The 115,111-nt window shown below is 69.7% G+C and carries 100 protein-coding genes, 5 tRNA genes, 1 other RNA gene and 1 pseudogene (2 of these 107 running past the window's edge); 52 read left to right on the top strand and 55 right to left on the bottom strand.

The window, feature by feature from the left end:
- Window positions 1-600, top strand: the 3' portion of a protein-coding gene (locus tag AB0L91_RS12955; RefSeq protein WP_365009626.1) for a glycosyltransferase. 1,299 nt of this gene lie to the left of the window's left edge; the window shows 600 of its 1,899 coding nt (coding positions 1,300-1,899); the start codon falls outside the window, past its left edge; its stop codon occupies window positions 598-600.
- A 94-nt stretch (window positions 601-694) separates the two neighbouring features.
- On the opposite strand, the gene AB0L91_RS12960 is transcribed toward AB0L91_RS12955, so the two are convergent.
- The 6 genes from AB0L91_RS12960 to AB0L91_RS12985 all read right to left on the bottom strand — a co-directional run bounded on the left by AB0L91_RS12960 (window position 695) and on the right by AB0L91_RS12985 (window position 7,449).
- Window positions 695-1,057, bottom strand: coding sequence for a hypothetical protein (locus tag AB0L91_RS12960; RefSeq protein WP_365009628.1), 363 nt, complete (start codon window positions 1,055-1,057; stop codon window positions 695-697).
- Window positions 1,058-2,688: 1,631 nt separating this feature from the next.
- Window positions 2,689-3,720: a ribosome small subunit-dependent GTPase A gene (gene rsgA, locus AB0L91_RS12965; protein ID WP_365009631.1), complete on the bottom strand. Its 1,032-nt coding sequence runs from the start codon at window positions 3,718-3,720 to the stop codon at window positions 2,689-2,691.
- Between the two features lie 197 nt (window positions 3,721-3,917).
- Window positions 3,918-4,955 (bottom strand): glycosyltransferase family 2 protein, encoded by a 1,038-nt coding sequence (locus AB0L91_RS12970; RefSeq protein WP_355284070.1) that lies wholly within the window; start codon window positions 4,953-4,955, stop codon window positions 3,918-3,920.
- On the bottom strand, window positions 4,952-5,794 hold the full coding sequence (locus AB0L91_RS12975) for an ABC transporter ATP-binding protein (RefSeq protein ID WP_365009633.1): 843 nt from the start codon (window positions 5,792-5,794) through the stop codon (window positions 4,952-4,954). The genes AB0L91_RS12970 and AB0L91_RS12975 overlap by 4 nt, the downstream gene beginning before the upstream one ends.
- Window positions 5,795-5,806: 12 nt before the next feature.
- Complete coding sequence (locus AB0L91_RS12980; protein WP_357346597.1) at window positions 5,807-6,634, bottom strand: ABC transporter permease; 828 nt, start codon at window positions 6,632-6,634, stop codon at window positions 5,807-5,809.
- A gap of 227 nt (window positions 6,635-6,861) precedes the next feature.
- Window positions 6,862-7,449 carry a bacterial proteasome activator family protein gene (locus AB0L91_RS12985; protein WP_355284065.1) on the bottom strand — a complete coding sequence of 196 codons (588 nt, stop codon included), beginning with the start codon at window positions 7,447-7,449 and terminating at the stop codon, window positions 6,862-6,864.
- A gap of 86 nt (window positions 7,450-7,535) precedes the next feature.
- On the opposite strand from AB0L91_RS12985, the gene AB0L91_RS12990 reads away from it, so the two are divergent.
- Complete coding sequence (locus AB0L91_RS12990) at window positions 7,536-8,738, top strand: cysteine desulfurase-like protein (protein WP_365009636.1); 1,203 nt, start codon at window positions 7,536-7,538, stop codon at window positions 8,736-8,738.
- Here the strand turns inward: AB0L91_RS12990 and AB0L91_RS12995 are convergent, their stop codons facing one another.
- Window positions 8,739-9,737: an NAD(P)H-quinone oxidoreductase gene (locus AB0L91_RS12995; protein WP_365009639.1), complete on the bottom strand. Its 999-nt coding sequence runs from the start codon at window positions 9,735-9,737 to the stop codon at window positions 8,739-8,741.
- A 63-nt stretch (window positions 9,738-9,800) separates the two neighbouring features.
- Between AB0L91_RS12995 and AB0L91_RS13000 the strand changes: the two genes are divergently transcribed.
- Window positions 9,801-9,885 (top strand) — tRNA-Ser (locus AB0L91_RS13000).
- Between the two features lie 122 nt (window positions 9,886-10,007).
- Here AB0L91_RS13000 and AB0L91_RS13005 read toward each other — a convergent pair.
- Complete coding sequence (locus AB0L91_RS13005; RefSeq protein ID WP_355284057.1) at window positions 10,008-10,379, bottom strand: nuclear transport factor 2 family protein; 372 nt, start codon at window positions 10,377-10,379, stop codon at window positions 10,008-10,010.
- 100 nt (window positions 10,380-10,479) lie between these two features.
- Window positions 10,480-11,430, bottom strand: coding sequence for an AsnC family transcriptional regulator (locus AB0L91_RS13010; protein ID WP_365009640.1), 951 nt, complete (start codon window positions 11,428-11,430; stop codon window positions 10,480-10,482).
- Between the two features lie 83 nt (window positions 11,431-11,513).
- On the opposite strand from AB0L91_RS13010, the gene AB0L91_RS13015 reads away from it, so the two are divergent.
- Both AB0L91_RS13015 and AB0L91_RS13020 read left to right on the top strand, forming a co-directional pair.
- Window positions 11,514-12,386, top strand: a complete 873-nt coding sequence (locus AB0L91_RS13015) for a VOC family protein (protein WP_365009642.1) — start codon at window positions 11,514-11,516, stop codon at window positions 12,384-12,386.
- A gap of 9 nt (window positions 12,387-12,395) precedes the next feature.
- Entirely contained in the window at window positions 12,396-12,917 is a 522-nt protein-coding gene (locus AB0L91_RS13020; protein ID WP_365009644.1) for a hypothetical protein, read from the top strand.
- Here the strand turns inward: AB0L91_RS13020 and AB0L91_RS13025 are convergent.
- Both AB0L91_RS13025 and hisC read right to left on the bottom strand, forming a co-directional pair.
- Window positions 12,860-13,960 carry a nitric oxide synthase oxygenase gene (locus tag AB0L91_RS13025; RefSeq protein ID WP_365011286.1) on the bottom strand — a complete coding sequence of 367 codons (1,101 nt, stop codon included), beginning with the start codon at window positions 13,958-13,960 and terminating at the stop codon, window positions 12,860-12,862. The genes AB0L91_RS13020 and AB0L91_RS13025 overlap by 58 nt on opposite strands.
- A 329-nt stretch (window positions 13,961-14,289) precedes the next feature.
- Complete coding sequence (gene hisC / locus AB0L91_RS13030) at window positions 14,290-15,366, bottom strand: histidinol-phosphate transaminase (RefSeq protein WP_365009646.1); 1,077 nt, start codon at window positions 15,364-15,366, stop codon at window positions 14,290-14,292.
- An 89-nt stretch (window positions 15,367-15,455) separates the two neighbouring features.
- Between hisC and AB0L91_RS13035 the strand changes: the two genes are divergently transcribed.
- From AB0L91_RS13035 to AB0L91_RS13045, 3 genes are all read left to right on the top strand, one after another.
- The gene (locus AB0L91_RS13035; RefSeq protein ID WP_365009647.1) at window positions 15,456-16,193 is read left to right on the top strand and encodes a dienelactone hydrolase family protein; all 738 of its coding nucleotides are present in this window, start codon (window positions 15,456-15,458) and stop codon (window positions 16,191-16,193) included.
- A 93-nt stretch (window positions 16,194-16,286) separates the two neighbouring features.
- Window positions 16,287-16,376, top strand: a tRNA-Ser gene (locus AB0L91_RS13040).
- 32 nt (window positions 16,377-16,408) lie between these two features.
- A tRNA-Arg gene (locus AB0L91_RS13045) sits at window positions 16,409-16,481 on the top strand.
- A gap of 54 nt (window positions 16,482-16,535) precedes the next feature.
- Here AB0L91_RS13045 and AB0L91_RS13050 read toward each other — a convergent pair.
- Complete coding sequence (locus AB0L91_RS13050; protein ID WP_365009650.1) at window positions 16,536-17,261, bottom strand: maleylpyruvate isomerase family mycothiol-dependent enzyme; 726 nt, start codon at window positions 17,259-17,261, stop codon at window positions 16,536-16,538.
- Window positions 17,262-17,404: 143 nt separating this feature from the next.
- Window positions 17,405-17,800: a RidA family protein gene (locus AB0L91_RS13055; protein ID WP_357345864.1), complete on the bottom strand. Its 396-nt coding sequence runs from the start codon at window positions 17,798-17,800 to the stop codon at window positions 17,405-17,407.
- Window positions 17,801-17,885: 85 nt separating this feature from the next.
- On the opposite strand from AB0L91_RS13055, the gene AB0L91_RS13060 reads away from it, so the two are divergent.
- Window positions 17,886-19,466, top strand: a complete 1,581-nt coding sequence (locus AB0L91_RS13060) for an esterase-like activity of phytase family protein (RefSeq protein WP_365009653.1) — start codon at window positions 17,886-17,888, stop codon at window positions 19,464-19,466.
- On the opposite strand, the gene AB0L91_RS13065 is transcribed toward AB0L91_RS13060, so the two are convergent.
- Window positions 19,459-20,139 carry a DUF998 domain-containing protein gene (locus tag AB0L91_RS13065; RefSeq protein WP_365009655.1) on the bottom strand — a complete coding sequence of 227 codons (681 nt, stop codon included), beginning with the start codon at window positions 20,137-20,139 and terminating at the stop codon, window positions 19,459-19,461. The genes AB0L91_RS13060 and AB0L91_RS13065 overlap by 8 nt on opposite strands.
- A gap of 152 nt (window positions 20,140-20,291) precedes the next feature.
- On the opposite strand from AB0L91_RS13065, the gene AB0L91_RS13070 reads away from it, so the two are divergent.
- A complete protein-coding gene (locus tag AB0L91_RS13070; RefSeq protein ID WP_365009657.1) occupies window positions 20,292-20,420 on the top strand; it encodes a hypothetical protein in 129 nt (42 codons plus the stop codon).
- A 9-nt stretch (window positions 20,421-20,429) separates the two neighbouring features.
- Here AB0L91_RS13070 and AB0L91_RS13075 read toward each other — a convergent pair whose 3' ends face one another.
- Window positions 20,430-20,900 carry a very short patch repair endonuclease gene (locus AB0L91_RS13075; RefSeq protein ID WP_365009658.1) on the bottom strand — a complete coding sequence of 157 codons (471 nt, stop codon included), beginning with the start codon at window positions 20,898-20,900 and terminating at the stop codon, window positions 20,430-20,432.
- Complete coding sequence (dcm, locus tag AB0L91_RS13080) at window positions 20,897-22,030, bottom strand: DNA (cytosine-5-)-methyltransferase (RefSeq protein WP_355284096.1); 1,134 nt, start codon at window positions 22,028-22,030, stop codon at window positions 20,897-20,899. The genes AB0L91_RS13075 and dcm overlap by 4 nt, the downstream gene beginning before the upstream one ends.
- A gap of 235 nt (window positions 22,031-22,265) precedes the next feature.
- Here dcm and AB0L91_RS13085 point away from each other — a divergent pair, with 235 nt between their 5' ends.
- From AB0L91_RS13085 to AB0L91_RS13095, 3 genes are read left to right on the top strand one after another with little or no spacing between them, the layout of a single operon-like run.
- Window positions 22,266-24,098 (top strand): ABC transporter ATP-binding protein, encoded by a 1,833-nt coding sequence (locus AB0L91_RS13085; protein WP_365009660.1) that lies wholly within the window; start codon window positions 22,266-22,268, stop codon window positions 24,096-24,098.
- The gene (locus AB0L91_RS13090) at window positions 24,095-25,948 is read left to right on the top strand and encodes an ABC transporter ATP-binding protein (RefSeq protein WP_365009663.1); all 1,854 of its coding nucleotides are present in this window, start codon (window positions 24,095-24,097) and stop codon (window positions 25,946-25,948) included. The genes AB0L91_RS13085 and AB0L91_RS13090 overlap by 4 nt, the downstream gene beginning before the upstream one ends.
- 49 nt (window positions 25,949-25,997) lie before the next feature.
- The gene (locus tag AB0L91_RS13095) at window positions 25,998-26,615 is read left to right on the top strand and encodes a putative glycolipid-binding domain-containing protein (RefSeq protein WP_355284023.1); all 618 of its coding nucleotides are present in this window, start codon (window positions 25,998-26,000) and stop codon (window positions 26,613-26,615) included.
- Window positions 26,616-26,682: 67 nt separating this feature from the next.
- On the opposite strand, the gene AB0L91_RS13100 is transcribed toward AB0L91_RS13095, so the two are convergent.
- Window positions 26,683-27,630: a prephenate dehydrogenase gene (locus AB0L91_RS13100; protein ID WP_365009666.1), complete on the bottom strand. Its 948-nt coding sequence runs from the start codon at window positions 27,628-27,630 to the stop codon at window positions 26,683-26,685.
- A 58-nt stretch (window positions 27,631-27,688) separates the two neighbouring features.
- Here AB0L91_RS13100 and AB0L91_RS13105 point away from each other — a divergent pair, with 58 nt between their 5' ends.
- The 4 genes from AB0L91_RS13105 (at window position 27,689) to AB0L91_RS13120 (ending at window position 29,205) form a co-directional block, all read left to right on the top strand.
- Window positions 27,689-28,228, top strand: a complete 540-nt coding sequence (locus AB0L91_RS13105; RefSeq protein WP_218721287.1) for a tRNA adenosine deaminase-associated protein — start codon at window positions 27,689-27,691, stop codon at window positions 28,226-28,228.
- A 26-nt stretch (window positions 28,229-28,254) separates the two neighbouring features.
- On the top strand, window positions 28,255-28,689 hold the full coding sequence (locus AB0L91_RS13110; RefSeq protein WP_355284093.1) for a nucleoside deaminase: 435 nt from the start codon (window positions 28,255-28,257) through the stop codon (window positions 28,687-28,689).
- Between the two features lie 46 nt (window positions 28,690-28,735).
- Window positions 28,736-28,826, top strand: a tRNA-Ser gene (locus tag AB0L91_RS13115).
- A gap of 187 nt (window positions 28,827-29,013) precedes the next feature.
- Window positions 29,014-29,205: a hypothetical protein gene (locus AB0L91_RS13120; RefSeq protein WP_355284018.1), complete on the top strand. Its 192-nt coding sequence runs from the start codon at window positions 29,014-29,016 to the stop codon at window positions 29,203-29,205.
- 5 nt (window positions 29,206-29,210) lie between these two features.
- On the opposite strand, the gene AB0L91_RS13125 is transcribed toward AB0L91_RS13120, so the two are convergent.
- Both AB0L91_RS13125 and AB0L91_RS13130 read right to left on the bottom strand, forming a co-directional pair.
- Entirely contained in the window at window positions 29,211-31,499 is a 2,289-nt protein-coding gene (locus AB0L91_RS13125; RefSeq protein WP_365009670.1) for an MMPL family transporter, read from the bottom strand.
- A gap of 171 nt (window positions 31,500-31,670) precedes the next feature.
- The gene (locus tag AB0L91_RS13130; protein ID WP_365009673.1) at window positions 31,671-33,965 is read right to left on the bottom strand and encodes an MMPL family transporter; all 2,295 of its coding nucleotides are present in this window, start codon (window positions 33,963-33,965) and stop codon (window positions 31,671-31,673) included.
- A 200-nt stretch (window positions 33,966-34,165) separates the two neighbouring features.
- On the opposite strand from AB0L91_RS13130, the gene AB0L91_RS13135 reads away from it, so the two are divergent.
- The 5 genes from AB0L91_RS13135 (at window position 34,166) to tgt (ending at window position 40,318) form a co-directional block, all read left to right on the top strand.
- Window positions 34,166-34,762, top strand: coding sequence for a TetR/AcrR family transcriptional regulator (locus AB0L91_RS13135; RefSeq protein ID WP_355284011.1), 597 nt, complete (start codon window positions 34,166-34,168; stop codon window positions 34,760-34,762).
- Window positions 34,763-34,809: 47 nt separating this feature from the next.
- A complete protein-coding gene (locus AB0L91_RS13140; RefSeq protein WP_365009676.1) occupies window positions 34,810-35,286 on the top strand; it encodes an Rrf2 family transcriptional regulator in 477 nt (158 codons plus the stop codon).
- 82 nt (window positions 35,287-35,368) lie between these two features.
- Complete coding sequence (locus AB0L91_RS13145; protein ID WP_365009678.1) at window positions 35,369-37,102, top strand: ABC transporter ATP-binding protein; 1,734 nt, start codon at window positions 35,369-35,371, stop codon at window positions 37,100-37,102.
- The gene (locus AB0L91_RS13150; protein ID WP_365009680.1) at window positions 37,099-39,006 is read left to right on the top strand and encodes an ABC transporter ATP-binding protein; all 1,908 of its coding nucleotides are present in this window, start codon (window positions 37,099-37,101) and stop codon (window positions 39,004-39,006) included. Before AB0L91_RS13145 ends, AB0L91_RS13150 begins: the two co-directional genes overlap by 4 nt.
- 58 nt (window positions 39,007-39,064) lie before the next feature.
- Window positions 39,065-40,318 carry a tRNA guanosine(34) transglycosylase Tgt gene (gene tgt, locus AB0L91_RS13155; RefSeq protein ID WP_365009682.1) on the top strand — a complete coding sequence of 418 codons (1,254 nt, stop codon included), beginning with the start codon at window positions 39,065-39,067 and terminating at the stop codon, window positions 40,316-40,318.
- 33 nt (window positions 40,319-40,351) lie between these two features.
- Here the strand turns inward: tgt and AB0L91_RS13160 are convergent, their stop codons facing one another.
- Entirely contained in the window at window positions 40,352-41,134 is a 783-nt protein-coding gene (locus AB0L91_RS13160; RefSeq protein ID WP_355284091.1) for a queuosine precursor transporter, read from the bottom strand.
- 53 nt (window positions 41,135-41,187) lie between these two features.
- On the opposite strand from AB0L91_RS13160, the gene AB0L91_RS13165 reads away from it, so the two are divergent.
- Complete coding sequence (locus AB0L91_RS13165; RefSeq protein ID WP_355283997.1) at window positions 41,188-41,751, top strand: DUF4190 domain-containing protein; 564 nt, start codon at window positions 41,188-41,190, stop codon at window positions 41,749-41,751.
- 70 nt (window positions 41,752-41,821) lie between these two features.
- Here AB0L91_RS13165 and AB0L91_RS13170 read toward each other — a convergent pair whose 3' ends face one another.
- From AB0L91_RS13170 to AB0L91_RS13180, 3 genes are read right to left on the bottom strand one after another with little or no spacing between them, the layout of a single operon-like run.
- The gene (locus AB0L91_RS13170; protein ID WP_365009684.1) at window positions 41,822-42,508 is read right to left on the bottom strand and encodes an RDD family protein; all 687 of its coding nucleotides are present in this window, start codon (window positions 42,506-42,508) and stop codon (window positions 41,822-41,824) included.
- Between the two features lie 43 nt (window positions 42,509-42,551).
- The gene (gene gluQRS, locus AB0L91_RS13175; protein WP_365009686.1) at window positions 42,552-43,478 is read right to left on the bottom strand and encodes a tRNA glutamyl-Q(34) synthetase GluQRS; all 927 of its coding nucleotides are present in this window, start codon (window positions 43,476-43,478) and stop codon (window positions 42,552-42,554) included.
- 9 nt (window positions 43,479-43,487) lie between these two features.
- Window positions 43,488-43,976 carry a DUF309 domain-containing protein gene (locus tag AB0L91_RS13180; protein ID WP_365009689.1) on the bottom strand — a complete coding sequence of 163 codons (489 nt, stop codon included), beginning with the start codon at window positions 43,974-43,976 and terminating at the stop codon, window positions 43,488-43,490.
- Between the two features lie 419 nt (window positions 43,977-44,395).
- Between AB0L91_RS13180 and AB0L91_RS13185 the strand changes: the two genes are divergently transcribed.
- Window positions 44,396-44,605 carry a DUF397 domain-containing protein gene (locus tag AB0L91_RS13185; protein ID WP_189032254.1) on the top strand — a complete coding sequence of 70 codons (210 nt, stop codon included), beginning with the start codon at window positions 44,396-44,398 and terminating at the stop codon, window positions 44,603-44,605.
- An 87-nt stretch (window positions 44,606-44,692) separates the two neighbouring features.
- A complete protein-coding gene (locus AB0L91_RS13190) occupies window positions 44,693-46,144 on the top strand; it encodes a wax ester/triacylglycerol synthase domain-containing protein (RefSeq protein WP_365009691.1) in 1,452 nt (483 codons plus the stop codon).
- On the opposite strand, the gene AB0L91_RS13195 is transcribed toward AB0L91_RS13190, so the two are convergent.
- Both AB0L91_RS13195 and AB0L91_RS13200 read right to left on the bottom strand, forming a co-directional pair.
- Complete coding sequence (locus AB0L91_RS13195) at window positions 46,141-46,611, bottom strand: helix-turn-helix transcriptional regulator (protein ID WP_365009693.1); 471 nt, start codon at window positions 46,609-46,611, stop codon at window positions 46,141-46,143. The genes AB0L91_RS13190 and AB0L91_RS13195 overlap by 4 nt on opposite strands.
- 265 nt (window positions 46,612-46,876) lie before the next feature.
- On the bottom strand, window positions 46,877-47,521 hold the full coding sequence (locus tag AB0L91_RS13200) for a helix-turn-helix transcriptional regulator (RefSeq protein WP_355283981.1): 645 nt from the start codon (window positions 47,519-47,521) through the stop codon (window positions 46,877-46,879).
- Between the two features lie 345 nt (window positions 47,522-47,866).
- Here AB0L91_RS13200 and AB0L91_RS13205 point away from each other — a divergent pair, with 345 nt between their 5' ends.
- A complete protein-coding gene (locus AB0L91_RS13205) occupies window positions 47,867-49,318 on the top strand; it encodes a threonine/serine exporter family protein (RefSeq protein ID WP_355283979.1) in 1,452 nt (483 codons plus the stop codon).
- Here the strand turns inward: AB0L91_RS13205 and AB0L91_RS13210 are convergent, their stop codons facing one another.
- Both AB0L91_RS13210 and AB0L91_RS13215 read right to left on the bottom strand, forming a co-directional pair.
- Complete coding sequence (locus tag AB0L91_RS13210; RefSeq protein WP_355283976.1) at window positions 49,319-49,738, bottom strand: DUF5994 family protein; 420 nt, start codon at window positions 49,736-49,738, stop codon at window positions 49,319-49,321.
- A gap of 258 nt (window positions 49,739-49,996) precedes the next feature.
- A tRNA-Ser gene (locus AB0L91_RS13215) sits at window positions 49,997-50,084 on the bottom strand.
- Window positions 50,085-50,231: 147 nt separating this feature from the next.
- Here AB0L91_RS13215 and AB0L91_RS13220 point away from each other — a divergent pair.
- On the top strand, window positions 50,232-50,783 hold the full coding sequence (locus tag AB0L91_RS13220; protein WP_365009698.1) for a TetR/AcrR family transcriptional regulator: 552 nt from the start codon (window positions 50,232-50,234) through the stop codon (window positions 50,781-50,783).
- Window positions 50,784-50,785: 2 nt separating this feature from the next.
- On the opposite strand, the gene AB0L91_RS13225 is transcribed toward AB0L91_RS13220, so the two are convergent.
- Complete coding sequence (locus AB0L91_RS13225) at window positions 50,786-51,736, bottom strand: hypothetical protein (RefSeq protein WP_365009700.1); 951 nt, start codon at window positions 51,734-51,736, stop codon at window positions 50,786-50,788.
- A gap of 102 nt (window positions 51,737-51,838) precedes the next feature.
- Here AB0L91_RS13225 and ffs point away from each other — a divergent pair.
- An RNA gene (ffs, locus tag AB0L91_RS13230) (signal recognition particle sRNA small type) lies at window positions 51,839-51,933 on the top strand.
- 168 nt (window positions 51,934-52,101) lie between these two features.
- Complete coding sequence (locus AB0L91_RS13235) at window positions 52,102-53,394, top strand: aminotransferase class I/II-fold pyridoxal phosphate-dependent enzyme (RefSeq protein WP_365009702.1); 1,293 nt, start codon at window positions 52,102-52,104, stop codon at window positions 53,392-53,394.
- A gap of 41 nt (window positions 53,395-53,435) precedes the next feature.
- On the opposite strand, the gene AB0L91_RS13240 is transcribed toward AB0L91_RS13235, so the two are convergent.
- Window positions 53,436-54,242, bottom strand: a complete 807-nt coding sequence (locus AB0L91_RS13240) for a methyltransferase domain-containing protein (RefSeq protein WP_365009705.1) — start codon at window positions 54,240-54,242, stop codon at window positions 53,436-53,438.
- A 79-nt stretch (window positions 54,243-54,321) separates the two neighbouring features.
- Here AB0L91_RS13240 and AB0L91_RS13245 point away from each other — a divergent pair, with 79 nt between their 5' ends.
- From AB0L91_RS13245 to AB0L91_RS13255, 3 genes are all read left to right on the top strand, one after another.
- The gene (locus tag AB0L91_RS13245; RefSeq protein ID WP_357345917.1) at window positions 54,322-54,900 is read left to right on the top strand and encodes an HhH-GPD-type base excision DNA repair protein; all 579 of its coding nucleotides are present in this window, start codon (window positions 54,322-54,324) and stop codon (window positions 54,898-54,900) included.
- Window positions 54,901-55,005: 105 nt separating this feature from the next.
- Window positions 55,006-55,722, top strand: a complete 717-nt coding sequence (locus AB0L91_RS13250; RefSeq protein ID WP_365009708.1) for a hypothetical protein — start codon at window positions 55,006-55,008, stop codon at window positions 55,720-55,722.
- 372 nt (window positions 55,723-56,094) lie between these two features.
- The gene (locus AB0L91_RS13255; RefSeq protein ID WP_355281012.1) at window positions 56,095-57,375 is read left to right on the top strand and encodes an ROK family protein; all 1,281 of its coding nucleotides are present in this window, start codon (window positions 56,095-56,097) and stop codon (window positions 57,373-57,375) included.
- 61 nt (window positions 57,376-57,436) lie between these two features.
- Here AB0L91_RS13255 and AB0L91_RS13260 read toward each other — a convergent pair whose 3' ends face one another.
- Window positions 57,437-59,062 (bottom strand): DUF2207 domain-containing protein, encoded by a 1,626-nt coding sequence (locus AB0L91_RS13260; RefSeq protein ID WP_365009711.1) that lies wholly within the window; start codon window positions 59,060-59,062, stop codon window positions 57,437-57,439.
- A 277-nt stretch (window positions 59,063-59,339) separates the two neighbouring features.
- Here AB0L91_RS13260 and AB0L91_RS13265 point away from each other — a divergent pair, with 277 nt between their 5' ends.
- Both AB0L91_RS13265 and AB0L91_RS13270 read left to right on the top strand, forming a co-directional pair.
- Window positions 59,340-60,251 carry a neutral zinc metallopeptidase gene (locus AB0L91_RS13265; protein WP_365009713.1) on the top strand — a complete coding sequence of 304 codons (912 nt, stop codon included), beginning with the start codon at window positions 59,340-59,342 and terminating at the stop codon, window positions 60,249-60,251.
- A gap of 104 nt (window positions 60,252-60,355) precedes the next feature.
- A complete protein-coding gene (locus tag AB0L91_RS13270) occupies window positions 60,356-61,378 on the top strand; it encodes a neutral zinc metallopeptidase (RefSeq protein ID WP_355281007.1) in 1,023 nt (340 codons plus the stop codon).
- Window positions 61,379-61,381: 3 nt separating this feature from the next.
- On the opposite strand, the gene AB0L91_RS13275 is transcribed toward AB0L91_RS13270, so the two are convergent.
- Together AB0L91_RS13275 and AB0L91_RS13280 are read right to left on the bottom strand one after the other, a co-directional pair.
- Window positions 61,382-62,662, bottom strand: coding sequence for an ammonium transporter (locus AB0L91_RS13275; RefSeq protein ID WP_365009715.1), 1,281 nt, complete (start codon window positions 62,660-62,662; stop codon window positions 61,382-61,384).
- 77 nt (window positions 62,663-62,739) lie between these two features.
- Complete coding sequence (locus AB0L91_RS13280) at window positions 62,740-63,564, bottom strand: hypothetical protein (protein ID WP_355281003.1); 825 nt, start codon at window positions 63,562-63,564, stop codon at window positions 62,740-62,742.
- 440 nt (window positions 63,565-64,004) lie between these two features.
- Here AB0L91_RS13280 and AB0L91_RS13285 point away from each other — a divergent pair.
- From AB0L91_RS13285 to AB0L91_RS13295, 3 genes and pseudogenes are all read left to right on the top strand, one after another.
- A pseudogene (locus AB0L91_RS13285) lies at window positions 64,005-65,687 on the top strand (DNA polymerase III subunit gamma and tau); the annotation flags it as partial.
- Window positions 65,688-67,342: 1,655 nt separating this feature from the next.
- On the top strand, window positions 67,343-68,557 hold the full coding sequence (locus AB0L91_RS13290; protein ID WP_365009718.1) for an acetyl-CoA C-acetyltransferase: 1,215 nt from the start codon (window positions 67,343-67,345) through the stop codon (window positions 68,555-68,557).
- 39 nt (window positions 68,558-68,596) lie between these two features.
- A complete protein-coding gene (locus tag AB0L91_RS13295; protein WP_355281000.1) occupies window positions 68,597-70,747 on the top strand; it encodes a 3-hydroxyacyl-CoA dehydrogenase NAD-binding domain-containing protein in 2,151 nt (716 codons plus the stop codon).
- 74 nt (window positions 70,748-70,821) lie between these two features.
- Here the strand turns inward: AB0L91_RS13295 and AB0L91_RS13300 are convergent, their stop codons facing one another.
- On the bottom strand, window positions 70,822-71,697 hold the full coding sequence (locus AB0L91_RS13300; protein WP_365009721.1) for an exodeoxyribonuclease III: 876 nt from the start codon (window positions 71,695-71,697) through the stop codon (window positions 70,822-70,824).
- 253 nt (window positions 71,698-71,950) lie between these two features.
- Here AB0L91_RS13300 and AB0L91_RS13305 point away from each other — a divergent pair, with 253 nt between their 5' ends.
- A complete protein-coding gene (locus AB0L91_RS13305) occupies window positions 71,951-75,478 on the top strand; it encodes a protein kinase (RefSeq protein ID WP_365009723.1) in 3,528 nt (1,175 codons plus the stop codon).
- 45 nt (window positions 75,479-75,523) lie between these two features.
- On the opposite strand, the gene AB0L91_RS13310 is transcribed toward AB0L91_RS13305, so the two are convergent.
- On the bottom strand, window positions 75,524-76,840 hold the full coding sequence (locus AB0L91_RS13310; protein WP_365009725.1) for a class I SAM-dependent methyltransferase: 1,317 nt from the start codon (window positions 76,838-76,840) through the stop codon (window positions 75,524-75,526).
- On the bottom strand, window positions 76,837-78,273 hold the full coding sequence (locus tag AB0L91_RS13315) for an FAD-binding oxidoreductase (protein ID WP_365011288.1): 1,437 nt from the start codon (window positions 78,271-78,273) through the stop codon (window positions 76,837-76,839). Before AB0L91_RS13315 ends, AB0L91_RS13310 begins: the two co-directional genes overlap by 4 nt.
- A 175-nt stretch (window positions 78,274-78,448) precedes the next feature.
- Between AB0L91_RS13315 and AB0L91_RS13320 the strand changes: the two genes are divergently transcribed.
- The gene (locus tag AB0L91_RS13320; protein WP_355280994.1) at window positions 78,449-78,883 is read left to right on the top strand and encodes an SRPBCC family protein; all 435 of its coding nucleotides are present in this window, start codon (window positions 78,449-78,451) and stop codon (window positions 78,881-78,883) included.
- Between the two features lies 1 nt (window position 78,884).
- On the opposite strand, the gene AB0L91_RS13325 is transcribed toward AB0L91_RS13320, so the two are convergent.
- From AB0L91_RS13325 to AB0L91_RS13335, 3 genes are read right to left on the bottom strand one after another with little or no spacing between them, the layout of a single operon-like run.
- Window positions 78,885-79,235, bottom strand: coding sequence for a VOC family protein (locus tag AB0L91_RS13325; RefSeq protein WP_365009729.1), 351 nt, complete (start codon window positions 79,233-79,235; stop codon window positions 78,885-78,887).
- A complete protein-coding gene (locus AB0L91_RS13330; protein ID WP_365009731.1) occupies window positions 79,232-80,062 on the bottom strand; it encodes a MerR family transcriptional regulator in 831 nt (276 codons plus the stop codon). Before AB0L91_RS13330 ends, AB0L91_RS13325 begins: the two co-directional genes overlap by 4 nt.
- Window positions 80,063-80,106: 44 nt before the next feature.
- A complete protein-coding gene (locus tag AB0L91_RS13335) occupies window positions 80,107-80,673 on the bottom strand; it encodes a hypothetical protein (RefSeq protein WP_365009734.1) in 567 nt (188 codons plus the stop codon).
- A 224-nt stretch (window positions 80,674-80,897) separates the two neighbouring features.
- On the opposite strand from AB0L91_RS13335, the gene AB0L91_RS13340 reads away from it, so the two are divergent.
- The gene (locus AB0L91_RS13340) at window positions 80,898-81,242 is read left to right on the top strand and encodes a YbaB/EbfC family nucleoid-associated protein (protein ID WP_355280989.1); all 345 of its coding nucleotides are present in this window, start codon (window positions 80,898-80,900) and stop codon (window positions 81,240-81,242) included.
- The gene (recR, locus tag AB0L91_RS13345; RefSeq protein ID WP_019044526.1) at window positions 81,242-81,850 is read left to right on the top strand and encodes a recombination mediator RecR; all 609 of its coding nucleotides are present in this window, start codon (window positions 81,242-81,244) and stop codon (window positions 81,848-81,850) included. The genes AB0L91_RS13340 and recR overlap by 1 nt, the downstream gene beginning before the upstream one ends.
- Here the strand turns inward: recR and AB0L91_RS13350 are convergent.
- Window positions 81,847-82,488 carry a hypothetical protein gene (locus AB0L91_RS13350; RefSeq protein ID WP_357345942.1) on the bottom strand — a complete coding sequence of 214 codons (642 nt, stop codon included), beginning with the start codon at window positions 82,486-82,488 and terminating at the stop codon, window positions 81,847-81,849. The two genes, recR and AB0L91_RS13350, sit on opposite strands and share 4 nt — an antisense overlap.
- 147 nt (window positions 82,489-82,635) lie before the next feature.
- Between AB0L91_RS13350 and AB0L91_RS13355 the strand changes: the two genes are divergently transcribed.
- The 5 genes from AB0L91_RS13355 to AB0L91_RS13375 all read left to right on the top strand — a co-directional run bounded on the left by AB0L91_RS13355 (window position 82,636) and on the right by AB0L91_RS13375 (window position 92,956).
- Entirely contained in the window at window positions 82,636-86,817 is a 4,182-nt protein-coding gene (locus AB0L91_RS13355; RefSeq protein ID WP_365009738.1) for a transglutaminase family protein, read from the top strand.
- Window positions 86,818-86,844: 27 nt separating this feature from the next.
- Window positions 86,845-90,006, top strand: a complete 3,162-nt coding sequence (locus tag AB0L91_RS13360; protein ID WP_365009740.1) for a circularly permuted type 2 ATP-grasp protein — start codon at window positions 86,845-86,847, stop codon at window positions 90,004-90,006.
- Complete coding sequence (locus tag AB0L91_RS13365; RefSeq protein ID WP_365009742.1) at window positions 90,003-90,899, top strand: transglutaminase family protein; 897 nt, start codon at window positions 90,003-90,005, stop codon at window positions 90,897-90,899. Before AB0L91_RS13360 ends, AB0L91_RS13365 begins: the two co-directional genes overlap by 4 nt.
- Window positions 90,900-90,903: 4 nt before the next feature.
- Window positions 90,904-91,968, top strand: coding sequence for a putative zinc-binding metallopeptidase (locus AB0L91_RS13370; protein WP_365009745.1), 1,065 nt, complete (start codon window positions 90,904-90,906; stop codon window positions 91,966-91,968).
- Between the two features lie 103 nt (window positions 91,969-92,071).
- Complete coding sequence (locus tag AB0L91_RS13375; RefSeq protein ID WP_365009747.1) at window positions 92,072-92,956, top strand: bile acid:sodium symporter family protein; 885 nt, start codon at window positions 92,072-92,074, stop codon at window positions 92,954-92,956.
- Window positions 92,957-92,959: 3 nt separating this feature from the next.
- Here the strand turns inward: AB0L91_RS13375 and AB0L91_RS13380 are convergent, their stop codons facing one another.
- The 10 genes from AB0L91_RS13380 to AB0L91_RS13425 all read right to left on the bottom strand — a co-directional run bounded on the left by AB0L91_RS13380 (window position 92,960) and on the right by AB0L91_RS13425 (window position 102,273).
- Complete coding sequence (locus AB0L91_RS13380) at window positions 92,960-93,736, bottom strand: ABC transporter ATP-binding protein (protein ID WP_365009750.1); 777 nt, start codon at window positions 93,734-93,736, stop codon at window positions 92,960-92,962.
- Entirely contained in the window at window positions 93,733-94,794 is a 1,062-nt protein-coding gene (locus AB0L91_RS13385; protein ID WP_365009752.1) for an ABC transporter substrate-binding protein, read from the bottom strand. Before AB0L91_RS13385 ends, AB0L91_RS13380 begins: the two co-directional genes overlap by 4 nt.
- On the bottom strand, window positions 94,791-95,576 hold the full coding sequence (locus tag AB0L91_RS13390) for an ABC transporter permease subunit (protein ID WP_365011290.1): 786 nt from the start codon (window positions 95,574-95,576) through the stop codon (window positions 94,791-94,793). Before AB0L91_RS13390 ends, AB0L91_RS13385 begins: the two co-directional genes overlap by 4 nt.
- A 235-nt stretch (window positions 95,577-95,811) precedes the next feature.
- Entirely contained in the window at window positions 95,812-96,171 is a 360-nt protein-coding gene (locus AB0L91_RS13395) for a hypothetical protein (protein WP_365009754.1), read from the bottom strand.
- Complete coding sequence (locus AB0L91_RS13400) at window positions 96,168-96,635, bottom strand: hypothetical protein (RefSeq protein ID WP_365009756.1); 468 nt, start codon at window positions 96,633-96,635, stop codon at window positions 96,168-96,170. Before AB0L91_RS13400 ends, AB0L91_RS13395 begins: the two co-directional genes overlap by 4 nt.
- A gap of 39 nt (window positions 96,636-96,674) precedes the next feature.
- Window positions 96,675-97,391 (bottom strand): glutamine amidotransferase, encoded by a 717-nt coding sequence (locus AB0L91_RS13405; protein ID WP_357345955.1) that lies wholly within the window; start codon window positions 97,389-97,391, stop codon window positions 96,675-96,677.
- Complete coding sequence (locus AB0L91_RS13410) at window positions 97,388-98,623, bottom strand: MurT ligase domain-containing protein (protein ID WP_357345957.1); 1,236 nt, start codon at window positions 98,621-98,623, stop codon at window positions 97,388-97,390. Before AB0L91_RS13410 ends, AB0L91_RS13405 begins: the two co-directional genes overlap by 4 nt.
- Window positions 98,624-98,680: 57 nt before the next feature.
- Window positions 98,681-99,298 carry a hypothetical protein gene (locus AB0L91_RS13415; RefSeq protein ID WP_365009759.1) on the bottom strand — a complete coding sequence of 206 codons (618 nt, stop codon included), beginning with the start codon at window positions 99,296-99,298 and terminating at the stop codon, window positions 98,681-98,683.
- A 104-nt stretch (window positions 99,299-99,402) separates the two neighbouring features.
- Window positions 99,403-101,154 carry an FAD-dependent oxidoreductase gene (locus AB0L91_RS13420; protein WP_365009762.1) on the bottom strand — a complete coding sequence of 584 codons (1,752 nt, stop codon included), beginning with the start codon at window positions 101,152-101,154 and terminating at the stop codon, window positions 99,403-99,405.
- Between the two features lie 189 nt (window positions 101,155-101,343).
- Window positions 101,344-102,273, bottom strand: a complete 930-nt coding sequence (locus AB0L91_RS13425; RefSeq protein ID WP_365009764.1) for an EamA family transporter — start codon at window positions 102,271-102,273, stop codon at window positions 101,344-101,346.
- A 71-nt stretch (window positions 102,274-102,344) separates the two neighbouring features.
- Here AB0L91_RS13425 and AB0L91_RS13430 point away from each other — a divergent pair, with 71 nt between their 5' ends.
- Window positions 102,345-103,244 (top strand): LysR family transcriptional regulator, encoded by a 900-nt coding sequence (locus AB0L91_RS13430; RefSeq protein WP_357345964.1) that lies wholly within the window; start codon window positions 102,345-102,347, stop codon window positions 103,242-103,244.
- Here the strand turns inward: AB0L91_RS13430 and AB0L91_RS13435 are convergent.
- The 3 genes from AB0L91_RS13435 to leuA form a co-directional block, all read right to left on the bottom strand.
- Window positions 103,231-104,016, bottom strand: a complete 786-nt coding sequence (locus AB0L91_RS13435; protein ID WP_365009767.1) for a DUF6585 family protein — start codon at window positions 104,014-104,016, stop codon at window positions 103,231-103,233. The genes AB0L91_RS13430 and AB0L91_RS13435 overlap by 14 nt on opposite strands.
- 26 nt (window positions 104,017-104,042) lie before the next feature.
- Complete coding sequence (locus tag AB0L91_RS13440; protein WP_365009770.1) at window positions 104,043-105,668, bottom strand: MinD/ParA family protein; 1,626 nt, start codon at window positions 105,666-105,668, stop codon at window positions 104,043-104,045.
- 349 nt (window positions 105,669-106,017) lie between these two features.
- Window positions 106,018-107,817: a 2-isopropylmalate synthase gene (gene leuA / locus AB0L91_RS13445; protein ID WP_355280961.1), complete on the bottom strand. Its 1,800-nt coding sequence runs from the start codon at window positions 107,815-107,817 to the stop codon at window positions 106,018-106,020.
- Window positions 107,818-108,090: 273 nt separating this feature from the next.
- Between leuA and AB0L91_RS13450 the strand changes: the two genes are divergently transcribed.
- The 3 genes from AB0L91_RS13450 (at window position 108,091) to AB0L91_RS13460 (ending at window position 111,526) form a co-directional block, all read left to right on the top strand.
- A complete protein-coding gene (locus AB0L91_RS13450) occupies window positions 108,091-108,861 on the top strand; it encodes a sulfite exporter TauE/SafE family protein (protein WP_355280959.1) in 771 nt (256 codons plus the stop codon).
- Window positions 108,862-108,988: 127 nt separating this feature from the next.
- Complete coding sequence (locus AB0L91_RS13455; protein WP_365009774.1) at window positions 108,989-110,599, top strand: GMC oxidoreductase; 1,611 nt, start codon at window positions 108,989-108,991, stop codon at window positions 110,597-110,599.
- Window positions 110,600-110,668: 69 nt separating this feature from the next.
- Window positions 110,669-111,526: an ion transporter gene (locus AB0L91_RS13460; protein WP_365009777.1), complete on the top strand. Its 858-nt coding sequence runs from the start codon at window positions 110,669-110,671 to the stop codon at window positions 111,524-111,526.
- Here the strand turns inward: AB0L91_RS13460 and AB0L91_RS13465 are convergent.
- The 3 genes from AB0L91_RS13465 to AB0L91_RS13475 form a co-directional block, all read right to left on the bottom strand.
- On the bottom strand, window positions 111,513-112,715 hold the full coding sequence (locus AB0L91_RS13465) for a low temperature requirement protein A (RefSeq protein WP_365009780.1): 1,203 nt from the start codon (window positions 112,713-112,715) through the stop codon (window positions 111,513-111,515). The two genes, AB0L91_RS13460 and AB0L91_RS13465, sit on opposite strands and share 14 nt — an antisense overlap.
- A gap of 69 nt (window positions 112,716-112,784) precedes the next feature.
- The gene (locus tag AB0L91_RS13470; protein WP_355280952.1) at window positions 112,785-113,243 is read right to left on the bottom strand and encodes an SRPBCC family protein; all 459 of its coding nucleotides are present in this window, start codon (window positions 113,241-113,243) and stop codon (window positions 112,785-112,787) included.
- 98 nt (window positions 113,244-113,341) lie between these two features.
- Window positions 113,342-113,914 (bottom strand): TetR family transcriptional regulator, encoded by a 573-nt coding sequence (locus AB0L91_RS13475; RefSeq protein WP_365009784.1) that lies wholly within the window; start codon window positions 113,912-113,914, stop codon window positions 113,342-113,344.
- A gap of 71 nt (window positions 113,915-113,985) precedes the next feature.
- Here AB0L91_RS13475 and AB0L91_RS13480 point away from each other — a divergent pair, with 71 nt between their 5' ends.
- On the top strand, window positions 113,986-114,558 hold the full coding sequence (locus tag AB0L91_RS13480; protein ID WP_365009787.1) for a dihydrofolate reductase family protein: 573 nt from the start codon (window positions 113,986-113,988) through the stop codon (window positions 114,556-114,558).
- Between the two features lie 137 nt (window positions 114,559-114,695).
- On the top strand, window positions 114,696-115,111 hold the 5' end (the start) of the coding sequence (locus tag AB0L91_RS13485) for an aspartate kinase (RefSeq protein ID WP_218716967.1). Its footprint extends 850 nt past the window's final position; 416 of the gene's 1,266 nt are visible here — the first part of the coding sequence; it begins with the start codon at window positions 114,696-114,698; the stop codon falls past the right edge of the window.

Consider the following 115,111-nt stretch of genomic DNA (forward strand, 5'->3'; position numbering starts at 1 on the left):
ACCGATCTCGACGGCAAGGCGATCACCAAGGACTTCTTCCGCTACATCGCCGAGCACCTGGTCGGCATGCAGTACGGCCTGGTGCACACCACGCTGCAGGGCATCGAGGACTTCATGAAGGGTCCGCAGGTGCTGCGCGACGGCGGCATCGACGCCCTGGCGGCGGCCCGCGGCACCCGCGGCGACTACCCCGAGACCATCAAGCACCCCGCCGCGACCCCGCCGGTGAACTCCGCCGACATCCAGGTCCGCCGCGCCAGCGGTGAGCCGAGCCGGGTCACCCTGGTGCTGATCAAGCGCGCGATCACGCAGTGGACCGGGCGCACCCAGCCCGGCCTGATCGGCGTCACCCGCGAGGACGCGCACTGGTGGCACGTCGGCCTGTTCGACCACGTGGTCGTCACCGACGCCTCCCAGTCCGGCGTGCGCGTGCGCCGCCGCGACAAGGCCCGCGCCCGCGCCCTGCTCATCCGCACCTACCGCACCCTGCGCAAGCTCCGCAAGGAACTGCCCGCGCTGCAGGCCGCGTACCGGAACGCGGTGCCCGAGCTCACCAGCCGCGAGAACTGGGCCAGGCTCTACGGGATCGACCCAAGCTGAGATCGTCGACGCCGCGTCGGAATCCGTTCCGGCGCGGCGTTTCTTGTGAAGACGAACAGCCCCGGCGCGGAACCGGGGCTGTTCGCGTGGCTGGTCAGCCGAGCAGGATCAGCAACAACGTCAGCAGGAAGAACACCCCGAGCACCGCGAACGGCAGCCACAGGAAGATCACCCCCGGCGTCTTCTGCGGCTCCCACCCGATCGCGCCCTGGAAGAACACCGCCGCCGGCGACCGGTAATACACCTTGCTCCCCGGCCCCGGCCCGACCGGCACCTGGATCTCCGCGGGCCCCATATCGAACAGCCACGGCGTCACCACCCGCACGTGATACTGCCCCGGCCCCACCGGCACATGCGTCTGCCCCCACCGCGCATCCGGCACCGGCTGCCCATTGACGAAGATCTTCGGCTTCACCAGCGCGAGCATGAACGAGGCCCACACATACGACGAATCCACCGTCAACCCAGGCGGATTCGGCCCCTGCGCCACCCCGCCCTGCCCCGGCCCGCCCTGCGGCGGCTGCCCGAACCTGCCAGGTGCCCCGTCAGGCGAATACCCGTGCGGCGGTTGACCACCGGGACCGAAAGGGGCGGCACCGTGCGGTGGCGTCCCGCCGAATTGCCCCGGTGCTCCAGGGGCCTGGTGGTCGCCGGTGCCGAACGGGCCGGCCGTGTGCGGTGGCGGTCCGCCGAGTAGCCCAGGTGCCGCCGCGACCTGGTGATCGCCGGTCCCGAATCGGCCAGGCTCACCGGGTGGTTGTCCGCTGGCGGGGCCGAAGAAGCCGGGTTCGCCGCGCGGTGGTTGGCCGCCGGGGCCGGGTAGGCCCGGTTCGCCGTGTGGTTGGCCACCGGGGCCGGGTTGGCCGGGGCCGCCGTGTGGCGGTGGCTGGCTACCGGGACCGAACTGGCCCGGACCGCTGTGTGGGGGTGGACCGCCCGGAGCGAAGTGGCCGGGTGCGCCGTGGGGTGGCTGGGCACCCGGGACGAACCGGCCGGGTCCACCCTGGGGCGGCGGTCCGCCCAGCTGGCCGGGTGCGCCTGGCGGTGGGTTGCCGCCGGGGCCTAAGCGGCCCGGTGCGCCCAGCGGTCCGCCCGCTTCGCCGGCCGGTGCCTCGTCAGCGGGCGGGCTGGCGAAACCGTCGAACGAAACGGTGGCCGAAGGGCGGTGCGGCGGTGGGAATCCCGGCTGCCCGGCTCCACCGGGCGCTCGACTCGGCAGCGCGCCGAACCCGGGCGGCGTCTGCGGGTGCCCGACGCCCGCATCCTGTGGTCGCCCAGCACCGGCCGATTCGCCGAAGCTCGGCGGCGGTCCGCCGAACCCGGCCGGTGGGGGCACCAAGGGGTGTCCAGGTGTCGAACCGCTGGGACCGGGGGCCGACGACTGCCCGAATCCGGCGGGTGGATCGGCGGGAGATCGGTCGAAGCCGGGGGCGCCGGGACCGGTGGGTGCCGGGCCGAATCCGGGCACTCCGGGTCCCGACGGTGGTTGGCTCCCGGGGCCAGTGGGTGGTCGGCCGAATCCGGGGCCACCGGAAGGTTGGCCGGGGCCGGCGGGAGGCTGGCCGAAGTGGGGAGTGCCTGGGCCCGTGGAGGGTTGGCCGAAGTTCGGGCCATCCGGACCAGGCGGCTGGCCGAATCCGGGAGCGCCGGGCCCACCCGGCTGACCGAATCCTGGCGGCGGAGTCCCAGGACCACCGAATCCAGGTGGGGGAGTTGCCGGTCCACCGAATCCCGGTGGGGGAGGCCCGGGCCTGCCGTGGCCGGGCTGGGGGAACTCCGGCCCGCTCACCGACCACGGCTCGCCGGTCGGCGGGCGGCTCGGATCGGGCCGCGATGTGCCGCTGCCGGATTCGCTGGAATCCGTGGATCCCGGCTCGCCGGGGCGGTGTGATGGTGGTGGAAAGTCGCCGGGGCTATTCATTTATCCCTCCCGGATAGCGAACCGTGCGCCCGAACCCTACCCCGGCGTCGCGTCCCCGGCCGGGCGAGGACGGGCGGATGCGGGGCCCGGATCCGCCGACGCGGACACCGCGCTCCGGTGCAGGCAGAGACCCGCACCGGAGCGTAGTGATCGTTTGTCCAGGTAGCTCAGCGTCGCCCGCGTTCGCGATACTGGCGACGCTGCTCCTTGGCGATGGTACGCCAGACCTGGGCGCGTTCGGCGGCCAGGCGCTTGTCGGTGCGGGCCGCCATCCACTCGTTCTCCTTGGCGAGTTTGCGGTAGCTCGCCAGGCGGCGTTCGGGCAGCGAACCGTCGGCGAGCGCGGCCAGTACCGCGCACCCAGGTTCGGTCTCGTGCACGCAATCGGCGAAACGGCATTCGGCGGCGAGCGATTCGATATCGCTGAAGGTCTTGCCGATGCCCTCGGCCGCGTCGTACAGGCCGATGCCGCGCAGACCCGGAGTGTCGATGAGGGTGCCGCCGCCGGGCAGCGGCCGCAACTCCCGATGCACCGTGGTGTGGCGGCCCTTGCCGTCGACCGCGCGAACGGCGTTGGTGGCGAACACCTCCGCGCCGAGCAGCGCGTTGGCGAGGGTCGACTTGCCCGCGCCGGACGGCCCGATCAGCGCGACCGTGCCGGACAGCAGCGCGGTGAGCACATCGAGCCCCACCTCGGCGGTGGAGCTCACCGCGAGCACCGTCGCACCGGGTGCGACCGCGCGCACCTCGTCGAGCGGGATATCCACCGCCGCATCGGCTTTGGTGAGTACCACGATCGGCTGGGCATTGCTCTCCCAGGCCAGCGCGAGCATCCGCTCGATCCGGCCCAGGTCGACGTCACCGTCGGCGGCCGTGCAGATCAGCACGGTATCGACATTGGTCGCCAGCACCTGGGCGACCGAACGCCCCGACACCGAAGAGCGGGTGATCGCCGAACGCCGCGGCAACAGCCGCCGCACCGTGTTGTCGGCATCGAGGCCGACCCAGTCGCCGGTGCACAGCCCGGTCAGGTCGCGCGGGCAGGCGGCCCTGGCGGGCCCGAACGGGGTCACCACATCGCATTCGCTGCGGTCCATCCGGACGATGCGCGCGGGCACCAGGTCGCCGAGCAGGGGCAGGTATTCGGAAGCTACGGCTTCGGTCCAGCCGTAAGGGACGAGACGGTCGTGATCGACCATGAGGGAAGGTCCTTCGTCGGGGCCGAGCCCGACGGCGGGCTCAGCGAGAAGAGTTCGGGGTGGAGTCCACGTCGGCGGTGTGCGTACGCACAGCCCGCCGGGGCACGGCAATCCTCACGACCACGGACATCCACCTCCTCGTCTCTTCTCGCTGGTCCCCAGACCATGACACATCGCCGCCGACCGCGGCAACCGATTTATTTCGGCTCGGGCTTACCGAACTGCTCGTTGCGCCCGAGCGAGCGCAGCCGGAACCATTCGCGCAGGCCGGCCGGGTCGCGCCGGGTCACCAGGAAGAACCAGGAGAACCGGATCCACTCCTGTGGCAGCAGCTTGCGCATACCCGGCTGCGACATCAGATAGCCGCGGTTGCGGTAGGTGAAGTAGCGCTTGACCGGGTCGTCCGGGTACTGGGTGTGCATCCGGCCGCCGAGGATCGGCTTGAACTCCTCGGCGCCGTTGGGGTGCAGGTACGCCGTCTGCAGACAGGTGCCGAACGGCAGACCCGAGCGGACCAGGCGGCGATGCACCTCCACCTCATCGCCGCGCACGAACAGCCGCAGGTCGGGCACGCCGATCAGGTCGACGGCCTTGGCCGAGATCAGCGCGCCGTTGAACAGCGAGGCGATGCCGGGCAGGAAGTCCTCGTCACCGAGTTCCGAGCGCAGCCGCCGCCACACCACCCCGCGACGCAGCGGGAAGGCGAGCCGGTCGGGTTCGTCGATATCGCACACCACCGGCGACACCTCGACGAGGTTGTGCCTGCGCGCGCAATCGAGCAGCGTCGCCAGCACCTCGGGACCGTCCGGGCGGCCGTCGTCGTCGGCCAGCCACACCCAGTCCGCGCCCATGGTGAGCGCGTGCAGCATGCCGAGCGCGAAGCCGCCCGCGCCGCCGAGATTGTGCCGCGAGCCCAGGTAGGTGGCCTCGATGGGCTGCTGGGCGACCAGCTCGGCGACCTCGTCCTCGTTCGCGTTGTCGACGACGATCAGATGATCGATCGGCCGCGACTGCGAGGCCAGCACCTTCAGCGACTCGGCGAGCAGCTCGCGGCGCTTGTGCGTGACGACGACGCCGATGATCCGCGCCTGCGGCCCGGTCTCGGTGTGCAGGTCGGCCGGCTCGGCCCCCGGCGGCAGCTCGGCGTCGTCGGGCAGCACGGTGGTGTCGGCCTCCAGCCGATCGGTCATGCTGAACCCGCCGGGCACCGCCGGTTTACCGTCGTCCGCACTCATGCCTTGTTCTGCTCCAGTTCTCGTTCGCCGTCCGCGCGGTCCGCGCTCTCGGTCTCCAGCTCACGCAGCACCTGTGCCACGTGGTTACCCGCGTCGGGACCCTCGTACGCTCGCACGACTTCTTCGATGCCGCCCTGCAAGCGGATCTGACCGTGGTCGACCCACATCGCGGTGTCGCACAGCTGGGCGAGGAATTCGTTGGAGTGGCTGGCGAAGACGAGGATGCCCGAGCGCGCCACCAGCGACTGCAGCCGCGTGCGCGCCTTCTTCATGAACTCCGCGTCGACCGCGCCGATGCCCTCGTCCAGCAGCAGGATCTCGGGGTCGATGGAGGTGACCACGCCCATCGCCAGGCGGACCCGCATGCCGGTGGAGTAGGTGCGCAGCGGCATCGACAGGTACTCGCCGAGCTCGGTGAAGTCGGCGATCTCGTCGATCTTGGACATCATCTGCTTGCGGGTCTGGCCGAGGAACAGGCCGCGGATGATGATGTTCTCGTACCCGGAGATCTCCGGGTCCATGCCGACGCCGAGATCGAACACCGGCGCCACCCGGCCGCGGATGCGCGCGCTGCCGCGCGAGGGCTCGTAGATGCCCGACAGCAGCCGCAGCAGGGTCGACTTGCCCGCGCCGTTGTGGCCGACCAGGCCGACCCGGTCGCCTTCCTTGAGCGAGAGGTTGATGTCGCGCAGCGCCTCGACGACCACCACATCGGAGCTGTTGCGCCCGATCGCGCCGCCCGCCTTACCGAGGAACGCCTTCTTCAGCGACCGCGACTTGGCGTCGAAGATGGGGAACTCGACCCACGCCTGCTGGGTTTCGATACTCACACGGCTCATCGGGGACTGCTCCTAAACCCAGTACGGGACGCGGGCACGGTACTGCTTGAGCGCCAGGATCGCGACGATCCAGCCGACCACCGTGATGGCGCCGACGATCGCCCAGTGGTGCCATTCCGACGGCTCGCCGAGCAGTGGCGCGCGCACGATCTCCAGGTAGTGGAAGGTGGGCACGATCTCGATCAGCTTGGCCCGGTCGCTCATCCCGCCGACCGAGTTCTCCAGCGCCTTGGTCGACCACATGACCGGGGTCAGCACGAACAGCATGAGCGTCATCGAGCCGAGGATCGGGGCGATGTCGCGGTAGCGGGTGGAGAAGATGCCGAACACGATCGACACCCACATGGCGTTGAGGAACAGCAGCACGATCGCGGGCACGGCCAGCAGGACCGACCAGTTCAGGTCACGCCAGAGCGCGAACCCGACCAGCAGGACCGCGTAGATCGCGGCATTGTGGATGAAGAACAGGAACTGCCGCCAGACCAGGCGATACACGTGCACGCTCAACGCCGACGGCAGCTGTTTGATCAGGCCCTCGTTGGCGATGAAGACATCGGAGCCCTCGAGGATCGAGGCGCTGATGACGTTCCAGACGATCAGGCCGATCGTCACATACGGCAGGTACTCGCTGATCGGCTGATCGAGCAGGGTCGAATAGAGCAGACCCATCGCCAGCGCCTGCAGGCCGGTCGCGATGGTGATCCAGAACGGGCCGAGCACCGAGCGGCGGTAGCGCTGCTTGATGTCCTGCCAGCCCAGCGACAGCCATAGCTCGCGTTGTCCGAAGCCGTCCCGCATGTCCTTGAAGGCGCGCCGGAAGGTCTGCGAGTCCGACACCATCGGCTCCGCGACCAGCAGGGGCGAATCCGTGGTGTGCTCGGCGTCGGCGATCTCGGCGATCTCGGCCTCGGTCACCGGGGGATTGTCGTCGGAATGCACGGGGCTCTCTTCGGTACGCGCGTCACTCTGGTCGGAGACCGAATCGGGACGAGCGGCAGCTGCGGGCACGGTCCCCGACCTTACAGGGTGGATCGGTGGCCGGTACGGCGTGTTCGGCCGGTCCGGGGCTACAGGTACTGCCCGCCGCCCACGTGGCCACCGGCCTTCTGATCACCCGCGTGCATGCCCGGCGGCAAGGCGCCCTGACGCATCTGTTCCAGCTGGGCGCGGGCGGCCATCTGCTGGGCGAACAGCGCGGTCTGGATGCCGTGGAACAGGCCCTCGAGCCAGCCGACCAGCTGGGCCTGGGCGATCCGCAGCTCGGCGTCCGACGGCACCGACTCGTCGGTGAACGGGAGAGTCAGGCGCTCCAGCTCCTCGCGCAGCTCGGGCGCGAGGCCCTGCTCGAGCTCGCGCACCGAGGACTTGTGGATCTCCTTGAGCCGGGACCGGCTGGCGTCGTCGAGCGGAGCCGCCCGCACCTCCTCGAGCAGCTGTTTGATCATGGTGCCGATGCGCATCACCTTGGCGGGCTGCTCGACCATGTCGGCCAGCGACTCACCCGAATCGGCGTCGTCGGTGGCGCTGCGCTCGTTGTCGGGCACGACCTGCCCGGTGAACGTGGCGCCGCCGTTCTGATCGGCGGGCACGGTGAGCGGACGGCCGTCGGGACCGATCACGACGATGGATTCCGGTACATCCTCGGAGTGCGTCATATCCCCATCATTGCGTGTGTGGCAGGTTCGCGCTAAAACCCCGACGCGGTTACACCGGGACGCCCGCTGCCCTTAAAGTGGCGGGCATGACTTATGACGTCGCGAGGGTTCGGGGCCTGATACCGTCCCTGGGCGACGGCTGGATCCACCTGGACCCGCAGGCGGGGATGCTCGTTCCCGACTCGGTATCGCGTGCCGTCTCAACAGGTTTCCGCACCTCCTCGTTTTCCCATATCGGCCGCCACGGTGCGGCGACCCGCAGCGGTGCGATCCTCGACGCCGCGCGTGAGGCGGTCGCCGATCTGGTCGGGGGAGATCCGGCCGGCGTCGTGCTCGGACCCGATCGCGCGGTCCTGCTGGCCTGGCTGGCGGAATCGCTGAGTTCCCGGCTCGGTCTCGGTACCGGCATCGTGCTGTCCCGGCTGGACGACGAGGCCAATGTGGCCCCCTGGCTGCGCATCGCCAACCGCTACGGCGCGCACGTGCGCTGGGCCGAGGTCGAGATCGAGACCTGTGAGATGCCGTCCTGGCAGTTCGAGGAGCTGATCGGCCCGACCGCGCGCCTGGTCGCGCTCACCGCGGCGTCCCCGATCGTCGGCTCGGCGCCCGCGGTCCGGGTGGCCGCCGACCGGGTGCACGACGTGGGTGGCCTGCTGGTCGCCGACGCGTTCGGCGCGGCGCCCTACGCCCTGATCGACATCGACGAACTCAACGCCGACGTGGTCGCCCTGAGCGCGCCGTCGTGGGGCGGCCCGCAGGTGGGCGCGCTGGTGTTCCGCGATCCGGCCTTCCTCGACCGCATCCCGTCGATGTCGCTCAATCCCTATGCCAAGGGTGCTGAACGGCTCGAGGTCGGCGGCCATCAGTACGCGCTGCTGGCCGGGCTCACCGAGTCGATCGACTTCCTCGCCGGACTCGACGAGCGGGCGCGCGGTACCCGGCGCGAACGGCTCGAGATGTCGATCACCTCGCTGCAGGACTATCACGACCAGCTCTTCGACCACCTCATGCAGGTGCTCGACAAGGTCGACAACCTCACCGTGATCGGCCGCGCCTCCACTCGCATCCCCACCGTCAGTTTCACCATGGCCGGGATGCAGGCGGAGAAGGTGGCGGCCAAGCTGGCCGACAACCGGATCGGCACGGTCAGCGGCGTGCACGGCGGCAGCAGGCTGCTCGACGCGCTCGGCGTCAACGACGAGGGTGGCGCCGTCACCATCGGCCTGGCGCCCTACACGACCCGCTACGAGATCGACCAGCTCGGTCGCGCCCTCAGCTCGCTCGAATAGTCACCGGACGCGGAGCACGACCTTGCCGAAGGTCTCCGGCGAATCGAGCAGTTCGTGCGCGCGCCCGGCCTCAGTGATCGGCAGCTCGGCCGAGATCACCGGCACCACCTCGCCCGCGGCGATCAGCGGCCAGAGCCGTTCGCGCACCGCCGCCACGACCTCGGCCTTGCTGCCCGCGCCGACGCGCGGCCGGTTGCGCACGTTCGTCGCGTGCACCGTGCCCCACTTGCCCAGCAGCGTGGCCAGATTCAGCTTCCCGGCGACACCGCCCTGCATCCCGATGACCACCAGCTGCCCGTGCGGGGCCAGCGCCTCCACATTGCGCTCCAGGTACAGCGCGCCCATGTTGTCGAGGATGACATCCGCGCCGAAGCCGCCCGCGGGCGACGGCTCGGCCGCGACCACCGCGACGAAGTCCTGCGTCTGGTAGTCGATCAGCAGTTCGGCGCCCAGCTCGGCGCACTTGGTCAGCTTCGCGGCCGATCCGGCCGTCACCGCCACCCGCGCCCCGAGCCGCCGCGCCACCTGGATCGCGTGCGTCCCGATCCCACCGCCGCCACCGTGGATCAGCACCAGCTGCCCCGCCCGCAGTCCGGCCGTCAGCACCAGGTTCGACCACACCGTCGTCGCCACCTCGGGCAACCCCGCCGCCGCGACCAGGTCGAGCCCGTCCGGAATCGGCAGCAGCTGGGTGGCGGGCACCGCGACCAGCTCGGCGTAACCGCCGCCGGACAGCAGCGCGCACACCCGATCCCCGATCCTCCAGTCCCGCACGCCGTCGCCGAGCGCGACGATCGTCCCCGAACACTCCAGTCCCGGCACCGAACTCGCGTCGGCGGGCGGCGGGTAGAACCCCCGCCGCTGCAACACATCCGCCCGGTTCACCCCGGCCGCGGCGACCTCGACCAACACCTCGCCGGGCCCCGGCTCGGGATCGACCGTGACGGTCCACTCCATCACCTCGGGCCCGCCGAACCCGTTCAATTCGATCGCCTGCATCAGGCCTGGCCGCCTCTCCGGGTCGCCGCGGTCGCGGATGCGTCCGCTAACATCTCACTCTAGGGAGACGTGGCAGAGCGGCCGAATGCACTCGCCTTGAAAGCGAGCGTCGCGAGAGCGACCGGGGGTTCAAATCCCTCCGTCTCCGCAATACCGCCTCCCCGCGATTCTTGGCCAGACCTAGGTGCGTGGGGAGGTGGGGACGCGGCCGGGGGTTTGTCGGGTGGTTGCGTTGGCTGTTGTCGGGGAGTTACCCATGTTCTCGCTTGATCAGGTGGTTTCGTCCCAGGCTTGGATTGAGGTCTGGTCGACTATGCGGCCGTCGCGGACGTCGGCCATCGAGTGGACCAGGACTCTGGTGCCGTCGGGGTAGCGGCAGGACTCGACGAAGGCGACGTGGTCGCCGTCCATCAGGACGCTCTCGAGTTTGTGGGTCATCTCCCGTGAGCAGACGTCGTCGAACATCTCGCCGATCGCTGAACGTCCGTGCAGCACACGGGGATGGCTGGGCTGGTCGTTGTGGTCGACCATCCGGATCTCGGCGTCGTCGCCGTACAGTGCCAGCAGTGTGGTCGCGTCGCGGCCTTCGATGCCACGGCGCAGTGCTTCGGCATCGAATCCCGAACTGGATGCGGTGCTCATCTCGGTCTCCCTCGCTCGTCGCCCAACGAGCCGGACCAGGGCGATTCGGCCCGTACTCCAGCACATTACGCCCGCGAACCCGCCGGCGGAACGCCCGATATCAGCCGATCGGGGCGGCCCGTTTGGCGATGGCCGTGATCGGGACCGGCTCGACGTGTTCGATGCCGTCGAGCGCGCCGATCCGCTCGGTGAGGTAGTCGAACAGGGCGTCGGCGTCGCGGCACACCACGATCGCGACCAGGTTGGCGGTGCCGGTGGTGCCGCCGACGAACGCGGTCTCCGGGTGCGCCGACATGGCGCGGGCGACGGCGACGAGCCGGGCGGGCGCGACCGTCAGCCACAGCGCGGCCTGCACCGGGAAGCCGAGCACCGCGGCATCGATCTCCACATCGAAGCGCAGCACGCGCTGCCTGCGCAGTTCGTCCACCCGGCGGCGCACCGCGGACTCCGACCAGTCGACCGCGCGCGCCAGCCGCGCGTAGTCGGCGCGGCCGTCGACGGCGAGGGCGGGCAGCAGCCGCCGGTCGAGGTCGGTCATCGTGACCGGGTCGGGGCGTTCGAGCAGCGGCGGTGCCAGCGCGTCGACCTGCTCGGGCGTCAGCGCCGACGTGCGGCCCTGCCAGCGCCGGTCGGTCAGGTGCCGCAGCAGCCGCTGCACCTGCACCGTCTCGACCTGGGGATGCCTGGCCAGCGCGTCCAGCGGGACCGCGGCCTCGGCGCCGACATGGAAGAAGCTGCTGATCTCGGCGCCACCGGCGAGCACGCTCACCCACGACGTGTCCGGCCTGCGCGCCAGCGCTCGCGCGAGGGTCGCCGCGCCGCCGGGCCGGACCCGGATCCGGACCAGCCACTCCGCGTGCCCGACCAGTCCGCTGGCGGCGATCCCGGTGACCCGCGCCAGCCCGTGCTCGCGCAACCGCGCGAACCGGCGCGCCACCGTTCGATCGGCGACGTCGAGCACCTCGCCGATCCGGCTGAACGAGGCCCGGCCGTCGACCTGCAGGGCGTGCAGCAAGCCCAGATCGACCGCGTCCAGCCTGACCGAATCCACCAGATCAGCGTAGGACGTGTCGGATTCCGGCGCAGCGGCCGCGGATCGGCGACATCGACCGAGGCCGGACCAACGATCGAGGCATGACAGCAGACCTCGACGGCATCCACCACGTCGGCATCCTCACCCGCGATCTCGACGGCCTGGAGCGCCGCTACCGCTCCCTCGGCTTCACCCTCACCCCGCGCTCGCGCCACCTCCTCGCCGCCGCACCGGGGGAGCCGCCCGTCGCCGGCTGCACCGCCAATCTGTGCGCGGTCTTCCAGGACTCCTATCTCGAGCTGCTCGGCATCGTCGACGAAGCCGCGCCCGACCCGTGGCACACGAAGGCGATGGCCGACCAGTTCGAGGGGCTGCGCCTGCTCAATCTGGAGACCTCGGACGCGGAGAAGGCCGACCGGCTGCTGACCGAGGCCGGGTTGCGCACCTCCGGGGTCCTCGACCTCGAGCGCCCGGTCGACACCGTCGACGGACAGCGCACCCTGCGGGCCCGCGCCGTCCACGTCGACCCGCGGTCCACCCCCGAGACCTACCTCGGCGTCGCCCAGCACCTGACCCGCGAATACGTCCACCAGCCCCGCTACCTGCGGCACCCGAACGGCGCCCGCGGCCTCGGCTCGGTGCTGTACGTCGTCGACGACACCGACTTCGCCGCCGTCGTCGACCGCTACCAGCGCATCCTCGACCGCGCGCCGGAGCACGAAGGCCCGCTCGTCATGTTCGGTGTCGGCTCGGCGCGGCTCGAATTCGTCCGGGCGAGCGACACCGACCAGCTCCTGCCCGGCGAACCCGCGCCCGCCGCCTCCTACCCGGCCGCCCTGACCATCCGCGTCGACGACGTCGTGGCGGCCCGCGACCTCGTCGACGACGCGGGCACCCCGACCGTCGCGACCGCCGACGGCTTCTTCGTCTCCGCCGCCGACGCCTACGGCGCCGGTCTCTTCTTCACCGCCTGAGGACCCACCATGTTCACCACCCTGCTGCTGCTGTTCGTCCCCACGGTCCTCCTGCGCCTGCTCGGCGTGGTCGGCGTCCCCCGGTTCGCGACCTGGCGGGTGTGCGCCGCGCATGGGCTGGCGTTCATGCTCGTCGCCACCGGCACAGCGCATTTCGTTCCCGACAGCGTGACGGTGATGCCGAGCCACGACGATCTCGTCGCGATGGTGCCGTCGGCGGTGCCGTTCCCGCACGCGATGGTCTACCTCACCGGCGTCCTGGAACTGCTCGGCGCGCTCGGCCTGATCATCGCGTCCACCCGCGCCGTGACCGGCATCGCCGTGGCCGTGCTGTTCGTGCTGCTCCTGCCCGCCAATGTGTACGCGGCACTGGAGGACATCCCGCTCAACGGGGAACCGCCCACGCCGTTGTGGTTCCGGATTCCCGAACAGCTCGTCTTCCTCACGGTGGCGCTGTGGGCCACCGGTGCCGCTCAGCTGTCGGCGCGTTTGACGAAGTTGGGGCGGATGTCCAGGTCGGGTTCGTCGTAGTAGCGGTGGAAGGTGGGGGTCAGGCCCGAGGAGATCGGCGGGTTGATCCAGCTCCAGTCGGTGGGGCAGCGTCTGCCCGCCGCCTCTTCGCGCTGGACGTGATCGCAGAACTGCTTGGCGACCGTGTGGTGGTCGACCATGTGCACACCCGAGGTCCGGAAACTGTGCAGCACCGCGTGATTCAGCTCGATCAGCGCCTTGTCGCGCCACAGCGTGCGCACCGAGGAGGTGTCGAGCTCCATCATGTCGGCGATCAGCGGCAGCATGTTGTAGCGATCGGTGTCGCTGAGATTGCGCGCGCCGATCTCGGTGCCGACGTACCAGCCGTTGAACGGGGCGAACGGGTAGGTGACGCCGCCCACCTCCAGATCCATGTTCGACACCGCGGGCAGCGCATGCCATTTCAGCCCGAGGGTGGCGAACCACGGGTAGTCCGGGTGGGTCAGATCCACCTCGCGGACCAGCTCGCGCGGCACGTCGAAGTACCGCAGATCCTCGTCGGGCGTGCTGATGAGGACGGGCAGCACGTCGAAGGGAGTGCGCGCGCCGCGCCAGCCCAGCGCCATCGCCTGCTCGGTGGCGGCGATATTGGCCGGATCGCCGGTGACGGTGCCGTCGCCGTTGGGATAGCCCGCGTAGCGGATCAGCTGGGAACTCACGATCCGGTACTCGCCACCGCCGGGCACGAGCTGCGGGCCGACCGTGATCATCGACTGGATCGCGCCGCCGTTGGTGGCGAGGCGCAGATGCTGCCAGCACGCCTCGGAAAGCTCTCGCGCGGAAGTAACTCGGCGGGCGTCCAGGAGTTTGAGCGAACGCCAGTGTTTGCGGCCGACGCAGCGCGCGTGGTTGCGCCAGGCCAGTTTGGCGCCGATCAGGATCTCCTCGGCGGTCTGCCGATAGGTGCCGGTTTCGCGTAGTTCGGCGAGCGCGCCGAGGCGACGCTGGGTGGGTAGATGACCCAATTCGGGATTGCGGAAGAACTCGTCGCATTCGCGCAGCCGACGATCGAGGTCGGTGGCGGGCGGTGCGGCGACGACGATGTCACCGGCCGAAGTGACTGGGGTGGAGCCTTTTTCGCAGACAGCAGGGCGAGAACGTTGGTTCACGGTACATCTCCGGTCGGGCAGCAGGGTGCAGGGCCGTGCGGGCGTACCCGGGGATGCGGGGTATTCGCCCGCCGAGAACACACTGCCCGACCGGTGGCGCGCGCCGACCAGGTAATCGGTCGAGCGTCGCCGCATGCATAGTCGTCCTGTTCGAACACCGAGATTCGCTGCGAGCCAGCCTACGACCGGTGTGCTGGCGGTGTGCTCGAAATCGCGGTAATCCCACCGCGACTGGCGTCAAGACATGCTGACCGTGCGCTGACCTAACGGAATCGGGCGGCGGTCTCCGGTGCCGTGGCGAACGCCAGGAATTGCTCGTTCTCGTGCGGATCGCCGATCGTCACGCGCACGCCGTCACCGGCGAACGGCCGCACCAGCACGCCGGCGGCGGCACTCGCCTCGGCGAAGGCGGTGGTCCGCTCGCCCAGCGGCAGCCAGACGAAGTTGGCCTCGCTCGACGGCACCTCGTAGCCGGCCGCCAGCAGCGCGTCCCGCACCTGGTGGCGCTGCGCGACCAGGACATCGGTCCGGTCGAGGAGTTCGCCACGGGCCTCCAGCGAGGCGATCGCCGCCGCCTGCGCCACCCGGTTCACGCTGAACGGGATGTGTACCTTCAGCAGCGCGGTGATCACCTCGGGATCGCCGACGGCGTAGCCGACGCGCAGCCCGGCCAGGCCGTAGGCCTTCGAGAAGGTCCGCAGCACCACCACATTCGGCCGCGTGCGCCCGATCTCGACGCCGTCGGGACGGTTCTCCGGGGTCAGCCGGAGGTATTCGTAGTAGGCCTCGTCCAGCACGACCAGCACGTGCGCGGGCACCCGGTCCAGGAACCGCTCCAGCTCCGCGCGCCCGTGCGCGGTGCCGGTGGGGTTGTTCGGGTTGCAGACGAAGATCAGCTTGGTGCGCTCGGTGACCGCGTCGGCCATCGCGTCCAGGTCGTGCAGGTGGCCCGCGGCGAGCGGCACCGGCACGGCGGTGGCATTGCCCACCTGGGTGACGATCGGGTACGCCTCGAACGAGCGCCACGCGAAGACCACCTCGTCGGTCGGCGCGTCGCAGGTGATCTGCACGAGCTCCTGGCACAGCGCGACGCTGCCGCAGCCGACGGCCACATTCGCGACCGTGACGCCGAGGAAGTCGGCCAGCGCGGCCCGCAGCTCGGTGACCTGGTTGTCCGGGTACCGGTTGGCCTGCTCGGCCGATTCCGCGATCGCCTTCGCCGCGCTCGGCAGCGGCCCGAAGGTCGTCTCGTTCGACGCGAGCTTCACCGCATCGGGGTGGTTACGGCCGGGAACATAGGCCGGGATGGTGGCGAGGTCGGGCCGGATGTGCGCTGTCACGCCTCCACCCTACGGTGACACGTCATATCGATGCGCGCCGCCGCCGGTCAGGCCTACCCAACCGCAGTTTCGCCGCCTACGCTGGGTTTATGTCGGGGACCTACGACGATGTCGCCCCACTCAGGTCGGTGGAGTCCACCGCCGTGGCGGGTGGCGCCGAAACGGCAGCCGTCGCCACGCGGACGGCTGTGCCCATCACGGTCGTCGAGCCGGAGCGCATCGCCCGCGGCGGCATCGTGGTCCTGCACGAATCCAGGGAGTTCTCGCCGCAGCTGCTCGATCTGATGCGGTCCCTGGCCTTCGAGGGCTGGATCGTCGTCGCGCCACACCTGTTCGACCGGATCGCCGACGACCACGTCAACGAGGTCTTCGGCGACGAACTCTTCGACGATTTCGACGCCGGCTTCGACTGGCTCACCCGGCGCGGTGTCTTCCCCGACACCATCGGTGTGCTCGGCTTCGACACCGCGGGCACCGCCGCCTTCCTGGTCGCCACCACCCGGCCGATCGGCGCCGCGGTGAGCGTGGCCGCCCCAGGCATCACAGATCCGCTCCCGGATCAGGACGCCGCCCTGGTCGAGATCGCCGCCGCGTTGCAGGCGCCGTGGCTCGGCCTGTTCGGCGCCGACGACCCGGCCACCCCACCCGACGCGGTCGACCGGCTCCGCGACGAGGCCGCCAGGGCGAATGTGGCCAGTCTCACCATCACCTATCCGGGCCTCAGCCACCGCGCCGATCGCCCCGATCCGGACGACGACGCGGCAAACGCCATCCGGATCGACTCACAGACCCGCATCTACGACTGGTTCGACAGCAACTTACGGTAGTTGACCAGGCGTTTTGGACTACATGAACTGCTCGTGTAATCTTCATTCCCGGCGGTTCGACAAGGACCGGTGCCCTCGAAAGAGAAGGCTCCAGGAGGCGTGCCAGAGCGGCCGAATGGGACTCACTGCTAATGAGTTGTCCCTTCACGGGGACCGGAGGTTCAAATCCTCTCGCCTCCGCCACACCCGGTTCGCCGGGTACAACTGAAGACCATGCGCCCGTAGCTCAACGGATAGAGCACTTGACTACGGATCAAGAGGTTAGGGGTTCGAATCCCTTCGGGCGCACAAAGAAAGACCCCCAGCATTCGCTGGGGGTCTTTCTCGTTTTCGGCCGGGCCGCTACTTCCAGGCGGGCAGTGGGGGCAGCGGGCCGGTGAGGTCGTGGCCGGGGGAGCGGCCGAGGAGCCAGGCGAGCAGGGCCGAGGAGGGGCCGAGGACCGTGTGGTGGGGGCGGCCGGGGCCGACGGTGGCGATGAAGTCGGAGTCGGTGGCCTGGAGGTCGAAGGTGGGGGTCGCGTCGGGGAGGAGGTTGGCGGACACGTCGGCGACGGCTTCGGGGAGCAGACGGGCCACGAAGGCCGCGGGCCAGTCGGCGGGGGTGTAGTCGACGCCGAGGTCGACGTGATGGATCTCGGTCTCGCGCAGGCGCATCCACGGAATCTGGTCGGCCGTGAGCGAACCGCCCTGCCGGTTGCGGACGACCGCCTGCCAGTCCGCGGCGGGCATCGTGGTGGCCACGGCCTGCCAGCGATGTGCCGAGGCGGTGAAGTCGGCGTGCTGGACGTCTAGGTGCCGCGGCGCGCCCGCCTCGATGTCGGCGTCGCGGGTCGCGGCACTGGCGTACTGGGGGATCTCGATGCCGGTGCGCGCCCACAGCAGCAGGTTCAGCAGACTGTCGGCATTGCGCGACATGTGCGCGACGACGTGCCCGCGCGTCCAGCCGGGGAGCCGGGACGGTTCGCTCAACTGCGCATCGGTGAGCGCGCCGATCGCCGCGTCGAAGCGGGCGGTGGAGGCGGCGACCTGGGTGAGCAGGTCGAGAGGGGTAGCCGTTTCGCTGGTCACGGGTCCGAGCGTAGTTGCCCGGATCCGCGCGCACCGCCGTTCACCGCGGTGTCGGCGACCCCTGTGGATAACCCTGAGCCTGTGGACAACTGGGGAGATTTCGCGCTCGACGACCGCGGCGGCGAACCGCCGCGTGCCACGATTCAGCCGGCGACGATCGCGTCGGCTTCGATCTCGATCAGGAGCTCGGGCGCGATCAGCGCGGTCACCTCGTACATCGAGGCGGCGGGGCGGATGGTGTCGAAGACGGCCGAATGCGCGGCGGCGACTTCGGACCAGCGGGCGATATCGGTGACGAAGATGCGGGTGCGCACCACATCCCGCAGGCTCGCGCCCGCCTGTTCCAGCGCGGTGGCGATGCGGGCGAGGACCTCGGTGGTCTGCGCGCCGATGTCGTCGCCGCCGACGGCGCCACCACCGGGCACGGCGGCGGTGGTGCCGCTCACCACGACGTGGTCGCCGACGCGTACGGCCCGCGAGTAACCGACGACATCTTCGAAATCGGAGGCGGAAGAGATGTTCACCCGAGTTGTGGTCATGGCAGCCAGAATGATCCACCGCCTGGTGGATGACAATTCATTTGCCGGTCGGCTGCCGGTCGGCTCGACGCGGTACGCATGGCAGATGAACGCACGTCCAGGTATCCGCCTCCTCCCGCTCACCGCCGCCCTGTGCGCGGCCGCCGTCACCGCGGGCTGCTCCACGCCCGGGTCCGACGCCGACTTCACGGTGGGCAAGGACCAGTCGGTGGTCATCACGCTCGACGAGCTGGTCGCCAAGTCCGGCGGCAGCGCGGTGCTCGGGGTGGATCTGGAACCCGAGCACGGCCACCTGGCCCGGCGCACCGACGGCTCCTACGTCTACACCCCGATCGCGGGTTACCAGGGCCTCGACCAGTTCAAGATCACCACCACTGACGCGGTTCGGTTGTACACCACCGACATTCCAGTGCTCGGCGAGTACGGTGGCAGCACGGTGCAGGGCAGCGGCTTCGGTTCGGCGTGGACCGCGGTGCCGGGCAGCACCGACGAGTTCTACGGTCTGACCGACCGCGGCCCGAATGTGGACGGCCCGGCGAAGAACGAAAAGCTCTCGCCCACCCCGGCATTCGTGCCCAAGATCGGCCGGTTCAAGCTGGTCGACAACCGGGCGGTGCTCCAGTCGACCATCGAGCTGCGCAGCAAGTCGGGCGCGCCGTTCAACGGCCAGGTCGACATCTCCGCCAGCACCGGCGAGACCATCAGGGATCTACAGGGCACCGTCCTGCCGCCTACCGATCACGGCCTCGACCCCGAGGGCCTGGTCGCGCTCGCCGACGGCACCTTCTGGGTCTCCGACGAATACGGCCCGTTCCTGGTGCATTTCGACGCGAAGGGCACCGAGCTCGAGCGGCTCGCGCCCGGCAGCGGGCTGCCGAAGGAGATCGCCCTGCGCACGCCCAACCAGGGCATGGAGGGCCTGACCATCACGCCCGACGGCAGCACCCTCGTCGGCGTCGTGCAGAGCGCGCTCAACACCCCCGGCCTGAGTGGTTCGGCCAAGGAGGTGCCGTTCGCGCGGATCGTCACCGTCGATCTGAAGACCAAGGCGCAGAAGGAATTCCTGTACCCGCTGGAGAACCCGAAGCAGACCAAGGTCGCCGTCTCGGAGATCACCGCGCTGAGCCCGACCACCTTCCTGGTCGACGAGCGCGACGGCAACCTGGCGCCCAAGGCGGACAAGAAGATCTGGACCATCGATATCGCCGGCGCCACCGATGTCGGCCCGCAGTCGACGGTCCCCGGCGCGACCTACGACGCGGACAAGGGCGGCCTGCTGGTCGACGGCAAGCCGCTGGAGACCTTCGTCGGCGTCACCTCGACCACCGACGCGGTCGCCGCGCTGACCAAGGCAGGCATCACCCCGGTCGCGAAGAAGAGCAATCTGGACCTGTCGGCCCTGGTCGCCGGGCTGGACGAGAAGGGCCGGTTCTTCGGCCACGACAAGATCGAGGGCATCGCCACCACCGACGGCGGCAAGACGATCTACATCGCCAACGACAGCGACTTCGGCCTGGCCGCCAGCCAGGGGGAACAGCCGCCGTTCGGCTTGAAGCCGAAGACACTGCCCAACGGTGTGCAGGACACCGGTGAGGTGCTCGCGGTCGACACCACCAAGCTGCCGGCGAAGGTCGACGGCTACACGGTGCGGATCTCGGTCAGCTAGCCCACTCGCGGGCCTCGACGAGGACGGCGGCGGCCAGCGCCACCAGCCACAGCGACATCGATCCGACCTGGATGCGCTGGGCGATGCCGAGGGCGTAGGAGCCGGACAGGTTGTCGGCGATCAGCATCCAGACGGTCGCCACCGAGCCGACGACGAGCACGACCACGCCGAACTCGCGCAGGATCCGCCAGCGGTGATAGCGGTAGGCGGCGGCGCTGAACGCGAACGCCGCCACCGCGATCGAGGTGACCGCCAGGGAACTGGTCAGCGCGTGCGGCTGATGCAGCTGCGGGAACAGCTCGCTGTTGCCACCGCACGCGCTGACCGACGGGTCGCAGTCGCGCAGCGGGAGCATGGCGTCGGCGATCGTCGCCGCGCCGAAGCACAGCAGCGCCACCCAGCCGACGGTGGTCAGCCTGCGCCGGTGGAAGACCAGCAGGCCGCCGATCGCGGCCGGGATCAGCAGCAGGCCGACCAGCTTGTCCGCGGTGGCGAACACCTCCCGGTAGGGCTTGCCTTCCGCGTCGAGTTCGCTGAGGAAGGAGTTGACCGGATCGGCGTCGATCGGCAGGAAGAACTCCAGCACCCAGGACGAATAGCAGAGTCCGGCGACCGCGATCGCCAGGGCGATCAGCAGCGGGTAGCCGCGGGGTATCCGGGTGGACTCGGGCACATCGACCATTGTGCTGCCCCGGACAAACCGCCTGGTTCATCCACTCGATCGGGCGCGTCGCACGCCGCGCACGTGGTTTCATCACAGCGCGCACAGGTTGTTGTCAGGTTCACCGGGCAGGGTGGGTGTCGTAACCAACCAGGAGGATTTCCATGAGCTACGTGATAGCGCTGGCAGGTTTTGCCATGTTCCTGGCGATGGCTGTCTCCGGTTTCGCCGCGGCCAACGCGCCGCGATCGCTGGTCCGGGTGCGCGTGCACAGCCACCCGCGTCGCCGCTGACCTGGTAGTTCAGCGCCGCGAGCGCTCGCGGATCAAGGCAGAGATCTGCTGGGCCGCGACGTGCGGGTCCTCGTGTTCCCACACCCGCACGACCTGCCAGCCCGCCGCCCGCAGCGTGGCGTCGGTGGCGCGATCACGCGCCACATTGCCCGCCAATTTGTCGGCCCACCACTGGGCATTGTTCTTCGGGTCGGTCGCGTGGACCGGGCACCGATGCCAGAAGCAGCCGTCCACGTAGACGGCGACCCGCAGGCGCGGGAACACCACATCGGCGCGCCGCCGCTGGCCCTTGATCGGCGGGCGGTCGACGAAATAGCGCAGTCCCGCGCGATGCAGTTCACGGCGTAAGGCCAGTTCCGGCGCGGTGTTCGCGCGCCGCTGGCGCGACATGCGGGCACTGGTCGCCGCGTCGGTGACCGGTTTCCCGGCAGGCGTCGGCGCGGCGGGATCGTCCCCGGTCCGCGCGCGCCGACCGGTCATGCCGCCCAGCCGCCCATCCGGTCGAGATGATCGCGGACATCGTCGAGGAAGCCGGGCGGGAAGCGCAGATTGCCCATCTCGGTGCGGCGCAGGAATCCCGCCGTCGCGCGCGGCGACAGGAGCCGGGGCTCGGTGAGGAAGTTCTTGAGGTCCTCGTACGGCTCGTGCACCGGCCACGTCGAGAGCGGAACCCGGTGCACGACCCCGGCCCGGCCCCACGCCGCGGTCGGCCACGGTGCGCCGGGCCGCAGCGGTTCGCCGACGGTCAGCGGCTCCGAGGGCGCGGCCAGCCGCTGACCGACCCAGTTGGCCATCCGCACGCTGACCGCGTTGCCCACCAGCTTCCAGCGATGTCCCTGCCGCACGCCCGGCACGTCGAGCGCGGGCGCGGTCCAGTCGGCGTCGAAGCCCTGCAACCGCTCACCGTCGACGATGCCCGGCGTGACGATCTCGCCCGCGGGCAGCCGGACCGCGGGCGGGCTCGCGATGCCCAGACCCGAACCACCCTTGAGCGTCGGCACGGCGTTCACCGCCCAGCCGAGACCGCGCACGCCCTCGGTCCAGTAGAAGCCGCACGGATCGCGGTCGGGGTCGCCGTATTCGCGCGGGCCCGCGTCGTCGCCGAAGAGCACCTCGCGCGGATCCTCGGTGCGCGAGGCCAGCATCAGCACCCGCTGACGCCGCTGCGGCAACCCGAACGCGCGGCCGTCGACGACGCGATAGGCCCAGGTGTAGCCGAGTTCCTCCAGCGCGGCGGTGATGTGCCGCATCGCCGCGCCCCGGCCCAGTTGCAGCATGAACGGGACGTTCTCGATCAGCAGCCAGCGCGGTCCGCGTTGCCGCCGGACCAGCCGGAACACCTCGTCGACCAGGCCGGAACGGCGGCCGGTGATGCCCGCGGTGCGCCCGGCCTGCGAGAGGTCCTGGCACGGGAACCCCGCGGCGACCAGTTCGGTGCGGGCGGGCAGGGAACGCAGCCGGGTGATGTCGCCGTGCAGGGGAGTGTCGGGGAAGCGCGCCGCGAGCACGCCCTGCGCGCCGGGATCGATCTCACAGAGCAACTCGGTCGACCAGCCGTTGCTGCCGAGGCCGAGTTCGAGCCCGCCGATCCCGGCGAACAGCCCGACCATCCGCGTCAACGACCCTCCCTGTGTCTGGCGGGCTCGCCGTCCGACGACCCGTCGCTCGCGCCTGCGGCGCATTGTATCGGGCCGCGCGAACCGCGAGCTCCGGCGGAAAATCAGTGGCTCGCGACGGTGCTCCGGTGCCACTCTTGATAGGCCGACTTGTCGGACCCCGGTGCGAACATCACCAGGCGTCCGTTCCGGAAACCAACCATCCAACCGGACATCAAGGGGGAGAGTCTTGTCTGTCACTTTGGAGCTGGCGGCCACCGAATCGGAGGCCGACAGATCGGGGCGGCCGTCGCCGTCTCCGAGCGGTAGATTGCGGTCGCTGCGCCGATTTCTGCCGTACCTGCGGCCCTACCGGGTGCCGCTGATCGTGGCCAACGTGCTCGCGATCGTCACCTCGAGCACCGCCATCGCGATCCCGCTGGTGATCGCCCGGGTCATCGACGGGCCGATCGCGCGGCGCGATTTCGTCGGGCTGCTGCTGCCCGTCGCGCTGATCTTCGTCCTCGGCGGGCTCGAGTCGTTCGGCATGTGGGGCCGCCGTTGGCTGGTGTCCAAGCCGTCGACGCTGTTCGAGATCCGGATGCGGGCCAAGCTTTTCGCCCAGCTCCAAGCGCTCTCGATCGGGCGCCACGACGGCTGGCAATCGGGTCAGCTGCTCTCGCGCGCCATCGACGATCTGTCGGTGCTGCGGCGCTTCGTCGCGTTCGCCGGACCGTTCCTCATCGTCAACAGCATCCTGCTGCCCATCGGGTTGATCGCGCTCTTCGCGATGAACTGGCAAGTGGGACTGATCTTCACGGTGATCTCGCTGCCGCTGACGCTGTTCTGCGTGCGCTTCGTGCGCCGGTTCGAGGTGGCCTCGCGGCGCTCGCAGGACCAGTCCGGTGACCTGGCGACCATCGCCCAGGAATCCGCGCAGGGCGTGCGCGTGCTCAAGGCGCTCGGCCGCGGCGGGTTCTTCGGCGCCCGCTTCACCGCGCTCTCGCGCGAGCTGCAGAAGACCGAGCTGGAGAAGGTGCGCCTGGACGCGACCCTGTGGGCCGCGCTGGTCACCCTGCCGACGGTCGCGATCGCCGTGTCGCTCGGTGTCGGTGGGTACTCGGTGGTGCACGGCTCGATGACGATGGGCACCCTGATCGCGAGCATCACGCTGGCGACCTTCCTGCAGTGGCCGATCATCTGGCTCGGCTTCCTGCTCTCGGAGCTGTTCGAGGCGCGCACCGCCGCCGACCGGTACTGGGAGATCATCGACACCCCGCTCGACATCACCGACCCGGCCCGGCCGGTGAACCTGCCCGCCGGGCTGCGCGGTGAGCTGGTCATCGACCACGTGCGCTTCGCCTACCCGACCGGGGCCGACGGCGCGGACAAGGCGGTGCTGGAAGACATCTCGCTGCGGGTCCGGCCGGGGGAGACGGTCGCGCTCGTCGGCGCGACGGGCAGCGGCAAGACCGCGCTGCTCGAACTGATCCCGCGCCTCTACGACGTCGACGACGGCAGCATCACCATCGACGGCGTCGACATCTCGACCCTGCGCCTGGCCGACCTGCGCCGGGTGGTGACGGTGGCGTTCGAGGAGCCGGTGCTGTTCTCGGCCAGCGTGCGCGAGAACGTGGCGCTGGGCGATCCGCGCGCCACCGACGCCGATGTGCGCCAGGCCCTCGATATCGCCCAGGCGAGCGAGTTCGTCGACGCGCTGCCCTGGGGCCTGGACACCAGGATCGGTGAGCAGGGCATGAGCCTGTCCGGTGGCCAGCGGCAGCGGCTCGCGCTGGCCAGGGCGGTGCTGATCGGCGAGGCCGCGGCCGAGCAGGGCCGGATCATGGTGCTCGACGATCCGCTCTCGGCGCTGGATGTGGAAACCGAAGAGCGCGTGCAGGATCGGCTGCGCACGGTGCTCGCGGGCGCCACCACGCTGCTGGTCGCGCACCGGCCGTCGACGGCGGCACTGGCCGACCGCGTCGCCCTGCTGGCCGACGGCCGGATCGTCGCCGAGGGCAGCCACGAGAAGCTGCTGCGCACCAACAGCCGCTACCGCGAACTGATGGGAGGTGAATCATGACCACCGACACCGAGATCCAGACCCCGCCCGAGCAGACCGATCGGGCGGCGGACTGGCGCGGCATCGCCAAGGAGGACGACGCCGTCACCGGCACCGGAAACCTGGTACTGGCCGGGCGATCCCGGCGGCTGCTGCTCGACCTGGTGCGGCCCTACCGCAAGCAGGCGGTGCTCACCTTCGTACTGATCCTGCTCGACAACGCGGCCAAGGTGTCGATGCCGCTGTTCATCGCCTACGGCCTCGATCACGGCATCAGCCAGGGCAGGCAGGGCAATTGGACGCCGATGCTGGCCACGGTGGCCGGGTTCGTCGCGGTCACCGTGCTCGCCGGCCTGACCACGTACTTCTTCCTGCGGGCCTCCGGTTCGCTGAGCCAGCGGGTGCTGTTCGACCTGCGGGTGCGCGCGTTCCGGCACACCCAGCGGCTGAGCGTGTCGTTCCACGAGAAGTACACCTCGGGCAAGGTCGTCACCCGGCTCACCAGCGATATCGAGACCCTCCAGGAACTGCTGGAGGGCGCGCTCAACCAGGCGTTCAGCGCGGTGCTCTCGGTGGTCACCATCGCGGTGCTGCTGGTCTGGCTGGATCCGATGCTGGCCTCGATCGTGCTGCTCGGCTTCGTGCCGCTGGTCCTGGTGACCCGGTGGGCGCAGCGGCGGCAGCGCGCGGGCTACCGGCGCACGCGCGGCGCGATCGCGCGGGTCGTCGTGCAGTTCGTCGAGTCGATGAGCGGCATGCGCGCGGTGCAGGCGTTCCGTCGCGAGGACCGCAACCAGGAGGTCCTCGGCGGCGAGGACGACGAGTACCAGCGGGCGACCACCACCGCGATCCGCGGCATGGGCGACTACGTCGGCCTGTCCAACTTCATCGGCAAGGTGACCACGGTGATCGTGCTGCTGGTCGGCGCCTGGCAGGTGATGGAGGGCAATCTGGCGATCGGTGTGCTCGCCGCGTACCTGCTCTACCTCGACCAGTTCTACGGTCCGCTCGACGAACTCGCCCAGGTGTTCAACTCCTACCAGTCCGCCGCGGCGGCGCTGGAGAAGATCTCGGGTGTGCTCGAGGAGGAGCCCGCGGTCGCCGAACCCGGCGATCCGATCGCGCTGGACCGGGCGACCGGTGCGGTGCGGATGGATCGGGTCTGGTTCGGCTACACGGCCGAGTCGCCGGTGCTGCCGGAGTTCGACCTGGCCATCCCGGCCGGGCAGGTGGTGGCCCTGGTCGGTGCCACCGGCGCGGGCAAGTCGACGCTGGCCAAGCTGCTCACCCGGTTCTACGACCCGAGCGGCGGCGTGGTCACCCTGGACGGTGTCGATCTGCGCAGGCTGGCCGACGCCGAGCTGCGCAGGCACGTCGTCATGGTCACCCAGGAGGCGTACCTGTTCTCCGGCACCATCGCCGACAACATCCGCCTGGGCAGGCCGGACGCGACCGATGCCGAGGTCACGGCGGCCGCGCGGGCGGTCGGCCTGGACGCGTTCGTGCGGTCCCTGCCCGACGGATACGCGACCGATGTGCGCACCAGGGGCGGCAGGCTCTCGGCCGGTCAGCGGCAGCTGGTCGCGTTCGCCCGGGTGTTCCTGGCCGACCCCGCGGTGATCGTGCTGGACGAGGCGACCTCGAGCCTGGACATCCCCGGCGAGCGGCTGGTCCAGCACGCGCTGGAGACGCTGCTGCGCGAGCGCACCGCGGTGATCATCGCGCATCGGCTGTCCACGGTGGCCATTGCCGATCGGGTGCTGGTGCTCGACGCGGGCCGCGTCGTCGAGGACGGTTCACCCGCCGAGCTCATCGCCGGACAGGGCCGCTTCGCCGGACTGCACGCCGCCTGGCGGGATTCGCTGGTCTGATGCCACCGTGTTGTACAGCAGCGGGGCTGGTGTCGCTTACCGTAGAGAGGTGACGACCCCAGCCCCGGGCCCGGCCGCAGGCCCCACCGAGAACAGACCGGCCTCCCGGTGGCCCGCGGTGCTCACCTGGCGTTCCCACGACAACACGCGGATGGAATCGGTCCGCGTGACCCTCAACGGCAACCGGATCAGGGCGGCAGGCCGGATGATCGGCAGCGCGTGCGACGAGCACCCGGCGTTCAGCGCGTCCTACGACCTGGTCACCGACGAGGCGGGCGCGACGCGGCGGTTGTCGCTGCGCACCACCACCGCCGCCGGAGAACGGCACGCGTCCATCTCCCGGGACGAGGAGGACTACTGGCTCGTCGACGCGGGCGGCAGCCACGTGCGCTCCACCTTCGCCGGCGCGCTCGATGTCGACGTGGTGCTGAGCCCGTTCTTCAACACGCTGCCGATCCGCCGGTTCGGCCTGCAGAACGCGGTGGGCGACGTGCAGGTCCCGGTCGTCTACGTGCGCCTGCCCGATCTGCTGGTGCAGGAGGCCGAGCTCACCTACTCGAGCGCCGCCGACGGCATCAACGTGCTGTCGCCGGTCTCCAGCGCGACGCTGACGGTCGATCCGGAGGGTTTCGTGCTCGACTACCCGGGGCTGGCCGAACGGGCGTGACGCCGAGTCGGCCGGTGCGGCGCCGACTTCCACCGCCCGGCCCGGATGACAGCGCGCTCGGCCGGGTTCACAGTGCGCGCAGCACCCCGCCACGCTGTCCGGCCCGGTGCAGCTCGTCGAGCCAGCCGTCCGCGCCGGGGACGATCCCGGTGATCTCCCAGCGCGTGCGCTCCTCGTACGCGGTGCGGCCACGGTAACCCGCCTCGACAACGTCGCCGAGGTTGCCGTCCGCGCGCAATGCGTCCCGCGCGGTGACCAGCGCGGCGATGGTCTCGTCGAGCACCTGCCCGAGTGCGGCGGCGTTCGGTTCACAGATGGCGCGCACCAGGTCGGGTGCGGTACCGGCGACGCGAGTGCCGTCCCGGAAGGAGCCCGCGGCCAAGCCGAGCGCGAGCGCACCGCCGTCGGCCCCGGCCGCCGCCAGCGCTTCGGCCAGCACGTGCGGCAGATGCGAGATCCGCGCGACGGCCTGATCGTGCTCGTCGGCGACCACCGGAACCACCACGGACCCGCAGTCCAGCGCCAGCCGCGTCACCCGCACCCACGGCGCTACCCGCGTGCCCTCGTCGACCCCGACCGCCCACACCGCGTCGCGGAACAGGTCGGGATCGGTTGCCGCCCAGCCGGACTCGGCCGTCCCGGCCATGGGATGCCCGCCGACGAAATTGGCCTCCAGCCCGTGCTTGCGTACCGCGTCGGCCACCGGTCGCTTGATGCTCACCACATCGGTCACCGGGCAGCCGGGGGCGAGTGCGGCGATCTCGGCCAGCAGCCGCTCGACCGCGGGCATCGGCACCGCGACCACCAGCAACGCGTCCTCGGCGGCGGCCCGGCGCAGCACCGCGGACAGGTCGGTCGACACGTCGAAACCGTCGCGACGCGCCGCCTCGGCACCCGAGTCCGAGCGGTTGTAGCCGAACGCCGGGTACCCCGCCGCGACCGCGGCGCGCAGCAGTGAGCCGCCGATCAAACCGGTTCCGAGGACGCAGACAGCAGCACGCTGGTCGAGGGTCATCGGAACAGATTGGCACACGAGTTCATCATTACGGGCGGGACAGACTACCGTTTGGTCCATGGCAGCACAGCGCTCGGGCACGAACAGGGCGACGTCGGACGACGACTTCGACGTCGAAGGGTTCGCAGTGGCGGTGGTCCGCGAAGAAGGCACGTGGCGATGCAGTCCGCTCAGCCACGACGCGCTCCTCGACCTGTCGGTCGCGGAGACCGAATTGAAGGCATTGCGCAGCTCGGGGGCGGTATTCGGGCTGCTCGACGTCGATGACGAGTTCTTCATCGTGTTGCGCCCCGCGCCGAGCGGCACCCGCCTGCTCGTCTCGGACGCGACCGCGGCGATCGACTACGACATCGCCGCCGACGTCCTCGACGCGCTCAACGTCGAGATCCCCGACATCGACCCCGACGACCTCGACGACGTCGAGCCGTGGGAAGAGGGCGACCTCGGCGTGCTGGCCGACCTCGGCCTGCCCGAGCCCGTGCTCAGCGTGATCCTCGCCGAGACCGACCTCTACCCCGACGAGCAGCTCGGCATGATCGCCCAGCGGCTCGGCTTCGCCACCGAATTCGCGGCGGTCCTGGACAAACTGCCTCGGTGACCGCCGAGGCAGTGACCGACGAGGACATGGTGCGCGCCGCGATCGCGGCCGCCGCCGCCGCCGACCCGCGCGATGTGCCGGTCGGCGCCGTCGTCTTCGACGCCGACGGACGTGAACTCGCGCGCGCGACCAATGCCAGGGAAGCCCTCGGCGATCCGACCGCGCACGCCGAGGTCCTCGCGCTGCGGGCCGCGGCCGCCGTACACGGCGACGGCTGGCGGCTCGAGGGCGCGACGCTGGCCGTCACCCTGGAACCGTGCACGATGTGCGCCGGCGCGCTGGTGCTGGCCAGGGTCGGCAAGGTGGTGTTCGGCGCCTGGGAACCCAAGACCGGCGCCGTCGGTTCGCTCTGGGACGTCGTGCGCGACCGCAGGCTCAATCATCGCCCGGAGGTGCGCGGCGGCATCCTCGAACCGGAGTGCGTCGCGCTCCTCGACGATTTCTTCCGAACTCAGCGCTGACCAGCCGATTTAACGATCCGGCACCCCCTCCGGTATCGTAGTCGGCGGTGGCGTGTCCGAGCGGCCTAAGGAGCACGCCTCGAAAGCGTGTGACGGGTAACCCCCGTCCGAGGGTTCAAATCCCTCCGCCACCGCCACAGAGCCCCTCACCTGATATGCCAGGTGAGGGGCTCTTTTTTCGTCGGCTGTTCACGCGGTACGGCCCCGCCCGCCGGGGTCGCACGTAATAGACTGGTAGTACCGAAATCCGGGAAGGAACGATGTCTTATGCGCGGGCGACAGCCGCCACCCGCGAAGTCCGGGATCGGGCTCGGGGGGAAGCTCATGGTTCTGGTCGTGCTGGGCTGGGTAGCCGTCGGGCTGCTCGCCGCGGGCCAGCGACACTACTTCGCCCAGCTGCCCAAGGAGTGCTCCGACTGGGCGACGATCGCGGTGACCGCCGCCGCGGGTCCGGCCAACTACATCGGCCTGAACCCGCGGGTCAGCCAGTGCGAGGTACCGCAGCCGAGCCAGTAGCCCGGCTAGGTGTGCGCGGGGACCGGGGTCTTCTCCTGCTGCTGTAGTTCGCGCAGGCGAGCGCCCTCGACGTCGATGTCGGGGACGATCTTGTCCAGCCACTTCGGCAGCCACCATGCCCACTTGCCGAGCAGCACCAGCAGCGCGGGGATGAGCACCATGCGGACGACGAAGGCGTCGAGCGCGACGCCGGCGGCGAGCGCGAAGCCCATCGACTTGGCGGTGACGTCGGACTCGAGCAGGAACGAGCCGAAGACCGAGATCATGATGATCGCCGCCGAGGTGACCACGCGCGCGCCGTGGTGATAGCCCTTGACCACGGCATCGGTGGGATCGGCGCCGTGCACGTACTCCTCGCGCATGCGGGTCACCAGGAACACCTGGTAGTCCATGGCCAAGCCGAACACCAGGCCGATCAACATGATCGGCAGGAAGCTGACCAGGGGATGCGGGTCCTGGATGAGGCCCAGCTTGCCCTCCTGGAAGATCAGCACGGTCGCGCCGAAGGTGGCCGCCATGGAGAGCAGGAAGCCGAGCGCGGCCGTCAGCGGGACCAGGATCGAGCGGAACACCAGGATCAGCAGGATGAACGCCGCGCCCGCCACGATCGCCATATAGGGGACGATCTTGCTGAGCAGCACGTGGTCGATATCGGCGTAGATGGCCGTTGTCCCGGTGATGCCGTAGGACATCTTGTACTGGTCGTGCAGCCCCGGTTCGGCGTCGCGCGCCGATTGCACCAGGTCCTTGGTGGTCTGGGCGTTGGGGCCGGACTTGGGGATGCCGTTGATCAGCGCGCCCGCGCCGTCCTGGCTCAGCTGCGGCTCGGTGACCAATTCCATGTCCGGGTAGGACTGGAGCTGCTCGCGCAGGGCGAGCAGCGCGGCCTCACGCTGGTCGACGGGGGTGTCGGACAGGTCGACGGCGATCTGCAGAATGCCGTTGCTGCCCTCGCCGAAGCCCTCGGTGCGCAGGTCGTAGGCCTTACGGACGGTGGTCGACTTGGGCAGGCTGTCCTCGCCGGGCAGGCCGAGGTTCAGGTTGATCGCCGGCGCGGCCAGCAGCCCGAGCACCACAATGGCCAGCACCATCGTCACGGCGGGCCACTTCGCGATGACCCTGGCCACCCGGGTGCCGTTGGTGACGATGCTGTCGTCTTCGGGATCGTGCTGGGCGATCAGCGGCAGCTTCGGTTTGAACAGCGTCTTGCCGAACGCGCCGAGCAGGGCGGGCATCAGCGTGATCGCGGTGAGGACCGCGAACGCGGCCGCGACCGCGCCGCCCAGACCCATGAAGGTCAGGAACCGCACGCCGACGATGCTCAGCCCGACCAGCGCGATGATGACGGTGAGCCCGGCGAACACCACCGCCGAGCCCGCCGTGCCCAGCGCGGTACCGGCCGCTTCCTCCGCCGAATCCTGTACCGCCAGTTCGTGCTTGTAGCGGGAGACGATGAACAGCGCGTAGTCGATCGAGAGCGCGATGCCGATCATCGAGGCCAGGAACGTGGTGAAGCTGGGGATCGAGAGCACCGAGGTGGACAGGAAGATCAGCGAGGTGGCCGCGCCGAGGCCGACGATCGCGGTGATGATCGGGACGAACGCGGCGACGATCGCGCCGAACGCGACGACCATCACCACCAGGGCCACCAGCATGCCGATCAGCTCGGACTTGCCGCTCGGCATCTCCTGTTCCATCGCGATGGTGCCGCTGATCTCGACCGTCAGCCCGGCCGCGCGGGCGGCGTCACCGACGGCGTAGGCGGCGTCGCGGTCGGCGGCGGTGATGTCGGCGAATTCCTTGATCGTGAACGGGACGCTGAAGTACGCGACGGTGTCGGGGGCGGTCTTGTTCAGCACGTTCAGCGGTGCGCCGCTGCAGGTCGACGGGTCGGGCTCGGGGCCGAGGCAGCCCATCTCCTCGGTCATCGCGATCGGATTCGGGATCGGCTTGCTGTGATCGACGATGCCGAGCTGATCGAGCCGGCCGATCAGCGCATCGATCGCCTGCCGGTTGGCCGGGTCGGTGAGTTTCTGCCCGGCGGGCGCGCCGATCACGTAGGTGCCGGTCACGGCGTCGAAGGCGAAGGCCTCCGACATGCCGGGGAAGTGTTTGTCGAGGATCTCGGTCGCCCGTTCCGACGGCAGGTTGGGCATGCTGAAGTCGTCGGTCATCGGTTTCTGGAGCTGGGCGCCGAGGGCGCCGAGGATCAGGAAACAGACCAGCCAGACGGGTAGCACGATCCATTTGCGGCGAAAGGCCAGCTTGCCCCACCGGTACAGATAGACGGACACGGTTTTCTCCTCGCGGTGATCGGTGCGGAGCGGGAGGTAGAGCCGGGTCTAACCAGTCCGAGTCTGGTGCCAGGCCACCGCGATATCAAGCAACGTGCCAGGCGCGACGGGCGAAAAGCAGGACGACCCCGCGATCCGGGATGGATCGCGGGGTCGTCCGATTCGAGCGGGTCAGGAGACCGGAAGCGGGTGCTTCACCGTCTCGGCGCCCTGGTTGCGCAGCTGCTCGAGCTTGGAACCCTCGACGTCGATGTCGGGCAGGATGCGGTCGAGCCACTTCGGGATCCACCACGACCACTTGCCCATGATGACCAGCAGCGCGGGCACCACGACCATGCGGACGATGAAGGCGTCGATCGCGACACCGGCGGCCAGCGCGAAGCCGAACGACTTCGCGGTGACGTCGGTTTCCAGGATGAACGAGCCGAACACCGAGATCATGATGATCGCCGCCGAGGTCACGACGCGGGCGCCGTGGTGGTAGCCGGAGACCATCGCGTCCTTGGGCGACTTGCCGTGCACGAATTCCTCGCGCATGCGGGTCACCAGGAACACCTGGTAGTCCATCGCCAGACCGAACACCAGGCCGATCAGCATGATCGGCAGGAAGCTGACCAGCGGCTGCGGATCCTCGATCAGGCCGAGCTTGCCCTGCTGGAAGATCAGCACGGTGGCGCCGAAGGTGGCCGCCATCGAGAGCAGGAAGCCCAGGGCCGCGGTGAGCGGGACCAGGATCGAGCGGAACACCAGGATCAGCAGGATGAACGCGGCACCGGCGACGATCGCCAGGTACGGCACGATCTTGCTGAGCAGCACGTGGTCGACATCGGCGTAGATGGCGGTGGTGCCGGTGATGCCGTACTCCATGCCGAACTGCGCCTTCAGGTCGGCTTCGGCGCCGCGCGCCTCGGCGACCAGATCCTTGGTGGCCTGGTTGTTCGGGCCGGACTTCGGCACGCCGTTGAGCATGGCGCCCTGCTTGTTCTCGCTCCACTGCGGCTCGGTCACGTAGTCCATGCCGTCGTAGGAGGCGAGCTTGTCGCGCAGCGCGCCGACCGCGGCCTCACGCTGGTTCTCCGGCACCGCGCTCAGGTCGGTGACGACCATCAGCACGCCGTTGCTGCCCTCGCCGAAGCCCTCCGTGCGCAGCTCGTAGGCCTTGCGGACGGTGGAGGTCTTCGGGGCCGAGTCCTCGCCGGGCAGACCCAGGTTCAGGCCGGCGGCGGGCGCGGCGAGCGCGCCGAGCACGACCACCGACAGGATCAGCGCGACCCACGGGGCCTTGCCGATCAGGCGGGCGAAGCGCTGGCCGTTGGTGACCGAGTTCTCGTCCTCGGGATCGTTCTGGGCGACCAGCGGCAGCTTCGGCTTGAACAGGGTCTTGCCGAAGGCGCCCATCAGCGCGGGCATCAGGGTGATCGCGGTGAGCACGGCGAAGCCGGCGGCGATGGCGCCACCCAGACCCATGAAGGTCAGGAACTGCACGCCGACGATGCTCAGCGCGCCGAGCGCGATGATGACGGTCAGACCGGCGAACACGACGGCCGAACCGGCGGTGCCGAGCGCGGTACCGGCGGCTTCCTCGGCCGAGTCACGCACGGCCAGTTCGTGCTTGTAGCGGGAGACGATGAACAGCGCGTAGTCGATCGACAGCGCGATACCGATCATCGAGGCGAGGAAGGTGGTGAAGCTGGGGACCTCGATCACCGAGGTACCGAGCATGATCAGCGAGGTCGCCGCGCCGAGGCCGACGATGGCGGTCACGATCGGGACGACGGCGGCGACGATGGCGCCGAAGGCGACCACCATCACGACCAGCGCGACACCCATGCCGATCAGCTCGGACTTGCCGCTCGGCTGCTCCTGCTCCATCGCGATGGAACCGCTGAGCTCGACCGTCAGACCGGCGTTGCGGGCTTCGGCCGCGACCTCGTAGGCGGCGTCGCGTTCGACGTCGGTGACGTCGGTGACGCCCTTGATGTTGAACGGCACGGTCAGCACCGCGACGCTCTCCGGCGCCGTCGAGCTGAGCACGTTGAGCGGCGCGCCCGAGCACTGCGACGGGTCGGGGTTGGCGAGGCAGCCCATCTTGTCGGTCATCTCGATGGGGCTCATCAGCGGCTTCGCGTGATCGACGATCTGCAGCTCACCGAGCTTGGTGATGAGCGCGTCGACGGCGGCGCGGTTGGCCGGGTCGGTGAGCTTCTGGCCCTCCGGGGCGCCGATCACGTAGGTGCCGGACACGGCGTCGAACTTGAACTGCTCGGACATGCCGGGGAAGTGCTTGTCGAGGATCTCGTTCGCGCGGGCCGAGGGCAGCGAGGGCATGCTGAAGTCGTTGGTCATCGGCTTGCTCAAGGCGGCGCCGACGCCACCGAGCAGCAGGAACAGCAACAACCAGACCGGTAGCACGATCCATTTACGGCGGAAAGCGAACTTTCCCCATCTGTACAGGTATACGGACACGAGGGTGCTCCTAGCGCGAAGAACTCGGGTGGGATCAGGCTCGTAGACAGCACATGCGGGTCTCCCCTGACGACCCGCCTCCACATCGTCGTTTTCTGCCTACCGTGCGGTAGGTAGACTACCGATTCGGTAAGTGGAGAGGCAACCTCAATTTCGGGGGCGCCGAGTGAGTCACCCGCAGTGATGGGAGGATTGAATACATGGCTCCCCGAGACACCGTCGACGCCGTTTCCGCAGGTGGAGGCACCAAGCAGGCTATTCGCGACGCCGCGGTGCAGCTTTTCGCCGCCAAGGGTTTCGAGCAGACGAGCCTGCGCGAGGTCGCCGATATGGTGGGGATCACAAAGGCGTCGCTGTACTACCACTACGCGTCGAAGCTGGATCTGCTCCTGGCGATCATCGATCCGATCATCGACCACATGCGCGACATCGTCACCGACATCGACGCCGTCCCGTACAACGACGAGGGCATCCGCGCGGTGCTGCGCACCTACCTGCGCGGGATGATCCGGCACCGCGCCGCCGGCGCGCTGTGCGTGCGCGATACGGCGGCGATCGTCAACGCCATCGCCGATCGCTACCCCGATCTCATGGAGCCGACCAGGGAACTGCGCACCTGGCTGGCCGGTCCCGACCCGGACCAGGAGGCGATGCTGCGCGCGGCCGCCGCCATCGAGGTGCTCGGGGTCGCGCTGCTGTCGTCGGAACTGGCGCCCGGCGCGACCGACGAGATGGTCGAGAAGACCCTGCTCGACGCGGCGACCTGCGTGCTGACCGCCTGCGGGCGGTCGGCCTGAGCGGGCGGCCCGCCGCTCCCGCCGGGTCGACCGCGTAAGTTCGAGACGTGCATATCACCGCCAGGGTCGATTACGCGGTGCGAACGCTGCTGGAACTTGCCGCGACCGACGGCGTCGTCAAGGCCGAGGCGATCGCCGCCGCCGCGCAGATCCCACCGAAGGTGCTCGAGACCGTGCTGGCCGAGCTGCGCCGCGCCGACCTCGTGCTGAGCAGGCGCGGCCCCGACGGCGGCTATCGGCTCGGCAGGCCGGCGCCGGAGATCTCGGTGGCCGACGTGATCCGCGCCGTCGAATCGCCGCTGGCCTCGGTCCGCGGGCAGCGCCCGGAGGACGTGCGCTACCCGGGCGCCGCCGAACCGCTGCAGCAGGTGTGGATCGCGCTGCGGGTCAACATCAGGGCCGTGCTGGAGAACGTCTCCATCGCCGATATCGCCACCGACCGACTGCCAGGTTTCATCGGTGAGCTGGTCGCCGACCCCGGCGCCTGGGCGCGTCGCGAGCCGCGGACCCCCGCCGGCGCGTAGTTCATCCACAGGCTGGACTTGTCCACAGGGCGGGTAAAAGTCGGCGGCGACGGTCACCCGCACGCGGTAGCCTGCGACCACCATGTTGATCACCCTGCTGCGGACCTACCTGGCCCCGTACCGCGCTCAGCTGGCCGGTGTCCTCGTGCTCCAGCTGATCTCGGTCATCGCGATGCTCTACCTGCCCAGCCTCAACGCCGACCTCATCGACAACGGCGTGACCAAGGGCGATATCGGCTACATCTGGTCCACCGGCCTGTTCATGCTCGCGGTCAGCTGCGTGCAGATCGTGGCCTCGTCGGCGTCGGTGTACCTCGGTGCCCAGGCGGCCATGGGCGCGGGCCGGGACATGCGCGGTGGCGTGCTGCACCGGGTCGAGACGTTCTCGGCCAGGGAGGTCGGCCTGTTCGGCGCGCCGTCGCTGATCACCCGCTCGACCAACGACATCCAGCAGGTGCAGCTGCTCATCGTCATGTCGGTGACGATTCTGGTGATGGCGCCGATCATGTGCGTCGGCGGCGTCATCATGGCGCTGCGCGAAGATCTCGGCCTGTCCTGGCTGCTGCTGATCGCGGTCCCCGCGCTCGCGCTGGCCATGGGCACGATCGTGGCCCGCATGGTGCCCGGCTTCCGGCAGATGCAGGCGCGCATCGATGAGGTGAACCGGGTGCTGCGCGAGCAGATCACCGGCATCAGGGTGGTGCGGGCGTTCGTGCGCGAGCGGCAGGAGATCTGGCGCTTCGGGATGGCCAACACCGCGCTCACCGACGCCTCGCTGCGGGTCGGCAAGCTGATGGCGCTGATGTTCCCGACGGTCATGCTGATCAGCAACGTCACCGCCGTCGCGGTGATCTGGTTCGGCGGTCACCACGTCGACAACGGGACGATGCAGATCGGCTCGCTCACCGCGATGCTGTCCTACATCATGCAGATCCTGATGGCCGTCATGATGGCCTCGTTCCTGGCGATGATGGCGCCGCGCGCCGCCGTCTCGGCCGACCGGATCGGCGGGGTGCTCGAGACCGAGTCCTCGGTCCGGCCGCCACGGCTGCCGCAGCCCTTCGCCGCCGACCCGGCCGCGGTCGACCTGCAGTTCGCCGAGTTCGCCTTCCCCGGCGCGGAGAAGCCGGTGCTGCGCGGCATCCGGTTCCAGGTCGCCCCCGGCACGACGACCGCGATCGTCGGCGCCACCGGCTCGGGCAAGACCACCCTGATCAACCTGATTCCCCGGCTGATCGACGTCACCGACGGCGCGGTCTACGTCGGCGGCACCGACGTGCGCCACCTCGACCTCGAGCTCCTGCGCGGCGGCATCGGCCTGGTACCGCAGAAGGCCTACCTGTTCTCCGGCACCGTCGCGAGCAATCTGCGCTACGGCAAGCCCGAGGCCACCGACGAGGAACTGTGGCACGCGCTCGAGGTGGCCCAGGCGGCCGATTTCGTGCGCGAGATGCCGCAGGGGCTCGATACCCCCGTCGCCCAGGGCGGCACCACGGTGTCGGGTGGGCAGCGGCAGCGCCTGTGCATCGCCCGCGCGCTGGTGCGCAGGCCGCGCGTCTACCTGTTCGACGACTCGTTCTCGGCGCTCGACGTCGCCACCGACGCCCGGCTGCGCGCCGCGCTCAGGCCCGAGACCGCCGACGCGTCGGTGCTCATCGTCGCCCAGCGGATCGCGACCATTCGCGACGCCGACCAGATCGTCGTCCTGGAGGACGGCGCGATGGCGGGCATCGGTACGCACGAGCAGCTGATGCAGCGCTGTCCCGAGTACCGCGAGATCGTCGAGTCCCAGCTGAGTGTGGAGGAGGCTCGATGAGGCCCGGTGCTCCGGTACCCGGCGCGCCGGGTACGAAGGCCAAGTCGTTCGGACCGTCGCTGAAGCGACTGCTGCGCAGGCTCGCGCCGGAACGCTTCGCCGTCGGCGTGATCGTCGCGCTGGTGATCACCTCGGTGGTGCTCAACACGCTCGGCCCCTACCTGCTCGGCAAGGCCACCAACCTGGTCTTCGACGGTTTCGTCGGCAAGCAGCTCGACCCGCGGTTCAGCAAAGAGCAGACCATCCAGATGCTGCGCGACCGCGGCGAGAACACCCGCGCCGACATGCTCTCGGCGATGAACGTCATCCCGGGCACCGGCATCGACTTCGACGCCGTCGCGCGCGTGCTGCTGATCGTGCTCACCCTGTATGTGGCGGCCTCGGTATTCGGCTGGCTGCAGGGCTACCTGCTCAACATCGTCATCAACCGGACCGTCAAGCGCCTGCGCGACGACGTCGAGGACAAGCTGCACCGGCTCCCGCTGCGCTACTTCGACTCCGCGCCGCGCGGTGACGTGCTCAGCCGCGTCACCAACGACGTCGACAATGTCTCGCAGAGCCTGCAGCAGACGATGAGCCAGCTGCTGGTCTCGCTGTTCACCGTGGTCGGCATCCTGATCATGATGTTCTGGATCTCGCCGCTGCTGGCGCTGATCGCGCTGCTCACCGTGCCCGCGGCGATCATCGTCACGGCGCAGATCGCCAAGCGGTCCAAGCCGCACTTCGTCGACCAGTGGAAGTACACCGGTTCGGTGAACGCTTCGGTCGAGGAGGCCTACACCGGCCACGAGATCATCACCGCGTTCGGCCGCAGCCGCGAGGTCGGCAAGGAGTTCGACGAGCGCAATCAGAAGCTCTACGACGCGAGCTTCAAGGCGCAGTTCATCTCCGGCCTGATCATGCCAGCCATCATGTTCCTGGGGAACGTGAACTTCGTGTTCATCGCGCTGGTCGGCGGTCTGCGGGTGGCCACCGGCAACCTGTCGCTGGGTGACGTGCAGGCGTTCATCCAGTACTCGCGTCAGTTCAGCCAGCCGCTCACGCAGATCGGCGCGATGGCCAACCTGCTCCAGTCCGGCGTCGCCTCGGCCGAGCGGATCTTCGAGATCCTCGACGCCGAGGAGCAGAGCCCCGACCCGGCGACGGAGAACCAGCGCCCGGTCGATCGCGGACGGGTCGAGTTCGAGGCCGTCTCCTTCGGCTACGACCCCGAGGTGCCGGTCATCGAGCGGTTGTCGCTGGTCGCCGACCCAGGCCACGTCGTCGCGATCGTCGGCCCGACCGGCGCGGGCAAGACCACCCTGGTCAACCTGCTCATGCGCTTCTACGAGCTCGACGCGGGCACCATCGCGATCGACGACGTCGACATCACCACCATCACCCGCGACCATCTGCGCTCGCGGATCGGCATGGTGCTGCAGGACACCTGGCTGTTCAAGGGCACGATCCGGGAGAACATCGCCTACGGCGACCCGAACGCCTCCGAGCACGACATCCTGGCCGCGGCCCGCGCCGCCTACGTCGACCGGTTCGTGCACGCGCTGCCGCACGGCTACGACACGGTGATCGACGAGGAGGGCGGCGGTGTCAGCGCGGGCGAGAAGCAGCTGATCACCATCGCGCGCGCGTTCCTGGCCAAGCCGTCGATCCTGATCCTCGACGAGGCGACCAGCTCGGTCGACACCCGCACCGAACTGCTGGTCCAGCAGGCGACCGCGGCCCTGCGCCGCGACCGCACCAGCTTCGTCATCGCGCACCGGCTCTCGACCATCCGCGACGCGGATCTGATCGTGGTGATGGAGAAGGGCCGCATCGTCGAGCACGGCTCGCACGAGCGGTTGCTCGAGGAGCGCGGCGCGTACTACCGCCTCTACAACGCGCAGTTCGCGGCGGCGGAACTGTAGGCGACCGGCGCGTCACCCGGGCGGGTGCCGCGCCGGGCCGTGCTGGCACGATGGGCTGGTGGCCGATCCCAGCGAGTTCTCCTTCACCGTAGGCACCCGTCTCGACGGCGGGCGGCACGGCCGTACCGGCGTCATCGGTACCCCGCACGGCGAGATCGCCACGCCCGCCTTCATCCCGGTGGGCACCAAGGCGTCGGTGAAGGCGGTGCTGCCGGAGACGATGAAGGATCTCGGCGCGCAGGCACTGCTCGCCAACGCCTACCACCTGTACCTGCAGCCCGGTGCCGACATCGTCGACGAGGCGGGCGGTCTCGGCACCTTCATGAACTGGCCGGGCCCCACCTTCACCGACAGCGGCGGTTTCCAGGTGATGTCGCTGGGCGTCGGGTTCAAGAAGGTGCTCGCGATGGAAGCGGTCGACATCCGCTCCGACGAGGTGATCGCCGAGGGCAAGGAACGGCTGGCCACCGTCGACGACGACGGCGTCACCTTCCGCTCGCACCTCGACGGCTCCAAGCACCGTTTCACCCCCGAGGTGTCGATGGGCATTCAGCACCAGCTCGGCGCCGACATCATGTTCGCCTTCGACGAGCTGACCACCCTGCTGAACACCCGTGGCTACCAGGAGAAATCGCTCCAGCGCACGCACGAGTGGGCGCAGCGCTGCATCGATGAGCACGAGAAGCTCACCGGCGAGCGCGGGCACCGGCCCTATCAGGCGCTGTTCGCGGTGATCCAGGGCGCGCAGTACGAAGACCTGCGCCGCAAGGCCTGTCGCGAGCTCGAGGAGATCCGCGGGGCCGGCGGAACGGAATTCGACGGCTACGGCATCGGCGGCGCGCTGGAGAAGCACAATCTCGGCACCATCGTCGGCTGGTGCTGTGACGAGCTGCCCGAGCACAAGCCGCGGCACATGCTCGGCATCAGCGAACCCGAGGACATGTTCGTCGCCATCGAGAACGGCGCCGACACCTTCGACTGCGTGAACCCGTCGCGGGTGGCGCGCAACGCGGCGATCTACGTCGACCGGGGCCGGTTCAACATCAACACCAGCCGCTTCCGCCGCGATTTCACCCCGATCGACGAGAACTGCGACTGCTACACCTGCGCCCACTACACCCGCGCCTACCTGCACCACCTGTTCAAGGCCAAGGAGATGCTCTCGGCGACGCTCTGCACGATCCACAACGAGCGGTTCACCGTGCGGCTGGTCGACCGCATCCGCGCCAGCATCGAGGGCGGCTATTTCGACGAGTTCAAGACCGAGTTCCTGGGCCAGTGGCAGGGGCGGATCAAGGCTCCGGAGGCGTAGCGGCGGACCGGAGACCGATCCGCCGCCTGCCGCCTAGTCGTGCAGGGCGTCGACCTTCGCCGGAGCGTAGGTCGGTTCGGTCTTCTTGAGGATCGCGATCACGCGGTAGGTGATCGGCATGACGAGGATCTCGACCAGCGTCTTCCACAGGAAGCCGACGATCACGTAGTTGACGAACGACTGCCAGCTGTCGATGCCGATAGCGGTGGCGGCGATCGAGCAGAAGATCAGCGTGTCGGCGAACTCGCCGATCACCGTGGAGCCGAGCAGCCGCGCCCACAGGTGCTTTTCCTTGGTGCGTTCCTTGATCATCACCAGGGTGGCCGAGTTCAGCAGCTGACCGACGAAGTAGCCGGCCAGGCCGGCGAGCACGAGCTGCGGGGTGGTGCCGAGGACCGTCCGGAACGCTTCCTGGTTCTCGTAGAAGCCGGCGGCGGGCAGCCGGATCGCGATCGCGAAGCACGCGACGGTGAGCAGCAGTGCGCCGAAACCGGTGTAGATGGCGTGGCGGGTGGCACGGAAGCCGTACACCTCGCTGAGCACGTCACCCAGGATGTAGGCGAGGGGGAACAGGAAGAAGGCGCCGTCGGTCGCGATCGGCAGGATCTGCAGCGGGCCGAGCATCACCGATTTGTCGGCGAAGAATTCGACGCCCTTGGTGGCGCAGATGTTGGAGATGATCAGTGTCGCCGTGAACACGGCGACGATTACCGGGTAGAACCCCCGCGCAACCTGGGCGAATGCCGCGTGGTCCGGCGCGGGGTGCCCAGATTCGGCAGGTTGGTCGAGAGTGTTTGCATCAGTCACGGCTCCTATCCAACCAAGGTCGCGGTACCTCACGGGCGTCGGTTGTGGAATACGCTGTACCAATGACGAATCCCGGCGATTCCGACGAATGGTGGAAGCAGTACGGCGGCTCCGGCGTGTCGCCGGAGTCCGGCGCGCCGGGCTCGGTGCCGCAGTACCCGTCCGCGCAGCCGTCGCAGCCCCCCAGCTACCCGTCGGCGCCGCAGTACCCGCAGCAGCCCGCCCCTCCGCCGTCGCAGCCGCAGTACCCCAACTACCAGCAGCCGTCGGCGCCGCAGTACCCGCAGCAGCCGCCGCCGCAGCAGCCCGGCTACGGTGCCTACCCCGCCGCGGGTGGGTACCAGCCCTACGGCGGGTTCCCGCAGCCGCAGGGCACCAACGGCCTGGCGATCGGCGCGCTGGTCTCCTCGCTGGTCGGCCTGTGCACCTGCATCGGCTCGATCGTGGGCATCGTGCTCGGGGTGATGGCGCTCAACCAGATCAAGGAGCGCGGCGGTGAAGGCCGCGGCATGGCGCTGGCCGGCATCTGGATCGGTGCGATCACGCTCGTGCTCGGCCTGCTGTACGTGGTGTTCGTCATCGTGCTCGGGGTAGCGGGCGGGTTGGATTCCTCCTCGTCGTACTGACTTCCGCAGAAACGATCAGGGGCGCTTCCGGATTCGGAAGCGCCCCTGACGTTTGTGGTCAGCCGGGAAATCAGCCCTTGACGACCTGCGTGCCGCCGGCGAACTTGTCGTGCCAGCCCTGCTTGTTCGGGTCCTGGGAGATGGTGACCATGATGTAGATCGCCAGGCCAAGGCTGATCAGGCCACCGACGCACGGGATCAGGCCGACGATCTGGAACAGGTTGCGCTTGGCCGACTGCTCCGGGGTCAGGTTCGGCGCGCCACCGGGGGCGACGACCCGCAGGCCCAGCATCTTCTTGCCGAGCGAGGTGCCCTGGGTGACTTCCATGGCGATGAAGTAGCCGTAGACCGCCAGCGAGATGACGGCGCCGCCGATGAACTGGTAGGTGCTGCCGCTGAACACCAGCGCCAGCACGATCGCGAGCGGGAGGCTGACGATCAGGTTGTCGATGACGCGCGCGCCGATCCGGACGCCCAGATCGGCGGGCTGCACGCCGCCGTAACCCTGCTGGCCGTAGCCGCCCTGCCCGCCCGGGTAGGCCTGCTGGCCGTACGGGTCCTGGCCGTAGGCCGGCTGCTGCTGGCCGTAGGGGTCCTGGCCGTAACCGGGCTGGGGCTGCCCGTACGGCTGCTGCTGCCCGTATCCCGGCTGCTGCTGGCCGTAACCCGGCTGCTGCTGGCCGTAGGGGTCCTGGCCGTAGCCGCCGGGCTGACCGCCCTGCGGGTACTGGTTGGGGTCGTAACCACCGCTGGTCATAAATTCGTCCTCGTCGTGATCAGGAGATCGGTCGATGCGTACGTTACGGACATCCCTCTGGTCGGAACAACCCGATAGGCTCGAGTATCCACGGTTTTGCCGGTATCCGCGCCGGGTCGAAAACTTCACGGAGCTCGGTTGTTGTCCGCGCGTCGTATCCGAGGGAATCGGCGATGGCCGCCACCACATCCTCGGGCGTGTTGCCCAGGGCGCGCTGATCCGAAAGACTCACGGCACCGTCACGTTTGGCCAGCCGCTTGCCCTCGGCGTTGAGCACCAGCGGGACATGCGCGTATTGCTGCGGGGCCAACCCGAGCAGTTCCGCGAGGTAAGCCTGGCGCGGGGTGGACGGCAGCAGGTCGTCCCCGCGGACCACCTGGTCGACGCCCTGATCCGCGTCGTCGACGACGACCGTGAGGTTGTAGGCGGGGATACCGTCGCCCCGGCGCAGCACCAGATCGTCGACGGCGCCACGGTATTCGCCGTGCAGTAGATCGGTGATCGGGTAGTCGTCGATGTCGGCGCGCAATCGCAGTGCGGCAGGCCGTCCTTCGGCGCGCTTGGCCGCGCGCTCGGCGTCGCTCAGGTGTCGGCAGGTCCCCGGGTAGGCGCCCATCGGTCCGTGCGGCGCTGTCGCGGCCTGCTGGATCTCCCTGCGGGTGCAGAAACATTCATAGGTGCGCCCGGCGGCGGCGAGTTCGGCGATGGCGCGGTCGTAGAGCGCGAGCCGGTCGGATTGGCGCACCACGGGGCCGTCCCAATCGATGCCGATCGCGGCGAGGTCGTCGAGCTGGCGTTCGGCGGCGCCGGGGCGGACCCGGTCGAGATCGTCGATCCGGAGCAGGAAGTCGCGTCCGGTCGTGCGGGCGAAGAGCCAGGCCAGGATCGCGGTGCGCAGATTGCCCAGGTGCAGTTCACCCGAGGGGCTCGGGGCGTACCGGCCCGCGCCGGTGGAGGGGCTGGTTGGCACCGCACCATCCTAGGTGGCCGACGCGTGGCACAGCCGCGGTCGCAGCTGCTCCTCGGCGATCGGGTCGCCCGCGTCCAGCGCGGCGAGCAGCACGGCCGCGTGGGCGATCAGCCCGGTCCGGTCGACATCGTGCTGCTGAGCATTCGCCGGGTAGGCCCCGAGCCGCTCGCTCGCGCGGCGCAGCAGAGTACCCGCGCCCTTGGCGTTTCCACGCTGGATGTGGGTGATGCCGACGGCGTATTGCGCCAGCCCCTGCCAGAGCATCCGCTCGGCTACCGGTCCGTTCTTCCACGCCGCCTCCAATACCTCGTGGGCATTGAATGCCAAACCGTCGTCCAGCAGTTGCTGAGCGAAGGTGAGAGTTTGCTGGGGTGCCAGCTCGAGGTCGTCCGGAATTCGGGCGACTCCGGCACTGCCGGGGGGCAGCGGCCTGCCGAGTCGGTCCCTGGGGCGGTCGTTGCGGGCACGACCTGCGGCATCGCGGTCACGGGAGATCATCACCCCATGATCCTCTGACGCCGTCGGTGGTGCTCGCGAGGCGGCTGAGACAGTCGAGAAATTGACGTATCACGGACTAATCACACGGATGTAAAACTTGATGCGTCAGCCGGTCCGGGAATGGGTACCCGGGTCCGGCAATGCTCCCGCAAACGTGAAGCTTCGCAAGCTTGGCAAACCCATATGAGAAAGCAAATTCTCATCCGCAAACTTGCGGAAGACCTGCTAGTGTTTCTTCCGCGGGGGCAGCCCCCGGAGGCGGAAACGCCTCGATGCGCTGGTTCGTGCCGGTCGGTTGCGCGCACCGTGTGGCAGTGCTCTGTGTGCCACGAAGTAACTCGTCGATCGCACCGGATATCGGAATGTTGCAACGATTCCTGGAGTAATCCCGTTCTCGATCATGCAAAGGAGTAAGTGCCGTGGAAGTTGATGTGACGGACGCTGTGTGGCGGAAGAGCACCTACAGCGGACCCGATGGGAACTGCGTGGAAGTGGCCTTTCTCGCCGGCGGCGATGTCGCGGTCCGCGACACCAAGGATCGCGGTCGCGGTCCCGTGCTGGCCTTCGGACCGGGAGAGTGGCGCGCGTTCTTAGCCGACGTCACCGCGGGAGAGTTCGCGCGCGGCTGAGCCGCGCCATGCGCCTCGAGAAGGCAGCACGGGCCCCGGGTCGGTAGGACTCGGGGCCTTCTCAGTGGTGTGGCCTATCGTGGCCGGATGACCACGATGGCCGCGCGCGACGCGACGATGTACTGGCTGTCGCGCCGCGGCGCCAATGATGTGTTCCTGCTCTACTGTTTCGCCGAAAACGACAGCAGCGCAGAAGAACTCCGCGATTTCATCGCCGACCGTTCGGCGCGCATTCCGGATCTGCGGATCCGGATTCGGGAGATTCCGGGCAACCTCGACTATCCGCGGTGGGAGCCCGCCGAATTCACGTCCCAGCAATTCGTGCACCACCGTCCCAATGGACTCCGGTGGCCCGCACTGCTCGACCGTGTCGGCGAACTGCTGGGTACCGGCGTCGACGGCACCGAAAGTCCTTGGCGTATCCACGTTTTCCGCGCCGTCCTGGACGCGCCCGCGGCGTCGGGGCCCGTGCTCGTCGTCGTGCTGCAGGTGTCGCACGCCCTGGCCGACGGCACCAGGGCGGCGGCTCTCGCGCGCGCACTGTTCGCCCCGTCGCCGGTGGCCGAAGTTATCCCCAGCTCTCCCGGTGTGCCTGTGGACAACTCGGAAGATCGCCCGGTCGCGCCTGTGAAAACTCGCACCCGGCCTGTGGACTACTGGGGACAAGTCTGTGCATGGAGCATCCGGGCCGCAGGTCCGAGAGTGACTGGGGTGCTGCGGTTTCCCCGGCAGCTGGTGACCACCGCTCGCCGGGGACGCGCGGCGCAACTGGCCCAGCGCGAACTCACCGACCGCACCGCGGCGGGCGCGGTACCGGCGCCGACCGCCGGTTTCGCGCCGAACCCGCTGAATCCGAGCGCTCCCGTCGGGGTGTTCGACCATCGGGTCCGCATGCTCGTCGTCGACGCGACGCGGATCCGGGTCCCCGGCCGTACCGTGACAGTCGTTGCCCTGACGGCGGTTTCCCGCGCGCTCGCCGCCTACCTCGCCGAGCGCGGCGAGCACTCCGACCGCCTCGGCACCGCCCTGCCGATGGCGCTGCCCGGCGGCGGCGCGGCCCGCAACCACTACCGCGGCCTGTCGATCGACCTGCACATCGACGAACCCGATCTGGCCGTCCGAGCCGGTCTGATCGCCGCCGACCTCGCGACCCGCCGGGAACGCGCGCTGAATCCACTACTCGCCGTCCAGGATCGGGTCGGCGCGACCGTCCCGGCCGTCTTCGCCGCCCGCGATGTCGCCATGGCCGATCTGGACAGTGTGCCGGCGGCCCTGGACGGCAACACCGTGGTCTCCAGCGTCTACCGCGGCGACGCCGACCTCACCTTCGCCGGCGCCCCTGTCCTGTTCACCGGCGGCTTCCCCGCTCTCGGCGCCGTCATGCACCTGACCCACGGCGTGCACGGTATCGGCGAAACCATCGCGCTGTCGGTGCATTCGGATGTGCGAGTGCTGCCTGATCCGGACCGGTATCTCGCCCTGCTCGCCGACTCGCTGGACGTGGTGGTCGCGGCGCACCGCGCGAACGAGCGCGGCTAGTCGCGCTCGCGGTCCAGCTCGACACCGATGGCCCGCAGGGCCGAGTGCAGTGCGGTGGCGGCGTCGGTGCCCGCGGCTTCGCCTTCGATCAGGCCGTCGATGCGGAAGGGGCAGAAGAAGCCGGTTCCGTTGTCGCCCCGGTGTGGTCGGTCGATCTCGATGAGCGGGCGGGTGGTGCCGCGACCGGCCGCGATGGCGCGGGCCAGCGCGGTGTCGGCGGCGCGTGGGTCGCGGCGCCGGGTGCCGGGGAGCGCGGGTGCCGCTTGGGCGTGCACTCGCTCGTACCAGTCGATCACCTCGGATGACGCTGCGCGCGTGCCGGTTTCGTAGTGGCCGAGGGCCGCCCGGCTGTACGGGACGCGGGTGGCCAGCGCGGTCAGGGATAGTCCGGCTTCCTCGCGGAGTTGTCGCAAACGTGCCCCGACGACGGTGATCTCGTCGTTCCCCTGCTCGCCCCGACTGGACATGGACACACCGTAGCGAACTGTAGACGTTTGTAGACGCTTTTTGCTGTCCAAAAGGTCTTGACGACGACCATACTTTGCTGCGGTGGCTTCGACACCACCATACCGCGCCACCCGCGTAGTACCGACTGGTTCGGAGGGGACAGATGGACATCTACCTGTGGATTGCTGTGGGCCTGTTCGTGTTCGGAGCGCTGACCCGCTACCTGCTACTGCTGCCACCCGTGGAGCCGGGGCGGCCGACCGTCGGCGACATCCTGCGCCGGCTTCAGGCCGAGCGCGAACTCCCCGGCCACGACTCGACCGTGCCGTCGGTGCGAACCAGTTCCGACAGGAGCTTCTCGGCGTCGGACTTCTCCCTGGCCAGCGCGCTCCAGCCGCGGACGACACCGTCGGGGCCGGATTTCGTCGTCCACGAGCCGACCGCATGAGCGCCCTGGGGGTGCAGCGAGTAGTAGATGGTGCCGATCGGCCGCGCGACATCCATGCCACGGACCCAGCCGGTGAGCGCGTCACCGTCCCACACCCGCATCTCGCCGCGCATCTGCGCGGCCGGGTCGTCCTGCGCCGCAGCGGGTTCGGCGGCCGAGTCGATGAGCAGGTGGTCGCCCTCGTGCCGGATCGTCACCGGCGTTACCTCGACCTCGTCGCCGTGGTGCGCCGCTTTCTGCCAGGCTGCCCACCAGCGGCCCGCCAGATCGATCCGGTTGTCGACGATGCCCGCCAGCTCGGCGAGCGAGATCTGCAGCGCGTCGGCCAGCCGGATCGCCACCGGCAGCGTCGGCGACTGTTCCTCCGATTCGTACCGGGTGATCTGCCGCGAGCTCACCCCGATCGCGGTCGCGAGCGCGGGCTGCGAGAGCCCGAGCAACCGCCGCCGCTCCTGGATCACCTTCCCCGTCCCGGTGTTCATACAGTCATCGCCTCCATCGCCGGCCCCTACCGTCACACCCTGCTGGACACATCCGCACCAGACCCGCCCACATCGCGGGCCGCCACCCGTGGTCGCGAAGACCGCTGGCGCGCCGCGCATGCCGACTGCGTGGCCGATTCTCCCATCTTCTCGCTTCAGCAGGCTCGTTTCGTGCTGACTCAGCACGACGGCTGCGGTCCGCGCTGCCTCCAGCACCTGGCGGCCACGGCCTACAGCACGGGGCTGATCGAGGACATCTGAGATCGGCCGCGTGCGGCGAACGACACGTTGACGAACTCGTTGCGAGACGGCGAACCGGCCTCGAACGCCGTTACGGTCGAGAGTATGAGTGCGGACCCGGCAATGGAAGGCGACGGCGACACGATCACCGCCCGTCCAGGGCCGCGCACGCGATGGTGGCGACTGCGCCGCCCGTTCGTGCTGCCCTCGCAGCGCGCCACGGCCGACAACATCACCATCGCCCCCACCCCGCTGCAGCCGATCGACCTCACCGACGACGCCGAGGTGTCGCAGGTGCTCGACCTCGCCGTGCGGGTGGGGGAGGTGGTACTCGCCGCCGGTACCGGTGTCATCGACACCTCGGCGCAGGTCCGCTTCATCGCCTCGACCTACGGCCTGGACAAATGCGATATCGACGTCACCTTCGACGCCATCCGCATCTGGGCCGATCGCGGCCCGCGCCTGCCCCCGGCCAGCGATATGCGGGTGGTGAAGTACCGCTCGCTCGACTTCACCCGGCTGGCCGCGGTCGACCGGCTGACCCGGCGGATTCGCAGCCAGGTCGTCCCGGTCGACCAGGCGCACGCCGCGCTGGACGAGATCGTCTCCGGGGCGCACCCGTATCCGCGCTGGGTCTCGACGATGGGCTGGTCCCTGCTGGCGGCGGCCATCGCGGTGCTGCTCGGCGGCGGCGCGCTGCTCGCCGTCATCAGTTTCGCGACCACGGCGCTGATCGACGTGGTCAACCGGGCGCTGCACCAGCTCGGCCTGCCGATCTTCTTCCAGCATCTGGTCGGTGGTGTCATCGCCGCCGCGCCCGCCATCGCGCTCGCCGCGATCAGTGATCACTGGCGGGCCGACGCCGCGCTGATCGTCGCCGCGGGCATCACGGTGCTGCTGTCCGGGCAGCAGCTGGTCGGTTCGGTGCAGGACGCCATCACCGGCGCGCCGATCACGGCGGCCGCGCGCATGCTCGAAGTGGTGATGATGACCGGCGGCATCGTCGCGGGTATCGGCCTGGCCCTGCGGGTTTCGACCATGCTCGGGATCGCGGTGCCGGAGATCGCGGACAGCGCGGGCCGCGACACCGAGTTCCTGGCGATCAAACTGAGCGCGGGCGCGGTGGCCGCGATCGCCTTCGCGATGGCCTGTTACGCCGAACGCCGGGCCCTGTTCGCGGCCGGGCTGAGCGGCGCGGCGGGCACCGTGGCCTACCTCGTCGCCCAGGACATCGGGTTCGGTCCGGTCGTCGCCTCCGGGATGGCGGCCACGCTGATCGGCCTGGCCGGTGGTCTGATGGCCCGCCGCGCGCTCACGCCGCCGCTGGTCGTCGCGGTCGCGGGCATCACGCCGCTGCTGCCGGGTCTGAAGGTGTATCGCGGCCTGTACGCGCTGCTCGAGGACGAGACGCTGCTCGGGTTCGGGCAGATCCTCGGCGCGTTCGGTGTGGGGTGCGCGCTGGCCGCGGGCGTCATCCTGGGCGAATGGTTCGACCGCCTGCTGAGCCGCCGTGGCGCGCCGCGCGACTTCGACCCGACCTACACCAGCGATCGATAGTCAGGTCTGGACGAGGGTGCGCGGCCCGTCGGCCGCCGTCTCGGCGGGCGCGGGGTCCTGGACGCGCGGTTTGCCCGCGGCCCAGCGCATCTGACTGCGCGCCGCGGGTGCCTCGGTCGAGGCGGGGATGACGAGCAGCGCGAGGTCGGCGCCATTGCTGCCGACCAGATGCATGATGCGCGAGGCCTGCTCGGCCGACGCCTCGGATTCGGTGGCATGCCAATCGAATCCGAGCCGGGCCAGCTTGCCGATCCGCGGCGAGACGGCCTGCACCAGCTGGTGCAGTTCGGTCATCGGCTGGTCGGTGCGCGGCCACCAGGCGCCGTCGATCGGGCCCGTGATGGCATGTCGCTCACGCAGCATCAGCCGGATCGGCCCGGACGCGTCGCGGCCGATGCTCGTGTCAGGTGATGTAGTCACTACGAATTTTCTTCCTGAAGTCTGGGGCGCCGTCGAAGAACAATCGACCGGCGCACGCCGTCCGTTTACGGACGGGCACTGGGGATGGGTACCCACTCCGCTGTGTCGGCACGCACACATCTGGGACGGCGGCGACACCGGCGGGTGGGTTGGTGGGGGTTTCCCGCACCATCGGGGCTCACTCTACGGAAGCCCACCGACAGATCCACCGATTAAACGAACAGGGCCCCGACCGGCGAACCGATCAGGGCCCTGCTGTGGCGGAGGATAGGGGATTTGAACCCCTGAGGGCGTTAACCCAACCCGCGTTCCAGGCGAGCGCCATAGGCCACTAGGCGAATCCTCCGTGGAGCAGCATAGCGGTCCCGGTGCCCCGGTGTAAAAACGGGTCGGGTCGGTCAGGGTGGATCGGGAGACTATACGGCTCCGTACACTGGTTGCTCCGGCCGCTCATCCGGCGGTCCGGCCGAGGCGATATGAGGTGGAACACGTCGTGGGTACCGCGCGAACTCCCCGGGAGCGCTGGGTCGAGGAAGGGCTGAGCGTGCTGGCCGCCGCCGGCGTCGACGCGGTCCGGGTCGAGGCGCTGGCCAAGCGCATCGGCGTCACCAAGGGCGGGTTCTACGGCTACTTCGCCGATCGGGACGCACTGCTCGTGGCGATGCTGGAGCAGTGGGAGCGCGAGGCGGTCGACCAGGTGCTCGAACAGGTCGAGCAGGCGGGCGACCCGAAGGCCAAAGCCCGCCTGGCGGGTGTGCTCACCTTCTCCAGCGACCGGCTGCTGCCCATCGACCTCGCGATCCGCGACTGGGCCCGCCGCGACGACGACGTCGCCGCGCGACTGCGCCGGGTCGACAATCGCCGAATGGACCTGCTGCGCGAGACGATCGGCGCCTTCTGCGCCGACCCCGACGAGGTCGAGGCCCGCAGCCTGCTCGCCTTCTGCGCGGTGATCGGCGGGCACTTCCTGGCCGCCGACCACGAGGGCCGCACCCGCACCCAGGTGCTGGCCCGCGCCGCCGACCTGCTGTTCGAGCCGCGCTGACGCTACTTCTTCAGCCCCGTGAGCGCCTTCTGCGCCTGGGCTTTCGCGACCGTGGCGACCTCGTCGGTATTGATGGTCTCGCCCTCTGCCCGCGAAAGGGTGATCTGCACCTTCACCGAGACATTGCTGTCGGCGACGGCGACGGTGTAGGTCAGCCGCGGGCCGACGACGTCGCGCGTCTCGGATTTCCAGTAGCCCTCCGAGCCGATCCCGGTGACCGGGCCCGAGGCGAGGCCCGAACCCGAAGTGCCGGTGTCGTATTCCTTCCACCGGGTGTAGGAGGGGTCGCCGTAGGCGTCGTTGAATTCGACGTCAAGGTCGATCTCGGCGTCGTTGGTCTGGTACTTGCTGCGCGGCGATTTGCTGGAGTAGTCCGCAGTGCACGAGAGCCTGCCGCCGGTGGAGCTGGTGGGCTGGGTCTCCTTGTGCTCCGGGCTGCCCTTGGGGTCCGAGGACCACTTCTTCAGCACCGTCGGGTCGATGAGCGAGCAGGCGTTGGAGATGGAGGTCATCGCGTAGTTGCCCTCCATCTTCTTCTTGCGGTCGTTCTCCATCGAGGTCAGCGGGTCGGACGGGTCGTCGCGGGTGGCGACCGCGACGCCGACGACACCGATACTGACCACCGCGAGCAGCCCGACGACACCGGCGATGATCAGCCCGTTCTTGTTCCCGGACGGCCGGGGCGGCATCCCGTAGGCGGGCTGCTGGTAGCCGGGGCCGTACGGGGGCGGGGGCTGCTGTGGATAACCGGCCTGTGGCGCGCTCGGGACGGAGGGGTACTGGCCGTAGCCGGGCTGCCCCTGCGCCGGGTGGCCGTACCCCGGCTGCGGCTGGTCGGCGGCCGGATTGAACACCGTGGGATCGGCGCCCGCGTTCGTCGGCGTCGACCACCAGTGCACGGTCGGATCGGACTGTCCAGGCTGATCGCCGGATCCCTGCTGGGAATTCGTCATGGTTCGGCCCCCTCCGGTTTCGATACGGGACAAGCCCCGTCGATTCGACGCGATCGTATCGACCCCCCGCTGCGAGGGGCACATCGAACCGCTACACTGGCCGACGGATCCCGCGCGGCGCGCATCCTGTGAACTCCCCCAGGGCCGGAAGGCAGCAAGGGTCAACGGGCTCTGCCGGGTGCGCGGGGTCCCCTTAATTTTTCGGGGACCCCCGCCGGATCGATCCGCCTACGCACCTTCGCAGCGTGCGAGCCTGATTCGGCCCCGGATACCCCACCGATTCCGAGCAACCGCCGGGTAACGTTGCGGGTGTCGGCACGCGCAGCGTGCACCACCCACCTTGCTGCTTCGAAAGGCTGCCCAGGATGCCCCGGCAAACGCAGATCGGTTTGATGAGCCACGCGGAACTCGTGTCCGAGCACGAGTCCCAGACCGCGAATTACGCGACGCTCCAGACCGAGAAGCTCACCCTGGACCTCACCCGAGGTAAGCCCTCACCGGAACAACTCGACCTATCCGCGTCGCTGCTCGCCCTCCCGGGCGACGGCGACTTCCGCGACGGGTCGGGTGTGGACTGCCGCAACTACGGCGGCCTCAACGGCCTGCCCGAGCTGCGCGCCATCTTCGGTGAGCTGCTCGGCATCCCGGTCGAGCAGCTGATCGCGGGCAACAACGCCAGCCTCGAGCTCATGCACGACAACATCGTCTTCGCGATGCTCTACGGCACTCCCGACTCCCCGCGCCGCTGGGCTGCGGAGGAGACGATCAAGTGGCTGTGCCCGGCCCCCGGCTACGACCGGCACTTCGCGATCACCGAGGCACTCGGCATCGAGATGATCGCCGTCCCGATGAACAACGACGGCCCCGACACCAGGGCCATCGCGGCGCTGCTGGCCGACGACCCGCAGATCAAGGGCCTGTGGGCGGTGCCCAACTACGCCAACCCGACCGGCGCCGTCTTCTCCGAAGAGGTTGTCCGCGAGCTGGTCTCGATGAAGGCCGCCGCGCCGGACTTCCGGCTGTTCTGGGACAACGCCTACGCGGTGCACCCGCTCACCGACACCGCGGCGCCGGTGCTCGACGTGCTCGGCATGGCCGCGGCGGCGGGCAACCCGAACCGCCCGCTGGTGTTCGCCTCCACCTCCAAGATCACCTTCGCCGGCGCCGGCGTGAGCTTCTTCGGCGCTTCGAAGGCCAACCTCGACTGGTACCTCGGGCACGCGTCGAAGAAGAGCATCGGCCCCGACAAGCTCAACCAGCTGCGGCACCTGCGCTTCTTCACCGACGCCGAGGGCGTGCGCGAGCACATGCAGAAGCACCGCAGGCTGCTCGAGCCGAAGTTCGCGCTGGTGCGCCGGATCCTCGAGGACCGGCTCGGCGCGTCCAAGGTGGCGTCCTGGACCGAACCCAAGGGCGGCTACTTCATCAGCCTCGACGTGCTCGACGGCACGGCCGCGCGGGTGATCGCGCTGGCCAAGGACGCGGGCATCGCCCTCACCGCCGCCGGCTCGGCCTTCCCGTACGGCAAGGACCCCGACGACAAGAACATCCGCATCGCCCCCTCCTTCCCGCAGCTGCCGGAGCTGGAGAAGGCGATGGACGGGCTGGCGACCTGCGTGCTGCTCGCGGCCACGGAGAAGCTGCTCGCGGAGCACTGAGCGACGAGGCCGGGCGCGTGCCGACGCGCCCGGCCCTCGGCTCAGCTCGGCTTGTGCACCAGCACGCCGAACATCGTCACCGAGACGTGGACGTCACCGCGATCGGCGCCCGCCTGCAGGTCGGCGAGCAGCCGCGCGTGCTCGGCCTCGGTGATCACCCCGCGCAGCACTGCCAGCCCGGCGATCCGGCTGACCAGCGCGCCGGCGCCGACGCTGCGGTCCTGCACCAGCGCGTGCGAGCCGATCTCGTCGACGACCAGTCCGGCGCCGCTGAGCAGCCCGGCCAGCCTGCGGCCGGACAGCGGGTTCGTCGTCGAGGAGATCAGGGTGTCGATCACCGCGCCGACCACCTGCGGGTCGCCCGGATGCACGATCGAGGTGGCCCAGTCGCTGTCGACCACCACCGCGCGGCCACCCGGCCGCAGCACGCGGGCGATCTCGGCCGCGGCGCGGGCGGGCGCGGTCAGATGCTGGAAGACGCGTTCGCAGAGCACCGCGTCGAAGCTCTCGTTGCCGAACGGCAGGCCGTAGGCGTCGCCGGTGGCGAAGGTCGCCGTCGACTCGCGCTCACCGGCCCGGCGCTGGGCCGAGGTGAGCAGGTTGAGGTCGGGTTCGACGCCGACGGCGGTGCCGGTCGGGCCGACGGCGTCGGCGAAGACGAACACCTCCGAGCCGGTGCCGGAGCCGATGTCGAGGGCGCTCTCGCCCGGTTGCAGGGCCAGCGCGGCGTGACTCCAGGCGCGTAGCCTGCGCATCCCGGGCTGGGTGACCTCCAGGTCGTGGGCGTCGATCAGTTGGTCCTGGCCCGCTTGATCGAAGCGGTCAGGGCGAGGGGTGTAGTCGGTCATACTTACCGCCATCGTGGAAGCTGCAGTCCTCGGGAGCATGGATCCAGAGGCTACTAGTGAAATGTGTCACGATGAATGTATGACTCGAACGCTGTGTCTCGCGCAGGAGGCCGAGGCCGACGAACTCCTCAGCACCGATGATTTCGCGTTGCTGCTCGGCATGCTGCTCGATCAGCAGTATCCGATGGAGCACGCGTTTCGCGGGCCGCGCAAACTCGCCGAGCGCATGGGCGGATTCGATCTGCGCCGGATCGCGGAGGCCGATCCGGCCGAATTCGAGGAGCTCGCCGCCACCCCGCCCGCCATCCATCGCTACGGCCGCTCGATGGCCCGCCGGGCGCAGGCGCTGGCCCAATACGTCATCGAGCACTATGACGGTGTCCCCGCCAACCTCTGGACCAGCGGCGATCCCGACGGCAAGGAGGTGCTGCGCAGGCTGCAGGACCTGCCGGGCTTCGGCGCGCAGAAGGCCAAGATCTTCCTGGCGCTGCTCGGCAAGCAACGTGACGTACATCCCAATGGCTGGCGAAAGGCCGCGGGATCTTACGGCGACGAGGGCTCGCGCCGCTCGGTCGCCGATGTCGTCGACGCCGAAACCCTCGCCGAAGTAAGGGAATTCAAGAAGCAGGCGAAAGCCGCCGCGAAAGCCGCCGGATGAATTCCTAGTTACGATCTGCCTGCTTTTTTCCCTCGTCATCGGTGGTCGTCTGCTCGAAGCTGGCTTCTCGAACAGATCGACAACCGATGAGGGATTGGCAGTTTTATGAAGATGAGGAAGCTCGCCGTGGTCGCGGCGCTCGTGACCATGGCGACCGGTGTTGCTGCGGGCACCTCCTACGCGGCCCCGGCCCCGGACGAAGAGGCCGCTCCGATCAACTACTCCGCCGAGGTCGTCGAAGACTCGAAGGCTGTCATCACCACCGATGCGGGCTCGCTCGTCGTCGAGGACGGCGCCTTCAAGGTCAAGGCCGCCAACGGCACCACCGTCGCGGGTACCCCGCTGACCTTCCGCCTCGACGAGTTCGAGCTGCCCATCGCGGCCGAGATCTCGGGCAACAAGGCCACCCTGAGCCCGGTCTACGACGCCTCCAAGGCCGTCTACAAGCCCGTCGCCCTGCCGTTCGAGAACCAGGCTCCCTGGAAGAACGAGTACGAGCGTGAGCAGGCCGCCTGGTCGCGTCTGACCCAGACCATTTCCCTGGGTGCCACCATCGGCACGCTGGTCGGTGGCCTCGGTGGCGCTGCTGTCGGTTGCATCGCGGGTGCCGGTGCCGGCCTCGTCGCGACCGGTGTGCTGCTGGCGCTGTTCGGCGCGGGCCCGATCGCGGGTTGCGTCGTGGGTGCCACCACGATCGGTGCCCTGGGCGTCATCGCGGGTCAGATCTTCGTGACCGCCCCGGTCGCGATCGGTGCCGCGATCCAGTACTTCATCACCATCACCCAGCCGTACCCGACTCCGGCCCCCTCGCCGGCCAAGTAGTCACGCGGCTCAGCGACCCCTCCGGAACCACGGTTCCGGAGGGGTTCTGCCGTCTGCCCGGGTAGACCGGAATCGGCTTTGCGCGCCCCGCGCGGCCTTCTGACCTGCGGAAATGCTGTGCGTCGCGACACAATCCGCCGGTTCGGCTTGGATGGGTCCGGGTTAGGTGTTAACTTGATTGTTATGTCCGGCAACCATCTTCTCGCCAAGCGGGTCACCTATGTGACCGCCGCTCTCGGCTTGCGGTTGCCGTTGACGCGTGAACTTTGTCGTTCCTGATGCTGCAGCTGAGCCTTCTGCGGCTCGCGAGCTGCCACGCCATACGTGTCGGCAATTCCGTTGGGACAACGGGATTTCAGCAAGGAACTTCATATGTCTACTCCCATCATCGATCGCCCCGCCGCTCGGGCGGGCGCCGGTCGTCCTCGGGTTTCCCGCCCCGTCGTCGCCCCGGAACTGCGCCGTAGCGACAACCCCGCCGCCGCCGTGCTGCGGACCGCCGCCTCCGGCCCGGTCTCGCGCGACAATGCCGCGCGGGCAACGGGTCTGAGCATCGCCACCGTGAATCGCCAAGTGGCCTCGCTGCTTTCGGCCGGTCTGCTGCGCGAGAGGCCCGATCTGACCGCTGCCGGCGCGGTCGGCAGGCCCCGCGTGCCGTTCGAGATCGACCACGACGCCTACCTCACGCTCGGCATCCACATCGGTGCCGCGGCGACCAAGATCGTCGCGGCCGATCTGCGCGGCCGGATTCTGGGTGGCCTCGCCATCGCGACCCCGCAGACCGGCCAGGAGTTCGCGGTCACCACCGTCGCCCGCAGCGCCAAGGCGTTCCTGCAGCGCTGGCACCGGCGCACCCCGCTGTGGGCGGGCGTCGCCATCGGCGGTCGCGTCGATTCGCACACCGGGGTGGTCGACCATCCCAAGCTGGAATGGAAGGGCGCCCCGATCGGTCAGGTGCTCGGTGACGTGCTGGAGCTGCCGGTCTCGGTCGCGCCGCACGTGGAGGCGATGGCCGCCTCGGAGCTGCTGCTGCCGACCTTCGACGCGCGCAGGCCCGAGCCCGACACCGAACTGCCCGCCACCCAGAACGGCAGCAGCCTCTACTTCTACGTCCGCGAGACCGCGGGCATCGCCGTCACCCTCGACGGTCGCGTGCACACCCCGAACAACGGCCCCGGTTCCATCGCGCACCTGCCCACCGGCTCGGACGTGCAGTGCACCTGCGGCCGTCGCGGCTGCTTGGAAGTGACCGTCGGCGATCGCGCGCTGCAGGCCAGGGCCGTCGGCCGCGGCATCATCCCGGCGCACAACGGCACCGCGGGCACCACCATCGCCGACCTGTACCGGGCCGCCGAGTCCGGGTCCGACGGCGCGCGGGAACTGCTCGCCGAGCGGGCCACGATGCTCGGGCAGACCGTCGCGCTGGTCCGCGACATGCTCAACCCCGACCGCGTCGTCCTCGGCGGCCAGGCGTTCACCGGGTATCGCCCCGCGCTGCCGCACGTCGCCAGGGCCTTCACCCAGAGCACCCAGCTCCCGCCCACCGACATCCGGATCAGCGGATTCGGCGGCAAGGTGCAGGAATTCGCCGCCGTCGTCACCTCGCTCAGCGCGCTCTACGCCGACCCGCTGGCCGCCATCCGCCGGATCTGAGCGGAGTCACAGGCAGACGAACGGCCGCTTCGGCACAGTCGAAGCGGCCGTTCGGCATTCGCTAGCGGGGGTTGAAGGCGCCTTCCAAGGCGGTGATGAAGAACGGGAACTGCGCGGCGAAACGGTGCAGGTTGCGGTCGCGGTCGTAGCCAGCGAACCAGTACAGGCCGGGCTGGGAATCGGCCGACGGGTCCATGTCGCGGAAGGCGCGGATCCAGTTGTCGGCCCGGCCGCTGATCACCGTGTACGGCAGGGCGCGGGAGAACACCGTCTCCTGATCGATCGGCGGGATCTGCTCGCGGGCCACGGTATCCAGGCCGCGCTGCATGGCGCGCACCCGGCCCGCGACGGTGTCGCCGAGGGTGGTCCTGGTCGGCAGGTAGTTCGGCAGCAGGATCGCGGCCACACCGGCCAGCGCGATCGCGACGCCGACCAGCGCGTGCCCGGAGGTCAGCGCGAGCACCACGGTGGCGATCACGCCGAGGACGATCAGCGCGCCGCCGATCCAGCGGGGGAGCGCGCGCTGCTTCGGGTCGGCGAAGGCGCCGGTGGCGACCGCGTCGGCGCGCATCGCGGCGCGGATCGGGTCGAGCTGCATCCGGCCCGGCGCGCGCAGCTCGCGCACGGCGACGGTGTCGGTGCCCTCGGGCAGCAGCATGTCGTAGACGGTGCGCTCGTAGTCGCGCAGCTGATCGTCGGGCGCGTTGACCCGGCTGATCCGCCAGTCGTCCTCGCCGCGCGCGTTCACCGGGGTGATCCAGATGTAGCGCCGGACCGCGAGATCGACGACGGTGGCGGCGATGTCGACCGGGTCGACGTGCTCGTCGAGCAGCAGACCGGCCTCGCCGGGGAGCACGCCGTCGGGGGAGGTGAAGTCCACCCGGCCGCCCTGCTGGACGATCGGCTGGAAGGTGTCGCTGCCCGCCGGCGCCGCCGCGGCGCGCTTCCTTGCGGTCAGCACGTAGGCGATCATCGCCGCCAGCGCCAGCAGCAGCGCGCCGAACGCGGCGAGGACCGGGGTGGTGAAGGCGAAGAAGTTGTCCGAGTCGCCGCCGCGCACATCGGCGTTGGCGGGCACGGTGCCGGGCGGCAGCTGCAGGGTGAGGTCGATCGCATCGCCCTTACGCAGGTCGCGCTGGCTCAGGTACAGCACGCCGTCGGGTTCGGTGTGCACATCGGCGCACGGCTTGGGGCTGCCCGCCGGGCCGAGCTTGCAGTCGACGATGCCCATTTGATAGCTGGGGCTGATCACCGAGACGTCGAGCGCGGCGATATCGGCGTTCATCACGCCGAGCCAGTGGAACACCTGGGTGCCCGGCGCGTCGGAGACGGTGTTGTGCACCGAATAGGTGAACTTGGATTCACCCGGCTTCGCCTCGACGACGAACTGGTCGTTGACCGTGGTGGCGGTGCCTGCGCCGCTCGCGGTGACATCGGTGACCTTGAAGACGCGCTCGACATCGTCGCCGACCTTCAGGCGCAACGGCAGTGACATCGTGAAGTTGCCGTCGGCGGGCACCCCGACGGTCTCGGTGACCTGGAGCACACCGTCGTCGGTCAGGGTGAGATCGGCGGTGATCGTGACGCCGGCCGGCGCGGGCTCCGTGTGGGCTACCGGCGCGGCCGCGAGCAATCCCGCCGAAGCGAGCAGCAGCGCGCCTGCGGCGCCCCCCCGAAAAGTCAGCATGGCTGCTTACTCTAGACAGCTTGCTATTCTGCGTCAGCGGCTGTCGGCGACTCACGAGACGAGGGGGTACGGGGGCGTGACCCAACCACCGTACGGTTATGGCCCGGTCGGTCCAGGTGGACGACCGGTTCCGCCGCCCCCTGGCTATGGGCAGCCCCCGGGATATCGACCGCAACCCGGTTACGGGCCGCCCGGTTATCAACAGCCGCAAGGTTATCCACAGGGCTACGGTCCGCGACAGGGCTACGGTCCGCCGTCCGGCTACCGGCCGCCGCCGATGCCCTACGGCCCGCCCGGCAGGCCGACCCCGCCGCCGCGCAAACGCCGCGGCGGCCTGACCTCGCTGTTCCTCGTCGTCGTCTTCCTCGTGGTCGGCGGCCTGGTGAAGTTCGCCGTCAGCACCGGCCTCGACGCCGGCATCGGCGCGATCGGCCCGAAGCCGAGCACCACCTACACCCCGCAGCCCGGCACCGCACCCGCGGCCACCGGCGACAATCCGCTGCTCACCGACGCCGACGGCACCCTGGTGCCCGCGTCCTGCGATTACGCGCCGTGGGGCACCCAGGTCGAGAAGGCGCGCGCCTTCTTCGAATCGGCGGCGACCTGCCTGGAGGCGGCCTGGAAGCCGTTGCTGGCGGCCAACAACCTGCCGTTCGAGTCGCCGACGCTGAGCGTCACCGCGACCACCGCGGGCATCACCACGCCGTGCACCGGGTCGACGAGCAACTTCGCCGCCTTCTACTGCGCGGCGAACAAGACCATCTACATGCCGATCAGCCAGCTGCAGACCGATCAGTTCCGCGACAACTGGGTCGTCTACCTGTCGGTGTTCGCGCACGAGTACGGCCACCACGTGCAGGCCCAGTCGGGCATCCTGCGCAAGGCCAACTCCGAACGCGTCGACGCGGGCGCCCGCTCGCCCAAGGGGCTCGAGCTCTCACGCCGGGTCGAGTTGCAGGCCAACTGCTTCGACGGCATGTTCATCGCGTCGTCGAAGGGCGGCGGTTCGCTGTCGGGCTCGCAGGTCACCGTGGCCACCAAGGACTCCTACGGCCGCGGTGACGGCCCGGGCGACATGCGCGATCACGGCACCTCCGAGCACGGTGGGCAGTGGTTCGAGGCCGGGTTGCAGCGCAACCTCACCTCCCAGTGCAACACCTTTACCGCCGCCGCGAGCGAAGTGAGCTGATTGTCCTGTCCCAACCGCCCGGACCCTATGGACCCGGGGCGCCCTACGGATATCCGCAGCAGGGGCAGCCGCCCTACGGGTACCCCGCGTCCTACCAGCAGCCGATGTACCCGCGCCCGCTGCCGCCGCCGTACGGCTATGCGCCGCAGGGGTATCCGCCGCCGCGCCGAGGTGGTGGCGGCTGGTTCGGTTCGCTGCTCACCGTACTGACGGTGTGCGGGATCGTCGGCGCGCTGCTGGTCGCGGCGGTCTCGCTGTCGGAGGACTCGTCGAAGAAGAACGTCGCCAAGACGACGACGCCGAGTTTCACCTACAGCAGCTCGGCCACTCCGGCACCGACCACGACGACCCAGACCACCGTGCGCACCTCGGCCCGCACCACCGCGCCGACGACGACGAAACCCGCCGGGCCGCAACCGGTGATCGCGCTCGGCCAGCATCCGCTGTTCCGCGACAGCAGCGCGTTCCTGCCGAACATGGATTGCGACCTGCCGCGCTGGTCCACCGACGCGGCCACGGCCAAGGCCTTCTTCGCGGCCGCGCAGGGCTGCTTGGATCAGATGTGGCGGACCAACCTGGCCGCCGCGAACCTGCCGTTCCGCAGTCCGGGCCTGGAAGTCGCGGTGAATCCGTCCGAGCTGTCCTCGCCGTGCGGCGGCGCCACCAGTGACGCGTTCTACTGCAGCGCGTCGAGCACCATCTACATGTCGACAGCCGGGCTGGTCCTGCACAACACGCCGTACCCGCCGATGGAGGCGCTGTCGGTGTACGCGCACGAATACGGCCACCACGTGCAGGGCCTGACCGGACTGCTGCAGGCCTCGTCGAATCAGCGCCGCGAGCAGGGCGCCACCTCGGCGGGCGGGCTGGAGACCTCACGCCGAATGGAATTGCAGGCCAGCTGCTTCGGCGGCATGTACATCGGCTCGGCGGAGGCGGGCGGTTCGTGGACCTCGCAGGAGGGCTACGCCGCGGTCAAGCACAACTACAACCGCGGTGACGGCAACGGCCGCCACCGCGATCACGGAACGCCTGAGCACAACGGCAATTGGTACAACCAGGGTTACTCGAAGAACCGCAACTTCGAATGCAACACCTGGTTGTCCCCGGCCGACGAGGTCAGCTAGGGGTCAGTGACCCCCGTAGTGCCCCTCGCCGAAGCGACGCGGCGAACTCCCGTGCACGCCTTCGGCGTACGCGGTCTCGGCGTGCAGGGCGAAGTCGATGCCCGCGGTCTCGTCTTCCTTGCTGACGCGGAACCCGATGACCTTGTCGATCAGCTTGCCGATCACGAACGACACCCCGAACGCGTACGCCGCGACCACGAGCACACCGACCAGCTGCTTGCCGAGCTGGGCGAAGCCGCCGCCGTAGAACAAGCCGTTCACCCCGCCGGTCATCACCTCGGTGGCGAGCAGGCCGATCAGGATCGTGCCGACGATGCCGCCGACGAAGTGCACGCCGACCACGTCGAGCGAATCGTCGTAGCCCGCCTTGTGCTTCCAGCCGACGGCGAACGAACACACGACACCGGCCGCCAGGCCGACGATCACCGAACCGACGGTGTTGATCACGCCGCAGGACGGCGTGATCGCGACCAGGCCTGCCACCGCGCCGGAGGCCGCGCCGAAGGTGGTCGGCCTGCCGTCGCGGACCTGCTCGACGATCAGCCAGCCGAGCATGCCGAGACTGCCCGCGACCAGGGTGTTCAGGAAGACCGCCGCCGCGGTGCCGGTGGCGCCGAGCGCGGAACCGGCGTTGAAGCCGAACCAGCCGAACCACAGCAGACCCGCGCCGAGCAGCACGAACGGCAGATTGTGCGGACGCATGGCGTCGATGTTGAAGCCGATACGCGGGCCGAGTACCAGGGCCAGCGCCAGCGCCGAGGCGCCCGAGGCGATCTCGACGACCAGGCCGCCCGCGTAGTCGAGCGTGCCGAAACCGAGCAGCCAGCCGTCAGGTCCCCACACCCAGTGCGCGATCGGGGCGTACACGGCCAGCGTCCACAGCGGGACGAAGACCATCCAGCCGGAGAACTTGGCGCGGTCGGCGATCGCGCCGGAGACCAGCGCGGCGGTGAGGATCGCGAAGGTCAGCTGGAAGGTGACGAACAGCAGCTCCGGAATCGTGCCGCGCACCGAGTCGGGATTGATCCCGGCCAGGCCGACGTGCTCGAGATTGCCGATCAGGCCGCCGCCCGCGTCGTCACCGAAGGCCAGGCTGTACCCGGCAACCAGCCAGACCACCGTGACCAGCGGGATCGCGATGAAGCTCATCATCAGCATGTTCAGCACGCCCGTGGAGCGCACCATCCCGCCGTAGAAAACGGCCAGCGCCGGCGTCATCAACAGCACCATGGCGGTAGCCGCGAGAAGCCAGGCGGTGGCCGCAGGATCGATCGTTGCGGGCACGGTAACTCCTTTCACGCGTGATTGCGTTGCAAGGAAATTACCGAATGCTCACCGGCCGCGCTGGTGTCGCCCGGGTTCTAGCCCCGGTTTTCCTTCGCCAGTGCCCTGGTGCCGCGCTTGCCGGGAACGGGCAGGTCATCGCCGTCGGCGAGCCATTCGGCGGTGATCAGCCAGCGTCGCTGGGCATGCGCGTCGGCCACATCGAAGAAAACCCGCCTGCCGCGATCGTCGCGTGCGTCCCTGGCCAGCGCGGCCCAGCTCGGCGGCCTGCCCCGCTCGGCGGTGTGCTCGACGACGAACCCGGCGACCAGCTTGCCGATCATGTTGACCGGTTTCTGCGAGACCCGGTTGCCGTACTTGGTGGTGTGCCAGCGGCGGGCCGGGCACAGCGAACCGGGGTTCGCGTTCGAGGCGATCCAGCCAGCGCGCTGCGCCCGCTCGATCAGCCACAGATGCTTGACCGCCGACGGCGCGATCTCGCCGACCCGCTCGGCGATCAGCTCGGAGACCTCGGCGTCGGCGAGGATGTCGCGGCGGGTCGGCCCGATGCCGTGGTCGGTCCAGTGGGCGGCGGCGAGCCGGGCCAGGATGCGGCCGAACTCGTCGATGCTGCGCTGGGCGCGCCTGCCGAGACGCTCGATCCGCTCGGCCTCGCGGCGCATCTCGTTCTGCGCGGTGAGGGTGCGGATGGCCGCCATCGTCGGCACCTGCCCGCGTTCGAGCAGTTGCAGGATGGCGGCGGCGGTCGCCGGGTCCGCCGCGGCGGCGACGGGCAGCGAATCGCGCTTGATGTCGAAGTCCTGGGGGCTGATCGCCCGGCTCAGCAGGCCGACCGCGGCGTGGTCGCCGGCGAAGTCGGTGTGGGCGAGCCAGGCGGCTGCGATGTCATCACACGACAGCACGGTGAAACGTTCCTCCGGTCGGCGGTGGGGGAGCGATACGGTGCGCGAAGGTTGTGCCCCGGTCGGGATGAGGGACCGGCCGGGGTCACCAACCTGATGAAGGTTTGGCCACCGAAGTTGCCGAGATCCACGGTAGCCAGGCGCTTGCGCTGCTGTCACGACGATTGATTGTTTCGTTACATCTGGAAAGAGGCTGTCAATCGGGGAACGGGTACGCATTTCCGCCGCAACCAGGATCAACCGCCGTTCCTCCGGGCATTCGCCGCGCGTGAAATAGTCGACAACTCGGCCGTAGCGCCTCGTCGACCGGGTTTGCCCACCCGCTCCGAACCTGCACTCGAACTGTGATCTGCATCACGTTTGTGCGACGGGATGCGGGCGAGACGGTGACGCGTCGGCCGCTCATCCACATGTCACAGTGCGGCGGTAGCCTGTGGGCCGTGGCTCTGTACCGGAAGTATCGACCGGCGACGTTCGCTGAGGTAGTGGGTCAGGAGCATGTCACCGACCCGCTGAGTACGGCGCTGGATACCGGACGGATCAGTCACGCGTATCTGTTCTCCGGTCCGCGTGGCTGCGGCAAGACCTCCTCGGCGCGCATCCTCGCCCGCTCGCTGAACTGCGTGGAGGGGCCGACCTCCACGCCGTGTGGGGTCTGCGCGTCCTGCGTGGCGCTCGGGCCGGGCGGCGCGGGCAATCTCGATGTCATCGAGCTCGACGCGGCCAGTCACGGTGGTGTCGACGACACCCGTGAGCTGCGTGATCGTGCGTTCTACGCGCCCGCCGAGTCGCGCTATCGCGTGTTCATCGTCGACGAGGCGCACATGGTCACCACGGCCGGCTTCAACGCGCTGCTCAAGATCGTCGAGGAGCCGCCCGCCCACCTGATCTTCATCTTCGCCACCACCGAACCGGACAAGGTGCTGCCGACGATCCGTTCGCGCACCCACCACTACCCGTTCCGGCTGCTGCCGCCCGCGACCATGCGCGGCCTGCTCGGCAAGATCTGCGAGCAGGAGCACGTGCCGGTCGAGGAGGCGGTGTATCCGCTGGTCATCCGGGCGGGCGGGGGTTCCCCGCGCGACAGCCTGAGCGTGCTCGACCAGCTGCTGGCCGGTGCCGGGCCCGAGGGTGTCACCTATCCGCGCGCGGTCTCGCTGCTCGGCGTCACCGATGTCGCGCTGATCGACGACGCGATCGACGCGCTGGGTGCCGACGACGGCGCAGCGCTGTTCGGCACCATCGACAGCGTGATGGAGGCGGGCCACGACCCGCGCCGCTTCGCCGTCGACCTGCTCGAGCGCCTGCGCGACCTGATCCTGCTGCGCGCGGTCCCCGACGCCGCCGAGCGCGGCCTGGTCTCCGGCCCCGGCGACGTCCTGGAACGCATGCGTGACCAGGCCGAACGCCTCGGCCCCGCCACCCTCACCCGCTACGCCGAACTCCTGCACGAGGGCCTCGGCGAAATGCGCGGCGCGACCGCCCCCCGCCTCCTGCTCGAGGTCATCTGCGCCCGCATGCTCCTCCCGTCGGTCTCCGACGCCGAATCCGCCACCCTCCAGCGCCTCGAACGCCTGGAGCGCGGATTCGCCGGTGGCGCAATCGCTCCCGCCCCCGCCCGCCCCGGCCCCGCCGCCGGTGAACCCGCCGCCGCGCCCGCCGCCACCCCGCCCTCCCGCCCCGCGGGTGGCGAGAACCGCCGTCGCGGCGCCGAACTCCTGGCCGCCGCCCGCGCCGAAAAAGAAGCGGCCGCAGGCGGTTCGGTGCCGCCCGCCCCGAACCGTGAGCGCCCGGCTACGGGCGGGCCGACTGCAGTGGGTGGATCGGCCGCCGCCGGTGGATCGGCCGCAGTGGGCGGACCGGCTGCCGCCGATGGGCCGACCGCAGTGGGCGGACACGCTGCCGCCGGTGGACCGACTGCCGCTGGTGGAGCGACTGCCGCCGGTGGAGCGACTGTCGCCGGTGGAGCGACTGCGGTCGGCGGACCGGCCGCGACAGGCGAACCGATCGCGGCGGGTGGAGCGGCCGCAGTGGGTGGGCCGATGGCAGGTGGAGCGGCCGCTGTCGAGCCTCCTGTGCAGGCCGCAGCGCCGGTGCGGGATTCGGCTCCGCAGCCGGCCGCCCAGTCGAACGTGTCGACCGGAGGGCCCGCCGATGCCCGAGCGCACGGCGGGCCTGGGTCGGAAACGCCTGCCTCGCAGGCATCTTCGGTGGCCGAGCGGGATGCCGCTTCGGCCACGCCGCCGCTCGCTGATCGTCCGGTCGATACGCACGGGCAGCGTGCGGCTGTGACCGGGCAGGATCCCGACCCGGTGCCGAACGGCCAGGGTGTGCCCGCCGTGCCGGGTTCGGCCGCGCAGTCCGGTGCGACGTTCGCGCGTGGACCGGAAACATCAGCACCGCAAGGTGGTTCGCCCACGCAGGTGGGTGATCACGCCGGGTCGGATCCCGTCGCTGCTCGGCCCGCGGCTGCGCGAGCAGCGGATGCCGGTTCGGTACCCGCTGCGGCCCACCGTCCGGCGCCTGCCGAGCATCGGTCAGCGTCCACTGACGCGCATCGATCCGAACCCGGCGCCGCGCATCGGCCGGAGTCCGCTGCTGCGCATCGGACCGAACCCGGCAGCCCGCATCGTCCGGAGCCTGCGACCGCGTACCAGCCAGAATCCGCTGCGGCGCCCACGCAGGAACCTGCCGCTGCGCATCGGCCGGAGCCCGCCGCTGCCCATCGTCCGGAACCTGCCGCTGACGCGCATCGGCCGGAGCCCGCCGCTGCGCATCGTCCGGAACCTGCCGCTGACGCGCATCGTCCGGAACCTGCCGCTGACGCGCACCGGACCGAACCCGGCACCCCGCATCGTCCGGAGCCTGCCGACGCGCCGACGCCATCGGCCGGGGCTCCGCAGCCGGCCGCGGCGCAGGCCGAGGACCTCGTTGCCCTGGTAGACGGGGCTTGGGCGGAGATCAAGGGGAAGGTGCGGGAGTTCGGGCCGACCTTGCAGGCCCTGTTGTCGGGGGCTGCGGTGTCGCGGGCCGAGGGTGACGTGATCGTGTTCGCGCATCAGAGTCCGCCGTTGGCGCAGCGGCTGTCGGATCCGCGCAATATCGACGCGGTGCGGTCGGCGGTGCGCGCGGTGCTCGGCCGCGAGCTGGATGTGCGCTGGGAGACGGGTGCGCCCGCGCCGCGTCCGGCGGCGAAGGCGGCGAGCGCTCCGGCGCGCGGTGCGGGTCAGGGCGAGGCCAAGCCGGCGGGGCGGCCCAAGTTCTCCCGGCCCAGCCAGGCCAACGGCAATCAGGCGGGTCAGGCCAAGCGGGCCGCCGACGACGACATTCCGCCGCCCGATTCCCCCGACCTTCCCGACGACCCCGGCCCCGATGCGGGGTACGGGCCCGATTCGAGCCGGTCCGGTGGCGATTCCGGGCACGGTTCACGGCCGGGCGACGCGGTGCTGGCACCGCCGACCCCGGAAGAGGAGCAGGAGATGCTGGCCGCCGCCGCGGAGCCGGTGGCTCCCGGTGATCGGCAAGACCCGGACGAGGTCGCTCTGGCGTTGCTGCGGGACGAGCTCGGAGCGAAGAGTCTGGATGGTTGACAGCCACCGGCTGGACCACGTTAAGTTAACCGGAGTTCGCACACCACGGTAGTATGAACGGGTGGCCGGAATCGCCGGATGGAGCATGGCTCTGTGCTCCGTCGGCGCTGCCGGATTTGTACGGCGTCGAGACAGTTGGTCGTGGCGTTCGTGCGGCCACCGCACCCCAAGGAAGGAAACACTCCGATATGACCACAGAGGCCTACATCTACGAGGCCATCCGCACTCCGCGCGGCCGCGGCAAGAAGAACGGCTCGCTGCACTCGGTCAAGCCGATCGATCTGACTGTTGGTCTGATCCAGGAGCTGCGTGGCCGCTTCCCCAACCTCGACGAGGACCAGATCTCGGACCTCATCCTCGGCGTCGTCACCCCCGTCGGTGACCAGGGCATGGACATCGCCCGTGTCGCCGTCACCATCGCGGGTCTGCCCGACACCGTCGGTGGCTTCCAGCTCAACCGCTTCTGTGCTTCCGGCCTCGAGGCCGTGAACCTGGCTGCGCAGAAGGTTCGCTCCGGCTTCGACGACCTCGTCATCGCCGGTGGCGTCGAGTCCATGTCGCGCGTGCCGATGGGCTCCGACGGCGGCTCGTGGGCGCTCGACCCGGCCACCAACTACGACGGCTACTTCGTGCCGCAGGGCATCTCGGCCGACCTGATCGCCACCATCGAGGGCTTCTCCCGCGATGACGTCGACGCGTACGCGGTGCGTTCGCAGGAGCTGGCCGCCAAGGCCACCACCGGCGGCTACTTCGCCAAGTCGATCGTCCCGGTCAAGGACCAGAACGGCCTCGTCGTGCTCGACAACGACGAGCACATGCGTCCCGGCACCACCGCCGCCGACCTGGGCAAGCTGAACCCCTCCTTCGCCGGCATCGGCGAGATGGGTGGCTTCGACGCCGTCGCGCTGCAGAAGTACACCTACATCGAGAAGATCAACCACGTCCACCACGGTGGCAACAGCTCGGGCATCGTCGACGGCGCCGCCCTGGTGCTGATCGGCTCCGAGGAGGCGGGCAAGAACTCGGGTCTGACCCCGAAGGCCCGCATCGTCGCGACCGCGACCTCCGGCGCGGACTCGACCATCATGCTGACCGGTCCGACCCCGGCCGCCAAGAAGGCGCTGGCCAAGGCCGGTCTGACGATCGAGGACATGGACCTCGTCGAGATCAACGAGGCGTTCGCCTCCGTGGTGCTGAAGTTCCAGAAGGACCTCGACGTCCCGGACGAGAAGCTGAACGTCAACGGCGGCGCGATCGCCATGGGCCACCCGCTGGGTGCCACCGGCGCGATGATCACCGGCACCGTGGTCGACGAGCTGGAGCGCCGCAACGCGCGCTACGGCCTGGTCACCCTGTGCATCGGCGGCGGCATGGGTGTCGCCACCATCATCGAGCGCGTCTGATCCCCGGCCGAAACTTCTCATAGGAGAGAACGAAAACTTATGACTGACAACATCATCGGCTGGGAGAAGGACGCCGACGGCGTGGTCGTCCTCACGATCGACGACCCCAGCCAGGGCGCCAACACCATGAACGACGCCTACCTGGACTCGATGGCCGCGACCGTCGACCGCCTGGAGGCCGAGAAGGACGACATCACCGGTGTCGTGCTCACCTCCGGCAAGAAGACCTTCTTCGCCGGCGGCGACCTGAAGAACATGATGCAGGTCGGCCCGGAGGACGCGGCCGCGGTCATGGACATGGTCACCCGCGTGAAGGCCCCGCTGCGTCGCCTCGAGCAGCTCGGCAAGCCGGTCGTCGCCGCCATCAACGGCGCCGCCCTCGGCGGTGGCCTGGAGATCGCGCTGGCGACCCACTACCGCGTCGCGGCCGACGTCAAGGGCTCGGCCATCGGCCTGCCCGAGGTCTCCCTCGGCCTGCTGCCCGGTGGCGGCGGCGTGACCCGCACCGTGCGCATGCTCGGCCTGCAGGGCGCGCTGATGCAGGTGCTGCTGCAGGGTCAGCGTCACCGCGTCACCAAGGCCAAGGAAATCGGCCTGATCGACGAGGTCGTGTCCTCGGTCGAGGAGCTGCTGCCCGCCGCCAAGGCGTGGATCGCGGCCAACCCCGAGGCGGCCCAGCCGTGGGACAAGAAGGGCTTCAAGATCCCCGGCGGCACCCCGTCCACCCCGGCCTTCGCGGCGAACCTGCCCGCGTTCCCGGCCAACCTGCGCAAGCAGATCAAGGGCACCAACATGCCCGCCCCGCGCGCCATCATGGCCGCGGCGGTCGAGGGCGCGCAGGTCGACATCGACAACGCGCTGACCATCGAGGGCCGTTACTTCACGAGCCTGCTGACCGGTCCGGTCGCGAAGAACATGATCCAGGCGTTCTTCTTCGACCTGAACCACATCAACGGTGGCGGCTCGCGTCCGAAGGACGTGCCGAAGCGTGAGATCAAGAAGATCGGTGTCGTCGGCGCCGGCATGATGGGCGCGGGCATCGCCTACGTCTCCGCCAAGGCCGGCTACGAGGTCGTCCTCAAGGACGTCAAGCTCGAAGCCGCCCAGAAGGGCAAGGCGTACTCGGAGGCCCTCGAGGCCAAGGCCCTCTCCCGTGGCAAGACCACCCAGGAGAAGTCCGACGCGCTGCTGGCCCGCATCACCCCGACCGCGGACGCCGCCGACTTCAAGGGCGTCGACTTCGTGATCGAGGCCGTGTTCGAGAACCCCGAGCTCAAGAACAAGGTCTTCCAGGAGATCGAGGACATCGTCGACGCCGACGCGCTGCTCGGCTCGAACACCTCGACCCTGCCGATCACCCTGCTGGCCGACGGTGTGAAGCGCTCCGAGGACTTCATCGGTATCCACTTCTTCTCCCCCGTGGACAAGATGCCGCTGGTGGAGATCATCAAGGGCGAGAAGACCTCCGACGAGGCGCTGGCCCGGGTGTACGACTACACCCTCGCCATCAAGAAGACCCCGATCGTCGTCAACGACAGCCGTGGCTTCTTCACCTCGCGCGTGATCGGTACCTTCATCAACGAGGCCATCGCGATGGTCGCCGAGGGCATCGACCCGTCCACCATCGAGCAGGCGGGCCTGCAGGCCGGTTACCCGGCGGCGCCGCTGAAGCTCTCGGACGAGCTGAACTTCACCACCATGCAGAAGATCTACAAGGAGACCGCCGAGGCCATCCTTGCTGCCGGTGGCGAGCTCAACGCCGCGTCCGCGAAGACCGCCGAGGTCATCGACTCGATGGTCAATGAGCACAAGCGCTCCGGCAAGCTGGGCGGCGCGGGCTTCTACGACTACGTCGACGGCAAGGCCACCGGCCTGTGGGACGAGCTGCGCTCGATCTACAACTCGCAGCGTGAGCTCCCGGAGGGTGTCACCTTCCAGGACCTCAAGGACCGGATGATGTTCGCCGAGGCCATCGAGACCCAGAAGTGCTTCGACGAAGGCGTGCTGACCAGCACCGCCGACGCGAACATCGGCTCGATCTTCGGCATCGGCTTCCCGGCCTGGTCGGGCGGCTCGCACCAGTTCATCGTCGGCTACCCCGGTGGCCAGGAGGCCTTCGTGGCCCGTGCGGACGAGCTGGCCAAGAAGTTCGGCCCGCGCTTCGAGGTCCCGGCCTCGCTGCGCAAGTAAGCGGCACCCGGCTCCGGCCGGACCGGAAGCCCGTCACCGTTCGCGGTGGCGGGCTTCCGCCGTGTCGGGCCGAGTCAGCCGTAGGTCACCACGAGCGGCGCGTGATCGGAGAGCCGCTCGCCGGGTGACGATTCCTTGTCGGCGGCGACGGCCGTGGCCAGCCGGGCGAGGTTCGGTGTGGCGAGCTGGTGATCCACCCGCCAGCCCACATCCTTGACGAACGACTGGCCCGCCCAGCTCCACCAGGTGAGCGGCCCCGGCCGCTCGCCGTGCACCTGCCGCACCACGTCGACGAGCCTGCGGGTGCCCAGCACCGTGCCGAACCACTCGCGGTCGGCGGGCAGGAAGCCGTCCATCGTGCGCGCGGCACGCCAGTTGGTCACGTCGTGCTGGGTGTGGGCGATGTTCAGGTCGCCGGCGAGGAGGAACTCGCGTCCCGCCGCGAGCGCCGCGAGTCGGTTCCGCCGCAGTTCCCGGGCGAATGCCGCGAGAAACCGGTGCTTGCGCTCGTATTTGCGACCGCCGTCGGGCTGTTCACGCATCGACCCCGCACGCTGCAGATGCGCGGGCAACCCGCCCTTCGGGAGATAGAGACACGCCACCGTCACCGCGCGGTCGGCCAGGTCGACCTCGAGGTAGCGACCCTGCGTGGCGAACTCGCCGAGTCCGCGGGCCTTGGGCGGATGGGTCACCCACGTCCGCACCGCGGCGGCGGGAACTCTCGTGAGCACCGCCACCCCGTTCCGGCCTGCCACGGAACCGACGTCGACAGCGGCCGAGTAGCCCGGAAAAGTTCCCACTTCCGAGGCGGGACAACGCAGTTCCTGCAGCGCGACGACATCGGCCGACCGAGCCCGCAGCCATGCGTCGAACCCGCGACGCCGCGCCGCGCGAATCCCGTTGACGTTGAACGTGGCGACAGTGAACGGATCGACGACCGACGAACTCATGCGCAACACTGTGCCGGAGCCGCTCACCGCCCGAGGTGCCGGGACCGCCCTGGTCACCGGCCGACGCTCGCCGACGATGGCGCGGCGCCGAACTCCGGTGTCGGCCAACCGTGGCCGCCACAGCATCGAATCTCCACCCGATGGATGCCATATCGCGCTAGCTTGGATATGTGCGGATATTCGGGCGCGCGCCCGATAGGTCGCACGCCGACCGATACGCCGGTGACGCCGATTCGATGTGTGAGGTGGTCACATGGATCCGCAGCAGACGCGCATAGCGAACACGCAGCGCCAGCAGGCTCCCGGCGAGGTCGACGAGGCCGTGATCGCCGAGCTCGACGCCATGGGCCTGACCGGGGCCAAGGAGATCGGGCGCGGCGGGTTCGGCGTGGTCTACCGGTGTCTGCAACCCGCGCTGGACCGGGTGGTCGCGGTGAAGGTGCTGTCCTCGGAGATCGACGAGGAGAGCCGCGAGCGGTTCCTGCGCGAGGAACAGGCGATGGGCAGGCTCTCCGGCCACCCGAACATCGTCGACATCCTGCAGGTCGACGTGACCGCGACCGGGCTGCCGCTGATCGTGATGCCGTACTGCTCGCGGGGTTCGCTCGAACGCCTCATCCACGATCGCGGCCCGCTGACCTGGGCCGACACCCTGCGCGCCGGGGTGAAGCTGGCCGCGGCGATCGAATCCGCGCATCGGGCCGGGATTCTGCACCGGGACGTGAAACCGGCGAACGTGCTGATCAGCGGGTACGGCGAACCGCAGCTCACCGATTTCGGGATCGCCCGCATCCCCGGTGGCTTCCAGACCTCGAGCAGCCTGATCACCGGCTCGCCCGCGTTCACCGCGCCCGAGGTACTCAAGGGCGAAGAACCAACCGTTCAGTCCGATATCTATGGGCTGGGCGCGACCCTGTTCGCCCTGCTGACCGGGCACGCCGCCTTCGAACGGCAGGCGGGCGAGAAGGTGGTCGCCCAGTTCCTGCGGATCACCACCCAGCCGGTGCCCGACCTGCGCGCCCAGGACATCCCCGACGACGTGGCCGCGGTGATCGAGGCGGCGATGTCCCCGGATCCGGCCGACCGGCCCGCCTCGGCCTACGAGTTCGGCGAGATGCTGCGCGAGGTGCAGCGCGCGCACGGCCAGATGCCCGACGAGATGGCCCTGCTCGACACCGAGCCCGCCGAGATCGACGCGGGGACCCCGGAGGCGCTCAAGGCCGTCACCGCCCGGCGCAGCTGGCCGCTCACCCTGCAACCCGCGGGCGCCTCGGTGCCACTGCGCAGCGGCGGCGGCGGATCCACCGGCACCTTCCCGCCCACCGCGGCCACCAAGTTCCGGCCGCCGACCCCGGCCCGCGAGCCGTTCCCGCGCCAGCGGCTGCTCGACGTGCTGCGCGCGGGGGGCAATCGCCGGCTGGCGCTGGTGCACGCGCCCGCCGGGTTCGGCAAGAGCACGGTGGCGGCGCAGTGGCGGGCCGACCTGGTCGCCAGGGACATCCCGGTGGCCTGGCTCGGCGTCGACCAGGACGACGACAGCGAGATCTGGTTCCTGGCCCACCTGATCGAGGCCATCCGCCGGGTGCGCCCCGATGTCGGCGCAGGCCTGGAGCAGGTGCTCGAGGAACGTCCCGCCGACGCGTCCGCCTTCGTGATCGCCACCCTGATCGACGAGATCCACGCCAGCGATCGCAGCGTGGTGGTCGTCGTCGACGACTGGCACCGCGTCCGCGACCCCGGCGTGCACCGCGCGATGGCGGCGTTGCTCGACAACGGTTGCCACCATGTGCGTTTCGTGGTGACCAGCCGCGACCAGTCCGGGCTGCCGATCAGCAGGCTGCGGGTGCGCGACGAGCTGGTCGAGCTGGGCCCGGCCGAGCTGCGCCTCACCGAGGCCGAGACCCGCCAGATCCTGGTGGAGCGCAACGGTTTCGCGCTCACCGACGAGCAGGTCGAGCAGATCCACACCGCCACCGAGGGCTGGCCCGCCGCCATCCAGCTGGTGAGCCTGACCCTGCGCGGCAAGGCCGACCCGGTCCAGCTGCTCAGCTCGCTGGCCGAGGGCGGGCACGGCATGCGCGAGTACCTGGCCGAGAACGTCCTCGACAGCATCGCGCCGGAACTGCTGGAGTTCCTGATGGCCATCTCGGTGGTGGAGCGGGTCAACGGCTCGCTGGCCACCGTGCTCGCCGACGTCCCCGACGGCGCGGCCATGCTGGAACAGGCCGAACAACGTGAGCTGTTCCTGCACCGGATCGAGCACGACCCGGAGTGGTACCGGATGCAGCCGCTGTTCGCCGAGTACCTGCGGGCCCGGCTCGAACGCGAACACCCCGGTCGCGCGAAGGTGCTGCACCGCAAGGCGGCTCGCTGGTACGCCGAGCATCAGCTGCTGCGCAAGTCGGTCGACCACGCGCTGGCCGCCACCGATCTCAAACTCGCCGCCGACCTGCTGGAGAGCGGCGGCATGGACCTGATCGACCGGTCCCGGCTGGCCACCCTGCTCGGCAGCGTCTCGAAACTGCCGGTGCAGCAGGTGACTTCCCGCTCCAAGCTGCTGATGGCGGTCGCGCGGGCGAATATGAACCTGCAGGAGACCAGCACCGCGCGCACCGCGCTGGGCCGGTTGTCGAACCTGCTGGCGCGCGGTGGCGGCGGCGAACCGGAACTGGCCGAACAGCGCTGCGCGGCGACGGTGCTCGAGGCCGCCGACCGGGTCGCGCACGACGACCTCGACGGGGTGGCCGACAAGCTGGCCGCGTGCCTGGAGTCGCCCGACGAGCTGCCCGCGTGGACGGTCTCGACCGCGGCCAACCTGGTGTCGTTCGTCCGGCTGTGCGAGTTCGACTTCGTCGGCGCGACGGAGATGCAGGACTGGGCGGTCGAGTATCACGTGCGGTCCAAGGACCCGCTCGGCCCGGTCTTCGGCCTGTGCGCCCGCGGTGCCGCCGCCTACGAGCAACTCGACATCGCCACCGCCACCGAGTGTTTCGAACTGGCCTACGACACGGCGCGGGACCGGGCCGGGCCGCGCTCGGACGCCGCGCGGGTGGCCGCCGCGCTGCTGGGCGAGGTCGCCTATCGGCGCGGTGATCTGGACCTGGCCGACCGGCTGCTCGACGAGAGCCACGAACTGGTCACCCGGGTCGGACCGGTCGACTTCCTGGTCGCGACCTTCGTGATCGGCGCGCGGGTGAAGGCCGCGCTCGGTGACCAGTACACGGCGTCGGCGCGGCTGGCCGAGGGCGCGCGGGTGGCCGCGGCGAACGGGCTGGCCCGGCTCGACGCGCACGTGCGCGCGGAGCGTTCACGCCTCGGGCTGCCCACCGGCGATGGCGTCGACCAGTTCGCCGCCGACCCGTCGGGCAACGGCAAGCGGTCCAAGTCCGGTGCGGCGGTACTCATCGCGGAGGCGCGCGAATTCGCCGAGATCAGGACGCTGCTGGCCGAACAGCGCCTGCGGGCCGACGACCGCGCCGCCCGGCACGCGCGGGTGCTCTACGCGCGGCTGCTCGATCAGTCCCGTCCCCGCGCGGAACTGGACGCCACGCTGCTGCTCGCCGAGTGCCTGGCCTCGGCGGGCTGGGTGGGCGAGGCGACCGGGCTGGTCCTGCCGGTGCTGCGCACCTGCGCCGACCTCGGCTGGACCAGGCCGCTGCTCGACGCGGGGCCCGGCGTCGTCGGACTGCTGCACGTCCTGCGCACGCAATCCCATGAGGGACAACCGCATCCACTGCTGGCCGAGGTGCCCGGCCACTTCCTCGACGAACTCCTGGTCTGAGCCGATGCTCGGGTGCGCGGCCACGCACCCGAGCTCAGGATCGGACTACGGCTGCCACCACGGGCGCAGCGGGACGTCCCAGCTGCCGTTCTTGTCCAGCTTCACCCCGAGCACGTGGTGCAGCTGCACCACATTGCGCTGGAAGCCCAGCCGGCAACCCGCCATGTACAGGCCCCACACCTTCGCGGTGCCCTCGCCGACCTCGGCGACGCAGGCATCCCAGTTCTCGACCAGGTTCTTGCACCATTCGTGCAGGGTGAGCGCGTAGTGCTCGCGCAGGTTCTCCTCGTGCAGTACTTCGAGGCCGATGTTCTGGACCTCGGAGATGATCCGGCCCGAGCCGATCAGCTCGCCGTCGGGGAACACGTAGCGGTCGATGAAATCGCCCGCCTTGGTGGTGCGGGTGTTGTCCGGCCGGGTGATGCAGTGGTTGAGGAACAGGCCGCCGTCGCGCAGCTTGTCCTTGATGTAGCCGAAGTAGAACGGATAGTTGTGCACGCCGATGTGCTCGGTGAGGCCGATCGAGGAGACCGCGTCGAACTCGCCCTCCGGGATGTCCCGGTAGTCGCTGTGCCTGACCTCGGCGAACTCGCCGAGACCCTCCTCCTCGATCTTCTGCTGCGCCCAGGCGGCCTGCTCGGCCGAGAGCGTGGCGCCGATGACCTTCACCCCGCGCCGGGCCGCGTAGCGGACCATGCCGCCCCAGCCGCAGCCGATGTCGAGCAGCCGGTCGCCTTCCTTCAGCCGCAGCTTCTCGAAGATCAGCCGGTACTTGTTCTCCTGGGCTTGCTCCAGGGTCCAGTCGGGCTCGCCGTAGACCGCACAGGTGTAGGTCATGGAGGGGCCGAGGACGTACTCGTAGAACGTGTTCGAGACGTCGTAGTGGTGGTGGATCGCCTCGGCGTCGCGGGTCTTGGAGTGGCGTAGGCCCTCCAGCGCGATCCGGCGCCAGCGGGGCAGGGTCTCCTGCGGCGGCGGCGCGATCGGCTTGAGCCGCTCCCAGCCGAGCGAACGGGCGATGGTGACCAGCGACAACGCCGACGGGCGATGGAACTTCATCGCCTGCATGGCCTTCAGGATCTCGTAGGGGTCGCCGGGGTGCACGCCGTCGGCGACCATGTCGCCCGCGATGTAGGCGCGGGCCATGCCGAGGTCGCCGGGGGCCGAGGCCAGGTAGTTGATGCCGCGCGGCGTCTTGATGTCGAGGGTGAACCGCGAGTCCTCCGGCCCGGTGGCGCTGCCGTCGTAGGCGGTCAGCCGGATCGGGATGTCCCCGTCGATGAGCGTCTCGAACACCTCGGCGATCGTGAGCCGGGTTCCCAGCTCGGCGAATACCTCGGATCGGTCCTTGAATGTCGTCACTTGCGTTGCACCGCCTTCGAATACAGATTCAGCAGTCGTTGGTCCGGGTCGTAACGGTTCTTCAGTTCGGTATAGGTCGCGCCGCCGTACAGCTCGGCGAACTCGTCCTCGGCGTAATAGGCGTCCGAGTACAGCGACTTGTGCCCGTCGAATTCGGACACCGTCTGCTCGATCGCGCGGTTGGCCGCTCCTTCCGGTTGTCCCGGCACGGTCGGGACGGCGGACCAGAACCCGACGTTGACGTAGGTGCGCCGTGGTTCGAGCGGGTACAGCGGCCACGGCCGCTCGCCCGCCGGGTCGCCGGCGGTCTCACGCAACCGCAACGGGCACAACCAGATCGGCTCGATCGGTATTTCCTTCAGGAACCATTCGACGAAATCGGCGGTGCGGTGCACCGGCACCTCGATGTCCTGGACCACCCGCTCCTGCGGCGGATTGCCCTTGCGGGCCTCCAGGCGGTCACCGATGTGGTACTTACGGTCGAGGGCGACCAGCTTCCAGTAGAAACTGCTGCGGCGGTACGCCTTCGGCCAGAACCGGCGGATCTTCGGGTTCTGCGTGCCGAAGGCGCGCGAGCACCAGAACCAGTCGGTGTCCCAGCGCCACAGGTAGTCGTGGATGGTCAGCCGGTCGCGTTTCACGCCGTCGTCGTGCTGCAGCGAGCGGTAGTAGATGTCCATGCCGGTGTAGTCGCTGACCGGGCCCGGCTCGTCGGTCTGCCTGCCGAGGGTGAGGTAGCTCTCGGTCGCGGTGAACACGACGCCGTCGAGGTAGTCGACCTGCTCGCCGTCGTAGCTGCGCTCGGTGACGATGCGCTCGAGCTCGGCTTCGAGTTCGCGCAGGTCGTGGAAGCGCACGTGGCGCAGCGCGACATACGGCTTGACGGGTTCGAGCTCGATCTTCAACCGGACCGTGTAGCCGAGCGTGCCGTAGGAGTTGGGGAAGCCGCGGAACAGATCGGCGGTCTCGCCCTCGGGTTTCACCGTGACGATCTCGCCGGAACCGGTCAGCACGTCCATTTCCAGCACGGATTCGTGCGGCAGGCCGTTGCGGAACGACGTGGACTCGATGCCGAGACCGGTGACGGCACCGCCCAGCGTGATGGTCTTGAGCTGCGGCACGACCAGCGGCGCCAGCCCGTAGGGCAGCGTCGCCGCCACCAGGTCCTCGTAGGTGGTCATGCCGGCGACATCGGCGGTTCTCGCTTCCGGGTCCACCGCGATCACCCGCCCGAGGCCCGACACATCGAGGCCGGGCGCGGTGGTGGCCGCCCTGGCCCGGAACAAGTTCGACGTCTTCTTCGCCAAGCGGACGACGGCGCCGGGTGGAATGGCGCGATAGCTTGCCAGCAGTCGCTCCACACCCTCCCGGTGCGCGGCATATCCAGACTCGCGTGCGGCCGGTTCGTGGCCGGCCCTACCCAAAAGACTCACTGCCACGTCATCGACGCTAGTACGACCGTGTCCGTCGGGCTACCGAATACCGCCCCGCCACGATGAAATGTCACGCACATGTTTCCCTTTCGCCCAACCTGGTCGGGCGATCCGGTGAGCCACAGGGCAGGATGTAACCCGGTCGAGATATCGCACCCCCGACAAGGAGTCAACAGTGGGACAGGTCAGCGCCAGCAGTTCGATCGTCGTCGCCGCGGATCCGCAGCGCACGCTCGAAGCGATCGGCGACTACGAGACGATCCGTCCGCGCATCCTCTCCTCGCACTACCGCGACTACAAGGTCGTCGAGGGCGGCAAGGGCGCGGGCACCGTGGTGGAGTGGACGCTGCAGGCGACCGAGAAGCGCTCGCGCAACGTGCGCGCGAGCGTCACCGTGTCGGACTCGATCCTCACCGAGCGCGACGCCAACTCCTCGATGGTCAACACCTGGACCGTCACCCCGGACGGCGCGGGCGCCCAGGTCACCCTCCGCACCACCTGGACCGGCGCCGGCGGCGTCTCGGGCATCTTCGAGGGCATCTTCGCGCCCCTCGGCCTGAAGAAGATCCAGGCCGAGGTGCTGGCCAACCTGGCCCGCGAACTGGCCTAGCTCACTCCTTGCCGATGTCGAAGAGGTTTCCTTCGGGGTCGGCGAGGGTGACCCACTGCTGGCCGTACTCGTCGAAGTCGCCGACGTGCTTGGCACCCAGGCTGATCGCGCGCTCGACGTAATTACGCCATTCGACGGAGTGGAAGTCCAGGTGCACCACGTTCTTGCCGGGCGTCTTGTCCGGCACCTGGATGAACATCAGCACGGGCGAGGCGCCCGCGGTCTGGCCGACGGTGGCGAAGGCCGCGGAGGCCTCCGGGTCGACGGGGCGATCGAGCAGCTGGGCGTAGAACTCGGCCAGCGTGTTCGCGTCGTCGCAGTCGAACGTGACATTGCCAAGGGCGAGGGTCATCGGATCTCTCCTTCGGTGATCGGCCAGCACACTTCGGTGCGGTAGTCGGCCGGGTTATCGGTGATGTCCGGTCCGACGAGATAGCGCTCGCGGACCGGTTCGTCGGGAAGAACGGTGTCGTGCTCGGCGACGTGGCTGCCGAGCGCGCCGTAGGTGCGGTCGAAGTCCTCGAACGCGCCCGTGTGCACGGCGATGGCGAAGCGGCGGGCCGGGAACTCGGTGATCGCGAGCCCGTCGGGCGCGATCAGGTCCGCGCCGGGCGGCAGCGGCACATACGCGGTGACCGCGCCGGCCGCCTCGGTGAAGAACTCGGTCGAATAGGTCGCGCCCGCGACCCCGCCCGGGGTCACGCCCGCGGCGAGCAGGCTCACGTAGAGCTGCTCGAACGCGGTGCCGCACCACGGCGCGATCGCGTCGCGGTCGACCGATTCGGTGCGGGTGAGCGCGGTGAACGCGGGCTCGACCCGGTAGTCCACCCGCAGCGGCGGCGCGGGCACGGTGAGCAGCGCGCGCAGTGAGGCGACCACGTCGCGGGTCCGCTGTAATTCGGCTTCCATCCTGGTCAGATGGGCGCGCAGGGTGGCGTCGCGGTCGGCGGGTTCGGCCGCGGCGAGCACGGTGCGGATATCGGGCAGCGGCATGTCGAGATCGCGCAGCCTGCGGATCAGGTGCGCGGTCTCGACCTGGTCGGTGGAATACCGGCGATAGCCGGTGCCCGCGTCCACCGCGACCGGGGCCAGCAGCTCGATCTCGTGGTAGTAGCGCAGCGTCTTGACGCTCAGATGGGTGAGGCGGGCGAACTCGCCGATCGCCACGGTGGCTGTCATGAGATCAGCCAACACCCTCCAGCCGGGGGAGGGTCAACAACGACTCACGCGGGGGCGAGCACGAAGGCCGCGATCAGCGGCCAGTCGCCCTCCCGCCACCACGAGTAGCCGAACCAGACGCCCGGACTGATCTCGCGGATCTCGTCGTAGACCTGCGGTGTCGGCGACGGCGCGTAGTTCAGGGCCCAGGTCGGGCCGCCGTCGAGGATGGACGCCGCCCGGTAGACGTCGGCCGGGAAGGCCTCGATGCCCGCGCTGGTGACGCGATTGGTCAGGCTGCCGCCGTCGGGTCCGGTGCGGAACACCTTGCCGATCCACAGCGACGCCGCCATCGGTTCGAATTGCGGCGGGCGGGTCAGCCAGCCGTTGGTGACGCCGGTCGGCACCGCGCCCTCGCGCGCGTCGCGGTAGATCTGATCCTGCTGGGTGACGCTGCAGCGAAACCGCAGCGAATCCAGGGTCACCGCGGAATTGCCTGGGTCGACGACACAGCCGCGACCGTAGTCGGTGATCTCCGCGCCAGGGTCGGCCGACGCGGGCGCCGTGGGCAGAACGAGCAGGCCGACGGCGGAGAGCGTGGCGGTGATCAAGGACGCGCGAATGACACTCATCAGTTCTCCCTCGGATTGCTGAACCCTGTCCCGACCCAGGTTCGATCCTAGGCACGAGTCTCCGGGCGGGTTTCATCGCGGACAGGCAGCAATCAACCTGTTACCGAGCGGGTCACGGGTAACGGCCCGGTCGGTATGCGCCATCGCCGGGGCGGGTGTGGGAGTATCCCGGCGGCGCGTGAGGACTACGCTTGACGCGGACGAAACTTCTGAGAGGACGTGCTGTGCAACCCGATGGTGGTCAGTTCGATATGCAGGCCCTGCTCGCCCAAGCCCAGCAGATGCAGCAGGCCGTGATGCAGGCGCAGGCCGAGCTCGCCGAGTCCGAAGTGCAGGGTCAGGCCGGTGGCGGTCTGGTCGCGGCGACCATCAAGGTCAGCGGTGAGGTCACCGCGCTCACGATCGACCCGAAGGTCGTCGATCCGTCCGATGTCGACGGCCTGCAGGACCTGGTGATCGGCGCGATCAACGACGCCATGGCCAACGCGCAGAAGCTGGCCGCCGAGCGTCTCGGCCCGCTCTCGCAGGGACTCGGTGGCGGTTCGCTGCCCGGTCTGCCCGACTTCTGATGTATGAGGGTCCGGTCCAGGATCTGATCGACGAGCTGGGCAAGCTGCCCGGCGTCGGTCCGAAGAGCGCCCAGCGCATCGCCTTCCACCTGCTGCAGGTGGAGCCGCCGGAGATCGACCGGTTGCAGGCGGCGCTGCAGAAGGTGCGCGACGGAGTGCAGTTCTGCGTGTCGTGCGGCACCGTCGCCGACGGTGAGCTGTGCCGGATCTGTGCCGACCCGCGCCGCGACCGCACGATGATCTGCGTGGTCGAGGAACCCAAGGACGTGCAGGCGATCGAGCGCACCCGCGAGTTCCGTGGTCGCTACCACGTGCTCGGCGGTGCGCTCGATCCGCTCAGCGGCGTCGGACCCGATCAGCTGCGGATCAGGGAACTGCTGACCCGCATCGGCAATCAGGACGACGGCGTCGACGTGAGCGAGGTGATCATCGCGACCGACCCGAACACCGAGGGCGAGGCGACGGCCACCTACCTGGTGCGCATGCTGCGCGATTTCCCCGGGCTCACCGTCACCCGGCTGGCCTCGGGCCTGCCGATGGGCGGCGACCTGGAGTTCGCCGACGAGCTGACGCTGGGCCGCGCGCTGTCGGGTCGGCGGGCGCTCTAGAACTCGACGCGGGTCCAGTCCACGCCCTTGCCCGCGGCGGGGTCCTCGGTGGTCCAGGCCCAGATGATGTCGGCGACCTGCGCCGGATCGTCGATCGTGGCGCCGAAGTGCTTGTCCGGGGACCCGTCGCGGTACTCCAGGGTGTAGGGGCCGCTCGGGTCGCGGTAGGTCTGGATGTAGCGCTGCTCGCCGCGCTCGACGATGAGGTACGGGTTCGGGTCGGCCAGTCCGGCGACCCAGCGCCGCGCCAGTTCCTCGGTGAGATACGGGAATTCGCCCGCGCCGCCGTGGGTGACGGCGATCGGCACGTGCCCGGCCGGGTCGATCAGCCAGGTCAGCTGCGGGTCGTAGACGGCGTAGCCGCGCGGGGTGGCCAGGTCGAAGAGCAGGTTGCGGACGAAGCCGATCGCGTCGTACGGCGAGGGAATGTAGAGCGTCGCCCCGTTCGCGCCGCCGACCGACTCGACGCTCAGGAACGAGTCGTCCACCGGTAGTTCGGCGTTGCGGGCGTTCAGTTCGGTCGCGATCTCGACGATCTCCGCGGACTCCGGCTGACCTTCCTGGGCAGCCAGGTACGCGTCCACCTCGTCGACGGAGGTGGCGACGCCGGACGGCAAGAGGATGTGGTCGTAGCTCACCCGGTCAGCCTACGGGTCGGTCGGTTCGTGCTGGTTCGGCAGCCTTTGGTGCGGCTGTGTTGCCTGCGGGTTTCGACCTGATGCCCGTCGGGAAACTCCGGTTTCGTCACGCCCCGCCGCGCGGGTGGTCTGTGGTCAACTGAGTGCATGGGCATCAAGGTGTCACTCGAGCACCGGACCGCGTACTCCTTCGACCGTCTCGTCGAGGTGCATCCGCACGAGGTGCGGTTGCGGCCGGCGCCGCATTCGCGGACACCGATCGAGGCGTACTCGCTGCAGGTGTCGCCGGCCGCGCACTACGTGAACTGGCAACAGGACGCGTTCGGCAATTTCGTTGCGCGGCTGGTGTTTCCGGAACCGACCAAGGAATTGTCGATCACCGTGGGGTTGATCGCCGATCTCGAGGTGGTCAATCCGTTCGACTTCTTCGTCGAGGACTACGCCGAGTACTTCCCGTTCGACTATCCCGCGGCGCTGGCCGCGGACCTGGAGCCGTACCTGCGCCCGGTCGACGAGGCGGAGCCCGGTTCGGGGCCGGGGGAGCTGCTGAAGGACTGGGTGCGGGTGCACCGGGCGCAGGGGCGGATCCGTTCGATCGACTACCTGGTCGAGCTGAACTACGCGCTGCGCAACACCGTCGACTACACGGTGCGGATGGAGCCCGGCGTGCAGTCGCCCGATCACACGCTGCGCACCCGGCTCGGGTCCTGCCGGGACTCGGCCTGGCTGCTCGTCGGCATCCTGCGCGAACTCGGGTTGGCCGCGCGGTTCGTCTCCGGGTACCTGGTGCAGCTGACCTCGGATACGCCGTCGCTGGACGGGCCGTCGGGGCCGAGCGCCGACTTCACCGATCTGCACGCCTGGACCGAGGTGTATCTGCCGGGCGCGGGCTGGATCGGCATGGATCCCACCTCCGGACTGTTCGCCGGCGAAGGCCACATCCCGCTCGCCGCGACCCCGCATCCCGGCGCCGCCGCCCCGATCACCGGCGCGACCGGGATCACCGAGGCCACCCTCGAATTCAGCAATGTGGTGCGCCGGGTGCACGAGGACCCGCGAGTCACCCTGCCCTACACCGATTCCCAGTGGGAGCGGATCACCGCCTCCGGCGCCGCCATCGACAAGCGGATGGCGGCCGCCGACGTCGGCCTGACGATGGGCGGCGAACCCACCTTCGTCTCCATCGACGACCAGATGAGCGCCCAGTGGACCACCGACGCCGACGGCCCGCACAAACGCGAGCGCGCCGTCGACCTGGCCGACCGCCTGCGCTCGCTCTACGCCCCCACCGGCATCGTCCAGTACCGCCAGGGCAAGTGGTACCCCGGAGAACCGTTGCCGCGCTGGGAGATCGCCATCGCCTGGCGCGCCGACGGCGAACCGATCTGGCGCCGCCAAGACCTCCTCGCCGACCCGTGGACCCCGGTCGCCCAGCGCACCCTGTCGGCCCCACCGACGCTCATCGACACTCCTGTCACACCGGCCGAGCCGGGTGACCTGGCCGAGCCCGGCGACGTGGCCGAGCCCACCGACGTGGCCGAGTCCGCTGACTCGGCCGAGCCCGGCGACTCGATCGCGTCTGCGGAATCGGTTGTGTCCGGCGAGGCAATCGATGCCGCCGAACTGGCAGGACCCGCCGACCTGGCCGAGTCCGTTGCCGTGGCCGAATCTGTCGGCTCGGTCGCGTCCGTCGACTCCGCTGTGTCTGCCGAGACAATCGAGCCCGCCGAGCAGGCCGACCTCGCTGAGCAGGCAGACCTGGCCGAGCAGGCCGACCTCGCCGAGCTGGTGGAGCCTGCCGACTTGTCCGCGTCTGGCGTGCTGGCTGCGTCTGCCGTGCTGACCGAGTCTGCCGATCTGGCCGGGGCCGGAGGTGTGGCCGCGCCCAGTTCGGACGTCGGGACCGCTGGGCTTGCTGGGCTGGGGGATCGGCCCGCCCCTGCTGACGTGACCGTGGGTGCCGAGTTGATCGGTGCCGACGTGGCTGAGGTCGCTGACGAGACCGAGTCCGGGATCTCGGCGGAGGTCGCGGAAGAGACCGAGGTCGGGAACCACGCGGGGTCCGTGGAAACGGCGGAGGCTGTTGAGCTGGTCGAGGTCGGGAAGCCGGCCAAGGGGAAGAAGCAGACCGAAAAGAAGTCGAAGGAGAAGAAGAAGGGGAAGCGGGCGCGGAAGAAGGCGGGGGTCAGGGCTGCTGATACGCAGCCGTTGAATTCGGCGGGGATGCTGGTGGATCGGCAGCCCGCGGCCGATATCGATGCGGCGCGGCATCTGGTGGCCCGGATCGCGGACACGCTCGGGCTGCCCGCCGGGCAGGTGCGGCCCGCGTTCGAGGACCCGCTGGCGCGGCTGGCGGCGACGGTGTCCGCGCCGTACGGTGATCCGCCGCCCGCCGATATCGACCCAGGGGAAGACTCGCCCGAGGTGCGGCAGCGGCTGGTGGAGAGCCTGGATCAGGCGGTGAACGAGCCGGCGGCCTTCGTGCTGCCGATTCATCGCCGGGCCGATGGCGCGGGCTGGGCGAGCGCCGACTGGCAGCTGCGGCGGGGTCGCGACGAGGACGGCCCGGGACGCATCGTGCTCGCCGAGGGTGACTCGCCCGCGGGTCTGCGGCTGCCGATCGGCTCGGTGTCGTGGCTGGCGCCGCCGGTGCTGCCCGAGGCCGACCCGCTGTACCAGCAGCCCTTGGATCCGGAGCGGGTCGAACCGCCCGCGCAGGTGGAGCCCGCGCATTTCACGCCGACGACCGCGCTGGTCGCCGAGGTGCGTGCGGGCCGGTTGCACGTGTTCCTGCCGCCGGTCGGCGAGCTGGCCGACTTCCTCGATCTGATCGCCCGGGTGGAATCCGCCGCCGTCGCGATCGGGCAGCCGGTGGTGCTCGAGGGCTACGCCCCGCCGAACGATCCACTGCTGCAAACGTTCTCGATCACCCCCGATCCCGGCGTGATCGAGGTGAACATCATGCCGACCAGTTCCTTCGCCGAACAGGCCGAGGTGCTGAACACCCTCTACGAGCAGGCCAGGCTGGCCCGGCTGAGCACCGAGTCGTTCGACGTGGACGGCACCCACGGCGGCACCGGCGGCGGCAACCACATCACCCTGGGCGGGGTGACGCCCGCGCGCTCGCCGCTGCTGCGCAGGCCCGACCTGCTGGTGTCGATGCTGACCTACTGGCAGCGGCATCCGGCGCTGTCGTACCTGTTCGCGGGCCGATTCGTCGGGCCGACCTCGCAGGCCCCGCGCGCCGACGAGGGCCGCGAGGACTCGCTCTACGAACTCGAGATCGCCTTCGCCGAGATCGCCCGGCTCACCGCCGAACAGGCGCTCGGCGACGCCACCCCGGCCGAGATCCAATCCGCCCCTTGGCATATCGACCGCGCCCTGCGGCACCTGCTGACCGATCTCACCGGCAACACCCACCGCGCCGAGTTCTGCATCGACAAGCTCTACAGTCCCGATTCGGCGCGCGGCAGGCTCGGTCTGCTGGAACTGCGCGGTTTCGAGATGCCGCCGCATTTCCAGATGGCGATGGTGCAGTCGCTGCTGGTGCGCGGCCTGGTCGCGATGTTCTGGGACCAGCCGTACCGGGCGCCGCTGCTGCGCCACGGCGCCAACCTGCACGGCCGCTACCTGCTGCCGCACTTCCTGATGAGCGACATCGCCGAGGTCGCGGCCGATCTGCGCGCGCACGGCATCGACTTCGACACCAGCTGGCTCGACCCGTTCACCGAGTTCCGCTTCCCGCGGATCGGGACCGCGGTGATCGGCGATGTCGAACTGGAGCTGCGCGGCGCGATCGAACCGTGGCTGACCCTCGGCGAGCAGACCACCGGGCAGGGCACGGCCCGCTACGTCGATTCCTCGGTGGAACGGTTGCAGGTGCGGGTGGTCGGCGCCGATCGCGGCCGGTACGTGGTGACCTGCAACGGCATGCCGGTGCCGCTGCTGACCACCGACAAGGCCGACGTGCAGGTCGCGGGCGTGCGCTATCGCGCCTGGCAGCCGCCGAACTCGCTGCACCCGTCCATCACCGTGGACGCGCCGCTGGTGTTCGACCTGGTCGACGCGGCGACCGGGCTCTCGCACGGCGGCTGCACCTATCACGTCGTGCACCCCGGCGGTCGCGCCTTCGACGACGCCCCCGTGAACGCGGTGGCGGCCCAGTCCCGGCGCAACCGCCGCTTCGAAGCGGCGGGACACACCGTGAATCCGATGGACCCGGCCGAACTCCGTGCGAAGATCGCGGCGCAGTCGACCGATGTCGGTGCACCGGGCATCCTGGATCTACGTCGCGCGCGAACCGTGTGGGGCGCGACCGGCGGCTGGTAGGCAACAACAGGAAGCGAGGTCGGCTCGGTGACACAGCGCGACGAGGCGCTACGGGACGGGAACCGGACGGCACCGGGCGCACGCGCGCAGGTCGCCGAGCAGTTCGCGCGGTACCGGGCCGAGAGCAAGGCGGGATCGCGCTTCGACGAGTGCGGTCGGCCCACCCAGGGCTATTACGACGAACTCGTCGACGGTCGCGGGCGGGTGCGGTCGATGTGGTCGGAGCTCTCGTCCGACTTCGTCGACCAGGGCACCGGCGGGCTCGGCCGGATCGATCTCCGGGTGCGCAGGCAGATCGAGGACGATGGCGTCACCTACACCGAGGTCGGCCTCGGTGACGACACGGCGACGCCGATGCCGTGGCGGCTCGATCCCATCCCGCTGCTGGTCTCGGCCGACGACTGGACCCGGCTGGAGAACGGTCTGGTGCAGCGCTCGCTGGTGCTCGACGAGGTGCTCACCGATGTGTACGGCCCACGCAGGCTGCTGAGTTCGGGGCTGCTGCCGCCGGAGATCGTCTTCGGCAACACCGGGTATGTGCGGGCGGCGCACGGCATCACCATCCCCGGCACGCACCAGCTGTTCCTGCACGCCTGCGACATCAGCCGCTGGAGCGACGGGCAGTTCCGGGTGCTGGCGGACTGGGCGCAGGCGCCCTCGGGCGCCGGGTACGCGCTGGCCGATCGGCGCGTGGTCGCCTCGGCCATCCCCGAGGCGTTCGAGCACGCGGGCCCGCGCCCGCTCACCCCGTTCGCGCGGGCCATGCGGTTGATGCTCGAGGAAGCCGCGCCCGAACTGGCCGACGGCGAGGAGCCGGTGGTCGTGGTGCTGAGCCCAGGTTCGCACTCCGAGACCGCGTTCGACCAGGCCTATCTCGCGCAGATGCTGGGCTTCCCGCTGGTCGAGAGCGCCGATCTGGTGGTTCGCGACGGCGCGCTGTGGATGCGCTCGCTGGGCAGCCTGGAACGGGTCGACGTGGTGCTGCGCCGCGTCGACGCGGAGTTCTCCGATCCGCTGGACCTGCGGCCCGATTCGCGCCTCGGTGTGGTCGGGCTGGTCGAGGTGTTGCGCAGGGGCGCGGTGACGGTGGTCAACACGCTCGGCTCCGGGCTGCTGGAATCGCCCGCGCTGAGCGCGTTCCTGCCCCGGATCGCCCGCTCCGTCCTCGGCACCGACCTGCTGCTCGACGGCACGCCCGCCTACTGGGGCGGTGACGACACCGAGCGCGCGCATCTCGTCGCCCATGTCGGTGACCTGGTGATCCGGTCGGCGGTCGACGGGTCGACCATCTTCGGGCCCAGCCTGGCCGCCGCCGAGCGCGCCGAGCTCGCCGCCCGGATCGAGGCCGAGCGGTGGAAGTGGGTCGGTCAGGAACCCGCGGAGTTCTCGGTCGCGCCCGCCGTCGAAGGCGAGGCGGGACTGAAGCCGGCGCCGGTCGGGATGCGGTTGTTCTCGCTGGCCCGCCGTGGCGGCTACACCGCGATGTCGGGTGGGCTCGGCCAGCAGCGGATGCGGCTGGAGCCGACCCGCAGCGTGATCAAGGTGGCGGCCAAGGACGTCTGGGTGCGCGCCGCACCCGCGACCGCGCCCGCCGTCGGCGCCGAGACGCCGCACGAGGAGCGGCTGCGTCGCGCCGTGCCGGTGGTCGAGGCGGTCAGCTCGCCCCGTGTGCTCAACGACCTGTTCTGGATGGGCCGCTACAGCGAGCGCGCCGAGTCGGTCGTCCGCCTGCTCGCCGCGACCCACGACGTCTACCAGGACTACCGCTACCGGCCCTGGCTGGACGGCGCCGAGGCGCTGCCGATCCTGATGCGCGCGCTGTCGGTGACCACCGGCACCAACGCGCCGGAATCCGTGCTGCCCACTGGAACCGGGCCGGTCGGCGCGCTCGTCCGGGTATCGCCCACGGCGGACACCGGTGCCGCGAACGCGGGTGCCGACCGGTCCACCGCGCCGGATTCCGCGGTGCGGGCGGCATCCGCCGCCGCTACGACCGGCTCGGCCGACGGTGCCGCCGCCCAGGAAACCGACCGATCCGCCGAACCGGGGACCGCCTCTCGGGCACCGGCCGCTGACGGCGCTGCGCCGCCGCCGGAAACCGGGAAGCGGCGCTCGCCCGCGGACGACACCGGCGCTCCGGACCCGGGCGATGCGGAGGCCACGGAACCGGAATCCGGCGACCCGGAAGCCCCGTGGGAGCGCGCGGGCACCAGTGCGCTCGCCCGCGCCTTGCGCACCACCGGTACGGCCGCCGAGCGGACGGCGGAGCAGTCGGGAGACACCGAACCCGCCGTGCCACGCACGCGACAGAAGCAGGGGCAGTTCACGACCCGGCCGATGGACGCCGCAGGCGGCGGCGGCGCGGGACGACGGACCGTCGCGGGCGCGTCCGCCGACGGCTTCGCGTACCTGTCCGCGCTCACCGGCGACCGGAACCTGCCGGGGTCGCTGTCCTACGCGGTCGACCACTACGGATCGGCCGCCCGCGCCGTGCGTGACCAGCTCTCCGCCGACACCTGGATGGTCATCGGCGCCGTCGACCGCGCGCTGGCCGAATTCCGCGCCGCCAGTACCGAAAAGGAGACCGCGCTCTCCTCGGTGCACGCGCTCGCGCTGGCCGCGCTGCTGTCGCTGTCGGGGATCGGTGCGGAATCGATGGTGCGCGACACCGGCTGGTACGTCATGGACATCGGCAAGCGGATCGAGCGCGGACTCGCGCTGACCTCGCTGCTCAATGCCGCGCTGGCGCAGGCGAGGTCGCCGGAGGTGGAGCGGGTGGTCACCGACTCGGTGCTCGTCACCACCGAGTCGGCGGTGAGTTACCGCCGCCGCCACCGTGGTTCGGCGCATGTCGCCGCGCTGGCCGGACTGCTGCTGTTCGACGCGGGCAACCCGCGCTCGCTGGTGTACCAGCTCGACCGGCTGGAGGCCGACTTCCAGGCGCTGCCCGGCGGCGCGGGCGCCTCGCGTTCGCAGCGGCTGCTCGCCGACGCCCAGCGCATGCTGCGCCGGGTCGACCCGGCCGACCTCGAACAGACCGACGCCGAGGGCGTGCGGACCGAGCTGGTGGAACTGCTGGAGGGGGTTCACTTGCGGCTGCGCAAGCTGTCGGAGTCGTTCGAGACCACCAAACTCGCTGTGCCGGTGGGTATCCAGCCGCTGTGGGGCAATACCAGGATGGTCGGATGAGCAGGCGCTACCGGGTGGTGCACCGGACCACCTACAGCTATTCCGACGAGGTCACCAGTTCCTACGGCCGGGCCTATCTGACCCCGCGCGAATTCGCCGGTCAGCGGCAGCTCGAGCACGAGATCCACATCGACCCGGTGCCGTCGGACCGTTCGGTCGGCACCGATGTCTACGGGAACACAACCACGTATTTCCATGTGACATCGGAACATCGGACGCTCGAGGTCACCGGCGAATCGCTCGTCGACGTCGACGGCGAGCACCCGTCGGCGATACCGGGCGCCGACGTGCCGTGGGAGGCGGCCCGGCCGAGCACGGCCACCGGGCCGCTCGCGGTCGAGTTCACCCTCGACCTGCTGCCGCCCGAGATCACGCCGGAGGTCGCCGAGTACGCCGCGCAGAGCTTCCCGCCGGGCAGGCCGCTGCTCGAGGCCGTGACCGAGCTGAACACCCGGATCCACCAGGATTTCCGGTACCGCTCTGGCTCGACCACGGTGAGTACCAGCGTCGCCGACGTCTTCGTCGCGCGCGAGGGGGTCTGCCAGGACTTCGCCCGGATCGGCGCGGCCTGCCTGCGGTCGCGTGGCCTGGCCGCCCGCTACGTCTCGGGCTACCTCGCGACCGACCCGCCGCCGGGCAAGGAGCGCATGGTCGGGGTGGACGCCACCCACGCGTGGGCGGCCGTCTGGCTGCCCGGGACCGACGAGACCGACCGCACCGGCCGCTGGATCGCCTTCGACCCCACCAACGACCAGTTCGCCGACGAGCGCTACGTGACCGTGGCGTGGGGGCGTGACTACCAGGATGTTCCGCCACTGCGTGGCATCATCTACACCGACGCCAAACAGTCCACGATCACGGTCTCGGTCGATGTTGCCCCGGTGGAGGTGTAGTCCCTTGCGTGATTTCGTCTGCCCGAACTGTGGGCAGCAGCTGGCCTTCGAGAACTCGGTCTGCCTGTCGTGCTCGAGCCCGCTCGGCTTCAGCCTGCGGGAGCGCGCGCTGGTGGTGATCGGCGATCCGCCCGGTGACGCGGCGATCGACCACGCGGGCGGCGTCGTCGACGGTGACCGGTTCCGGCTGTGCGACAACCTGCATGTGGCGCAGTGCAACTGGCTGGTCTCCACCACCGACCGCAGCGCGGGGCCGATGCTGTGCGCCTCGTGCGCGCTCACCAGGACCAGGCCCAACGACGCCGACGCCGACGGCTTGGCGGCGTTCGCCGAGGCCGAGGCGGCCAAGCGCCGCTTGATCTTCGAACTGGTCGAGCTGGGCCTGCCGATTGTCGGCCGCGAGGCCGATCCCACCCACGGCCTGGCCTTCGACCTGCTCTCCAGCCGCACCGACGGGGTGCTGACCGGGCACATCGACGGGGTCGTCACCCTCGATCTGGCCGAGGCGAACGACCCGCACCGCGAACAGCTGCGGATCGAGATGGCCGAGCCGTACCGCACCCTGCTCGGCCATTTCCGGCACGAGATCGGGCACTACTACTTCACCGTGCTGGTCGCCGACGACGAAGCGCTGCACCGATTCCGGGACCTGTTCGGCGACCCGTACGCCGACTACCAGGACGCGCTGAACCGGCACTACTCGCACGGTGCCCCGCCCGGCTGGGAGAGCGACTACGTGTCCTCCTACGCGACCATGCACGCCGCGGAGGACTGGGCCGAGACCTTCGCGCACTATCTGCACATCCGCGACACCCTCGACACCGCCGCCGCCTTCGGCTTCGCCCCGGCCGGCGCCACCCTCGATCGTCCGCAGGTCGGGCGCGCCGGTTTCGACAAGATCATCGAACTGTGGCTGCCGCTGGCCTGGTCGCTGAACATGGTCAACCGGTCGATGGGACACGACGACCTCTATCCGTTCGTGCTGCCCGATCATGTCCTGGAGAAGATGCGCTTCGTCCACGAGCTGTGTGAGCGCAGTGACTCCGCGGCTGCCCAGGTGGTCGCCTAGGGGTAGGCGATTTGCCCGATTTCGCTGCGATGTGAGTCACAGCTGACTACCCTCTCGGTTTGAGACTAGTGAGTCTCAAACTCGGTGCTCGATGAGGATGGCTATGAACTCACCGCTGATATCCGTCGGATTGCCGCTGGCCCTGGCCGTGGTCATGTTCGGCCTCGGCCTGTCGCTCACCACCACCGACTTCACCCGGATCGCGAAGAGCCCGCGGGTGGTCGCCATCGCCCTGGCCTGTCAGTTGATCGCGCTGCCGGCCATCGCGTTCGGCCTGGTCCTGCTCTTCGATCTGGAGCCGATCCTCGCGGTCGGCATGATGCTGCTCGCCGCGTCGCCGGGCGGGACGACGGCGAACCTGTTCAGTCATCTGTTCCGCGGTGACGTCGCGCTCAACGTGTCGCTGACCGCGGTCAACTCCGTCATCGCCGTCGCCACCGTCCCGCTGGTGACCAACTTCGCGATCGACTACTTCGACCCGGCGGGCAGCGGCGACTCGGTCGGCCTGCAATTCGGCAAGGTGGTCCAGGTGTTCGCCATCGTGCTCGTCCCGGTGGGCATCGGCATGCTGGTGCGCCGCTGGGCGCCCGCGTTCGCCGAGCGGATGGACCGCCCGGTGCGGATCGGCTCGGCCGTCATCCTGCTGCTGGTGATCGTCGGTTCGCTGACCGCCGAATCCGAGGACTTCTCCGCCCACTTCCCGAAGATCGGCGCGATCACCGTGCTGTTCTGCGTGATCAGCCTGACCATCGGGTTCTTCGTGCCGCGACTGCTCGGCGCGACGGGCCGCCAGTCCATCGCCTGCTCGATGGAGGTCGGCGTGCACAACAGCACGATCGCCATCACCATCGCGCTCAGCGTCCTGGACAGCACCGAGATGGCGGTGCCCGCCGCGATCTACGGCATCCTGATGTTCCCGACCGCCGCCGTCTTCGGATTCCTCATCACCCGCCGCCGGACCAGGACCGCGGTGGCCGCGGCCGAGTGAGGCTCAGGCGTGCGCCGCGTAGATGTGGCGGGCGAGTTCGTCACGGAGGGCGCCGAATTCCGGGTGCGCGCGGATATCGGCGAAGTCGGGGCCGACGTCGTCCTTGAAGGTGGGTGTCACGTCGTGGACCACGCGGCCGGGACCCGCGCCCATCACCAGGACGCGGGTGCCGAGCAGCACGGCCTCCTCGATGCCGTGGGTGACGAACAGGACGGTCTTGCGGCGGTCACGCCAGAGGGTGCGCAACTCGCGTTGCAGACGTTCCCTGGTGAGCGCGTCGAGGGCGCCGAACGGCTCGTCCATCAGCACGATGCCCGGATCGTTCACCAGCACCCGCGCGATCTGGGCGCGCTGCTGCTGACCACCCGACAACTCGTAGGGCTTGCGCTCGGCGAGCTGTTCCAGGCCGACCAGCTCGAGCAGCCGATCGGCCTGCGCGCGGCGCGTCTTCCGGTCCACGCCACGGACTTTCGGGCCGAACTCGACGTTGCGGCGCACCGACAGCCAGGGGTACAGCGTGGCCTGCTGGAACACCACCCCGCGATCGGGGTCGGGGCCGTCGACCACCCGGCCGCCGACCCTGACCTCGCCCCCGCTGGGCGGGAGGAAGCCGGCCAGGATGTTCAGCAGCGTCGATTTGCCGCAGCCGGACGGGCCGACGACACAGACGAATTCGCCGGGCTCGATGGTGAGGTCGGTGGGCGCGAGCACCTCGACGTCACCATCGGGACCGGGGTAGCGCTTGCTCACCCCGGTCAGCGTCACCCGTTCGGCGGTCACGAGGACGCGCCCGCCGCGGCCGTCGCCGAGATGCCGTCGCGGTACTGCTGCTCGCTGCCGACCGCGGCGATGCCGCCCTGGCTCAGCAGGAATCGCGCGGTGCCGGTGAGATCGTCGCCGAAGCCGCCGCCCAGGTAGCGCGGTCCGGCCTGCTCTGCGGCGGGCAGGTACTGATAGCCCGCCAGCTGGGGAACGACCTGGTCGGGCGCGATACCCAGCTGCGCGCCGAGGGAAACGGCGGCCTCGGCGGGCTGGGTCCTCAGCTGGCCCACCGCATAGTCCTGCACCTTCGCCCAGGTCTTGGCGAAGGCGGCGTTGTCGGCCAGGAACGCACGGCTCGCGAGCGCCACGTCATAGGTCGGCGCGCCCGCGGCGGCGGTTTCGGCGCTGCTGGTGAGCACGGTGCCGCCCGCCGCCGTCAGCTTGGACAGGGTCGGGTCCCACACCCAGGCCGCGTCGATCTGATTGCCCTGCCACGCACCGGGAATCGCGTCGGGCTGCAGGTTGATCAGCTCCACCTGGCCGGTGAGTCCGGCCTTGTCGAGCGCGGCGAGCAGGCTGTAGTGCGAGGTGCTGCCGAACGGCGTCGCCACCTTCTTGCCGCGCAGCCCGGCCGGCGCCGTGATCGACTTGTCCTTCACCACCAGCGATTCCGACGTGCCGATGACATCGTGGATCCACACCACCTGCACCGGCAGGTTCAGCGGTGCCGACAGCGCCTTCGTCGCCGGGCTGGAGCCCAGCGTGCCGATGTCGAGACTGCCCGCGCCGAAGGCCTGCACCACGTCGGCGCCGGAGGCGAACTGGCTCCAGGTGATCTTCGCGTTCGGCAGGCACGCCTGCAGCAGATTCCGGTCCTTCACCAGCAGATCGGCATTGGGGATCGCCTGGAACCCGAGCCGGACCGTGCTGGTGACACCGGTGTCGGCGGCGAACGGGCAGCTCGCCGCGGCCGAACTCGTGTCCGCGCGACCGGATTCCACGCAGCCCGCGGTGACGGCGACGACAGCGGACAGCGCGACCGAGGTCGCGACGACCCCGCGCAGTGCGGATTTCATACTTTGCCTTTCCAGGGGACAGCCTTGGTGCCGATGAAGACGATCGCCGCGTCGAGCAGCATGGCCGCCACGCCGATCACGATGATGCAGGCGATGGTGAGGGGCGTATTCAGTTGCGTGCCGGCGATATACGCGAGGCCGCCGATGCCGGGGATGCCGTTGTTGAGTTCGGCGGCGACGACCGTGGTCCAGGCGAACGCGGTCGCGATGCGGATGCCGCTGATGACCGTTGGCAGCGTCGCGGGCAGCACGACGAGCGCGACCACCTGGGCGCGGCCGGCGCCGAGTGAGCGCGCGGCGTTCAGGTAGTCCCGCTTCACGCCGAGCACGCCGTCGAGGGTGGCGATGACGATCGGCGGGAACGCGGCCAGGAACAGCAGCCAGATCTTGGAGGTGTCACCGATGCCGAACCACACGATCAGCAGACCGATGTAGCCCAGCGGCGGCAGCGCGCGCAGGAAGTTCAGCACCGGTTCGGCCACCCAGCGCACGGGCGCGACCATCCCCATCACGAACCCCACCGGCGGCCCGACCAGAATCGCCGCACCGACCCCGACCGCGATCCGCTGCAGACTCGCCAGCAGATGCTCCCAGAGGAAATATCCCTGCTCCCCGATGACGACCCGATCCACCCCGTCGGCGATCCGATGCCGGGTATTGGCCCGCACGAACGCGTCCCACACCGCCCGCGGCGACGGCAGATACAGCGGATCAACCAGCCCCGCCGTCGTCACCACGGTCCACCCCGTCAGCACGAGGCCGACCGCGACCACGGCCGCCAGCGCCCGCCGCCCCCGCCCGCGACGCGGACGCGATCCGGCCGACGGCGCGGGCGCGGACCCGACCGCCCGCTCCTCCGTCGCCTCCGCCACTTCGGTCACGCCGACTCCTCGCACCGGGGTGTCGGCGGTGGATTCGGCGACACATGCGGGGTCTGACGCTATCGGCGCAGGTAGCGGCTCCGGGAGGGTAAAAGTCGAGCTGAGCCGAAGTCGGGTAGGTCGCCTGGCCCAGCGCTCAGTCGGTTTCCTTCGGATGGCCGGGCATGCAGCGCTCGAGCAGTACCCGACCCGCCGTGCGGCTGCCCTTGGGCGCGTGGTCGACGAAGTACCAGAGCCGCCCGCCGTCGGTGAACTTGTACTGGAACCGCTCGAAAGTGCGGCCCTGGTACTGGCCGTAGCGGAGGTCGGCCTTGAGCGGATAGAGCCGGGCCGAGACGGTATCGGGCTCGCGTGTGAGCTGGTCCCAGGCATCGACGATGGCGTTGCGCGCCGCTGCCAGGCAGTCGGTCCAGCCCTTCTGCGCCTGGCTGGTGATGAAGACGATCTCGAACTCGGCCCGTTTGAGTGGCCGCGGTACCTCCGAGCGGCGGCTCACTCCTCGGCCCCTGGAGCAGGTACTGCTTCAGGGGCGTCCAGGTAGTGCAGGTCGGAACCGTCGACGTTGAGCGCCGGGTCGGCGTACGCGCGCGCCGTTTCCTTCCACGATTCGAGAGTGGTGCCGAGCCGGTCCACCCGGCCGACCGAGATCCCACCGCGCGCGATGGCGAGGAACTCGCCGACGAATTCGATCCGAGCGGGCTCGGGTAGTAGTTCCAGCCAGGGGAAGACGACAGCCAGGCGCGCCACCATGCGTTCCAGCACCTCGTCGTCCATGGCGACAGTCAGCAACTGCATCAGGACGCCGAGCGCGTCGGACGCCGCTGCCTCGGCATCGGCGCTCGACAGCCGGACCGGCGGAGCCGAGCGCCGGACGAGGATCACGTCCCCGTTCGCCTCCATCTCCTCGATGATCCGGTTCGGGTCACGCAGGAACTCGGACCAGGTGGCTGTCGCGCTCATGCGCCCAGATTATCAGAACTAGTTCAGATAACCCCGTGATCAGGCGCGGAGGCGTTCGCGGCGGAGGCGGTCGACCTCGGGGAGGTCGAGGGGGGCGAGGTCGGTGGGGGAGATGCCGAGGGCTCGGGCGATGAGGAGGTCGGCGAGTTCGGGGTTGCGGGCCAGGGCGGGGCCGTGCAGGTAGGTGCCGATGACCGAACCCTGGACGACGCCTTCGGTGCCGTCGCCGACGCCGTTGCCGACACCGCGGGTGACCTTGGCGAGCGGGGCGGCGTCGGGGCCGAGGAGGGTGCCGCCGCGATGGTTCTCGAAGCCGGTCAGCGGGGCGGACAGGCCGTCGAGGACGGGGGTGGTGGTCACCTCGCCGATGGCGCGGGTTTCCTGCGGGGAGGTGGTGACGTCGAACAGGCTGACGCCGTCGACCTTCTCGCCAGCCGAGGTCTCGTACCAGTTGCCGAGCACCTGGATGGCGGCGCAGATCGCGAGCACCGGGGCGCCCTTGGCGGCGGCCTGCTGGAGGCCGGGGTACTGCCGCAGGTGCCGGGTGGCCAGGCGCTGGGCCGAGTCCTCGGCGCCGCCGAGGGTGTAGATGTCGAACGAGTCCGGCACCGGGTCGGCCAGCGTGATGTCGATGATCTCAGCGTCGTAGCCGCGCATGCGCAGTCGCTGGCGCAGCACCAGCGCGTTGCCGCCGTCGCCGTAGGTGCCCATCACGTCGGGCAGGACGAGGCCGATGCGAATGGTCGACTCACTCATGCGCGCGCCTCCAGGTCACGGTTCAGATCGCGGAACGCGGTGTAGTTGGCCAGCACCTCGACGTGCCCGGCCGGGCAGGAGGCGATGGCGCGCAGCGGATCGGGGATCAGGGTGTGCTCGACGCCCGCGTAGGTCAGGCGCACGGCCAGGTCGGTGGCGCGCTCGCCGGCGGCCACCACCTGCACGCCTTCGAAGTGCTCGAACCGCACGTCCCAGAGCCAGGACAGATCCTCACCGTCGGGCACCTGCCCGTTCACCGCGATCACCAGACCGGCCGAGGTCGGCTCGATCATCGACAGCGCCTCCTGCCAGCCCGCCGGGTTCTTGGCGAGCAGCAGTCGCGCGTCGTGCTCGCCGACGGTGACGGTGCGGTAGCGGCCTGCGATCTCGCGCACGGTGCCGGTCGCGTCGGTCGCCTTGGCCGGCTCGGCGCCCATCGCGACCGCCGCGGCGACGGCCTGCGCCGCGTTGCCGCGGTTCGCGCGGCCGGGCAGCGCCAGGTGCAGCGGAGCGCGGAAACCGTCGGGGCCGCACAGGTCGTCGCCCTCGAGCCACCAATCCGGTTGCGGACGATGGAAATCGGCGCCGGTCGAGCGCCAGTTCTCGCCCTCCCAGACGATCGGCTCGCCGCTGCGCGGACAACTCGTCGCGTCGACGGCCCAGCCGCTGCCCGCCGATACCCACACCACGTTGGGGTGGTCGTAGGCGATGGAGGCCACCAGCACGTCGTCGCAGTTGGCGATGACGACGGTGCCGGGATGCCGGGCCAGTCCGGCGCGCAGCTTGCGCTCGATCATGTTGATCTCGCCGACCCGGTCGAGCTGGTCGCGGCTCAGGTTCAGCAGCACGACGGCGGCCGGGTCGAGCGCGTCGCTGACGTGCGGCAGATGCAGCTCGTCGACCTCGATCGCGGCCAGCGGCACCCCCTGGTGCACGCTCAGCGCGGCGACGATGCCCGCGTCCATATTGGCGCCGTCGGCCTGGGTGGCGACCTGGCCGAGGGTGCCGAGCGCGGCGGTGGTCATCCTGGTGGTGGTCGACTTGCCGTTGGTGCCGGTGATCAGCACCGTCCGCCTGCCGCGACCGAGCTGCGTCATGATCGTCGGATCGATCTTCAGCGCGATCAGGCCGCCGATCATCGAACCCTTGCCGCGACCCGCCTTCTGCGAAGCCCACGACGCTGCCGCCGCCGCTCGCAAAGCCAGGCGCCCACGCACCGAGATGTCTGCCACGCCGCGAGTCTATGTGCGCGCGGTCGCGGGCCGCGTGCGGGAGCGGTGTGAGGTACGTCAGCCCATCCGTGCGACGAGGGTTCGCACGATCTCGGCGGTGACCTCGTCGCGCCAGATCTGGAAATGGGCGGGGCTGTCCAGGCCGCCGACCGAGGAGTCGCCGCTGACCGCGAACGCGAAATTCCCCCGATGACAGGCCACGGTGGATTCGATGATCTTGCCGTAGGTGCATTCGGTGGCGCCCCACTCCGGAGCCACCGGGTCACCGGTGAAGCGCTTCATATCGGCGTAGTAGGCGGCGACGGCGGATTCCTCGCCGACCGAGGAGAACATGACGGTGATCTTGGCGTTGCCCGAGGACGCGGGCAGATCCGGCAGGTCGAAGGTGAACTGACACCCGCCCTGGGCGATATTGCGCACCGATTCGTCGAGCAGCTGCACGGTCTGCGGCGCGCGTTTCAGGTTGGTGGCCTGCGGCAGGATCGCGGTGATCTCGGCGTCGGTGAGAACGGCGCAGGCGTCGGGCCAATTGTCGACGGTGGCGGGCAGCGTCACCGTGATGGGCACGGCGGCCGGGGCCGCCGCGCCGAATTCGATCTCGGGCGGGCCGACCGGACCGCACCCGGACACCACCGCCGCCGCTATCGCGATCGAGCCGAGCACGCGCAGATTCACCAGAAATCCCCCCGCTAACACCGAGATTCGAACAGACGGTCGTTATTGTCGGCTGAACCCGACCCAGACGCAACGCGCGTTCTGGTCGTTCCAACAGTTCACAATCATTCGTCGAACATATTGGGTAATCCCCGAGCGTAGCGATCGGCGTCGATCACCCGCAGCGGCTCGAGTTCGGGCGTGCGGCGCAGCCGGAAAGTGCGGCAGCGCTGGGCCGATGAGCCGGCGACGTCGAGCAGTGCGTTGACCGCGGCGCGCGCCGATTCGTTGGCGCCCTCCATCGTCGCCAGGTCGACATCGGTGCGCACGTAATCGCCTGCCAGGAACAGATTCTCGATCGATCCGTGCGCCTCCGGCCGCGCGTCCCACGAGCCCGCGGTATTGATGAGCAACGGATCGGCATTCGCGTTCCGGCTGCCCTGCCAGGTGATCCCAGGATCGAGAAACCAGGAATGGACGTCGGCCGGGCGGAGCAGTTGTTCGCGGTCGTTGAGGTGCGCGGCGAGCTGGGCCCAGACCTCGCGGAAGATCTCCTCGTGCGTGCATTCCACGGCGGGCTTGCCGTACAGCATGCCCGGCGTATTCCAATCGGAGATGTCGACCGAGAGACAGTCGGCCACCGAGCCGTCGCCGAACGAATTCAGCTTGTGCGTCCACAGCTGGTTCTGGCTGATCGAGGTGAGCGACCACGGGGAATCGACGAACGCCGTGTGCCCGCGCGAAATGTGCAGTGGGGAACGGAAATAGATCTGGATGCCGTTCATCCAGTCGACGAACAGGCGATCGGTCGCGGCCAGTTCCGGCGCGAGTTCGAGCACCTGCGGCGACCAGAGTTTGCGCGCCTGTTCGACCGGCAGCGCGGTGACGAAATAGTCCGCCTCGACGGTGCGGGCGCCGGTGGCGTCGGTGATCCGCGCGGCGCCGATGCGCCTGTCGCGCACCACGAGTTCCTCGACGCGCGCGCCGAGTTCGAAGCGCACGCCGAGTCCGCGCAGGTGCTGCACCCACGGGTCGATCCAGGCGATATTGGTGGCGTTGTTCAGCACCCGGTCCAGGCCGCCGTCGTTGCCGAGGCCGAGCGGATTGCCGAGGAACTGCTCGCCCATGCTGCCGATGGTGCGGGTGCTGGCCAGATTCTCCTTGGCCGCGACCATGATGCTGGTGAGCGAGCGGGACACGATCGCGCGGAATTCGTGTGAGCGCTCGTGCCCGTGCACGAAGTCATACCAGGAGGTGTGTTCCCACTGGCCGAAGCGGCGGGCCTCGCAACTGCTGTTGAACACCAGCAGCCGGTTGGCGAAGTAGCCGACCTCCGCGGGCGGCATCTTCGTCATCGTCGACAGGGTGGCGGCCAGGGTCTCCCTGATCGCGTCCGGATGGGTGTTCGGGTTGGTGAAGCCGTCGGGCAGGGCGAGCAGGATGTCGTCGGTGTCGCGACGGGAGAACCTGGCCTCCGGCACGGTGAGCAGGTTGCTCCACACGCCGTCGGCATTGCCCGCGACCGGAATCCGGCGCATGGTGTCGGGCAGGTTCTGATAGAAGCCCGGGAAGAAGCGGAAGCCGTGCTCACCGGGCAGATCGGGCCTGCCGTCGCGGCCGGTGCCGGGGACCGGCACGCTGCGCGCCTTGCCGCCGAAGGCCCTGGCCTCGTAGACGGTCACCTCGAAACCGCGTTCGGCCAGCTCGTGGGCGGCCGTCAGCCCGGCGACGCCGCCGCCGAGGACCGCGACCCGGCGGCCGGGAGGCGCGCCGAGCGCGACACCCGGCGCGCCCGCCACGGCTCCTGCCGATACCACCCCAGCTGCGACTGTGCCGCGGAGAAAAGTCCTCCGCGAGACGGGCCACCGTTGCGCCATATGCTGTTCAGCTGCCTTGCTCGAGTATTGCCTGCGATTTGCTACCACTCTAGAGCGCGGCGAAGACCTGGCTGTTGCGACCTGCACGTCGTTCGCCCGAGCTCGAAACCGACCGGTCGCGCGGAAAACGCATCGCGCGATCGGTCACATGCTAGCCAGAGCCTTCGCGATTGTGCGCTGAATTGGACGTTAGACCTGCACCAGGCCGCGGTCGGGCACCGGGTCCGGTTGCGGGCGCGGCTGCCGGGTGGTCGTCGCGGCGAAGGCCCCGGCGATCACGATCACGCCGCCGACGAGCGCGGCCACCGACGGCCGCTCGCCCAGGGCCACCCAGGCCGCGGCGATCCCGACGACCGGCACGAGCAGCGACAACGGCGCCACCGTGCCCGCCGGATAGCGGCTCATCAGATACGTCCACAGGCCCGATCCGCACACCGTCGCGAGAACGGCGATATAGGCGAGCGCGGCCAGCGCGGGGAGTCCGGCGGTCGAGGAGAGTGCAGCGCCGAGCGCGCGGAAACCGGTGTCAGGCCCCTCGACAGCCATCGACAGCGCCAGCAGCGGGAGCGGCGGGATCACCGACATCCACAGCGTCAGATGCAGCGGATCGAAGCCGGGGGAGTCGGCGCCCGCCTGGCGCGCGCCGATATTGCCGAACGCCCAGCCGAGACCGCCTGCCAGTGTCAGCAGGACCGGGAGCAGCGTGGCACTGGCCAGCCGATCGGCGCCGATGACGACCATGCCGAGCACGGCGACCGCCAGACCCGCGACCTGCACCGGCCGCAGCCGCTCGCGCAGCAGGACGGCGCCGAGCACCACCGTGAACGGCGCGGACGACTGGAGCACCAGCGAGGCGAGTCCGGTGGGCATGCCGGTGCGCATCGCGGTGAACAGGAAGGCGAATTGCAGGATGCCGAAGCCGGTGCCGTAGAGCAGCAGCCAGCGGGTGCGCACGGCGGGACGCGGAATGAAGGCGAGCACGGGGATCGCGATCACGGCGAACCGCAGCGCGGCGAAGAAGAACGGCGGGAAGTGGTCGAGGCCGATCCGGATGGCCAGGAAGTTCAGGCCCCAGAGCACGACGACGGTCAGTCCGAGCAGGCGGTCGCGGGTGGTCACGCCCTAATCGTGCGGTTGGCGAAGCATCAGGACAATCGAATAAAAGTGGATCAATAAAGTAGATTTGCTTCATGTTTTCCATCGACCGACTGCGGATTCTGCGCGAGCTGGCCGATCGCGGCACGGTCGCCGCCGTGGCCGAGGCGCTGTCGATGACGCCGTCGGCGGTCTCCCAGCAACTGAAGGTGCTCGCCAGGGAAGCCGGCGTCGCGTTGCTCGAGCCGGACGGGCGCCGGGTGCGGCTCACCGACGCCGGGCAGGCGCTGGTGCTGCGGGCCGATGACGTGCTCGCCGCGATGGAGCGGGCGACCGCCGAGATGGCGCACTACCGCGGCTCGCCGCGCGGGCAGGTCAGGGTGGCGTCGTTCCCGTCCGGCGCCGCGCTGCTGCTGCCGCCGGTGCTCACCGCGCTGTCCGGCAGCGGCGTACAGCTCGTCGCGGGCGACGAGGACCTGCCGCCGTCGGAGGCGCCCAAGCTGCTGGCCGACTACGACATCGTGCTGACCCATCGCGACGAACGCGCGCCATCGCCCGCCGGTCCCCGGCTCTCGGCGCGGGTGCTGATGCGGGAACCGATCGATGTCGTCGTCGCGGCGACGCACCCGCTGGCGGGCAGGCCCGCGGTCCGCCCGGAGGAGCTGGCCGACGAGGTGTGGGTGAGCGTGCGCGGCGGATTCCCCGTCGACGACGTGCTCGAATCGATCGCCACCATCACCGGGGTGCGGCCGCGGATCGCGCAGCGGCTCAACGAGTTCCGGGTGATCGAAACGCTGGTGGCCTCGGGTTACGGTGTCGCGCTGATGCCGCGCTTCGCGGTCGCGCATCCCGGGCTGTCGGTGCTGCGGCTGGCCGGGGTGCGCGCGGCGCGGGTGTACGAACTGCTCACCCGGCCGCAGGCGCATCGGCGCCCCGCCATCGCCGCGGTGCTCGACGCCTTCGAGGCCGCGGCCCGCGACGTCAGCGCGCGCTGACCGGCGCGCACAGCCGCTCGACCAGCGCGCGCAGGACCATGACGTTGGGGAGGTCGGCGATCGCGGTCGAGTTCAGCTCGAACCACCTGCCCTCGACGGCGATCTCGGCACAGCCGGAGTCCGTCCGCAGGCCCTGGACCTGGTGCCACGGCACGCTCTTGGTGCGCGTGCCGATCTCGGTGCCGGTCAGCCAGATGTCGCCGAAGTCGAGGCGGTGTCCGGCGTGGACGGCGGCGAGCGCCCGCGGCAGCTGAGCCGCGGTGACGGCCCGCTGGATCCAGTCGCCCCACTGCTCGGCGTCGGCGAACGAGCTGTCGAGTACGAAGTGCCGACCGGCGAGATCGGTCAGCGTGTAGGTGGCGACGGTGCTGATCGGCCCGCCGTCGGCACGCGTGCGGGCGAGCTTCCGCAGCACCGTCGTCGAGTCGAACCGCGCGACACTGATGTGCCCGCCCAGCACCGCGACCAGGCCGTGGTCGTAGACGGCGAGCCGGTTACCCGCGGTCTCCCGCTCGTGCCACCACGCCTGCGCCGTGCTCAGGACGAACGCGAAGACGGCGCCGAGCGCGGTCAGCCCGGTGATCCAGGCGATCCCGGCCTGCTCGATGACGAAGGCCAGGGCGGTGACCGCGAGCGCGACACCCGCCACGACGCCGAGCACGCGAATCCGGCTCCACGCCATCACCGTCGGTGCGTACGCCGCCCGGTGCTGACCCAGCCCGGCTCCGGCCGCCACACCCGCGATATGGCGCGCGGCATCGACCTCGGACACGTTCCCCCCCGGTTGATTCGGTTACGTCAGTACTGCCCCGGCTGGTACTGCTGGCCCTGGTAGGACTGCCCCGGCGGCGGGAACTGCTGGCCCTGCTGCTGCCCGTGGTAGCCGAAGTCGTCGGCGACCATGGCGGCCAGTTCGAGCAGCGCCCGCCTGGTCGGCTTGCTGACCAGCTCGAGGTCGATCTCGGCGCCCTCGGCCAGGTGATCGTCGAACGGCACGATCTGCACGGCGCGAGTGCGGTCGAGGAACAGCTTGCGCAGCTGGTCCAGGTCGACCGTCGACGCGCCGCGGCGCGAGGCGTTCACGACGACGACGGTCCGCTCGACGAGCTTGCTGTAGCCGTGGTGGTCGAGCCAGTCCAGCGTCGCCGACGCGCTGCGCGCACCGTCGATCGCGGGTGAGGTGACCAGCACCAGCGAGCTCGCCATGTCGAGCACGCCCGACATCGCCGAGTGCATCAGACCGGTGCCGCAGTCGGTCAGGATGATGTTGTAGAACGACTGCAGGATGCCGATCGCCTTGCGGTAATCGGCCTCGCTGAAGGCCTCCGACACGGCCGGGTCCTGCTCGGAGGCGAGCACTTCCAGCCGGCTCGGGGCCTGCGAGGTGTGCGCGCGGACGTCCGAGTAGCGGGTGATGTTCTGGTCTTCGAGCAGGTTGCGCACCGTCGAGCGGGTCTGGCGCGGCACCCGGTGGGCGAGGGTGCCCAGGTCGGGGTTGGCGTCGATCGCGATGACGCGGTCACCGCGCTGCGAGGCGAAGGTGGAACCGAGACCGACCGTGGTGGTGGTCTTGCCGACGCCACCCTTGAGCGAGAGGATCGCGATCCGGTAGTCGCCGCGGACCGGCTGGTTGACCCGCTCGGCGAGATCGCGATGGACGACGTCGGCCGCCGACTCACCCGGATTGATCATGCCGCCGGAGGCCTTGTGCACAGCGCGGCGCCATCCGCTGCGCGGCGCCTTGCGGGCCCGCTTGAGCAGGTTCAGGTCGTTGACCGAATGGCCCGGCTGACCGGGGGCGGGCACGTGCTGCGGCTGGAACGGCTGATGCTGCTGCGCCGGTCCGCCCTGCCACTGCGGCTGTCCGGGCGGCGGGCCGAGCGGGCCCGGCTGGCCGGGCACCTGACCGGGCGGCATGCCACCCGGCATCGGCGGCTGGTACATCGGCGGCGGCGGGGGCGCCCAGCTGTAGATGGGTTCGGACTGCTGGCCCTGCGGCGGCTGCTGCTCCTGCCCGGGGAACTGCGGCTGCTCGGGCGCGCCCGGATACGGCCCGGGAGCGCCGGGGTACGGCTGCTCACCGGTGGCCTGCGGACCGGGCCACGGCTGCTCGGCGCCGGGCACCGGCTGACCGGGCCACGGCTGTTCGGTGCCCGGCACGGGCTGGCCCGGCCACGGCTGCTGCTCGGGACCGTTCACGACGGGATGCGCGCCACCGCTCTGGTACGGATCGGGCGCGCCCGGATACTGGTTCGGCGCGAACGGGCCCGGCACGAAGCCGCCGGGCTGGAACACCGTCTGCTCGGCGAGCCCGGCGTGCGGCTCGGCCGCGGCGGCCTCGGCGGGCTGCGGCTCGGCGGCGTCGTCGGCCTGCTCGGTGGTGGCGGCCGTCGGCTCGAGGTCGTCGTCGGTGGCCGTCTGCACCCCGGCGGATCCGGACGCAGCGTCGGCCGTCTCAGCCGACGGACTCTGCAGCCAGGGCGGAGACGTCGGATTATGGTCGTTGTTGGTCACAGTTCCCCCACTTTGCCCGATGAACGAGCAGGAAGCTCGGCGCTGAATGTGCACCAAAACGCTAGCACGGTGCTAATTTCCGCGCGCCGGGGGCGGCCGCCCGGAGAACCGCTCCGGCCCGGCATGCGCGCAGCTCAACCGGTAGATCCGCACCGAAGCCGACCGGTCGGGCCCGAGTTGTCCACAGCCCTTTCGACCCTGTGCACAACCGGCGAAGGCCGGGCCCGCGTGTCGCGGACCCGGCCTTCGCGGTGTCGAACTAGCGCGCGGCGGCGCGGTTGACCGCCGAGACGACGGCTCGCAGCGACGCGGTGGTGATCGAGGTGGCGATGCCGACGCCCCACACGACCTTGTCGCCGATCGCGACCTCGACGTAGGCGGCGGCCTGCGCGTCGTCACCGGCGGACATGGCGTGCTCGCTGTAGTCGAGCACCCGCACGTCGAAGCCGACGGTGGCGATCGCGTCGACGAACGCGGCCAGCGGGCCGTTGCCGGACCCGGTGATCTCCTGCTCGACGCCGTCGACCTTGACCGTGGCGACGATGGTGTCGACGCCGCCGTCGGTCTCCGACGCGGTCACCTTCTGGCGCATCCGCTCCAGCGGCAGGATCGGGTTCAGGTACTCGGTGGCGAAGACGTCCCACATCTCCTTGGGCGTCACCTCGCCGCCCTCACCGTCGGTGATCGCCTGGATCGCCTGCGAGAACTCGATCTGCAGCCGGCGCGGCAGCACCAGGCCGTGATCGGTCTTCATGATGTAGGCGACGCCGCCCTTGCCGGACTGCGAGTTCACCCGGATGACGGCCTCGTAGGTGCGGCCGACGTCCTTCGGGTCGATCGGCAGGTACGGGACCTCCCAGGTGATGTCGGCGACGTCGGCGTTCTGCGCGTCGGCGGTGGCCTTCATCGCGTCCAGGCCCTTGTTGATGGCGTCCTGGTGGCTGCCGGAGAAGGCGGTGTAGACCAGGTCGCCGCCGTACGGGTGGCGCTCGGCCACGGCCAGCTGGTTGCAGTACTCCACCGTGCGACGAACCTCGTCGATGTCGGAGAAGTTGATCTGCGGGTCGATGCCGCGGGAGAACATGTTCATGCCCAGCGTCACCAGGCAGACGTTGCCGGTGCGCTCGCCGTTGCCGAACAGGCAGCCCTCGATGCGGTCGGCGCCGGCCTGGTAGCCCAGCTCGGCGGCCGCGACGGCGGTGCCGCGGTCGTTGTGCGGGTGCAGCGACAGCACGATCGAATCGCGGCGGGCCAGGTTGCGGTGCATCCACTCGATCGAGTCGGCGTACACGTTCGGGGTGGCCATCTCGACGGTCGCGGGCAGGTTGATGATCAGCGGCTTGGCCGGGGTCGGCGCGATGATCGCCGAGACCGCGTCGCAGACCTCACGGGCGTAGTCCAGCTCGGTGCCGGTGTAGGACTCCGGGCTGTACTCGTAGCGCCACTCGGTGTCGGGGTAGCGCTGCTCGATCTCCAGGCACAGGGTGGCGGCGTCGGTGGCGATCTTCTTCACCGCGTCGCGCTCGGCGCGGAAGACCACGCGACGCTGCAGGATCGAGGTGGAGTTGTAGAAGTGCACGATGACGTTCGGCGCGCCGTTGCAGGCCTCGAAGGTGCGCTCGATCAGCTCGGGGCGGCACTGGGTCAGCACCTGGATGGTGACGTCGGCGGGGATCGCGCCGTCCTCGATGATCTCGCGGACGAAGTCGAAATCGGTCTGGCTGGCGGCCGGGAAGCCGACCTCGATCTCCTTGTAGCCCATCCGGACGAGCAGGTCGAACATGCGGCGCTTGCGGGCCGGGCTCATCGGGTCGATGAGCGCCTGGTTGCCGTCCCGCAGGTCGACGGCGCACCACGCGGGGGCGCGATCGATGATCTTGTCGGGCCAGGTGCGGTCGGGCACCGAGATGGGCTCGACCTCTTCGGCGAAGGGCCGGTACCGGAACGACGGCATCGACGAGTTCTTCTGGTGGTTCCAGGCGGGCTGGTCGGCCGGTGCGGGTTTGCCGGGGGCCGTGATGGTGCGCGAAGCGGATACGAATGCGTCAGCCGAGGACATGCAAGTTTCTCCGTGGATGTGAGTGGATTCCCTGGTGGGAGCGGGTCGACCGGCGCGTTGGAACCCCGCGACGGGAGCCGGTCCGTATCAGAACCCGTCGCGGCGGCCGAGAAGAAGTGCCCGCTGCATGATCCTTCGAGCTTACCGCGTGCCCTGCCCCGCTGGTAAGCGGCCTGGGGAAACCGGCCGGTAGTTCGCGAGCGGTACGGTTTTCAGCGAATCGCACGCTTGTACGGACCATCGCGTCCGACGAGACGTCACAAAGGAACTCGGATGACCTGGTTACAGCAAGTGGCCGTGCTCGCGGCGGGCATCGCCGCGGGCGGCATCAACACGATCGTCGGCTCCGGCACGCTCATCACCTTCCCCACCCTGCTTGCCTTCGGTTTGCCGCCGGTGACGGCGAACGTGTCGAACACGATCGGTCTGGTCCCCGGCTCGGTCAGCGGGGTGATCGGCTACCGGCGCGAACTGGAAGGACAGCGGTCGCGACTGCTGCAGCTGGGCACCGCCTCGCTGCTCGGTGGCATCACCGGCGCGATCCTGCTGCTCGTCATGCCCGCGGAGGCGTTCAAGGCGATCGTCCCGGTGCTGATCATCGCCGCGCTGATCCTGGTGGTGGTGCAGCCCCGGCTGGCGGCCTGGGTGAAGCGGCGCAGGGCCGACGGTGACGCGGCCACCCCCGCGCACGGCGGCCCGATCCTGCTGGTCGCGGTATTCGGCACCGGCATCTACGGCGGCTACTTCGGCGCCGCCCAGGGCGTGCTGCTGCTCGGCCTGCTCGGGGTGTTCGTGCACGAGGACATCCAGCGGCTCAACGCGGTGAAGAACGTGCTGGCGCTGATCGTCAACGCGGTGTCGGCGGTGATCTTCATCCTGATCGCCGAGGTGAACTGGCAGGCCGTCGCGCTGATCGCGGTCGGTTCGATCATCGGCGGGCAGCTGGGCGCGAAGGTGGGCCGCAGGCTCTCGCCGAACGTCCTGCGCGCGGTGATCGTCGTCGTCGGAACCATCGCGGTGATCCGGCTGCTGACGTCCGGGTGAGCGGGGGCCGCGTCATGCGGCCCGCCCGGCGGTTGTGACTACCACCAAAGGCCCCTCGGTTGAACACCATTGGCGTTTCACACGGGGTATCCTGCGCTCGGCCATGCGTGATGAGGGAGGTGGCCTGGTGCACAGACGTGCCTTCTTCAAGGCGGCGGGACTGGCGACGATCGCCGGTGCCGTGGGGACGACGCTGACGACCACGGCCGCCGCGGCCGATCCGCGCGAGGCGATGTTCCGTACCTGGGTACCGGAGATCTTCGAGCCCATCCCCGACGCGCCGGCGCACACCGAGGCCATCGTCATCGGATCCGGCTTCGGCGCCGCCGTCACCGCACTGCGGCTGGCCGAGGCCGGGATCGCCAACACCGTGCTCGAGCGCGGTTCGCGCTGGCCCAACGACCCGTGGCGGGAGATCTTCACCGGCGACGACCTGCCCGACGGCCGCGGCTTCTGGCACCGCACCAGCTTCACCGGCGTCACCAAGGTGCCGATGAGCTTCGGCAAGTTCGGCGGCGTCCTCGATGTCACCGAGTATCCGGGGATCGACGTGTGGCGCGCGGCCGCGGTGGGCGGCGGCTCGGTGATCTTCACCGGCGCGATGGTGGCGCCCGAGCGCAAGCTGTTCGACCACGTCTTCGGCGGCGTCGTCGACTACGGCGAGCTCGAGCGCGTCTACTACCCGCGGGTGCGCGAGATGCTGCGGCTGGACCCGATGCCCGCCGACATCTACCAGTCCGCGCCGTTCGCGCACTCGCGCGCCTGGGACGACCAGGTCCGCGCCGCGGGCTATCAGCCGGTGGCCAACGACTCGATCTTCACCTGGGACGTGCTGCGCGGCGAGCTGGCGGGCAACTCCCGCGCCTCGGCCACCGCCGCCCGCTCCAACCTGGGCAATTCCAACGGCGCCAAGTTCGACCTGAACCAGAACTACCTGCGCTACGCCAGGGAGACCGGCAGGTCGCAGGTGTACCCGGGCCACCGCGTCGACGCCATCGCCCAGGAGGCGAGCGGCAAGTTCGTGGTCACCGTGACGAAACTGGCCCCGACCGGTCAGCACCTCGGCACCCGCACGCTGACCTGCGACAAGCTGTTCCTCGGCGCCGGTTCCGTCGGCACCTCCGAACTGCTGGTCCGGGCCCAGGCCACCGGCGCGCTGCCCAACCTCAACGAGCACATCGGCGACGGCTGGGGCACCAACGGTGACGTGGTGCTGGCCCGCGGCGCGAGCGCGGTGGCGGGCCAGGGGCAGGGCGTGCCGAGCGCGAGCCGCATCTTCGACGCGTCCGGCGTCCCGCTGACGCTGGAGAACTGGTACATCCCCGGCATTCCGTTCGAGACCGGCGCGCTCGCCTCGCTGGGCATGGTGCTCGACTCGACCAGGGCCCGCTTCGGCTACCACGGCGGCGGTGTCGGGCTGAGCTGGTCGGCGGGCGCGCAGAACGCCGTCGTCGACGCGGCACGCGCGGTCGATCACCGGATCGCCGAACGCGCGGGCGCGGTCGCCGAATACGGCGCGCTCGGCTACGACGCGAACGCCCAGTTCACCGCGCATCCGCTGGGCGGCGCGGTGCTCGGCAAGGCGACCGACGCGTTCGGCCGCGTGCACGGCCACCCCGGCCTCTACGTGATGGACGGCGCGGCGATCCCCGGCAGCACCGCCACGGTCAACCCCTCGCTCACGATCACCGCGCTGGCCGAACGCAATATCGCGGCCGTCATCGGCGCCGGTCGCTGACACTCGCGCGGACGGTCGCGCGCAATGTGACCGATCCGCGCCGATTCGGCCGTACGCTCGGCAAGGACGATGGCGTTCGAAGGGAGTACCGAGGTGGCCTCACCGGGCATCGAGCGGGTCGAGGCATTGCCGGACGTGCGGGCCAAGACGCCGTCGCTGAAGACCGATCTGTTCATGCTGGTGCTGGCCATCATCTCGGTCGGGCTGGTCGTGTGGGTCACCTTCTTCCCGGTCTCCGGGACGACTTATCACGCGATCGTGGTCACCGACTGGACGATCTGCGGCATCTTCCTGATCGAGTTCCTGTGGCGGTGGCGCCGGGCGGGCTGGCCGTGGAGCTTCCCGTTCATCTACTGGTACGAAGTGCTCGGCATGATCCCGGTGACCAGCCCGATCTTCCGCGGGTTCCGGCTGCTGCGGATCGTGGTGATCCTGATCCGGCTCGGCCGGGTCGCCGATCGCGCGCTGGGCGAGCGGGTCACCGCGACGGTGGTGAACCGGTTCGTCGGCACCATCGTCGACGTGATCAAGCGCCCGATGACGATCGCGATCCTCGACGAGGTCTCCAAGGTCCTGCGGGCAGGTCACTACACCAAGAACATCGCCGCGGCGCTGGAGGAGAATCACGCCGAGGTCGACCAGATGATCGTCGACCTGATCAAGAACGACCCGGCGACCAGCAAGCTGCGCTACCTCCCGTTCCACGACGACATCATCCGGCTCGTCGCCGACACCGTGTACCGGATGCTGCGCCAGCTGCTCGACGATCCGCGCACCGACGAACTGGTCGCCGACATGCTGCGGGAGAACCTCGATCAGATCAACGACGCGGTGCGCGCCGGCATCAACGTGCCGCCGTCGCACCGCGGGGCGACGCCCGCCGAGCACGGCGTGCGTCACCACCTCGATCAGGTCAAGCGTGCCTGATCTCGTCGCGCGGGGTCGCGTAGCGCACGGTCTCGAAGATCACCAGCAGGGCCAGCACCGCGCAGAGCAGCGTCAGCGCGGCGAGCGCCGGTAGCTTCGTCGCCACCGGGACGAGCGCGACCAGGATCACCGCGGTGACCACGCGGGGGAGCGAGATCGACTTGGTCGCATAGTATTTCGCCGCGATCACGCCGAGCAGGAACAGGGCGGGCCCGACGTAGAGCGCGATCAGCGGAATACCGTGCAGCGCGTCGGTGAGCTTGTGGTGCGAGGCGTCGCCGACGTAGTACAGCACCTTCTTCAGCCCGAGCGAGAGCGCGATGACACCGGCGATCATCGGGAAATGCCCGTAGGTGTAGCTGCGCTGGGCGATCTTGATCTGGTGCGCGCCGCGGGAATGCGCGAAGGCGTGCTCGATCGAGATCGCCGCGACGTCGAAGTACAGCCACCACAGCAGGCCCGACACCGCGAGGCCGAGCATCGAGCCGAGCGCGATCGGCCACGAGATCGGCAGACCCGCGACCCCGATGCCGATCGAGACGATGGACTCACCGAGCGCGATGATGACGATCAGCCCGTACCGCTCGGCGAAATGCGAGGCCGAGTTGATCCGCCAGTCGCTGCCCGCGAACCAGGTCCAGAGCATGTCGCCGGCGATCGCGCCCAGCCACAGCAGGATCTGGGTGAGGCCGTCGGTCATGGCGGCGACGACGAGCAGGCTGGTGCCGAGGGTGATCGAGCCGATCGCCCAGCGCAGCAACTGCCCGCGCAGCTGGGAGTCCTCGGCGCTGATCACCCAGAAGATCGAGACGTGCACCAGCCGGACCACGAGGTAGGCGATGGCGAAGACCAGCGGGCCGAACCAGCCGCCGCTCAGGTCGTCGAACGCCTCGGGGATGGTCAGTGCCGCGATGAACGCGCCGCCCATCGCGACGAACATCGCGACCCGGGCGATGCCCTCGTCGGCCCTGACCACATTGCCCAGCCAGGAGTAGGCGATCCACAGCCACCACATCAGCGCGAGCACCAGCCCGGCGCGGACCACGTTGGCCGCGGTCGGATCGTCGGCGGCCAGCGCGGTGACCATGGTGAAGGCGAAGACGATCACGAGGTCGAAGAACAGTTCGAGCTGGGTCACCGAGGCGCCTTCGGCCACCTGCTGGAACCGAACCCGTCGAGTACCGATCATGCGCACATCGTCGCACCCGGCGCCGTCGTCCGCGCGGAACGGACGGAGCGTTCGCCGTCGGCGCAACCGCTAGCCGACGCCGTAACGCTCGATCTCGGGATACCGCTCGGCGAAGTCGATGAAGTTCGCGACGACCTCGTTGTTCTCCTTGCGCAGCGTGCGATTGAACAGCACGCCGGGGACGGGCAGCGGGTAGCGCAGTTCGACCCGGAGGTCGACCTCGGTGCCCTCGGGTCCCTCGGCCAGCTCGAACGAGCCGCCGCCCTTGGAGCCGCGGCTGCTGTCGACGACGTCCCAGGACACCCGGTTGTAGTCCCAGGAGTATTCGAGGACCTGCGAATCGGAGTCGCCCATGAAGTGGGCGGTGACGAACACCCGGCGCGGCCTGCCGTCGGGACCGAGGGGGCCGATGCGGACGTCGCTGTAGGACGGTGACCATTCGGCTAGACGATCGACAGCGAGCAGGGCATCCATGACCTGATCGAGCGGGGCATCCACGGTGAAACGGATGTGGGTCTTCGAGCGCATGTCTATCTGTCCTCCGAACCCCCGCTGTCTTCGCGCCCGATTGTGCACAGTTGTACCAGTGATCGTCAACACGTCTATGGTCTGGACAAATGACCGGGTCAGGGGCGTATTGCCCGCTCGACGGCGGTTTCGATCAGTTCCATGCTCTGTTGCTCGGTGAAGATTCCGGGCAGTGTGAGGTGTTCGACGATGAGCCAATTCAGGGCCAGATACAGCAGGAGGACCGAGGCTTCGTCGCCCGGCTGGCCGAACGCCAGGTGGTTGCGGACATTGAAATCCAGGTCGGCCCTGACCCGCTCGGTGAGCACCTCGCGCAGCTCCGGCCGCCGGGTCGCCTCCAGTCGCAATTCGAGTAGCGCGAGGTAGGCGGTGCGGTGCGATTCGATCCGGCCGACCACCTCCTTCATCAGGGCGGTGATGTTCTCGACCGTCTTGGGCCCGTCGCTGACCTGCGCCATCGTCTCCTCGGACGGCTGGACCACCTCGTAGAAGCGGGTGCCTGCCTGGGTGAGCAGCTCGTCGCGGCTGGTGAAGTAGTTGGACGCGGTGCCGACGGGCACCCCGGCCTGCTTGTCCACCGCGCGGAAGGTGAGGCCGCGCGCGCCCTCGCCTGCCAGCACCTCGATCGCCGCGTCCAGCAGCGCCTGCCGTCGTTCGGGATTAGTTCGCACTTGACACCACTCCGTCTGTAGTACTACGTTCAAACCACTTCATTCAGAGTACAACAACTTAGGCGGTACCCATGCGAAAGCTTGTCTACTACATCGGTGTCTCGCTCGACGGCTACATCGCAGGTCCCGGCGGTGAGGTGGACTTCTATCCGACGCCGCAGAACTACATGGAATGGATGACGGCCGAGTTCCCCGATTCGATTCCGACCCATATCCGCCCGCACATCGGGATGGACCCCGGGCTGCCCGCCGTCAAGTGGGACACGGTGCTGATGGGTCGCGGCACCTACATCCTCCCGGGCGAGCACGTCGAGAGCCCGTTCTCGCACCTGAAGCAGTACGTCGTCTCGTCCTCGCTGGACCAGGCCGATCACCCCGGTGTCGAGATCTTCGCCGGCGATCCGGCCGAGCTGGTGCGCGAGCTCAAGCGAGGGGAGGGTGGCGACATCTGGCTGTGCGGCGGCGGGAACCTGGCCGGTCAGCTCATCGGCGAGATCGACGAGATGGTCGTCAAGAGCTACCCGGTCATCGCCGGCGACGGCGTACACGCGTTCACCGGCGTCTTCCAACCGACATCCTTCACGCCGGTGCAGCGCAAGGAATTCGACAACGGCACGCAGGTCACCTGGTTCACCCGGGCCTGATTTCCGCGGTTATCCACAGGTGACGAGCCTGTGTCGTTTTCCACAGGCTGGGGAGGTAGCGGCGAATCCGGTGGACCTGGGCCGGTAGTCTAGGTCGCTGATACCAAGCCTGACTGTCGATCGTGAAGGACCTAGCCGTGGCTCTCGTTGTTCAGAAGTACGGAGGATCCTCGGTGGCCACCGCCGAGCGGATCCGGCGCGTCGCTGAACGGATCGTGGAGACCAAGAAGCAGGGCCACGACGTCGTCGTGGTCTGCTCGGCCATGGGCGACACGACCGACGAGCTGCTCGATCTCGCGGAGCAGGTGGCCCCCGCGCCGCCTGCTCGCGAGATGGACATGCTGCTCACCTCCGGCGAGCGCATCTCGAACGCGCTGGTGGCCATGGCGATTCATTCGCTCGGCGCCGAAGCACGCTCGTTCACCGGATCCCAAGCCGGCGTGATCACCACCGGCGCGCACGGCAACGCCAAGATCATCGACGTCACCCCGGGCCGCCTGCAGGAGGCGCTGGCCGAGGGACAGATCGTGCTGGTCGCCGGTTTCCAGGGCGT

It is taken from the genome of Nocardia sp. NPDC051833, from assembly GCF_040681225.1.
Taxonomy (GTDB): Bacteria; Actinomycetota; Actinomycetes; order Mycobacteriales; family Mycobacteriaceae; genus Nocardia.

Coding starts and splice junctions, on each gene's coding strand:
- AB0L91_RS13405 (WP_357345955.1), bottom strand. CDS start 97,391: ATGAGTGAGTCGACCATTCGCATCGGCCTCGTCCTGCCCGACGTGATG.
- AB0L91_RS13035 (WP_365009647.1), top strand. CDS start 15,456: ATGTCGGGGACCTACGACGATGTCGCCCCACTCAGGTCGGTGGAGTCC.
- AB0L91_RS13305 (WP_365009723.1), top strand. CDS start 71,951: ATGGATCCGCAGCAGACGCGCATAGCGAACACGCAGCGCCAGCAGGCT.
- AB0L91_RS13365 (WP_365009742.1), top strand. CDS start 90,003: ATGAGCAGGCGCTACCGGGTGGTGCACCGGACCACCTACAGCTATTCC.
- AB0L91_RS13180 (WP_365009689.1), bottom strand. CDS start 43,976: ATGATCTCCCGTGACCGCGATGCCGCAGGTCGTGCCCGCAACGACCGC.
- AB0L91_RS13190 (WP_365009691.1), top strand. CDS start 44,693: ATGACCACGATGGCCGCGCGCGACGCGACGATGTACTGGCTGTCGCGC.
- AB0L91_RS13270 (WP_355281007.1), top strand. CDS start 60,356: ATGTACCCGCGCCCGCTGCCGCCGCCGTACGGCTATGCGCCGCAGGGG.
- AB0L91_RS13295 (WP_355281000.1), top strand. CDS start 68,597: ATGACTGACAACATCATCGGCTGGGAGAAGGACGCCGACGGCGTGGTC.
- AB0L91_RS13170 (WP_365009684.1), bottom strand. CDS start 42,508: ATGACCAGCGGTGGTTACGACCCCAACCAGTACCCGCAGGGCGGTCAG.
- AB0L91_RS13240 (WP_365009705.1), bottom strand. CDS start 54,242: ATGACCGACTACACCCCTCGCCCTGACCGCTTCGATCAAGCGGGCCAG.
- AB0L91_RS13460 (WP_365009777.1), top strand. CDS start 110,669: ATGGCGTTCGAAGGGAGTACCGAGGTGGCCTCACCGGGCATCGAGCGG.
- AB0L91_RS13055 (WP_357345864.1), bottom strand. CDS start 17,800: ATGACCACAACTCGGGTGAACATCTCTTCCGCCTCCGATTTCGAAGAT.
- AB0L91_RS12975 (WP_365009633.1), bottom strand. CDS start 5,794: ATGAGCCGTGTGAGTATCGAAACCCAGCAGGCGTGGGTCGAGTTCCCC.
- AB0L91_RS13015 (WP_365009642.1), top strand. CDS start 11,514: ATGACAGCAGACCTCGACGGCATCCACCACGTCGGCATCCTCACCCGC.
- AB0L91_RS13480 (WP_365009787.1), top strand. CDS start 113,986: ATGCGAAAGCTTGTCTACTACATCGGTGTCTCGCTCGACGGCTACATC.
- AB0L91_RS13450 (WP_355280959.1), top strand. CDS start 108,091: ATGACCTGGTTACAGCAAGTGGCCGTGCTCGCGGCGGGCATCGCCGCG.
- AB0L91_RS13325 (WP_365009729.1), bottom strand. CDS start 79,235: ATGACCCTCGCCCTTGGCAATGTCACGTTCGACTGCGACGACGCGAAC.
- AB0L91_RS13110 (WP_355284093.1), top strand. CDS start 28,255: ATGGTGCGCGCCGCGATCGCGGCCGCCGCCGCCGCCGACCCGCGCGAT.
- AB0L91_RS13290 (WP_365009718.1), top strand. CDS start 67,343: ATGACCACAGAGGCCTACATCTACGAGGCCATCCGCACTCCGCGCGGC.
- AB0L91_RS13330 (WP_365009731.1), bottom strand. CDS start 80,062: ATGACAGCCACCGTGGCGATCGGCGAGTTCGCCCGCCTCACCCATCTG.
- AB0L91_RS13385 (WP_365009752.1), bottom strand. CDS start 94,794: ATGAAATCCGCACTGCGCGGGGTCGTCGCGACCTCGGTCGCGCTGTCC.
- AB0L91_RS13260 (WP_365009711.1), bottom strand. CDS start 59,062: ATGCTGACTTTTCGGGGGGGCGCCGCAGGCGCGCTGCTGCTCGCTTCG.
- recR (WP_019044526.1), top strand. CDS start 81,242: ATGTATGAGGGTCCGGTCCAGGATCTGATCGACGAGCTGGGCAAGCTG.
- AB0L91_RS13470 (WP_355280952.1), bottom strand. CDS start 113,243: ATGCGCTCGAAGACCCACATCCGTTTCACCGTGGATGCCCCGCTCGAT.
- AB0L91_RS13235 (WP_365009702.1), top strand. CDS start 52,102: ATGCCCCGGCAAACGCAGATCGGTTTGATGAGCCACGCGGAACTCGTG.
- AB0L91_RS13120 (WP_355284018.1), top strand. CDS start 29,014: ATGGTTCTGGTCGTGCTGGGCTGGGTAGCCGTCGGGCTGCTCGCCGCG.
- AB0L91_RS12985 (WP_355284065.1), bottom strand. CDS start 7,449: ATGACGCACTCCGAGGATGTACCGGAATCCATCGTCGTGATCGGTCCC.
- AB0L91_RS13200 (WP_355283981.1), bottom strand. CDS start 47,521: ATGAACACCGGGACGGGGAAGGTGATCCAGGAGCGGCGGCGGTTGCTC.
- rsgA (WP_365009631.1), bottom strand. CDS start 3,720: ATGGTCGATCACGACCGTCTCGTCCCTTACGGCTGGACCGAAGCCGTA.
- AB0L91_RS13020 (WP_365009644.1), top strand. CDS start 12,396: ATGTTCACCACCCTGCTGCTGCTGTTCGTCCCCACGGTCCTCCTGCGC.
- AB0L91_RS13075 (WP_365009658.1), bottom strand. CDS start 20,900: ATGACCGGTCGGCGCGCGCGGACCGGGGACGATCCCGCCGCGCCGACG.
- AB0L91_RS13060 (WP_365009653.1), top strand. CDS start 17,886: ATGAACGCACGTCCAGGTATCCGCCTCCTCCCGCTCACCGCCGCCCTG.
- AB0L91_RS12990 (WP_365009636.1), top strand. CDS start 7,536: ATGACTTATGACGTCGCGAGGGTTCGGGGCCTGATACCGTCCCTGGGC.
- AB0L91_RS13245 (WP_357345917.1), top strand. CDS start 54,322: ATGACTCGAACGCTGTGTCTCGCGCAGGAGGCCGAGGCCGACGAACTC.
- leuA (WP_355280961.1), bottom strand. CDS start 107,817: ATGTCCTCGGCTGACGCATTCGTATCCGCTTCGCGCACCATCACGGCC.
- AB0L91_RS12980 (WP_357346597.1), bottom strand. CDS start 6,634: ATGGTGTCGGACTCGCAGACCTTCCGGCGCGCCTTCAAGGACATGCGG.
- AB0L91_RS13070 (WP_365009657.1), top strand. CDS start 20,292: ATGAGCTACGTGATAGCGCTGGCAGGTTTTGCCATGTTCCTGGCGATG.
- AB0L91_RS13135 (WP_355284011.1), top strand. CDS start 34,166: ATGGCTCCCCGAGACACCGTCGACGCCGTTTCCGCAGGTGGAGGCACC.
- AB0L91_RS13375 (WP_365009747.1), top strand. CDS start 92,072: ATGAACTCACCGCTGATATCCGTCGGATTGCCGCTGGCCCTGGCCGTG.
- AB0L91_RS13420 (WP_365009762.1), bottom strand. CDS start 101,154: ATGGCGCAACGGTGGCCCGTCTCGCGGAGGACTTTTCTCCGCGGCACA.
- AB0L91_RS13250 (WP_365009708.1), top strand. CDS start 55,006: ATGAAGATGAGGAAGCTCGCCGTGGTCGCGGCGCTCGTGACCATGGCG.
- AB0L91_RS13105 (WP_218721287.1), top strand. CDS start 27,689: ATGGCAGCACAGCGCTCGGGCACGAACAGGGCGACGTCGGACGACGAC.
- dcm (WP_355284096.1), bottom strand. CDS start 22,030: ATGGTCGGGCTGTTCGCCGGGATCGGCGGGCTCGAACTCGGCCTCGGC.
- AB0L91_RS13100 (WP_365009666.1), bottom strand. CDS start 27,630: ATGACCCTCGACCAGCGTGCTGCTGTCTGCGTCCTCGGAACCGGTTTG.
- AB0L91_RS12970 (WP_355284070.1), bottom strand. CDS start 4,955: ATGAGTGCGGACGACGGTAAACCGGCGGTGCCCGGCGGGTTCAGCATG.
- AB0L91_RS13150 (WP_365009680.1), top strand. CDS start 37,099: ATGAGGCCCGGTGCTCCGGTACCCGGCGCGCCGGGTACGAAGGCCAAG.
- AB0L91_RS12995 (WP_365009639.1), bottom strand. CDS start 9,737: ATGCAGGCGATCGAATTGAACGGGTTCGGCGGGCCCGAGGTGATGGAG.
- AB0L91_RS13430 (WP_357345964.1), top strand. CDS start 102,345: ATGTTTTCCATCGACCGACTGCGGATTCTGCGCGAGCTGGCCGATCGC.
- AB0L91_RS13205 (WP_355283979.1), top strand. CDS start 47,867: ATGAGTGCGGACCCGGCAATGGAAGGCGACGGCGACACGATCACCGCC.
- AB0L91_RS13090 (WP_365009663.1), top strand. CDS start 24,095: ATGACCACCGACACCGAGATCCAGACCCCGCCCGAGCAGACCGATCGG.
- AB0L91_RS13145 (WP_365009678.1), top strand. CDS start 35,369: ATGTTGATCACCCTGCTGCGGACCTACCTGGCCCCGTACCGCGCTCAG.
- AB0L91_RS13355 (WP_365009738.1), top strand. CDS start 82,636: ATGGGCATCAAGGTGTCACTCGAGCACCGGACCGCGTACTCCTTCGAC.
- AB0L91_RS13400 (WP_365009756.1), bottom strand. CDS start 96,635: ATGAGCGCGACAGCCACCTGGTCCGAGTTCCTGCGTGACCCGAACCGG.
- AB0L91_RS13300 (WP_365009721.1), bottom strand. CDS start 71,697: ATGAGTTCGTCGGTCGTCGATCCGTTCACTGTCGCCACGTTCAACGTC.
- AB0L91_RS13255 (WP_355281012.1), top strand. CDS start 56,095: ATGTCTACTCCCATCATCGATCGCCCCGCCGCTCGGGCGGGCGCCGGT.
- AB0L91_RS13005 (WP_355284057.1), bottom strand. CDS start 10,379: ATGAGCACCGCATCCAGTTCGGGATTCGATGCCGAAGCACTGCGCCGT.
- AB0L91_RS13195 (WP_365009693.1), bottom strand. CDS start 46,611: ATGTCCAGTCGGGGCGAGCAGGGGAACGACGAGATCACCGTCGTCGGG.
- AB0L91_RS13465 (WP_365009780.1), bottom strand. CDS start 112,715: ATGATCGGTACTCGACGGGTTCGGTTCCAGCAGGTGGCCGAAGGCGCC.
- AB0L91_RS13335 (WP_365009734.1), bottom strand. CDS start 80,673: ATGAGTGTCATTCGCGCGTCCTTGATCACCGCCACGCTCTCCGCCGTC.
- AB0L91_RS13225 (WP_365009700.1), bottom strand. CDS start 51,736: ATGACGAATTCCCAGCAGGGATCCGGCGATCAGCCTGGACAGTCCGAT.
- AB0L91_RS13265 (WP_365009713.1), top strand. CDS start 59,340: ATGCCCTACGGCCCGCCCGGCAGGCCGACCCCGCCGCCGCGCAAACGC.
- AB0L91_RS13165 (WP_355283997.1), top strand. CDS start 41,188: ATGACGAATCCCGGCGATTCCGACGAATGGTGGAAGCAGTACGGCGGC.